A 115,343-nucleotide genomic window follows, 5' to 3' on the forward strand; every position below is an offset into this window, starting at 1 on the left:
GCTCGAATTTATAATTCAAGAGATAGGTCCACATTTGTATAATCACGCGATTAATGATGCGCGCAAAGCCGTCCTGGAGCGGATGCAAACGCTTGAGGACGAGCTTTATGCGCTGGAGAAGCCGATAGTAGTTAAACGATGATACTCCTTAGACAGAAGCGGACGCGTACGGCTTGAATAAGGAGCTCGAACGTATTGAAGCGCTGCAGCTTCGAGCGCATTGCTCGTCGCAAACGGAAATGAAAGTCAGATAACCTATGCTATAAAAAAACACCGCAGCAGTCGGTGTTTTTTTACTTTATGCGTATGAGGGGTTCCATATAATAGAAAGATATGATATTATTTATGCGAACACTAGTTCTGTTTTTTTGGCTGACAAGCTAACAAGGCGGAGCATAGGCGGAGGGAAGGGATCGCGATGGTGACGGATCGGTATTCGGAAATAGATGAGGTAATCGCTTATATTCATGCCAATATTTATGAGCCGCTGCCGCTTTCTCGATTGGCACAGCATGCCGGCTATAGCAGCTTTCATTTCACTCGTATTTTTAAAGAGAGAGTCGGTCTCTCTCCCTTGTATTATGCTTCCTCCCATCGCTTGCAAAAAGCGAAGGCTTTGCTGCTGCATACGAATTTGAGCATTCGCGATGTTGGACTCGAGATCGGGCAGCAAAGCCTTGGAACCTTTACCTCCAGATTTACCGAGCGAGTGGGCGTGACGCCGTCTGAATTTCGCAACTCAGCCCTTCAAGTGGACGATCAAATGCGTTCTCTGCAAGAGCTGAACGATTGGACAAAGCTTGAAATTTCTACGAACAAATACGACCGGATTGAAGGAACCGTTCATGCTGAGATTCCCTTTAACGGAGTCGTTCTGATCGGTTTGTTCGCCAAACCAATCCCTGAAGGTCTGCCTTTATACGGAACGCTGCTTTCCTCGCTTGGCCAGTTTTGCTTGACGGGCGTCAAACCCGGCACCTATTATCTGATGGCTACATCGGTTTCTTGGGGGATGCAAGCAAATGATGTTTTGCTGCCGCAAAACACGCTGCGAACAAGAACCAGAGAGCCAATTACCGTCACGGGCAGACTTGCTGTTCCACATCAGCAGGTTATGCTCTATACGCCTCGACCGGACGATCCGCCGATTCTCATTTCCCTGCCTTTGCTGATGAATAATTTTCTCAAGCAAGTAGCTCCATATAACAGCAGAAAGCCATGACCAATTGAAGCGGAACTCAAAAAAAAGCTTACCCATCTCGCTTTAAGCAGGAGGGACAAGCGCAAAAGTTTATGCACGTGATTTTTTGTGCGAAGCGGTTGACTTGAACGGTGTTACTTTATTTTTGCCTGTCGTTTTCGAATGGTACATTGCTTCGTCGGCTTGCTTAATCAACTCTTGAACAACCTTGCTTTCTTTGGTTGTACTAAAGCCGACGCTTATCGTAACCATCGTTTCCTTCTCCACTCTGGACCGGATCGATTCAGCAACAATCTCTGGCTTCACACGCTCTGTACTAATGCAGCTCAGCAGCTCTTCCCCGCCATAACGTCCCGCCGAGCCTATGCCGCTGGATTCCTCCTTAATGATTTCGGCGACCTGCTTAAGCACTCCGTCAGCCTTATGATGGCCATGCGTATCATTTAAGTTCTTGAAGTTATCAATGTCGCAAAATAGAATCGCCATCGGCTTGTTCCTTTGGAGCAGCAGCTCGGCCTTTGAATAAAAATGACGCCGGTTATATAAGCCGGTCAAGCCGTCTGTGATAGACGAGTGATAGGTATACATAAGACGCTCGATTACCCATTCAAAGAGCAAAATAAATAAAAGCGAGTAATAGATAACCGGCAGCAGCTGGGTGAACGAAATCAACCAGATGAGCGAGCCGTGGAATACATAGGCATTGGCGAGCCTAGCAAGCTCGCTTGCGAAAAATACGATAAGGCTGGCATAATATTTGGAGCTCATGTCCGCGCTTCTGGTGTCGATCATGACCATAAAAATGACAATTAATCCATAGAAGTCGAGAGCAGGAAAAGTAAAGGCTTGCGCCTCGAAAGCCGTTTCCGCAGTAAAGCGCGTAATCGCAAATTGTATACCTGCAATAACGAAAGTCAACATACTCATAATGATAAAGGGGATGACTTTCAACTGAGCAGAACGATGAGTATATAATTTCATGAAAACAAAGTTTATAATAATAAAAGAAATGATTTGCATGATCGTGAAAGCCAAATGAAGCCACGGGGATAATGACCAGCCCGGATAGGCAAGAATGACGAGCAAGCCATGCTTGACGATAATGAGCGGTATAGCTGTAATGAGCAAGCGGTACGTTCGTTTATTGCGGTAGCTGGCATATAGCTTCACCGACATAAAAAGCATAAGAACGAGAATGACGATAACAGCCGATGAAGAGAGCAGCTGGCCGTTTGGGCCTGAAAGCCATTGTGTAATTGACATGAGTTAACCACCGATATCTAGTATAGTACGAACAGCTTTACAGAAACATATGTTCTAATATATCATGTTTTACGGTGAACGAATAGTTAAGGGCAGACGTTTTATGTTGAAAGGATGGGACACATGAATATTTTACAAGCCTTATTTTTTCCACCGGAGCAGCCGGGCGGAGTTTCATCGATGATCCCGTACATTCAGGATAGATTTATAAAAATAGGCTGGCAGATGGAATTATTCTCGTTGCCTAAGCGAGTTAGAAGCAAGGGCCAAGAGGACGTCGTGTTCGAGACCTTTGATCATACGATCTATAGAGGAAACGCAATGGTAGACAAATATATTCAAACCTATAAGGATTACGTATGGTGGACCAAAATGCGCATTAAAAAGCCATACGATATTATACATGCCCATCATCCGATTGCAGCGCTCGTTATGAAGCAGCTATTCCCAGAAACGCCGCTGGCGGTGACGATCCACTCCAGCTTCGAGCGCGAGCTTATTTTGAACGGGAAAATTACAGAAGGCGGGCCGGAGCATCAATTCCTAATGAGTCTTTATGGCGAGCTGGAGGCGAAGGCGGATCATTTGCTGACCGTTTCCGAGTCGTTCCGTACGTATATATCTCCTCATATTAAGCATCCGGAGAAAATTAAAGTCATTCCGAACGGCTTTGATGAAAAACGATTTAGGCCGATCGCCCATGAAAATGCGATAACACAGCTCATTACGGTATGCAGGCTTGTCCCTGCGAAAGGACTTGACGTGCTGCTTCATGCATGCGCGGAGCTTAAGCAGAAGGGCCATCCGTTTGTCCTGCATATTATCGGAGACGGACCGATTCGCGAGGAGCTGGAGGCGTTAGCGGTAAAGCTGGATTTATACGACGATATTATTTTTTATGGCTACATGCTTCATCCTGAGGAGTTTATGCCCTTCTTCGATGTGTTCGTATTGCCCTCGCGGGCGGAGGCGTTTGGCTCTGTATTCGCAGAGGCCGCGTTATGCTGGCTCGCGCTGGTGGGTACGAATGTGGGCGGCATAGCCGAGCAAATCGATGACGGAGTCAACGGATTGCTAGTGCCGCCGGAGGATCCAGCAGCGCTTGCAGACGCGCTCGAGAAGGTCGTGACCGATCCTACCTATCGGTACAATCTGGCAAGGGCAGGATGGGATAAGGCGAAGAAGGTATATTCGCTGCAACGAGTCATTGCTCAGCTGAAAAAGGTTTATCTCAATATGAAGCCGAAGTAACTTTTTCATTTTAATAGAATAGGCGGTTATGGGATGTCGGTACCTTTTCGATTTATTCATGCAGCAGATTTGCATTTGGATAGCCCGTTCCGCGGACTTGCGAAGGCGCCGGGCCATGTAAGAGAAGCATTGGCTGACTCGACCTTCGCGGCGCTGCGGCAATTAACGGTGGCGGCGATTCGAGAGCAAGTGGATTTTATCGTTCTGGCAGGAGATTTATTCGATGAGGCGGATCGCTCTCTGCGGGCGCAGCTCATGCTCGTTCGAGAGTGGGAGAAGCTGGAGCAGCATGGCATTGGCGTGTTCATCATTCATGGGAATCATGATCCTCTGAGTGGGTCGAGAGCTGCTTTGATGCTGCCGTCCAATGTATTTGTTTTTGGAGCGGATCAGATGGAATATAAGCCGGCTTATCGCAGAAGCGGTGAGCTGGCTGCTTTTATTTACGGCAGATCGTATGGCAAGCGAGTTATGACTGAAAATATAGCTGCCAGCTACAGCATTCAGCCTGATGCGCCGTTTCATATCGCGCTGCTGCACGGCAACGTCGATGGCGACGGATCACATGACCCTTATGCGCCATGTACGCTAGGCGAGCTTATTGGCGGCAAAGGCTTTGACTATTGGGCGCTGGGGCATATTCATCACCGCAGAGTGCTGCATACCTATCCGCATGTCGTTTATTCGGGCAATACGCAGGGTAGAAATCCTCGCGAGATTGGAGCGAAAGGCTGCTACATTGTTGAAGTGTCGGCTTCGAGAGCCGTCGAGCTGAAGTTTTTGCCGATTGACCAGGTACGCTGGCTCGAAAGCAGCTATTCTATAGCTGAAATAAGCTCGGAGCAAGAGCTGCTGCAGCAGCTGGATGGTGTAATTGACCAAGTACTGGCCGAAGCAGAGGGGCGCTCGGTTATGCTTCGGCTTATTTTGACCGACCGCGGCCCGCTGCATCAGAAGCTGTCGGACCCAGCGATCGTGAGTACACTGCTTGAGCAGCTGCAGGAGGGCAGGCAGATTCTCTCTGGCGAAGCTTGGGTGCTCGTGCATGGGCTTGAGGTGAACACGGGAGCTTTGCTGAATTTGCAGGAGCTGGCGGTCGAGGACAGCTTCGCAGGTGAATTGTACCGATTAAGCGCGAGGCTCGCAGAGGACGAAACGCTGTGGCGTGATTTTGCAAAGGAAGCCGTTGGTCAGGTCGCAAGCCACGCGAAGCTGGGCAGGCTTATGCAGGGCAAATGGGACGAGCTTCCAAGGCGCTGGCTTGCGCAAGCGCAGGAGCTGACCGTTGGAGCAATCCGCGGAAATGATCGGGATGCATAAATCTAGGGCAATAGATGGATACGATACCTTTAGGAGTTGACGATGCATGAAGCTTATGAAGGCTGAAATTGACGGTTTCGGACAGCTGCATCGGCGGCAGGTGCCGCTCGATGCGCCGGTGGTCATCGTGTATGGTCCGAATGAAGCGGGCAAAAGCACCGTCTTCGGCTTCGTGCGCTCGATGCTCTACGGCTTCGCCAAACGCGGGCAGCCAAGCGAGCGGCAGGAGCCGGTAAATGGCGGCAGACATGGAGGACGTTTGTTTTTTGACGATGCAAGAGGCAGGCAATATGTGCTTGAACGCTATGCGGCTGATGGAACAGGCAAGCTGAAATTACGTGAAATCGGGCATTTGGCAGATGGAGCCCTGCAGTCGGAAGAAAGGGAGCGCCTTCTAGATGGTGCTGGGCCGATTGTTGCAGAAGGCGCTTGGCTCACGCAAACGGATTGGGAGCGGCAATTTCTTGGAGGTATAAGTGAAAGGCTGTACCGTCAATTATTCGCAGTCACCCTTACCGAGCTGCAAGAGGTGGGTACTCTGCCCAGCGATGAGCTAGGACGTTATTTGTATCAAGCGGGCTGGGATGACGGCAAGACGATTGCGGCAGCAGAGAAACGGCTGGCGCAGGAGATGGAAGCGCTTTTTAAGCCGCGCGGCACGAATCAGCAAATTAACCAACAGCTCAAATTGCTGGAGCAGCTTGAAGCTGAGCTGCGGAAAAGAAATGACGCTATCGCTTCGTACAATGATTTGGTGCAGCAGACGGCCAGGCTTGATGAATCACTCCGCTCGCTGGAGAAGGATCTGCCTGCGGCGGAATCTCGTCAAAAGCTGCTGAACAAGGCTTGTTCCGTTAGGCCGCTATGGATTCGCAAGGAGAAGCTGCTGCTGGAGCGCGAGCAAATTGCATATGCAGCGCGGCTTTCCGTTCATGCGGAGAAAGGCTGGGAGGAGCTGCTCCGGCAGCGGGCGGAGCATCGGGAGGAGATGGAGAAGCATCGGCAGAAAGCATTGCTGCTGGAGCTTCAGCTTGAGGCGATCAGCTATGATGATCAGCTTATCCGGCTCGGGGATGAAACGGAAGCTTTGCTGCAATCATCGGAGAGCATGCGGAAGCTTGCGCAGGATAGCGCCGAACGGGAGGCAGAGCTGCGGGAGCATGATGAGATGATCGCAAGACACGTCACCAGCATTGCGCCGGAGTGGACGGAGCGGCAGCTTAGAGAGCTTCAAGTAACGGTAGCCGATCGCGACAATGTGAGAGAGGCAAGGCAGCAGGAGCTTGAGCAGTCGCGGACGGAGGAGCGGTTCGCAGCGGAGCTTGAGACGCTGAAGCAGCAGGAGCGGGAAGCGAGCAGCGCCTTGGAGGAGGCGAGGTCAGCCGTTGCACAAGATGCAGCTAGGCAAGAACAGGCGGGCGGAGCCGGGTTTGAGGTGTTGCCGCGCACGCGTGATGCGCTGAAGGGGGCGTGGAACGCCCTCGATAGCGCGCTCCGCGAGTGGGAGCTCGAGCGGGCGCGCACTGCCGGCGCCGCCGGAGCCGCGAGCGATAGCGGGGCGGGAGGCCGCGGCGCGGCAGCTGCTGCGGGCCGAGGCGGAGCCGGCCCGCTTTGGGCTGCAGCGGCTGCCGCGGGCGGAGCTGCGCTGGCGCTGTGGTTTGCATCGGCGGCGGCGGGTGAGCCAGCCGGCGGAGCGGCATTAGCTGCGCTGGCGCTAGCGGTCGCGGCGCTTGTGCTTGCTGCGGCTGCGGTGCTGCGGAGCCGCAATGCGGGTCGTGTGGCCAGCAGCAATGATGGATCGCGCGGCCTAGGGCTTGGAAGGAGTGCTGACGCTTGCGACAGAGCGGATCAGCTAGCGTTAAGCGAACGGGAGAAGCGGATTTATCAGGCGCTGGAGACTATGGTGCGCGAGCCGCAGGAAGCTGCGGCAGCGCTGCTTGCGGCAAAGCATCACAGCTCGGCTGAGCACATGCTGGCAGCCGAACAGGCGCGCATTCAGCTGCGCGCCGCAGTGGAAGCCCGTCTCGAAGCGCTCCAAACGAGCGAGCGCCTCATCGACAACACCAGCGAGCTCGCCCGCCGCCTGGAGCGGCTGCGCGCGCACGCAGCAGGGCGCAGCGAAGCAGCCGCCGCCGCTGCGCAAACCAGGCAAGCCCTCGCCCGGCAATGGGCCGGCTGGCTTGCAGCACGCTCGCTGCCGGCCGGCATGTCTCCGGCAGCCGTGCTCGAAGCCTTCGACCTTGCCGAGCAAGCTTTGCAGCGGCTGCAGCAATACGACCGGCTGGCGGCAAAGCAAGCCGCCGCGGGCAAGCAGCTGGCCGCTTTCGCGAAGCAAGCGGCCGACTTGTGCGAGCAGCTCGAGGAAGCGAAGGCGCAGCTCGCTATAGATCCCGCGCTCGCACTGCGGCTGCTGCATGCCGAAATACGCCGGCATGCAGCAGCGAAGCTGGAGGCGCGCGGAATACTCGCGCGCCGCGATGAGCTGCATATGGCCATGCAAGCGGCCAATTCCCGTTTGCAGGAGCTGCAAGCTCTAATCGCAGCGCAAATAAATGAGGCAGAGCTTGCTAGCGAAGCGCAATATGAGCTGGCAACCCAGCATCGCCGCGACTTGCAGGAGCTTGAGCTTGAGCTTTCCAAGCTAACGCTTGAGATGACAGCCGGCCTGTCAGAGGAGCGAGTCGCCGAGCTGGAGCAGCTGTTCGGATTATACGATGAAGAGCGACTGCAAGCGCTGCAGGCAGAGTCAAGCTGCGAGCTTGAAGAGCTTGAGAAGCAGAAGCGGGAGCAGCTTGAGCAGCGTGGAAGCTTGCGGCAGTCTTTGGAGCATTTGCTTAAGGAAGAGGAGCACCAAAGGCTGCTATCTGACAAGGAAATGACGATAGCCAAGCTGGAGGCCGATGCGGAGCGTTACGCTGTACTTTCGATAAGCGCTGCATTAATTAGCCGAACGAAGCGGATTTACGAGGAGGAGCGACAGCCAGTCGTGCTGCGCAATGCGTCGCGTTTGATCGCGACGCTGACGGACGGCAAATATATTCGGGTGCTGACGACGCCTGGCGAGCCAGGAATAAGACTCGAAACCTCAGACAACCGCCTAATTGATAGTGCGCTGCTTAGCAGAGGGACCGCGGAGCAGGTGTACTTGGCGATGCGCTTCGCTTTAGCGGAGGAAGCTTCGCAAGGGACTAAGCTTCCTCTTATGCTGGACGATGTATTCGTTAATTTTGACCATGGGCGGCTGCATGCCGTTACGAGGCTGCTCGCGGAGCTGTCCGGCGATAGGCAGATGATTGTAATGACCTGTCATGAACATGTCAGGGATGCCATGCTTGAGCATTGTGAGGATGCAGTGCTCGTACAAATCTAGTTGTTTCTAACGCTTATACTTAAGTATGGGTTACTCGCTTGCGGATAATCAAGATAAGCCAGCCAAAGCTGATCAGTCCGAATAATGGATAAAGCGTCGACAGCAGCGGGCCAAATCCGATTTGGCTGGCTACATAACAGATGGCGAGAATGAGAAGGACAATTAAGCTGCGCGCCCATTTCAAACGCTCATGAAGCTGAAGGGTGAGCCCGTAAATGTCGGCGATAAGCGTCGTAAAGATTTCCGCGAAAATAATAAAAATATAAATGAATTGAACGCTTGGCCCAAGCTGTCTTGCGATGCCGCCCATTGGAATGGCAAATTGCTGAATGCCCGGCATATGAACGGATAGGGCGATATGACCGGCCAGCAGCATGAAGCCGATGCCGATTCCGCCGACCCAAGAGCCTGCAATGATTACTTTGCGATCGTTAATCTCCGCGCCAAGCGGTACGAGTACTGCCTGCGACATCGAGAGATTAAATGCGGTATACAGAAAAGGCGATGCCCATGCCGCCCATATCGAATGGTCGCTCGATAGCGTAATGAACTTGTCTGCACCCGGTGTTTGGAAGGTGTCGATCATAATGAGTACTGTGAATAGCAGCATAATGGGAACGACTATAGCATTAACCGTTAGGATGGCATTCATCCCTTTGCGCAGCAAAAAGTAGCAGGCGGCTATTGTAATCAGCAGTCCCGATTGATAGGAAATATTCCAATGCTCATAAAAGATCGTTCCGGCGCCAGCGAGCATGACGGCTGTTACGCCAAGGAGCACGACGAGCATGAAATGGCTGATGAGCCGCCCATATTTGTCGCCAAACAAAGCCTTATTTAAATCCTCGTACGATTTCGCTCTTATTTCGCTGGCTATGAGCATCATTTTGGTGCCCAGCCAGATGAACAATACGGTTGAGATTGCGATCGTTATCGTTCCCCAATACCCGAAACGGGTAAAAAATTGCAATATTTCTTGACCGGTGGCAAAGCCAGCTCCTACTATCGTACCCATATAGGTTGAAGCGATTTGCAGCACCTTTCCAGTACGTTTCCACATCGTCTACCGTCCTCCGTTCGATAACCCTCTATATAAGAAGGTATGTCCAATAGGGGACAGGCATGACTTTTTTCAAAATTTTAGGATACTAGATCGACATCAAGTGGAGTCAAATCATGTCCATGCTCATTACCATTGCTGTGTTCATTACGGCATTAGTATTCATATTGCTGAATCCGAAGGGGATTAACGAAGCGTTTGCTGCGACTGTATACCAAATATGGCTTGCTGTTCACCTTTCCGATCTTGTTGCTCGCATTGCTTGGCTTATGGGTGCAAGGATGGTCATAGCTATTAGTCGAGTGCAAGCAGCTTTATCGATACGATTTCATTATGTACAGGGTCTAGGTCAAGCTTTAGAAGCGCTCCTTTAGCTTTGTAGGACAACAAATACGTTGTCTGCTTATCCGGCTTCCCGAGCGCTTTCAGCGCAGTCTCGGGGTCGTCTCCTATGTGAAGTCCGCTCAGGCCGGCTGAAATGCTTTTATCATAAACCTCAATATATTGAACTTTCTTGTTAACGTTGATGCCGATGGCGAAGCCTTTGTATTCAAGCACCTTGATTGCCTCGTTCTCGTCATCGAGCTGGTAGCTGTCTACGGGCTTGCCAAAGAGCTTACTGACGGCTGCATCACTGTTGCCGATCGTAATGCCGTTTAGCTTTGGCGCATCTGCGCTCCATACAGCGTCTTGGCTTGCCGTTTTAACTGTAGCTTTCGTATCGTCTTTCTTCCCCGCCGTTGAGGTCTTGGCGCTCGTATCGCTCGTCGTTTCGACAAAGTTGGAATGCGGTTCATCCGTATGAAAATCATTGTCAGACTGCTCAATATATGTCTTCTGTGGGCTGTTTGGCTCGTCCTCCTCACTTTGAATCGGAGTTACGCTGCCCGTATAGGAATCGGGTGGAGTTGTCGCTGCGCTCTGACAGCCTGCGAGCAATAGGACAAGCGCAGAGGTAGCTGCAAGCATCGCTGCTTTTGTTTTTTCTTTTTTCTTAGGAAACATGAGCTGCACTTCCTTTCGTAATAATAGTGTAATCGGCATCCGTATTCTAATTGTTTGAATAAATCGAGTTGTGCATGAATAAAAGCGGCTCTCCTGATTTAGACGTAAAATGGTGGGAAAAGTTGCTCTTTTTTACCGTAGATTTGAAATTATTCCTTAGATATACTCGGATTGTTTTTTGGTTTCGGGCTAACGCCTTTAAGAGGGTTGCGCTTTTTGCCTGACCTATGGTACGTTAACGAAAAGGATTTTGGTGGAGGTAATGTAAGATGGAAAGCTTAAAACAACGTATTTTAGCTGAATCATCCGTGTTGTCGAGCAACGTGCTGCGGATGGATGCTTTGATAAACCACCAGGTCGACCCTGCATTGACGATGGAAATGGGACAAGAATTCGCAAGACGCTTCGCAGAAGAGCAAATTACGAAAGTCCTTACGGTTGAGTCTTCGGGCATACCCGCTGCATTCGCGACGGCGTACACGCTTGGCGTACCGCTCGTATTCGCTCGTCGGAAGAAGACGTTGATCGCAGATCCGGACGCATATTTGGAAAGAGTACCTTCCTTTACAAAGGGAATGGTTACCGATATTATGGTGTCAAAACAGTTTCTAACCGCAGAGGATCGGGTATTATTCATTGATGACATTATTGCGAATGGCGATGCTGCCCGTGGTCTCATCAAAATAATTCAGCGTTCGGGCGCAACCTTAATCGGCCTTGGCGTAGTCGTCGAGAAATCATTCCAAGCCGGTGGGAGAACCTTGCGGGAACAGGGCGTTCGAGTGGAGCCGCTCGTTCGTATTTCATCGCTAGATAACGGTGAAATCACATTTGAGTAACATGTTCCAGTACAAATGCTCTTTTCCCATCCAGCATTATCGCGTATACTAATACAGAAGTGATCGAGGGGAGGCACAAGTTATGGGGGAAATGTCTGCAGAGTTTATGTATGCGAAGCTTAACGATGCGAAAGTCCACTTTGAGCGTGCACTAGATTGCAAACATACGGAATTTGATGATTTATATCCTTATATGATCGAGCATCCGCAGTTTTTCTGGTACAAACGCTATGTGGCGTGGTCGGAGCTGCTAACGATTGTGAAGCTGTGCGACGAATTGTCTATTGAATGGCGGGATCAATTCACCGACCGTCAGAGCGAATATATCGGTAAGCGTGTAATGTCTTCACGCGTGCTGGATGAGTGGTATGAAACTAATGATGCCAAAGAGCATGCCGGTTAACCGAACTTCAATAGGTTGAGTGAACATTTTTTATAGGTTGAATGGAACCTCAATGTGATGCGCGAGCATGCATTGAGGTTTTTCAATACAGATACAGCTGCAAACAAGAATGCGGGAGGGAAGTTCAGTGATTAGCGAAGAGCAATTGGATCAATTCCGCGTTAGCGGGGAGACCGTTAGAGTCGTAAGAGATGCGATGGAAGTTAATGATGTACTCGGGATCGTAGTGGCATGGGACGAGTCCTCCGTTGTCATTCGCCGGCCTAATCGCCGTGTGGTAAAGCTAAGCCGCATTTACAGCTACTCGCCAGCATCTGAGGAACGTGCAAAGCCTTTTGAAGATGTTACATAAATAGAGATTTACGTATGATTAGGGAAGACCATTCAACTTTTGGATGGTTTTTTTTATGAGGAAGTGCCATCGACATCATGGAAAAAACACCTAATTACATATCATTTAAACTAGTATTTGATTCGATAGTAATGACAATTTTTCCTTTGGCATTTCCTTCACCAAGATACCGAAGAGCTTCCGCAGTCTCGTTTAACGGGTAACATTTATCAATAACAGGTACTACATTGCCGGATTCAAAAAGCTTTTTCATAACATTTAGATCCTCTTTGTTCGGCTTATGTATTAGAAGGCCCATTTGCTTATTCGTAATCATTGAAATCAATGGTCCTAGCAACATGACTTGGAAAAGTCGAGACATTAATCCGCCGACCATGATATAAATGCCATTTGGAAGTAATGCACGCTTGACATCGAATATCGAACGATCAGCCACAACATCAAGAATCAGATCGTAACGCCGTCCGTTTTTGGTGAAATCTTCTTCCGTGTAATCAATGACGTGGTCTGCACCAATCGAGCGCAGCATATCCAATTTCCTCTTGCTGTCCACGCCGGTCACTTCAGCCCCGAATGTTTTGGCAAGCTGCACCGCAAAAGTACCTACACCACCGCCCGCACCATTTATCAAAACCTTTTGCCCTTTTTTAATCTGTCCTTTATGGCGAAGTCCCTGCAGGGCAAGGATTACCGCTTGAGGTACGGCTGCTGCTTCCTCGAATGTCATGCTGGCAGATTTCAAAGCTAATGCACTTTCGGGAACACAAACATACTCGGCAAAACCACCCCAACCACATCCGGATATGTCCCCGAATACCTCATCGCCTGGCTGAAACTCTGTTGCGTTTGTGCCAACCGCTGCTACCCGCCCTGCTATGTCACAACCGAGTATTTTGTGTTTTGGTTTTGAAAGTCCTTCAAGTCGAACCAGGAACGGCGTGCCTGTCAGGAGATCCAAGTCCCATGAATTTACGGATGCAGCATAAACTTTTACCAGTACTTCTTTGTCCTTCGGAGTCGGTTTTTCTGCCTCTTTGAGTTGAAGAACCTCAGGTGGCCCGTAATTTGTGTATACAATTGCTTTCATGAGTTTCCTCCAAGTTCGAACTTTCTTTTGCCTATTGTCATGACCTTTAGATTTTTTTCCATCCAACTACATGGTTCGACATACCTGTTATGGATTTTTATGTTATTATCAATTGGAAAATTTGATTATGGGGACTGGTGTTGAACTTTGGAAACAAATCAACGTTTAGAACAATTAGACTCAATCAGAGGGCTTGCTGCAACTTCAGTAATTTTGGCTCACATTTCAATTATCATTCCAAGCACCAACATTGTTGAGAAGTTAAATAACACTCCTCTGCATTTATTTTGGCTTGGTCATGAATCCGTCATTTTGTTTTTTATTTTAAGCGGTTTTGTTCTATCTCTTCCCTATCACAATAATAAACAATCAAAGTACAGACATTATTTAATAAGACGAATATGCAGGATCCTGATACCGAGTGCTATATCTATATTGCTAATCATGCTCCTAATGAGCATATTATCACCTAGCAATATTACAGGAGTAAGCGATTGGGCTAATACGATATGGTCAACTCCTTTTACAACTGAGATGATTGTCAATCATTTCATTCTTTTAAAAGAGTTTGACACTATGAATCTAAATCCTGTCATATGGTCGCTAATTCATGAGATGAGAATTTCTTTAATATTCCCTCTGATTATGTGGCTAATAGTTCGCAATAATAAAGGTGTTAATGCGATTATTTTATTTTCTATACCTGTCATATACTTTTTGAGTTATTATATCCTTCTCAATTTGTTTTCCTACGATATAACATCATTCCGTGCTGGTTATTCTTCTTATCTACTCACACCACACTATGTTGCGTTCTTTATGTTAGGAGCTTTGCTTGCAAAATATAAGAGAGATTTCAGTGAACGATATAACAGATTATCATTTGCCTTCAAAATTGCATTATTAGTTATTGGATTGACTCTTTATATGTACGTTTGGCTAGTGCTGCCTAATCATTCTTTGTTGCATATGTTTATAATAAATGATTGGGCTATTGCTTTAGGATGTTGTATCTTCATATTATTTAGTTTAAACTCTAAAACATTAAAGTCGATTTTACTGTTTAAGCCAATACATTTTGTAGGTAAAATATCCTATAGTGTTTATTTGTATCATTTAATTGTAATGTTGACACTCCTATATTCATTATCTGGAAAGATGCCAGTCATATCAATTTTAGTTCTTTCATTTATTGTTTCATTTGTTATAGCAACGATAATGTATTATTTGGTTGAGGTTCCATCTGTAAAATTGGGGAGACTTTTAAGCACGAAACTCAATCCTGACCATTCGATCATTCCAAAAACAATTGAATTCGAAAATTAGTCAGTAGGGGAGTGATGGAATTATTATTTTAACTTGGAAACCAAGGGAAAAGGGATTAACACTCGTTTTTGATTGGGTTGGAAATAAATTAGTAAGAAGGAAAGTATAGATTTTATTCAATAAATGAGAAGCTATAAAAGCATCATCATCCGATGGTGCTTTTCTTAAGCCTATGAGTGTGTATGTGAACTCTATCCTGTTTCGACAAACCATGGTAAGATTTAACTATTAATTCATTGAGTAGTAGATCGAATGGTCTAAGTTTCATTACTCTATTCATTGATATATAAAGTTGAGATGGAGGTTTCTTTTGTGATTGGTTACATCGTATTAGCTTTAATCATCGGCTTTTGTGTGGCAGCTATTATTGGGTTTAAAGTAAGAAATAAACCGGATAATAAGAGTTTTAGTCAGCCTTTTGAAGAAAATTATAACTTAAAGGAAATTGATATTACAGATATTGACAAGATGGAAGACGGCTCTGAGTTTGAGATGTATCTGTATAGGCTTCTGATTGAGCTGGGATACTCAGGCGTTTATAAGACAACGAATAGTAGAGATTTTGGAGCAGATGTGGTTTTTACTGATCGTGAGGGTATAAGAAATGTAGTACAGGCCAAGCGATACTCTGATTCTGTTGGCATTAGCGCTGTGCAGGAAGTATTCTCATGTATGCGTTATTACAAAGCTAAGAAGGCAATTGTGATTGCGACAGCCACTTTCACAGAACCATGTGAAACCCTGGCAGGAGTAAATCATGTAAAGCTGCTTGATAGAGCTGATTTGATAAAAATTATGGATGCATTCAAGGAAGATGATATAGCAGCGGCTAAAGGAATAATTGAAGCAGAGCCAAGAATGATATTGGAGTCTTGGAGTGAAGCTAATAGTAATGTCCTGCATGAAATCAGGAAGGACTACAAGGCTGAGAAGTACGTAAAGTCAGTGATGGGAAAGTAATGGATGTGCTAACGACTAACTTCGCTGTTGGTCGTTTTTATATGTTTTTTAAGCAACAAAAAAACCACTGATTATTATAATAATCAGTGGTTTGTATTTACAAAATGGAGTCAATCATTGACCATTAGATTAAACTTCGTCTAAAATAGTCTGTAAACCTAATTAGGATGCGGTCGAGAGGACTCGAACCTCCACGGCTGTTACACCACTAGAACCTGAATCTAGCGCGTCTGCCAATTCCGCCACGACCGCGTATTTTGTTTCAACAGAAAATATCTTAACATTAATTACGTGTAAATGTCAACAAAATTTTATATAAATGGAGGAATATGCTGTGAAGCAATTAGAGCAAAAAATTTTAGAGGAAGGAATTGTCCTAAACGGGAATGTACTGAAAGTGGACTCCTTTCTCAATCATCAGGTTGATCCGCAGCTTATGCTCAGCATTGGCCAAACCTTCGCTGCTTTATTTGAAGAAGAAGGCATTACAAAGGTACTTACGCTTGAATCCTCAGGCATTGCGCCGGCTGTCATGGCTGCATTAACGATGAATGTTCCGCTGCTCTTTGCACGCAAGCGCAAGTCGTTAACGCTCAAGGACGATCTTTATACCGAGAAGATTTATTCCTTCACGAAACAGGAGGAGAGCGAGGTTACCGTATCGCGCAAATTTATGTCTGCGGAAGATCGCGTCCTTATTATTGATGATTTTCTAGCCAACGGCGATGCAGCGCTTGGCTTGGCGCGCATCGTTGAGCAGGCGGGTGGTACGGTGGCGGGTATCGGCATCGTCATAGAGAAGGGGTTCCAGCCAGGACGCAAGAAGCTTATCAAGCTAGGCTATCGCGTACATTCCTTGGCGAGGGTGGCTTCGTTGGCAGATGGGAAGGTAACCTTTGCTGCTGAGCCTGTTGCGCAAACCGCGTCAAAAGTTTGACAATTGATGCACCGTGTAACTATAATGCTTACATGGCAACCGGCTGGACAGTCAATTTTGTCGCGAGAAGCTATCATCATTATTTTTTGACAGGCGGTGAATGCGTTGACTAGCAATCGATTTGCGGTAGCGGTTCATATTTTGACGTTATTGGAAACAAATAAGGCGGCACGACTGACTTCAGATTATATTGCTGGCAGCGTAAATACGAACCCTGTCGTCATTCGCAGAATTATTGGATTGTTAAATAAAGCTGGCCTCGTCGCTACAAGCGCTGGCGTGGCGGGAGCCGTCATAACTAGACCGGCAAGCGAAATTACGCTCTTGGATATATACAATGCTGTCCATAACAATGGTCAAGACGAGCTGTTTGCTATTCATGAGAAGCCGAATCCGGCATGTCCGGTTGGCCGAAATATTCAATCATCGCTTGAAGCGGCTTTTAATGAAGCGCAGCAGGCGATGGAAAATAAACTTGCCAACATTACGCTTGAAGCAGTCACGCTGGATGTCGTGAGCAAGTTTTAATCGAATCGACTGCAGGAAGAAGAGGCCTAGCTCTAGAGTGGGCCTCTTTCTTTTGCTCTTTTTTCGTTTATTGCGACATAAACCAAAAGCAAAATTTCCTAAGACTTCTATATTTTAAGCATATTTTCCAGCCTCTTCACAAACAATGATAGTAAAAGATGAGGGGTGTATGCAGCAATGAGCAAACAGGATGGATGGTCTGATAATATGAACGTGGAAAAGAGAAGCAGAAACAGGCGTTTACTCATAATGTCGGCTATTGCTGTGATGTGTATGTGCAGTTTAGTTATCGCTGAAAGCAATGCTGGATATGATCGAATATACGCTCAGTCTGCGTTAAAGCATAGGGCAGCTGCTTCTGAGGAGAAGGAGGTTCGGACTGTCGCGATCGTAATTGATGATTTTGGCAACGGGATGAACGGCACGTCGGAAATGTTGAAGCTTCCGGTGAAAATAACGGCAGCGATTATGCCCTTTATGCCGACAACTAAGCGGGATGCGGAGGCAGCGCATAGGCTTGGACACGATGTGATCGTCCATATGCCGATGGAGCCGAATAAGGGACTGAAAAAGTGGCTTGGTCCAGGTGCGCTTACGACGGATTTGAGCGATGCAGACGTTCGCAAGCGTGTGGAGGATGCGATTAACGATGTGCCGCATGCAATCGGCATGAATAACCATATGGGTTCTAAGGTGACGGCTGACGAGAGAATAATGCGAATCGTGCTAGGCGTATGCAAGGAGCGGGGTTTGTTTTTTCTCGATAGCCGAACGACCTACAAAACGGTTGTACCCAAAATAGCGGCGGAGCTCGGTGTCCCGATTGTTTCCAATGATGTTTTTCTCGATGATGTCTACACGGTTCAGCATATATCAAAGCAAATTAACGAGCTGCGCAAGCATCTGGAATTGCACGCGAGCTGCATCACCATCGGACATGTTGGACCTGCGGGACTCAAGACAGCAGCCGTTCTACAGCAGTACATTCCAGCGATGCAGCAAAGTGTGCAATTTGTGAAGCTGACCGAGCTGATTAGAGGCGGTTCAATGAACGATCCATTTGTATTGCCCAATTCCTGAGGCGATAGCGGCTGCAACCTCTTGCTGACGCTGTGGATTGGTAAGCATGGTTCGGTCTTTAACACTGCTGATAAAGCCCATTTCGACAATAACGGCAGGCTGCTGAACGCGATTGAGCAAATAAAACGGCTTTCCCTCCCGCGGGAGGAAGGCTGTATTTTGCTGTCGATTAAGCGCATCCTGAATGCAGAAAGCGAGCAAGGAGCTTTCTCCGCTGCTCTGATGCAGAACGAGAGGGCCATGCTGCGAGCTTTTTTTCGACCAATTCACATGGAGGCTAACGAGCAGCTCGCTCTCAATCTCCTGCGTAAGCTGATGGCGCTGCGACAAGTCCTTGCGATGCCTGGAGCGTGTAATATGCCAGCGATTGTCATCACTTAACGCGTAATCGCCAGTTCGATTTAGAACAGCGGGAATATTTTGGCTGCGTAAAATAAAATAAAGCTTGCGGGCGACCGCTAAATTGATGTCCTTCTCGAGAATATCAGCAGAGGATGCTCCGCCGTCGATGCCGCCATGCCCAACGTCAATGATCACGACCGTAGACGGCAATGCCCAATCCGGATCGGTACCGACCGGCAGAAGAGGCCAAGCTTGAGCGCTTGATGAGCTGGTAAGAGCTGCAAGCCACAGCATGATAATGCCGAGCGCTATTTTACGAAGCATAATAAATTTTCCTCCAGATCACTTTGACTTACCGTATAGCGTGGCTTTTTGGAGGTAAACTCATGCATGTTTACATTCGATTGCTGCAGGGCAAACTTTATAACATCATCTTATTCGGATAGGGAGAGAGGAGCTGGGCAAATGGCGAAGGGCGATGAGTACGTAAAATATGTGACTGAGCGGTTTGTGAACTATATGGAAACACCGAGGGAAGAAAGAAAGCAACAAAGAACGTCAGCCAAAGCGCGTAGAGAACCATGGCTGACGAGGTGGTTCGGATATGGGCCTATGAGCATTATGCTATGGTGGCGAGGCAGATCTGAGCGTCATCGGTAAAAATGGCCAAGCTCGATCAGCAGCGTTAAGGGGATATAACGGCGATCTGAGCCATTCTCATCTGCTTCAAGCGCCACGTAAATAGATCCTGTATTCCATTTGTTATAGCCGACTACCGACCACACATATAGCATTTGGCCATCGAACAGCTCAGCGGTATAGCGGAGTTGTTCTTTGTTGTTGAGATTGGTGAACAAAGAGGAATAAGAGCTGGTGCTTAATGGAAGAGGCTTCTTGGTCAGCCATGGCAGCTTCGCAAACGTGTTGAATGAGGAAATCGTTACTTGCTTCAAGAGGGTCGCGTGATCAGCTACTGCCATTTGCTTCGCATTCGTCAATTTCATTGTTGACGCTGCTTGCCAATCGCTTGGCTGCACGGGCAGCACCTCGCCGCTAGCGGCATCTGTGTAATAGGTTTCCTTATCCGCTGTTATTTTCCAGGCAGCCAGAAGCGGATGAATATAAAGGGCTTCGGTGTTGGAGGCGGGCTGCAACAGCTCCAGCTGCTTTATCGATCTAGAAAGTGTACGCTCATCGAATAAAGGGTTATGGCTTGTCCCATATTCGCCGAGTTGGAATCCGCCAGCCTCAACGGCATGAACAATGAGGTATCCAACCGTTTCGCTGTTTTGCTTCACAAGGACAAGCCAGCTGTGTGTACCCGGTCCAATCGGTGAAATATCGAGTGAAGATTTTTTCCATGCTTCAAAAGATGGCGCTTCGGCAAGCTCGTCCACCCAGCGCTGCGCTTGCTGCTCAAGCGGCTCATAAGCCGTCGCACGATTTGCTATGGCTGCCGCAGGCTGCGGCTGCAAACCGCCGGCATATAATACAATAGCGGTTAACACACAAGCCGCTGTTAGCTTAATCAACTTTTTTTGCATCCTTTTATCACCTCTATGCTATTGTAAGGGACATGCTTTAAGAAGGCTGTTGCAACCTGTCGCGAGATGGCGGCCTTGCGACCGCCTTTTTTTGACGTATCCATGGGGAAATCGTCTAATTACCGTCAATCGATGCCCTCGAGATGAAAGATGCCGCAGTTAATGGCGGACGCAGTCACACGGGGCTCGTATTGCCACTTAATTTCGGATTGCCGTTGTTCGAATTGCTCGCGAATCGCCGGCTTATTTTCTTCAAGCGAATTCTTTATAAGCGGCTCGTAATAACCGCTGATCCGCTCGAGCTCCTCCTCGAGCCTGGCTGAGGCACTCTCAGCCCAGCTGTAATCATAGCTGCGAAGCTTTCGCTCGAGCGCCTGCTCGACGATGCCAAGCGCCTTGTTGAAGGAGATGCCGTTTTTGGTGATATGGATATTGGCTGGCAGGCGCGGTGTAAGCTTGTGAGTGAGCAGTCGATCATAAAATAACTCCACGCACTGGCCGGTCGCAAGTGAAACCCCGTAGCTGTGAATCTCCTCGCGCTTGCGGTCGCATGCGAACTCCACTCGCATGTTGACGCCCAGCCAGGCGGTATACGGCGTAGAGCTGAAAGGATTGCTGCTGCGCTTATCCGGCTCCTGAAAGAGATACACGAAGCTGCCCTTCGCTTTGGCTGCATCAAACAGCATATCCAGCTTGCGCGCGCCAAAGTACAAATCTTCGCGCGGGACGCGGGCAGGCGCGGCCAAGCTGCCATGCACGAAGCCAAGTGAGCGTCCAAGCGCGGCATTTGCCGCCGCATCTTGAGACGTGATAGCTGGATCTTGCGGAATGGCTGCAGCTTCATTTTTTTTCATTTCCTCAGCAGCGTCATATTTGTTCTTATCCGTCACAAAGAGGAAAGTCATCGTCTCAGGCTCCGCGCCGACTCGGTCCACGAAGCTCCAATAATAGGGCCGATTCGTAAGCTCGCGGTCAGCGAGAGGAGAGAGCTTGACCGTAAAATGGATGGGCGATTTCTCTAAAATAGAGCACTCTGTCGCTTCTAGGTAACGATTTACGAATTTGTGCACTTGCTTCTCGTTCAAGGCTGCACCTCCACGGTTTGTCCAAGCGAATCCAAATTGACGAGCAGATCGGGACTTGCTGGCTGCGGATTTTCGCCTGTCATCACCTCGTCGCGAATCCGGCTAAGCGAGGAGCCTAAATGATTGATTTTGTTTTTTAATTCCTTTTCATTGCCAGCTTCAAGCAGCATTCGTGCAAGGCGCTGCTCAAGCGAGCCGTCCCCCTTCTCAAAGCGCTCCAAGATATGATCCAGCTCTCCAATGACAAGCTCGAACAGATTGATTTTTTCATGCAAAAGATTGACGATATGCTCCTCGATCGTGCCGATGGTGCATAGATTGTAAATTTTGACGTCTTCCTTCTGGCCAAGGCGATGGACGCGCCCAATGCGCTGTTCCACACGCATCGGATTCCACGGCAGATCGAAATTGATCATATGGTGGCAAAATTGCAGATTTATGCCTTCGCCGCCAGCCTCAGTAGCGATCAAAATTTGAGCGCGTCCGCGGAACAAATCCATCATCCAGTCCTTCTTGCCGCGGTTCATGCCGCCTCGATAGGGAACGGCAACCATATTTTGCGCGCGGAAAAACTGAAGTAAATATTCCTGAGTTGCCCGGTACTCGGTGAAAATGATGACCTTGTCATTCATTTCCTTGACAAGCTCCATCGCTTTTTCCGCTTTCGTATTCGCTTTGATATTGCGTATTTTCTCTACGAGCTCCCAAATTTTTGGACGCATTGGAGAATCCTCTGATGTCTTCTTAAACAGGTTGACCAGCGTCAAAAATACGGCATCGCGGCTGCTGCATACTTCGCGCTGGAGCGTGACGAGGGAGAGCATGCTCGATAAATCGCCGCCGCTCTCTTCATAGCGCTCTTTCACGAAGCCTGTAACCGCATCGTAGAGCGCCTTTTCTTCCTCTGACAGCGTAAGCGGTATATTTTTGACAAAACGTTTTGTAAAATGGATGCCGCCGTCTCCGCGCCGATTGCGAATCATAACGCCTGACAACGCTTCCTGCAGCTGATCCTCGTTTTTCGGAAGCCGCTTGTCGACAACAAAGTTCGCGGCGAAATCACTTTGCCCGCCTAGCTGTCCAGGCTTAAGCAGCGTAATGAGATTGAACAGCTCATCCATATCGTTTTGAATCGGCGTAGCCGTAAGGAGCAAGCAATATTTTTTACGCAACAGATTGGCGAACTGGTAGTTTGTCGTCTTCTTGTTTTTCAGCTTATGCGCCTCGTCGATAATAATTAAGTCGTAATCTGTCCCTAGGACAAGCTCGCGATGAGGATCACGCTTAGCGGTATCGATAGAAGCAACGACAACATCATACCCCCATGTATGCTCCTTCTTCTGGGCAACGGCGGATATGCCGAATTTCTGATTGAGCTCGCGCACCCATTGAAGCACAAGGGAGGCAGGAACGAGAATTAAGATGCGCTTCGCTAGTCCTCGCACAATATATTCTTTGAGAACGAGACCTGCTTCTATCGTTTTGCCAAGGCCAACCTCATCGGCAAGAATGGCACGGCCGCCCATTTCATGGACAACCTTGCGAGCGGTGCTGATTTGATGCGGCATTGGCTCGAAGGATGGCAGCGAACGCAAACATAGCAATTCCTCGAAGCTTTCAATTCGCTTCGCTTGTTCAGCCTCAATAGCGAGCTGATATAACGTCCAATCATCCCATGGTCCGTTTTTGGAGAGACGATTTTGCAGCTCCTCAAACCAGGTGCGGTCACACTGCAAATCGACTAAAGGATGAAGCTTGCGCGTAACGATTGAAGTGCCGGCTTCGGCTGAGGCAGCCTGCGGCGTTGTCGGGATAGTCATCTTAAGCAGCTCCTTCGGCATTAAAAAGGATAAGTTGTAATCAGTATTGCCTTTTCATCCAATAATAATAAGAAGGCGATTAAAAAAGAGAATGGACAAGCATAAGTGTGAGAGAGGCCATGTAAGCGGGGCAGGCTGCTATATTTAGCCATTAACGAGCATGTGGATCAATATGTAGTGTTGTATAATGGCTTTAACACACAATATATTGTGCTAAATGCATATAATATCGTAAATATGCTTGCAGCGCGGAAGCTCGAAGGAGGAAGTAGCAGCGATGGAGATGTCTAATGGCAAGCGACTTGAGGGATTAAGCGAGAAAATATTTTTGGATCGGTACGCTTGGAAAAATGCAGATACGAGCAAAACGTTGGTCGGGGATATTGTACTCGTCCTGACGAAGGATGATCCGAAATTTCCGGCGAAGGAAGTCGGGGAAGTAATCGCTCGTGAAGGAAACAGCGTTACGGTTAAGCTTAGAAGCGGGGAGCTTATTGCGTCTAGCATTGAGAAGCTGACGCTTACGGTTGAGAAGACTCCAGAGGAAATGTGGGATCGCCTCGCGGGAGCGATGGCCTCCGTTGAGGCTGATCGTGAGAAGCAGATGGAATGGAAGCAGAAATTCAAATATATTTTGGAAGATTGGAAGCTGGTGCCCGGTGGACGGATCGCCGCAGGGGCAGGTGCGAGCGAGGAGCTGACGTTGTTCAATTGTTACGTTATCCCCTCGCCCAAGGATAGCAGAGGCGGCATCATAACGACGCTCAGCGAGATGACCGAGATTATGGCGCGCGGCGGCGGAGTGGGAATGAATCTGTCTTCATTGCGACCTCGCCGAGCGATAGTCGCGGGGGTAAACGGATCATCCAGCGGTGCCGTCTCATGGGGAGGACTGTTCAGCTACACGACTGGATTAATTGAGCAGGGAGGAAGCCGTCGCGGCGCCTTAATGCTTATGTTAAATGATTGGCATCCGGATGTGCTGGAGTTTATTACGGTTAAGCAAACGATGGGCCAAGTGACGAATGCGAATTTGTCGGTTTGCGTTAGCAATGCGTTCATGCAAGCTGTTAAAGAAGATTCGGACTGGGAGCTTATGTTCCCGGATACAAAGGAAGCAGGCTACGATGAGCTGTGGACGGGAGATATTGAAGAGTGGCGGCGGCTAGGCAAAAGAATCATCCCATACAAAACCGTGCGAGCTCGCGAGATTTGGCATGCGATCATCGAATCGGCATGGAAATCCGCAGAGCCCGGCGTCGTTTTTATGGAGTACTACAACCAAATGTCGAACAGCTGGTATTTTAATCCGATTATTAGTACTAATCCGTGTTTTCATCCGGATACCCGTATAGCTACGGAGTTCGGCTTGATACGAATTGAGGATTTGTTGAAACAGGTTGGCAATCAATCAATTTTAGTTGCTACGGACAATCGATTGGTAGAGCAAGCCCGCGTAGTCGGCGGCAGAAGCTATGAAACAGTTGGCACTTATATGCGATCAGCAACTGTTTTTCCAACAGGTTACAGACAAACGATGAAAATTACGCTAGGCAACGGGATGGAACTTAAAGTTACACCCGAGCATCGGGTATTTACAGTAGATGGCTGGAAGGAAGCACAGCAGTTAACCCAGAATGATACCGTGTATATTCAATCTGGAAAAGGTGAATTTGCTCAGCATGACGAGCTCGGAGAACAATGGGGCATGTTTTTGGGCTGGTTGACAGGGGATGGGTGGCTCTCCAAACGCGGCGATATCGGAATGGTATTTGGCAATGAGGATGAAGATGTCATTCCTCTTATGATCGAAGCCGGAAAGAACTTCAGCGGTGCCGAGGCCAAGTTGTTTAGAAGAGAAAACGGTACGAGTCAACTGTTTTGGTGGCGTAAAGCTTTTCGAGAGCAGCTCGTAAAATTAGGTGTAAAAGCTGTACCAGCAGGCGAAAAAGAGGTTCCTGAAACGATTTTCACTGCCTCAAAGAAGACAGTGGTTGCTTACCTGCAAGCTTTATTTAGTGCGGATGGAACGGTTTATGACAAAGATGACATGCATCGTACCGTTCGTCTAACGTCGTCTTCAAAAAAATTGCTGCAGGATGTCCAGCTCCTATTATTGAATTTCGGCATACATGGTCATATTTATAGCCGCAGTAAGACACAACAAAGACTATTTTCGTACACAAAGAAAAACGGGGAGCAGCGAACATATGAAGGCAAACCGTTTTATGAGCTGATTTTGAGCGGTAATAATATCGTTGCATTTAAAGAGGAAATCGGATTTAAATGGATTGCAAGGAAGCAAGCTGCTCTTGAAAGCATTGCTCGTGAATCACGTAAAAATGAGAAGTTTGTAGCGAAGGTGGTTTCCGTTACAGCTGCGGAATTGGTCCAAGTATATGATATTACGGAACCTGTTACGAACTCTTTAATTGCAAATGGGATGGTTGTCCATAATTGCGGAGAACAAGGATTGCCTGGCTGGGGCGTTTGCAACTTATCGGCTGTGAACTTATCTAAGTTCTATGATGAGGAAAAGCATGATGTCGCGTGGGATGAACTAGCCAAAGTGACGCGCTGGTCAGTAAGGTTTCTCGATAATGTAATCGATAAGACGCCGTATCATTTTGAGGAAAATGAGCGCAACCAGAAGCTTGAGCGCCGCATCGGTCTCGGCACAATGGGTCTTGCAGAGCTGATGATTAAGCTTGGCGTTCGATATGGCAGCTCGGAATCTTTAGTTTTTTTAGATAAGTTGTATGCGTTTATGGCTCGTGAATCCTATTTGGCATCAACCGAAATTGCTGCAGAGAAGGGCTCCTTTCAAGCGTTCGATGCAGAAAAATATGTGCAAAGCGGATTTATGAAGCATATGATCGCCGAGTTTCCGGAGATTGGGGAAGCAGTTGCTAAGAGGGGCATGCGTAATGTGACTGTCATTACTCAGGCGCCTACAGGAAGTACGGGGACAATGGTCGGAACCTCCACGGGGATAGAGCCTTATTTTGCATTTGAATACTTCCGTCAGAGCCGACTGGGATTTGACAAGCAAGATGTTCCCATTGCTGCAGATTGGAAGGAAAAGCATCCGGGTGAGGCGCTGCCCGATTACTTTGTGACGTCAATGAGCTTATCGGCGGAGGATCATATTCGCGTACAGGCTGCGATTCAGCGCTGGGTAGACAGCTCGATCTCGAAAACGGCCAATTGTCCAGCGGACTTCACGGTTGAAGAGACAGGCCGGCTTTATGAGCTTGCGTTCGAGCTCGGCTGCAAGGGCGTAACGATTTATCGGGATGGAAGCCGTGATGTACAGGTGCTTTCTACCAAGAAGGAAGATTTCAGTGAGACAAAAACGGAAATAGACGAAGAGCAGTCAATTTCCGCTGCTTCGCCAGATGAGGGCAGTGACGAATATTTTGATGCAGATTTGGTCGAGGCTGCTGTGCCAGCTATTCCAACGGAGCTGGTCGTCGATAAGCAATACAAACGCCGGCCGCAGGTGCTTAGAGGTGCAACCTATAAGGTAAACACGCCATTTGGCATGGCATATATTACGATTAACGACTTGAACGGAACGCCAGCCGAAATATTTTTGAACGTAGGTAAGGCGGGCTCGGATGTTTTTGCGATGGCTGAAGCATTGGGACGTGTCTGTTCGCTATTTCTGCGTTATGGCGATCATGGAAATAAGGTGAAGCTGCTTATTAAGCACCTGAAGGGGATCGGCGGCTCAGGAGCGATTGGATTTGGGGTGAATCGAGTGGAGTCGATCGCCGACGCTGTAGCCAAATCGCTCGAGCTGCATCTGGCGAGCGGAGAGGAGCAGGCTGTGTCGGTTGAAGCACAGGTTGAATCAAATATCCTTTCTTATGAAGAAGCAGCTATGGTTGATTTACCGGAAAACGCTCATCATCATGATGAAATCACCTCGCGAGATTTATGCCCATCCTGCGGCTCCGCTTCATTAATTAGTATTGAAGGCTGCAAGCAGTGCAGCATTTGCGGGTTTAGCAAATGTAATTGATTGGTGGATTGAGGGGCGTGTATCACCTGTCGTGTGATTTTGCATAAAAGGTGAGAAATTTTGCGCAGTAAGTGAGAATATTTCGTCAGAAATATTGAGAAAAATGGATTCATAAAACACGTTGTATATTTATGTATTGATGTTTGTAGATGTATAACATCCAAAGTGTAAAACCAGCCTGTAGCGGCAGCATTTAAGCAGCTACAGGCTGGTTTCATGACCATAGAAAAATACTATTTATACGATGAAACAAGGAGGCAAAACTAAGTCGGGATAGTCAATAGTATGGTATATTATAGTAACCAAAGTTTAAATAAAGGTAACACGAATGAAAGAAGAACAATTTTTGAAAACCATGATAGAAACAATAAAGTATGACAAAAAGTATAAAGATAAAAACGAATTACTTAGCATTTTAAGGTATTCTATGCTTACCTACGAAAGAACTGGTACTTATGGTCGTAAACATGACCATTTTCGAGAATATGTCTGTTTAAGAGTACCAATCCCAATGTTGGAAAATGCGAGATTTCTAGAAGATGAGTTCGAAAGAGTTGCATCTGAAGTATATATGAAGCCGACGGATGCAATGATCGACTACGAATATGCGGGAATCCAAATAAAGCCAAAACCTGTGGATCTTGAAGAAGAGTCTAGACAAGTATGTTGAGCCTAAAATTCCGGAGTAGATATATTCATACCTGTCCTAGAAAGGAGGTTGCCGAATGAGCTTTCTATTAAATTCCGTAAAAGAGGCGACGTATCTTTCTGTTACTAAAGCAGAAAGATACCGTCCCATCTGCTACGTTTTCTATCAGAAATACCGTCAGGAATACAACTCTTATATGTTCCTGGATGATGTGTATCGAGAGTTAATAACGTCAGAGCAGTTTGGCCCTCACTTTAAGGATTATTCCGAGAAAGAATTGGAAGAAGACCTCAAGGCGCTCGTGAAATGGAATAACCTGATCGTCCATCAAGACGAATCCCATGCACAGCGCATTGAGGATTTTTATAAACGTAAGAATTATTATGAGGTCACGCAATATACGATTTCACTCGAACGTACGCTGGAGGAGATGCAGCATAATCTGCAGGCGATTCGCGGTGGATCGTTCGAGCGCGTATTAACGGACCATATTTTAGAGGACCTGACCAAACTTCGCAAGTGGAGGCCTTCGAACAACGGGACGTTGGGCGATATCCGCAACATCTGGCGCGACCTCATGTCCCGGTTTGAAGCCCTTCGCAATGGCACCGCTGATTTTTTGTCGCATGTGAACAGCGAACCATATGAACGCCTAGTCCGCACGGAGTCTTTTATGCCATACAAAGAAAAATTTGTACGTTTGTTAAGCGACTTCGTGGTCGGCATTATGGAGAAGAAAGATTTGATCGAGGAGCGCCTCGGGTTTATAGATGAAAGTGAGATCGAGCACATTATTTCCGTGATTGTTTCTTACGAGGCGGAGCAGCAATTTGATGAAACGTTTGAGGCGGAGCTTGCCTCTGAGCGAAGAAGGGCAGAATGGCTCGGTTTTAGAGGGTGGTTTGTGGAAATCAACGGCCGAAAAGCTAGTTCACGTTTTCTCATCGAACAAACTCGCGGTACCATCCAAAAAATTGTGCGAATTGCAGATCAAATCAGCGATAAATTCAACTACTTTAAAAGCCGCAAAAATGACTATTTGGAATTGGCCCGCATTTTTGCGAACACTTCGGACTTACGGGACTGCCATGTTATTGCTGGCGCGATGTTTGGCGTTTCCACCACAAAGCACTTTTTAGTCCCTCGTAAATCTGAGGATGACACGACAAAGCATGTGTGGGAATGCGATCCTTTCGAACTGCCCCTTAACAAAAAGACGCCTGGGAACCGCAGCGGACGCACCAAAGTGCCTGTATATGAAGACCCCTTAGCGCAGATGCTTCTGGTTCAGGAGCATCTGGAGAAAACGCGGATGATGCAGGAGCAATTCAACAGCCTAATCAAGGAAGGTAAAATTACGCTGGATGAAATCGGTGTCGTGTATCCCGAAGTGCGGGACCTTCTACTTGAATTGTTGGGACAAGCTATGATTACAAAAAGCTTAAAAAGCCGAACGGAAGATGGGCGCCGATTTTATCTTAAGTTACGTTCCAGCAAGCGTATTCGCCTGCGTTCCACCGATGGTACGTTGACAATGAATGATTACGAATTCGTGTTTATGGAGGACCAGCATGGATAAAGATCGGTTGGTGCTTCAGGAATGCATTGAAGCCCTGTTTCATTACCACTGGATTCATCGGAACACGCAGGCAGACCTATATTTTCAGATTCTCGCTCGAAAAGCGGATATTGCCGACATCGTGCGCGAATACTTCGGATATCGTTTACTTCTGCGTAATGAGTTTATCAAACTAGAGAAAATTCCCGTCTCGTCAAAGGCGTTTATGGGCGTTGGCGACTTTACAACATCACTTCATTATATGTTTTTCTGCTGTTTCCTTGCTTTCTTGGAGGATAACGGGGAAGACCAGCAATTTACGCTGCGAAATGCTTGTGATGCCATCCGTATGTATTATCCAGAAGAAGCCGTTCCTTTCGCTTGGGAAGAGCGTTCGCACCGCAGGGCCTTTGCAGACGTTCTGCAACATTGTGTGAAACTAAGGCTCATCTATGTCGTGGACCGTGAAATAGACGGGTTCCGAGAAGATGAACGGCATGATGTTTTGTTTCAGACTACGCCTTATTTCCGTCATTTCGCACTGCTTTACTTCTTTGATCTCAGCAAAATTCAAAATCGTAGGCAGTTGGAAGAACACATTGGCAAAGAAATCGTCCATGCCACAACTCCGAGACAGCGGCTTCTACGCAGATTATTTTTAGAATCGGCCGTATATGATGATGAATTGACTACAGAGGAAGCCAAGCTTTTGGAAGATAGGGAAGAGCTAGAGAAACTGAACGCGATGATATCAGGACTGTTTGAATATTGGTACCTTGAACGATACCATCGTACGACGATGCTCACCCATGCAGAAAATCGTTACGGGGACTATTATCCAAAAGATGATCAGATCTCAAATGCAGCCGTGCAGTATGCAACCCTCATTTGGGATAAGGTAAACGGTCAAGTAGTAGCTCTCGATCATAATGGTCATGTCCTGTGTTCGAAATATGAGGCAATCGTATGGTTTCAAGAGATCAAAGATCTACACGGCCACGGGTGGACCAAATCATTTACAGAACGACCTCTTACCGTCATTTGGGGAGAGGTTATGGAGTATATGTCTGACTTTCACATGGCGGATGCGCTTTCGGACGGGCAGGTTGTATTCTATTCCGCTGCGGGCCGCGTTACAGGGGAATACGTATCTTAATCTATGTAAACGGAGGGAATAGGCGATGAGTTCGTTCCATTTGAATCGCTTTGGTCTCATTAATTTCTGGTATCACGGTGACACAGTTTTTGAGTTTAGCAATGGACGCCTTTTTGTCCGCGGTGCTAACGGTTCTGGTAAATCAGTATCCACTACTATGGCAGTGCCGTTTTTGCTCGATGGCGATAAGCGCCCGTCGCGTCTTGATCCATTCGGCTCGCAGGACCGACGGATGATTGATCTATTGCTCGGCAATAAATATGTATCCAAGCGAGAAGAAGGTACGGGATATCTCTACATGGAGTATCGCAAAGGAAAAAACTTTATGACCGTTGGCATCGGCTTGAATGGAAAACGGCGGGAGAGCGACAACACTATGCGCACGTGGTATTTCATTCTCCGCAACAAGCGCATTGGGCACGACATTCAGTTATTTGATGAAAAAATTATAAGCGGGGAACCCAAAAAGTTTCCTCTTACTATGGGGGATTTGGCAGACCGCATTGGAAAGGACGGAGAAGTCACCGACAGTCAGCAGCGTTATGTGGAACTCGTGAATCAAGAAATCTATGGGTTTAGAACTACGCAGGAATTTAAGGAATTGATTGGCGTGCTGCTCCAGCTCCGTAGCCCGAAGCTTTCCAATGCCGTGAAAGCGAGCGAAGTGTCCAACGTCCTCTCTGATGCCCTTCCAGAATTGTCGCAACATGAATTGGCCCCGCTTTCTTCGTCGCTGGAGAGCATGGATAGCCTGCAAGAAAAGAAGAATCGTCTTGGAAACGAACTGGGCTTCCTTACGAAGTTGGTAGAAGCGTACGACGCCTACAATCAACTCTCTCTATATGAGAAGGCGAAACATCTGTTGTTCAGCGAGAAACGATTTAATGAATCCATGAAGCGCATCAAGGATTGTAAAGCTGCCGAAGTCGAAGTCTCCGCGGCCAAAACAGAACTGGAGCGGAAGCAGGCAGAACAAATTAACATAAAGGAAACCATGCAGAAGAAAATAGCATCGCTGCAAGGGCACCCTATTTTCACACTTGAGCAAGAATTGGGTCAGGTAAGACAAGCCCTACGAGATTCAGGGGAGAAACTGCAGGGAAAGACTGAGGCCATAGAGAAGAATGAAAACCAGCAACGGCAAGTGGAGAAACGGATTAAGCAGATTGAGGGAAATAAATACAAAGCAGTCCAGAGCCGTGAGGATGCGCTTTCGGAACTAGATTCGCTGGCGGACGAGACCTACTTCTCACCCCACGGTACCTTACGTAACCACTTTAAATCTTGCCTCGAAAGTTTTTCAGACGCAGCTTTTAAAAATTGGCAAGAAACTCTCCAGGAGTACCGAAGCAAGGTACAAAAGATTGCCGATCAGCTCCTTTCGCTGAAATCTCGCCTCGAACATGAGGATCAAATGCAGCGAAATGTGGCGACCGAAGAAGAGCGTGCCAATCAGATAGAAGTTGAGATTGGCATCTTAGTGAAAGAGATTTCCGTATGCTCAGCATCTGTTGAACATACCGTTGCCGAATGGGCGGAAAGCGCTCAACAATTTCAAATTCAGCCCGCAGAACTTCTCGAAGTGAAGGAAATCTTGCAAGGGATTGGAGATCTTCTGGATGACGTCTCTCCAGCAGCGATTACTGACTGGCTGAGTTTCTTATACGACAAACGCTTTCGTGCACTTCAGGAGCAGCATGCAAATCTTGCGGCTTCCATCCGTCTTCTCCTAGAGCACATCGAGGAGGCCGAAAGAAAGACTGAAGCCTTATGCGCACAAAAGGAGATGGAGCCCGCTCTTACCGCTTCGGAATCGGCAGAAATGGAACGCTTGCGCACACAAAACGTACGTGTTGCTTATTTTTATGAGACGGTTGAATTTCTGGAACACATACAGCCAACTGTAAAAGACGCAATTGAAGACGCTATTACCCGGGCGGGACTTCTTACGGCTCTTGTGGTGCACGAGAGTGATTGCTCCATGGTTGCTGCCTCGATGGCCGTGGTGCAAGTAGGGTCGTACAAAAGAGAAAACTTACTGACTTATGTACGTCCGACGCCAATCAATGGTCTCACAGAGGAGGATATTAACGCTGTATTGCAAACCATTTCTATTGTTCCCCATGAGGAAGGGTATGTGTTGGAAAACGGGGAATTCCGCAGTGGTATGGTTGGGGGGCTGGCACCTCGGTATGAAGATAAATACATTGGTAAATCGGCGCGGGAACAAATCCGTCTGCGCAAGCTGAAAGAGCTGAAAAGTAGGCTTGATGAACTCGCGCACCAGAAAGACAATCTGGAATCTGAACAATTTTTTATAGAAAAGCAACAGCATCTCCTTGTCATGGAATGGGAAGGGTTCCCGTCCCTTCAAGGGCTTAAAGAGTCGCTTGGACGTCATGAAACTAAACGTCATGAACACGCCATTCAACTTTCTGTGGTAGAACGGCTCCAAGATGCTTTGCGTGTCTACCGTAACGAAACACAAGTTTTGCGTAATGCCCTCTATTATGAGACGCAGCAGTTGGAATTGCCGCTTAAGCTCGCCAGCTATCAACAGGCTCTTAGCGACCTTACACTTTACAAAGATACACTCTTTGCTCTCCACATGGCACACAACGTATGGCTTACCGCGAATCAGTCGCTGTCAGATCTTGTGTCGGAGAAAGAACGTTTAACAGGCGATTATGACTACCTTGCAGATGAGAAAACGGACCTCGAGCGGGATATCGCGAAGAACAAATCTTATGAAGCGATGTTTCTCGAGCGTATACAGGACCTTGGCGATACGGACGTAAAACAGGAGATCGAGGCAGCGAGAAATGCGGCGCAGTTGGCAGATGGGCTGTTAGACTTTTATCGCAAACAAATAAACGAAGCAGAGATTAAAATTCGCGGTCTCATTGAAAATCAAACGAAGGAGCAACCAGTGATGGAAGAGCGGCTGCGATTGCTCAATGGGTGGATGAAATTGTATCAAGAGGAGCTATCTCTCGGTTTTGTATGTCCTCCACAGAGCGCTTCTGAGACCGTAATGGCACTGGAAGAATCGTGCAAGGCACTCTCGTTCGATGTAGTGCTTTCAGCGTTAAAAGAAGCAGAAGGCTACGCCCAGCACGAACTTGTGGATTACAATCTTAAGCCGTCGCGGCGTACGATTTCGCTTGAGATTCAGACCGAAGACATGGAAAATCCGTCCTGGCAGATCCTCGTTCAGAACTGCTCGCGGCAATTCCTGGTCTTTTCACCCCAGCATGTGGAGAACACGCCACTTGAAGTACACCGTGATGTGAATGCTCAACTAAAGCACATTTCAGAGCATATTCGGGAAGAGGAGCAGAAGTTGTTTGAAAAGGTGCTCATTGATGTTGTCGGTACTACGATCCATGAGAAAGTGCGGGCCGCGAAGCGCTGGGAACAAGACGCGAACGTGATGCTGCGGCGTGTAACAGGCACTATTCAGATGCGGCTTGAATGGATCCCTCTCACGAGCAAAGAAGAGGCCCAGATTTCGACGACGGAGCTATTGTCGTACCTATCCAAGGAGTCCATTTATTTGACGCCATCTCAAAAGGAAAAAGTGCGCCTGCACTTCTTGTCCAAAATCAATGAAGCTCGAAAAAAGTGCAAGGACGACGCGAGTTTCTCCATGTTTGAAGAGATGAAAAAGGCGCTGGATTACCGCAAATGGTTTCGCTTTGACATGTTCATCACGCGCAAGGGAATCCCAGAGGAGCGCTTCACGAACAAAGTGTTCGGGGAGCTCAGCGGCGGGGAAAAGGCGATGAGTATCTACTCGCCGCTCTTTGCGGCGATAGCTGCCAAATATTCCTATGCCGCGCCTGATGCACCGCGTGTCATTTCTTTGGATGAGGCGTTTGCGGGCATGGATAACGAAAACATTGCGCAGATGTTTCAACTTGTGCATGACTTTGAGTTCGATTATATTATGAACTCCCAGGTGCTGTGGGGGTGCTACGAAACGGTAGATGAACTCTCCATTGCCCAAATTCTCCGACCTGTGGATTCCCCAGTACTCGCTGTTGCACGTTACTATTGGGACGGCAAAGATAAACATTTTCTATCGCTAGAGCAACGTATCGAGGAGAGTTCCAGCAATGCAGGATAACAGGCAGCTTGTCGAGATTTTTCGGCGGAGCGGCAGTTTTGGCCGCCTTTTCGACTTGTATCGAAAGAAGTTTGAAAGCTACGGGGCATTCGGCACGGTGCCAATACGGCCCACCGAAGAAGAGGAAAAAGCTTTGCGTGGCTTTCTTGGCATTCGCTACAAGGGTCCACGTTTCCCAGCCACCGATTTTGAAAAAGCGGCCGTAGAAGCAGGATACTCAGTTTCACTGCTTGAATTGTTGGAGTTATATTACGGCCATCAACTTTTTACCAAACGCCAACAAAAAGAGTCAAAACTATCGGCTTGGACTAATCTATTTATTCAAGTTAAACTGGATTTTATTACTCAATTTAATATCTCTAATGCTGATCTAGAAATATTTATTCAAAAGACATTTAACTGGCTTCAAAGATTAAAGGAAGGAGATGCCAAAGGCTATAGGGTTTTGAGAACTGTTTTTGACAGAGACATAAATGTCTATTCAGAATTGCTAACATGTCTGAGCGCTTTATGGCATTTGCTCATGAGAAAAGACGAAATGTTTAAAAAATGTGGGATCTCAACTGGAAAAATTAGATTACCTATGTTCGCTGCTTATGTTACTGAGGATTCACATGCCTTTGATAAAACAAATGCAATAGGAAGATTATTATGTTGCGCTCTCAATGATATAAAAAACCAAAGTCTAAAACAAATCGGAAATGTTGATAGCCATATGACAGTCATACCAGAGTATTTGTTCGAACGTCAAATTTATAGGAATTTCGATGTTCTGGATGATGATCTTAGTTCGATTTCACATGTTTTTGTACCACATCTCGTCAAAGGCACTTCTCCTCGTACGTTAAATTTACGTGAAATTGAAGAGATGAAGCAATTGCCAAAGTACTCGTCAATATATATTATCGAAAATCCGTCTGTAATTTCTTACTTAGTTGATGAAACCATTCATTTTCTTAATCTAAATGAATTCTCATTAGAACAACTTCCACCGGATTTTCCAGTTCTTCTTTGTACGATCGGACAGGCAAGAACCGCTTCTAAGGTGTTTATAGAAAAATGTCTTGAAGCAAACCCAAGCTGCATCATTTACTATTCAGGGGATTTAGATGTTCCAGGCATTCAGATGTTAAACTATATGAAGGAGCAATTCTCAGCAGAATTTTACGCTTGGCGTATGGATGCTTCTATATATCGCAATCATGTTGCGACCAAAAGCAAACCTTTATCTGATACAGACTTAAAAATCCTTCAAGAATTAGAGGGTGGTTTAGCAAAAGAGATGATACAAATTAAAGCAAAAGTTTATCAGGAGTTATTTGGTAAGGAACTGAGGAGTGATTGGATTAAGGAAGTGTCTTCTGAGATTTCTAAAAATCAAGTTGATAATGAACCAAATGAACGATGAAAATATTCATGGCTAGGCAGGGACTTTAATTCTGCCTAACAGGCAAGTGTTTAGTTACTAAAGGATTTTTCATAAATATTGCAAAAAAGGTCTGTTGGCAAATATGCAACAATCTTGCATATTATTCATTCCTTTTTGGAAATAATTTCTCGTGATATTACTGAATATTAATGCAGGCGGACTTTTCTAAAAGCCTGATAAATAAAGAGTTCTCACAGACCTCCGCTGCGCTGTGTAAACTTTTTAATCATTAAAAGATTTTCAATAATCTTTGCAATCACTTTATCTAAATTCTCTCGATGGGGTAATTTTCGAATAGAACCGTAGTTGCCCTCCTCAGGCAATATCATAGAAACGGCCTTGCTCTGCGAAGCAATGGGACAGCCCGGTTAGTTTCCAGGCTGTCTTTTATTATTTCTATTGACATAAACTAATGAATTAGTGTACTATTTCACTAATACAGTAATGCGCTTTTCAAATTCATACTTAGGGGAGTTTTACGATGCTGTTTCCATTCTTAAAAAAGAACAATGAATGCGTTGCTCTTGGATATGTTTGCTTCACATCCGACTGAAAGGGGCTGCCAGAATGAATGAGGTTTCGTTGTTTCGTCTTTATTTGCTGAGGGCGCTGTACCTTCTTATCGTCGTGGGACTCGGAATAGAGGTATGGCCAGGAGTCATCCATAGTGAGGAACCGTGGGAGCTGATGGAAGGAGTAGTAACATGCATGTTGGCCGCCTTTTCGGCGCTGTCAGTTCTAGGGCTACGGTATCCGCTGCAGATGCTGCCATTGCTTCTGTGGGAATTGGTGTGGAAGTCGATCTGGTTGATCATCGTTGCGCTCCCGCTGTGGTCCACCGGTCAAATGGACGAGTCAACCTTGGCGAATGCCTTTGCCTGTTTGCTAGTCGTCATTGTTCCTTTCATCATTCCTTGGCGGTTTGTATTTGCAAACTACGTGAAGAAGCGCGGAGATCGGTGGCGCTGAGTGGAGCTGGCAGTGCAGCCCGCAGCTCACTAAGCTAATCCAATATAGGTACAGTTTAATTTTAATAAAACTTGCTAGAACTTAGTTAGATTAACTTCGTATATAATGAATTTACATTAGAGATGGCTTTCCATTGTTCAAAAAACATAATTCCGGGAAGGGGATCGTCATGAAAATCGGATTACTAATTGTGGACATGCAAAACATATTCATGAATGAGTTCATAGACAAGCATCAATTGGAATCAGCTTGCGAGTACATAAATCATGTTTCAGGTTTGTTGAGGGCGGCAGAGCAAACCGTCATTCACATACAGGACATGGAAGGGGCAAGTGATGACATTGATCCGGTAGCTAGAAAAATAATTGCTCAAGTGTCCATTGGACCAAAAGATATTGTGCTTGAGAAAGTGTTTTCTAATGCATTTTGGAAAACGGATTTGGAACAGATCCTTCGAGACCAAGGCGTTGAGCTGGTTGTGGTTTCCGGCTTTGCAGCTGAATATTGCGTCACTTTTACGTTAAATGGCGCGATGGAAAGAGGGTTCCTTGCCGTGATTTTACAGAAGGGAATCCTAAGTACGAAGCAGGATGCAATTAGCTCCATTTACCGTGATCGGCAGGTCGTATCCTACTCAGTGATCGAATTTATGACGAATATTCTCAAATAAGCGCTCCAAAGGTGTTTGACCCAGCCTAACGCGTGGGAAGCTGTTGTTGACGGCTTTGAGCTGTCGTCATTATAATTGATCTATGTCTACGCCAATTCTATCCACTAAACTATATATTCCACCGCCTCGGCCAAATGCAGTTCTCCGCCCTCGACTTTTCGAGCGGTTGAACGAAGGACTGAGCCGCAGACTTACCCTTATATCTGCCTCCGCCGGCTATGGTAAAACTACGCTGGTCAGCGAATGGCTCGTCGGTTGTGAACGACCGTTTGCCTGGCTGTCGCTCGACGAAGGGGATAATGACCCAACACGCTTTCTGACTTACCTTATCGCTGCTTTGCAAAAGATTACGGCGAGTATAGGACAAAGCGTGTTTGGCATGCTCCAAACCCCTCACGGACCTCCAATTGAATCCATTCTGACTGCTCTGCTCAATGAACTCACAGCTATTCCTGATCATTTCGTCCTCGTCCTTGATGATTATCATGTCATTGATACCAAGCCGGTTGAGAAAGCATTTGCCTTTATTCTCGAGCATATGCCGCCACAGATGCACGTGGTTATCGCTACCCGTGAGGATCCACATCTTCCTATGGCTCGCTTGCGCGTCCGGGACCAACTGACCGAGCTGCGAGTCGCCGACTTGCGTTTTAATTATGCTGAAGCAGCCGGATTTCTTAACCAGGTGATGGGTCTAAAACTTCTATCTGAAGACATTGCTCTGCTTGAAACCCATACAGAAGGCTGGATTGCAGGCTTGCAATTAGCTGCGATTTCTATGAAGGGACATCAAGACGCCTCCGGTTTCATCAAGTCTTTCACAGGCAGCCATCATTTTGTGCTCGACTATTTGGTTGAAGAAGTGCTGCAAAAGCAGTCCGAAAGCGTTCAGACTTTTTTGCTGTCTACCTCTATTCTCGATCGCATGTGCGCCCCTCTTTGTGATGCCGTTCTTAGCAAGGTAGAGGGGGAACAGACGGACGCTGATGCATTTACCCAATCTTCCTTGCTTCACCGCAACTCTTCGACTGGGCAAGAAACTTTGCAGTCGCTCGAGCAAGCAAACCTATTCATCGTACCATTGGATAATGAACGGCGTTGGTACCGTTATCACCATCTTTTTGCGGATTTGCTACGGCAGCGGCTGCAGCAGAGTGCCGCATTGCCTACAGTTGATTCAAGGAATGGTGTAGCAGAATTACATGTACGAGCAAGCGAATGGTATGAAGAGAATGGACTGGAAATTGAAGCTTTTCAGCATGCGGCTGCCGCAAATGATATTGATCGTGCTACTCGCCTGATCGAAGGAAAAGGGATGCCACTGCACTTCCGTGGCGCGATGGCCTCTGTACGGAACTGGCTGGAGTCGCTGCCATCAACGATACTGGATGAGAGACCCTCGTTGTGGGTGATCCATGCTTCGGTTCTATTGTTTGGCAGCCAACTGGATGGCGTCGAACAGAAACTGCAAGCTGCAGAAGCAGCTCTGCAAGGGGCCGAGCCAACCGAGAAAACCTGTGATCTTATAGGACATATTGCGGCCATTCGGGCAACGCTGGCCGTTACTCAGCACGAGGTAGAAATGATTCTAGTACAGTCGCACCGAGCCTTGGAATATCTGCACCCAGTCAACCTGCCTGTCCGCACAGCGACTATTTGGACGCTAGGGTATGCCTACCATCTACAGGGAGACCGCGTAGCGGCAACAAAGGCCTATACCGAAGCGATAACAATCAGCGAGTCGATCGGCCATTTTATTATTACCATAATGGCTACTATCGGCCTCGGCAACATGCAGGAAGCAGACAATCAGCTCGATCTAGCAGCTAAGAGCTACCGCCGCGTTCTGCAACTGGCAGGTGAAACGACGCTGCTCGTTGTTTGCGAAGCACATCTAGGCCTTGCCCGAATTAGTTATGAATGGAACGACATGGACGCTGCAAAGCAGCACGGGCAAAAGAGTGTCCAACTGGCGATTCAATTAGAAAGTACGGACAGATTGGTTGCTTGCGAGCTGTTTCTCGCCCGCTTGAAGCTTGCCGAGGGTGATCCGACAGGCGCAGCCGCTATTTTAGCCAAAACCGCTCAGTTCGTTCGCCAGCATAATTTTGTACATCGCATGTCTGAGGTTGCTGCCGTACAAGCGCTTGTGCTGCTTCATCAGGGCAATTTGGCAGCAGCGGCTCATCTGGTTCAGAAGCACGAACTCCCCCTCGTCCAGGCACGGCTGCATTTAGCTGAAGGAGACACATCCACGGTACTGATTGTTCTGGAACCTTTGCTCTTGCAGATGGAGGAGAAAGGGTGGGCGGATGAGCGGCTCAAGATTATGGTGCTGCAGACTATCGCGCTATATAAGCATGGGGAAAAGGATAAGGCAATGCAATTGCTGAGTGATGCCATGGCGCTTGCTGAGCCCGGCGGGTTCATTCGTATTTTTATCGATGAAGGTATTCCGATGGCTGGATTATTGTCTGAAACAGCTCATCACGGGATAATAACGGACTATATTGGCAAGTTGAGGGCTGTATTTGAAACTGATGGGCAAAGTAGCGAAGATAAATTTTATTTTCCAACTGCCCAGCCAGCGCAGTCCCTTATCGAGCCGCTGAGCCAACGCGAGTTAAAAGTGCTTCAGCTTATTGCCCAAGGACTCTCGAATCATGAGATTAGCGAAAAGCTCTTCATTGCTTTAGATACGGTCAAAGGGCATAACCGCAGAATTTATGGCAAACTGCAAGTTCAAAGACGGACGGAAGCTGTAGCCCGTGCACGCGAACTGGGATTGTTGTGATTTGAGGGGCATGGAAATATATAGAAGTTTATTCATAATTTGAACTCGATGCATACGTATTCGGGTTCTTTTTTATAGGGTCCTCAAATATACGTAAAGTTGATATTGCTTTTATTTTAATGAGGGCAGACAGGTAGTAATAAATCTATTGCGCCCTTCGACAATATCAGTTAAAAAAAGCCATGTTTCGTCAAAGGATAATTTGTTAAGCTTGGCGAACTGATTAACGAGGAAGCCATTTAATGGAAAGACTGAGTGTGATAGGTTCAAATCATGCGGTAAACAGGTAAGGTTCAATTCATGCCTAAAAGTTAAAGCGCTTATATTTTTATAAAAATAGAGAAAAATGATACGTTATCTAACTTTAAATGCCTTTCTAACAAACAAAGTAAAACGTATAGTTGAAGTAGGAATTGATAAGAAAATGAAAAAATGTAAAAAAAAACAATAGAAAGGAGTGGAGATTGAGCTTTTATAAAGATTCGAAAGAAGCAATGCCAGCATCTCATTTATGCTTGCATTTTTTTCGAATTTTTCTTATTAATTCTGATTGAATAAGTACGCGTTTACAGCTAAATAAGCAAAAAAAATGGAAAAGAGGTGTTTAGAATGATGCAACGTAAAAGATTGTTAGCATTAGCGTTGAGCCTTTGTTTAACCCTCACCTTATTGCCATCGTTTGGATTAGCGGCTGCCGGACCTGTGCCAAGTCCGTGGAAAGCACAAAATATAGGGTCTCCGTCATTGGCGGGCAGCGCGACCTTCGATCCCGCAAATGGCAAATTTGCAGTGAGTGGCGCAGGAACAGATATTTGGGGCACCAGCGATCAGTTCAACTTTGTATATCAGCCTTGGACGGGTAATGGAGCCATAGTAGCCCTAGTGTCTTCGCAAACGAATACGAATGAATATGCAAAGGCTGGCATTACGTTCCGAGAGTCGCTAAATGCCAATGCCAAGCATGTCGATTTGGTTCTGACTCCGAATCATGGCTTGCGTTTTCAGTACAGAACGGCTACTGGAGGCACGACAAAGGATGTGTCTGCTGCTTCGACCAATCCTTATTGGATTAAGCTGGAACGTACCGGCACTACGATCAAAGGATACGTGTCCAATAATGGACTCAACTGGGGCGACTTAGGAAGTATAACGGTTTCTTTGAGCAACTCCTTGTATGTTGGTTTGGCGGTTTCGAGCCATAAGACAACGGCTTTAAGCCATGCGGTCTTCGAAAATGTTAAGGTCAACAGCAGTGGAGATGTGTATCCGCCAACTGCGCCGACAGGTTTGAAAGTGGACACCAAATCAAACACAAGCGTAAGCATATCCTGGACGGCATCCCTAGACGATGTGGGAGTTACGGGTTATGACTTATATAAAGACGGAGTATTGGCCCAGGCCAATGTGTCCGGAACCTCTTATACATTCAATGGATTAACCGCGGACACAACCTACAGCTTTACCATCAAAGCCAAAGATGCAGCAGGGCAGGTTTCTGAAGCAAGCAGCCCGCTTTCAGTAACAACCTCGACTCAGAATGATACTCAAAGCCCAACTGTACCGACTGGACTTGCTAGTCCGAGTAAAACATCATCGAGCGTCAATTTAACTTGGACTGCATCTACAGACAATGTAGGCGTATACCAATATGACGTATTCAACAATGGGGCATTAGCTGCGACTGTATCCGGCACATCCGCTGCAATCAGTGGATTGAATGCCAACACGACGTACAGCTTTACTGTGAAAGCAAGAGATGTAGCAGGAAACATCTCAGCGGCAAGCAGCGCACTGTCTGTGAAAACCAATACAACTTCATCTGATCCTTATACGACGCAAGTCATCAGCAGCAACCTTCAGGTTCCGTGGGCATTGGATTTCGCATCGGATGGAAGGATCTTCTTTACCGAACGGAACAGCGGCAGAGTTCGTGTAATTATTAACGGCGTAGTACAGTCGACACCGGTCATTACACTCGGTTCTCCTTTCTATTACATGCCTAATAGTGAAGGCGGACTGCTGGGTATTGCACTAGATCCGAACTTTGCTACTAATCACTATATTTATATTTATCATACGTATAAAACCAGTGATAACAAGGTGTTAAACCGTGTCGTTCGACTAAAAGAAAGCAACAATAAAGCAACCGTCGATAAAGTGCTGCTCGACAAACTTCCTGGCGCTGTCTATCATAACGGCGGTCGGATCAAAGTAGGACCAGACGGCAAGCTGTATTTTGGAAACGGAAATTACGGTCATGCAGAAGAGACGCTTAGCTATCTTGGAGGGAAAATTTTCCGTATTAATCTTGACGGTACAATCCCAAGCGACAACCCGTTTGGTCCGAATTCACCGATTTACAGCCGTGGACACCGCAATCCGCAAGGATTAGCGTGGCAGCCGGGAACTAACCGCTTATTCCAATCAGAGCATGGCGAATCGTCCACAGATGAAATCAACTTAGTTACGCCGGGAGCCAATTATGGCTGGCCGAAATATAGCGGATCGAACCATAATGCCTCGGGAATCACAGCTCCGCTTATTTATGCGCAAGGTACGACATGGGCACCATCGGGCATTACTTTTGTAACGCAAGGTCCATGGAAAGGTGATTTGCTGGTTGCCAACTTGAAGGGCCAACAAATCATTAAAATGCGTGTCGTTGAGAAAAATGGCAAGCCAACGATCAGCAGCAGCGATTTGACTTATTTGTACAAAAACCAATATGGCCGCATCCGTGATGTCGTGGAAGCGCCAGATGGCTCCATCTACTTTGTTACCAGCAACAACGGCGATAAAAATGGAAACGGCACACCGGACAAAATCGTTCGTCTGGTGCCTAACTTTTAATTGATCGTGAGGGGAGGTGAAGTTATGTGGGTTAAGCCAAGCTACAAAGTAATTGATGTTTGTGCTGAAGTTACTTCTTACGCTTCTCAAAAGTAGAAACTGCGTGCCGGAGAAATCCGGCACTATTCTTTATTGGAGGTAATGAAGATGCTTCTGAAAGTGTTAGGTTCGGCAGCCGGGGGAGGCTTTCCGCAATGGAATTGCGCTTGTACATACTGTCATCGTGCCAGGGAAAGAGATTCGCATGTGAAAGCGAGGACGCATAATTCGCTTGCCCTTAGTTTGGATGGGGAAGGGTGGTATTTAATAAATGCAACTCCAGATGTTCGGGAGCAAATAGAAGCACACTGCACGCTTTGGCCTGGACCGGGCTTGCGGGGAACACCTATTTTGGGTGTTTTGCTGACGGATGCGGAGCTTGATCATACTCTTGGCCTATTAAGCTTAAGGGAGAGCTCGGAATTGGACGTGTATGCATCAGCGCCAGTAATGCATGCGCTTACTTATGCGTTTCCTGTTCGGCCAATGCTTGAACCATACGCCAAGCTGAGCTGGCATGAAGTAAAAATGGGCGAGCCCATTTTCCTTTTTGGAGGAAATGTTGTTATTCGTCCATTCCGACTAGGCTGCAAGTCTCCGCGATATGTTGGCACAAGCGGCAGCATGGAAGCTGAATGGAAGGATCACGATTGGGTAATCGGCTATCGAATTGAGGATGTATTGTCAGGCGGCGTTGCGGTTTATGCGCCTGGCGTGGAGTCGTGGACAGCTGGCTTAGATCGGCAATTGGAAGGTGCGCACAGCATTTTGATAGACGGGACCTTCTGGCATGGTGACGAGCTTCGCAGCATGGGCATCTCTGAGCTTGAAGCCGCGGACATGGGACATATCCCCATAATGGGTCCGAACGGCAGTTTTCAAAAGCTAATTCCGCTCCCCGCTTCTCGCAAAATTTATGTCCATATCAACAATACTAACCCGATCCTCGACCGTGCTTCGAGCGAATATCGCAGTCTTCAAGAGCATGACATCGAAGTAGGATACGACGGCTTGGAAATGGAGGTTTAAGATGAAAGAAGCATGGTCAAAGGAAACATTTATTTCGGAACTGAGAAAAGTTGGAGCGGAGCGCTATCACGATAAGCATCCTTTCCATTTACGAATGCATGAAGGAAAGCTTAGTCCCGCTGAGCTGCGGGCATGGGTAGCGAACCGATTTTATTATCAGAAAAACATTCCAGTTAAGGATGCGATCGTCCTCTCGAAGCTTCCGAGTAAGGAAGATCGACGGATATGGCTCCAGCGAATTATCGATCATGACGGCCGTGAGGGAGAAGAAGGCGGAATTGAAGCTTGGATACGGTTAGGCGAAGCCGTTGATATCTCGAGAGAGGATTTGTTGAATGAGCGATTGGTTCTCCCATCCGTTCGATTCGCTGTAGATGCCTATGTCAATTTTTGCCGCAACCAGCCTTGGGCTATTGCCGTTGCGTCTTCATTAACAGAGCTATTCGCTCCCATTCTCGTATCGCAGCGTATTGGCGTGTTTGAAGAGTTGTATCCTTGGGTGCGCCCTGAAGGTCTGGAATACTTCAGAGGAAGACTGCATCAGGCACCTCGGGATGCGGATCATGGTTTGGAGATTGTCCTGCGCGAATGTGTTAGTCGTAAAGGACAGGATTCGGCGATAGCCGCGCTTTCCTTTAAGTGCGATGTGCTTTGGTCCATTTTGGATGCGTTAAGCTGGTCCGTTCAACGGGAGGAGGATCGCAATGAACTCTTGGGGGTTGTCTGAACGGCCAAGGCTGCGTCCCCCGGCGCGCATCAAATATGATCAAACGCGCCAAACGGATTTATTGCTTCTTCCTGAGCGGATTATACATCTAAATGGTCCTGCAGGCGATATTCTTCAGCTTGTGGACGGTCAGCGGACCGTCGCTCAAATTGTTGAAGAGCTGCAAATCAAGTATGGCCAAACAAGCCTTCTAGAGGATGTGTCGGAGTTTTTGGCGCATGCGTCAGAGGAGGGGTGGATCGAGCTATGAAGGTAAGCGCGCCATATGCCTTGACTGCAGAAATCACGCATCGCTGTCCGCTGCAATGCGGATACTGCTCGAATCCAATCGAGCTTCAAAAACGCGAGAACGAGCTGCCCACTGAGGATTGGCTACGTGTATTGGAGGAGGCTAGCGAGCTTGGCGTCGTTCAGGTTCACTTTACCGGAGGAGAACCGCTTTTGCGGCCTGACCTGGAGCTGCTTATCCGTCGGGCTCGCGACTTGGGCTTATTTGTAAATCTCATTACAAGCGGCGTAGGACTCACGGAAAAAAGAATGCAAAAGCTCTCAGAGGCGGGAACTGACAGTATTCAGCTAAGCATCCAAGCTTCCACGGCAGAGCTTGCTGATAGGATTGGCGGTTTTAAGGCGCATGAGATCAAGCGGAAAGCGGCTGAAATGATTCGCTCTGCCGGCATGACCTTAAATATGAATGTCGTGCTTCATCGGCATAATTTGCATGTCATTGAAGAGATGATCGAGCTTTGCGCGTCTTGGGGAGCAGAACGGCTTGAGCTAGCCAACACGCAATATTACGGATGGGCTTTAGCCAATCGCAACGAGCTTATGCCTACCAAGCAACAGGTTTATACGGCTGAAGCCGCCTTTTACCGAGCGAGGGAACGTTTTGGCAAGCAGATGGAGCTGATCTGGGTGCTGCCTGATTATCATGAAAACCTGCCGAAGCCTTGTATGGGCGGATGGGGCAAGCTTTCACTCACAGTTTCCCCAAATGGCTTAGCATTGCCTTGCACGGCTGCCTCCAGCATTAACACCTTGAAATTCGAGTCAGTCCAAGGTCGAAGCCTCTCTTGGATCTGGGAGGAGTCCGAATCTTTCCAGGCTTACCGTGGATTCGACTGGATGCCCGAGCCTTGCAGAAGCTGCGATCTGCGGTTTCAGGATTTTGGCGGCTGCCGCTGCCAAGCGTTTCTTCTGACAGGTGATGCCGAGCAAACAGATCCTGTATGTGAGAGGTCCCCCAATCATCATCTGATAACAGATATAGTTGCTGCACATGCCTCGGAGTCTGCATTTGTACGGACTGCCGATACCCAGAAATTCCTTATTTCCTACCGTGGATAGACGAGGAGGAGCGCCTTTATGAGGATATTCGATGCTCATTGCGATGTATTAAGCAAGCTGCTGGAGAACGCGGAGCTTGATTTTGTAAATGAGGAGAGCAAGCTGGATGTCACACTGCAAAGAATACGTGAATCCGGCATTGGCGTTCAAAGCTTTGCCATCTACTTATCGGAAAAATGGCCGTCTGAATTTCGGTATGTGCTTGAATGTATCGACTTATTTCATCGACATATTGTCTCAGAGGGACGCATGTCATTTATCCGTTCCAAAGAGGATTTGCAAGAGGTCGCAGCAAGCAATCAAAACGGCGCCTTGCTATCGCTCGAGGGAGTAGATGCGCTCCAAGGCAACCTGACCTACCTGCGTATCTTGTTTGAACTAGGGGTGCGAAGCGTAGGCATAACATGGAACCATTCGAATTGGGCTGCTGACGGGGTGCTGGAACAGAGAGGAAGCGGGTTTACAGCAAAAGGCCGGAGCCTCATCAAAGAATGCAATCGATTGAATATGATTTTGGATGTATCCCATCTATCCGAATCAGGCTTCTGGGAACTTGTCGAGCTTTCCGATAAACCATTTATCGCATCGCATTCAAATGCCAGCAAAGTAAGTCCGAGGCTGCGAAACCTGCGAGATGAGCAAATTACTTCTCTTATTGAGAAAGGGGGTGTAATGGGCATTACGTTTGTGCCTCCTTTTGTTCAAACCGAAGAGCCCGTTTCGATGGATAAACTATTGCTGCATCTGGACCATGTCTGCTCGCTTGGCGGCAGCCGGCATGTAGGTTTTGGTTCGGATTTTGACGGGATGGACAGATGGCTTATCGGATTGGAGCACGCCGGCAAGTATGACAAGCTGATCGATCTGCTGCTTAAGCATTATCGTGAGGAGGATGTTGAACACTTCATTTACAAAAACTGGTACAACTTCTATATCAAGCATTTGCCGAGGGCAAAAAAAGATTTAGAGGATGGACAAAAAGAAAGGTGGGAAGTTTTTGTATAACATTCTTTTTGTAGACGACCCATCGGAAATAAGCAGCTCATTGTATAATGATTTCCCTTGGGAAGAAATTGGATTTCAAATCGCGGGTCAGGTCAGCAATGAGAAGGAAGCACTTCAGTGGATAGAGGAGAAAGGCGACATTGATGTTATTTTCACAGATATCCGTATGCCTGTTCTAAATGGTGTGGATTTGGCCAGGGTGCTGTATGAACGGAAATCGGGAATAAAAGTCATTTTTTATAGCAATTACCGCGATATCGATTATGCTTATTATGCTATGTTATACGGAGTCCGTGAATATTTGATTAAACCTGTCGCTTACGATGCGCTTATAAACGTCATTACGAAAATTCACACTGAACTGGAGGAGGATGGTACAAGGCTTGCCGCAAAAAGATCGCTGAAGGAGGTTGAAGTGAAGTACGCTAAAAAGGGAAATGGAAAGTTAGTTCAAGAGGTTATGACTTATGTGGAGCAGCATTACCAAAATGTTAGCTTGGAGTGTGTGGCCGGCCATCTCTACATGAACGCCAACTATTTAAGCCAATTGTTCAAGCAAAGGACAGGGAAAACATTTTCAGATTTTGTCATCAGCGTAAAAATGGAAAAAGCCGCGTGGCTGCTTCAGGATTTTAGGATCAAAACGTATGAAGTCAGCGAAAAGCTAGGTTATAGCAATGCCAAAAATTTTTCCCGCACATTTAAACAGTTTTATGGCATTACGCCAAGCGAATATCGGAATCGCTAAATAAAGAATGAAAAGCCGATTGCTCTTGAATTCATATTGAAGTCCTTGATTTTCAAGGGCTTTTTTTTTTATTCGCTCTACAAAAAAATATTTGTTTATTTATCAAACCTATCTTTCCTATGCAGCGTTATCTCTACATGTAAAGACCATAAAGGAGGAATTATTAATGCTTACACGATTTAAGAAACTGTTTTTGATTACTGCAATGTGTACGACAATCATTGCCGCCCCGCTTGGCTCGGCGTCTGCAGAATCGTCGTCCAGGATCAAGACCGATGCCGATACGGCATTTGAGCTTGGGCTACTTATTGGAGACGGCAAAGGCGTGGATGCAGCCTATTTGAGTAAAGCGTCAACGCGCCTGCAAGCCGCTATAATCTCGCTCCGACTTAATGGAAAACTGAAGGAAGCTCAAGCTTTTACAGGCAAAACGAATTTCTCTGACGCTTCGAAGGTTGGCAAAGCCAATCAATCCGTTCTGGCTTATCTGAAGAGCAAGCCGGAGCTAGGCTGGCAAGGCGCGGGCAACAATCGTTTTGAACCAACAGCAGCGATCAGCTCCCAGCAATTTTACAAGGTGATATTGGAGAACCTCGGTTATAAATCAGGATCAGACTTTACATACCAACAATCGGAAACATTTGCAGCTTCGCATGGCTTGAAAGAGATTGCCGGCAAGTCGTCACTGATGAATACTCATCTAGCAACATCACTCGTCGAGGCGCTGTCTGCCAATACGAAAAAAGGCAAGCCGTTCTTCGATACGCTGCAAGCGAGCGGAGTCATTGCTTCCGGTGCAGTATTGCCGCAAGGTGAGCGAATTGGTCTTGCGCTAAACGACAAACTCGGCAAGTATTTCACGGATAAAAACGGGCGTGCGCTCTATTTCTTCACGAAGGATGCGGAGAACGTTAATTCCTGTCAAGGAGATTGCTTGAAGAACTGGCCAGTCTATTACGATGCCAATCTTCAAATACCGGCTTGGCTGAATAAAGCAGACTTCGCTGTTATTACTCGCACAGACGGCGCGAAGCAGTTAACTTACAAAAATTGGCCGCTCTATTATTTTGCAAAAGACAGCAAGCCTGGCGATGTAACCGGTGAGGGCGCAGGCGGCGTATGGTTTGCGGCGAAGTCGGATTACGCGATTATGCTTGGCACATCGAAGTCAGCGGGAAACTATTTGACTGACGATTACGGCAGAGCACTCTATTATTTTGACAAGGATACATCCGGAAAAAGCGTTTGCGAAGGCAATTGCCTAGTCAATTGGCCTGCATATTCAGCCTCAAGCGTTAGTGTCCCATCTACGATCAAAGGTAGCGATATCGGAACGATTACCCGTTCGGATGGAAGCAAGCAAGCATCATTTAAAGGGTTCCCGCTCTATTATTTTATTAAAGATAAGGCACATGGTGAATTGAATGGGCAAGGTGTCAATGATGTCTGGTATATCGTAGATCCAGCCAAATTTAATGGAACGACTGCATCGACAACACCAGCTGCACCGGCACCGACTGCTAAGACGTACAACATTGACATTAAGGAGTACTCCTTTGGCAAGGAAGCTCTTACTGTGGAAGCAGGCTCCAAGGTTATCTTCACGAACTACGACGAGATGAAGCATAATGCGGTTGCCTTGGATGGATCCTTCTCGACTCCTTTACTCGCTAAAGGCGAAACCCATACGGTAACTTTTGATAAACCAGGTACTTATAATTACTTCTGCGAGCCGCACAAATCATTCATGACTGGTCAAATCATCGTAAAGTGAGCGTGAAGACATGCGAAAAATAACTTATGGGTGTTTTATGCTAATACTGCTGCTCCTCTTCTTATCAGGCTGCGGCAGCTCTCAGGAATCAAACGAGATTTCTGCCCACAATAACACAATGGATATGACGTCTGCTCCAATTGAAGCTGCTGATGAGTATGCAGATGATGGTTACGGGGCGGTAAATGAAGCTCCATCCACTAGCCCAGAGGATACAGCCTCCCCGGCTCAGGAGCCGGTTGAAATGGAAAAGCCGGTAGAAACGGAAAAGCCCGTAGAAACGGAAATGATTGAAGCAACGGAGAAGCCGAAGGAAACGGAAAAGATTGAAGCAACGGAGAAGCCTAAGGAAACGGAAAAGATTGAAGCAACGGAGAAGCCGGCTGCAACGGAGAAAGCGACAGAAACGAAGCCGAAGGCTACAGCGGCTCAGCCTAAGTCTACGCCTAAGACACCGGTCAAAACGGAGGCGCCGATAAAAGAAAAAGACGCGGTAACCATTCATACAGTGGAGATTACGAACTTCGCCTTTTCTCCGGAAAAGCTCGAAATTTCACAGGGCGATATCGTTACCTTTATCAATAAGGATGAGGTAAAACATTCTGCAACTGCTGATAGTGGACAATTCGATACGGAATTGCTTGCACAGAATGAAAGCAAGAAGGTTACCTTCTCAGATGCAGGCGAGTTCGGCTACTATTGTATTCCTCATCCAGGCATGAGAGGGTCAATCGTAGTGAAGGAAAAATAATTTATCTTTTATTAAAGATTAGGGGCAGCTGTTTAAGGCTGCTCCTGTTTCTGATAACATAAAGAAAAAAGCCTGTCGTGGAGGCGCTATCAATGCTTAATCTTACCGATCAAGAACTCATGCAGCTTATTAGAAAAGGTAAAAATAAAGCGCTGTCCGTCCTTTATGACCGGTATGGCTCTTTGGTGTATTCCTTTGCCATCAAAGCGGTTCGGGATGAGCCGACCGCAAGAGACATTTCACAAGCGGTTTTTATGCGTTTATGGACGACAGAGTCGGAATACGATCCAGACAAGGGGCGTTTTACAAGCTGGCTTCTTACTATTACCCGCAATATAACGATGGATCATATTCGTAAGCAAAGAAGAGAGGCTTCCGTCCTTGTACAAATAACGGATGAGCGCTTTAATGAATTGCCTGATCAACTGGCATTGTCGCCCGAGGAGCATATTGAAAGGCATTCCTTAAGGGAACAAATTCAGCAGGCGTGCAAGCATTTATCCATTTCTCAGAAAACGCTCCTTGAGCATTTTTATTGGCAAGGCTATAGCCTGAGAGAGCTGGCACAGCTGTATGATCAGCCTCTCGGAACGGTCAAGAACAGACTTCATCAGACTTTGAAAATATTGCGAAGGCATCTTGTGGCAAAGGGGGAACTTTAAATGAATGACGAAGTTTACAGCAGCGATTGCGATTTCATACTCGATTATTTATCTGGAACTGGCTCTAAAGAGGAAAGGGACGCATTCGAACGTCATTTAACTTATTGTGATTCTTGCAAGCAAGAGCTGGCTGAATTGCAAATTGTATGGGAGGGGCTTCCCATGGATATGGAACGAATTGAACCTCCAGAAGATCTGAAGGAGCAAATTATGGCTGCTGCCAAAGCAGCACCAAGGCGCCATAAATCACGGAATGAAAGAAAGCTTTGGAAGCCATTAGTTGCTGTGGCTGCGGCAGCGATTATTTTTGTGGCCGGATCGTTATGGGATAATCCTTTCATTAAAAATCAGGATTCGGGATTCGAGTCCATCGAAAAAGCTTTATTTGCTCCAGCCTCCGAGATTGTAAAGATCACGATGCTAAAGGCGGAATCCGCTGAGAAGGAGCATGCGTATGGCATTGCATGTATTGTGGACAATGGAAAGAGCAAGCAGTTTGTCGTCTATGTGTTCGGAGCCCAAGAAACGAAAAATGAGGAAGCATATCAGGTCTGGCTTCTCCGGGATGGCATTCGATCGAGTGCAGGCACGTTCCGCGTTGATGAGAAAGGTGTGGGACTGCTTGCGATGGGAGTAGAGTCAGAACAATTAACCTACGATAGCATCGGCATAACGCTGGAGCCTGATGAGAAGAGCGTTCAGCCGCGCGGGATGAAAGCTTTCGGAACGGATACCGGTCCCTATTCGGCAAATACATTATAGCTTTCGAATGAAGGAGCTGTCTCAGAGGTTATCGACCTTGAAGGACAGCTTCTTTTTTTACGCGCTTCCCATGTTAACTGTGTAAGAGGTGCTCCGCAAGCAAAATAGAGTCTAGAAAGTAGACCTATTTTAGTCGATGCCACTTTAAGCTAGCCACAATGTAATGCGGCAGGGGATATGAATCTATTATTCTATAAAACAATCAAATGACTAGTTGCGAATGATAGAATTGCTACATATGTTGTAAGTAGCTTCTAATAGGAGGTATTACGCATATGCCAAAAGAAAAGAAAAATGCAGAAAACAGCGGCAACCGCACTGGTGGTAACCGCACTGGTGGTAACCGCACAGGAGGCAACCGCACTGGAGGCAACCGCACAGGAGGCAACCGCACTGGAGGCAACCGCACAGGAGGCAACCGTACAGGTGGCAACCGCACTGGTGGGAACCGCACAGGAGGCAACCGCACTGGTGGGAACCGCACAGGAGGCAACCGCACTGGTGGGAACCGCACAGGAGGCAACCGCACTGGTGGGAACCGCACAGGAGGCAACCGCACTGGCGGAAACCGTAGTGGCAACAAATCGGGAGGAAGAGGTCCCGGTCCTCGCCAATTAAATCATGCAGATGATGCAAAAAAAGCAGAATAGCCACACGAAAAAAAAGCAACTCATTCCTCTTCGGAGGCAAGAGCTGCTTTTTCTTTGCATTACACGCCGAGCTAGCCTGCTTATCCCTTGCCCTTGCGGGTCAAATCAGCCAAATCATCCCATTGCTTGCTCGTCAACTCGGATAAGCTGTTGAATTGGCCTGCACCTTGCAGCCATTCGCCGCCGTCAATTGTTACGACTTCACCGTTCATATAAGCTGCATAATCAGAAATGAGATAAGCTGCCAGATTAGCAAGCTCCTCTTTATTACCTACCCTCTTAAAGGGAACGCGGCCGATCATTTTCTCCTCAAGCTCGGGAGTCGGAGCAAGGCGCGACCATGCGCCTTCTGTCGGGAATGGCCCTGGCGCAATAGCAATCTGGCGGATTCCGTAAGGCGCCCATTCCACGGCGAGCGATCTCGTAAGCGCCAGTACGCCAGCTTTTGCCGCCGCAGAGGGTACGACATAGCCTGAGCCTGTACTGGCATAGGTGGTAACGATGTTCAGCATAGTGCCGCCGATTCCTTGCTCAATCCAACGCTTCCCAACCTCAAGTGTCGTATAGAAGGTGCCATGCAGTACGATATTCAAGACAGTGTCTACCGCTCTTGGCGAGAGCCGTTCAGTAGGACTGATGAAATTGCCTGCAGCATTGTTAACGAGTACATCGATGTGTCCAAAATGGTTCTCAACGGCCGTAATCAGCTCACTCACTTGAGCGGGGTCACGGACATCACAGCTCTTGTAATAAACAGGGCTTGACGCAAGGCTCATTTCTTCTGCCGCCTTTGCGAGCACGGCTTCGCGGCGACTGGCTATTGCCAGATTGGCGCCAAGCGCAACAAACCTTTCGCCCATAGCACGACCAAGACCTGTCGCTCCGCCAGTAATCAGCACGACCTTTCCTTTCAATAAATCAGTGGAAAAAGGCTCCATATGCACACCTCCCCTTAAATCAGCATCGCTTCGTTCGTTTAATCATATCAGCGATAGCTTAAGGTTATGTCCATATGTGCGAGGCGCGTTTTCAATTTCTTATTATTATTTTGACAGTCGCTTGATAATTAACGAGTAACATTTAAAGTGGATTGAAAATAGAGTTCTCATGGAGGGTATATCTAAATGAAGAAGTCAATGAAGGGTTTACTGGCTACAGGACTATCGCTTGCTGTTATTTCCACCAGCTCGCTCCTTATGGCAGCTGATACGGCAAAAACACAAGTGAAGAAATCGGAATCCAAAAACGTTATCGTTTTGATCGGCGATGGCATGGGTCCTGCACAGGTTTCTGCAGCTAGACTATATTCGAAATCTGTTCTGGGTAAACCGCATCTTACATTGGATTCCTACTATGTTGGACAAGCAACTACATATGCGGATAAAGGCGAGGATGGAGATAAAATCGTATCCGGTGCCATTACGGACTCCGCTTCGGCTGGTACAGCATTCGCAACGGGCAATAAAACGTATAATGCTGCAATCAGCGTATCGAATGCTGATGTTTCCAAGCCATATGCTTCTGTAATCGAAGCGGCTGAAATGAACGGCAAAGCAACGGGTCTTGTCACGACAGCCCGTATTACCCATGCTACGCCTGCGGTTTATGCATCGCATGTTCGCAGCAGAGATAACGAGAGCGCGATTGCATCGCAATATTTGGATAGCGGCGTAGACGTACTCTTCGGCGGCGGCGAGCAGTTTTTCCTTAGCAAGGACGAAAAGGGAAAACGCTCTGACAAGAGCATTATTAAAGACTTCACGGCTAAAGGCTATAAAGTAGTAAAAGACAACAAATCACTTAATGCTTTGACTGTAAAAAATCAAAAAGCAATCGGACTATTTGGTTCTTCACACGTCGCTTATGTACCGGATCGTAAAGACAGCACGCCAAACCTAGCGAATATGACGAAAAAAGCGCTGGAAATTTTGTCGGCGGATAAAGACGGCTTTGCCATTATGATCGAAGGCGGCCGTATCGATCATGCCAGCCATGCAAACGACTTTCCAACGACGGTCCAGGAAGTGCTGGATTTCGATGCAGCTGTGAAGGTTGCTGTAGAATTTGCTAAGAAGAACGGCAACACTTCGGTTGTCGTTACGGCTGACCATGAGACGGGCGGACTTTCCCTCTCCCGTGATAACATCTACGAGTTGAACATTGAATTGTGGAACAAGCAAAAGCACTCATCCGAGTTCTTGATCAATAGTTTGAAAGAAGCAAAAACGATTGAAGACATCAAAAAAATCGTTACGGCTAACACTTGGATCTCGGATCTGTCCGATGAGGAAGCACAGCTGATTTTGGATGGCGATGGCTCTTCTTATGCAAGAGAGGGCGGCTACAACGCGGTCATCTCGAAGCGCGTTCTAGTTGGCTGGTCCGGTCATGGTCACTCCGGCGTTGATGTTGGCGTATGGGCTTACGGCCCGATCGCAAGCCAAGTAAAAGGCCAAATCGACAATACGCAAATCGCTCTAGCTTCAGCAAAAGTAATCGGCGTAGATTTAAACAAAGCAACTGCAGCACTGCAATCGAAGCATCTGTATCCGAAGTTCAAAGTTAACCGCGATGGCGTAGTTTTGTATCCTGCAGAAGCGTTGGCGAAGGCGCTTGGCGGAGCTTATAAATCCGGTGCAGCAGCAAGCACGTTGACTAAAGGCAAAAATTCAGTTGAAATCAATAAAACCGGCTTGACTGTAAAAGTAAATGGCAAAGCAGCTTCTTACAAAGCTGATCTGGATAACGGCAAGTTTTATCTTCCTCTTGAAGCTTTCAATAGCTTGACAGGTACTAAACTGACTTGGGATAGCTTGTCCGAGCGCATCGTTCTGAAGTAGTAAACAATCAGTGATATTAACGAGAACAGGGGAACCCGCTTCCCCTGTTTTTACGTTGGGAGTGAGATGAATGATTACCATTCAGCAGCTGGCTAAAGGATTTTCGATAAATGGTGAAACGATTGCTATTCTCGATATTCCACTCTGGCAGGTCGAACAGGGCAGCAAAATTGCGATTATCGGGCCAAGCGGGTCCGGCAAAAGCACGCTGCTTCATATGATTGGCGGCCTATTGAAGGCTGAAACGGGTCAAATTCTTGTGAACGGAATGAAGCTTCATGAGCTTACGGAATCACAGCGTGATCAATTTCGAGCGCAGCATATCGGTTATATTCTTCAAGACTTTCATCTTATTCCTTCCCTTACTGCCAGGCAAAACATTGAAATAGTCATGAATCCGTCGATGAGCCGCAAAGAAAGAGCAGCCGAATTGGATTATTGGTTTGAACAGGTCGGATTAAAGGACAGAATGCTGCACCGGCCATCACAATTATCTAGAGGACAGCAGCAAAGGGTTGCGATCATTCGCGCGCTCATTAATCGACCTTCCATCTTGCTTGCAGATGAGCCAACCGGCAGTCTGGACTGGGAAACAGCAGGTGAAATCACTGATATTTTGCTAAGCGACGCGATTTCCAAGCATACAACTTTGTTAACCGTTACTCATGATCTGAATTTGGCAGAACGATTCCCGATTCGGCTTCATATTCAGGATATCAATAAAGCGTTCAAGAGCCATCCAAATGAAAAGCATCCGATTCAAGAGGAGAGAGCCGTATGACGCAGTGGACTCTTATTTTTAGAAACCTAGCTCACCGGAAATTTCTATCCCTATTGACGGTTATATCCGTTACTGTAACGGTTGCATTGCTAGTGTTCCTTATCCTGTGCCAGGTTAGCGTGAATGAAGGCGCGAAAAGAGGATACGGACCTTTTGAGCTCGTCATCGGAGCCGATGGGAGCGATTCGCAATTAGTCCTCAACACGTTTTATCACGTTGGTGCGCCAACAGGCAATATACCGCTTGAAGTACTGAATCAAGTGAAAGAGAATGAGCAAGTTATGAACGCTTATGGCATGACAACAGGCGATAATTACAATGGGTTCCCTATTGTTGGCATAGAAGCCGAATATTTTTTAACGCGCTACGGCGATCAAAAGCTTGCTTCAGGCCGCATGTACCAAAAGCTCGGAGATGTAGTCGTTGGCTCGCATGTTGCCAAGTCGCTTAATCTTCATGTCGGAGATACCTTTAAGGGTGGCCATGGTGTTATCGAAGAAGCGGGTCATTCCTTTGAAGAGGAAGAAGAAGAGCATCATGATGCACATGAGACGTTTATGTACCGGATTTCGGGCATATTGCCATTCTTAAACACACCTGACGATGGTGCGGTATTTACTACGATGGATTATGCATGGGCTGTCCATGAGGAAGAGCATGGAGGCACTGAGGTGACCGCCATTCTGATCAAGCCAAAATCCATTGGCGGCGTACCGTTAATTAAACAACAATTTGAAGCAATCAATAATGTTCAAGCTGCATATACAAGCAAGGCAGTAGCGGATGTGCTGGATGTGGTAGACAAGGGTACGGAAATGTTAGGTCTCGTTACCGTGCTTTGCGTTATTTTAGCTTCGATTTCGATCTTGCTCTCTTTAACCGCTGCAGCTAATGAACGGCAGAAAGATGTTGGTTTGCTTCGGATTATCGGCAAGTCCAAACGGTTTATTTTTATGAGCTTCATTGGTGAGGGATTTGTTTTGGTCAGTCTAGGCTTGCTTCTTGGATTATTGGCGGGTCATTTATCCGGCTTAATATTTAAAGACATCCTGTTCGAATATACAGGAATTCAAATCAATGCGTTAGTGTTAAGCGGGAAGCATGTGCTGCTTGTTGTTGGAACTCTATTATTTGGGCTATTGGCTATGCTCATACCATCCTTCAAAATGTACCGGATAGATCCTATGCAATTATTCAGAGCTTAGAGGTGATTATATGAATAAGCGTCTCGCTGTTACATTATTAACGCTCGCGCTGCTATCTGGCTGCGGCAATGCTCCTAAGCAGCAAGAAGAAGCAGGATCATTCGCTGTGAACAGCGCTGCAGCCTCGCAGCTTGAATCGGGTGAACCAGGCAATTTCTCTGATGCAGCAAGTACAAATGAAAGTGAGAACGAACAATCGGTTGTGTCTATTGAAGCAACAAATCCTCAATCGGATACGGTAGTCTCAGAAAAATCACAAGCAGCTACATTGCCTCTTGAAGAAACGAAAAAGGCAGCTGTCAACGCTGAGAAAAAACAGCCGACTGAAACGAAGGAGCCAATCCAACAACAAAAAAAGCAGGGATTGACTGACAAGACGCCCGTAAAAGCTCCAATTGAAGATTCCAAGGACGCGTCTAAGGAAGCATCTAAGGAAACGACCAAAGAAGCAACCAAAGAAGCAGCCAAGGAAGCAACCAAAGAAGCAACCAAAGAAGCAGCCAAGGAAGCGACTGATGCAGCAGCTAATGAATCATCAAAAGATGATAAAAAGGCTTCTCATGATGTGAAGAATGCAGATACAAGCGAGATTTCGTGGTCCAAGTTTTTCGACAATGAGGACCAGACAACCCCGTCTGATCAATTCTGGGATCTTAGCGGCAGCAATGTGGAGATCAACGGATATATGGGCGAGGTATTATCGTTTGAAAAAAACTGGTTTCTATTGATCCCAAAGCCAGGCGCAGAATGCCCATTTGATAATGGCGATGAAACGTATTGGAATAAAATTATGATCGTTTTTGTACCTGAGGGCACGAAGCTAAGGCATCATACTGGTCCTCTGAAAATTTCCGGCAGACTGGATGTCGGCATTAAAATTGATGAGTCCGGTTATAAAACGATGTTCCGGCTTTACGATGCTTCCTTTGAAGAAATCAAAGAGTAATACATCCTATCTATTGATAATAGCTGCTGCAAAAAAAAGGAGAAGGCGAGTAGGAGCCTTCTCCTTTTTAGTTGCGAATAGCTTTTCCGAAATAATGTTAACTCTTGATTATTATCGTATCGTTATCTGTGTTCCACTTGACGCTGGCGCCTAGCGCTTCCGTTACGAAGCGGAGAGGGACGATTGTCCTGCTCTGGTAATATCGAGGCGCTTCAGCGATCTGCTTCGGTATTCCGTTAATGGTTGTCTGATATTTATACACCTCTAGCTGTATGCTCGTTTTTCCTTTACTGATCGTTATTTTGCCTGAGTTGTAACTCACCTTAGCGCTCATAGCCTCGAATACGTCGCGCAGCGGAACGAAGGTTGTCCCGTTCATAATAATCGGAGCAGCGCTTAGCGGAATGTAGGCATCATTTAGTTGAATGGAGAAGCTCTTGAACACAGCAGCCGGCTTGACTGCAGATAATGTTTTTGGAGATGCTGTTCCTTGATTAAGGGACCCATATTTAGCCTCGCCCCAAGACCATACCATTCCTTTGCCATCCAAGGCTAGCCCGCTGTTCGCTGCTCTTGCTTCAATATCTATTATATTGCTCAAGCCCTTTATTTGAATCAATGAGCCGTTTTCCTCGCTATTCCAGATCGATCCATCCTTATGCAAGGCCAAGTTGTAATTTGCACTGTACGGGGCAGCAGATATTTTTGTGAAGCCGCCTTTAGGCTTGACAGCCGGAGGCTCATAGTAGCCTACCGTTCCGTCATTCCGAAGCAATAGAAGGTTTCCCATGTAGTCATTGAACATTTCCGAGACGGCGATTATATTCTTCGTTGCCCAAGGCAATGTATCCTCGCCCATACGCACATTGTTCCAATAACCCCAGCGATTGACGCTCCCGTCTTCTTTGACGATAGATATATTGTTTTGAGAAGCCGCGATAGCTTTAATGTCCTCACGCTTAATCAAGCCGGGGACATAGGCTTTCTCTTCTTGGGGCCGCTCTTCATAGGCGCTGCAATAGTTTTCGTTAAAAGTAAAATCCGATCGAGTCATCGATGCGATGCATGAATTTCCCCAGATCCATGCCTTGTGATCTTTCGTAAGAGCAACATGAAAGGAACGGCCGCTCGCGATGGCAACTACATTTTTTAACCCTTTGACCTGTGCAGGCTCATGGTTTTCGTTAGCTTTTGGCTTATCGATCATGCCATTTCCGAGCTGTCCCCATTCATTTGAGCCCCAGGTCCATACGGTTCCGTCCGCCTTCAGTGCAATGTTGCCAACTTCGGCTGCAATCGCTCCCGCTATTTTAGGACCTCGCTTTGCTTGCTCATTTCCTTCCCATGTCCAGATTGTACCGTCCTTTTGAAGCGCCAAATGCGACTCTAACGACGAATCGATGTCGATAATGCCGGTTAGCACAGAGCCTTTGCTCACAATATCCTGTTCGGCAAATGCCGGATGGATCTGTGTGAAGCACATACAGAGAAGCAGAAACGTTAGTCCTGTCCATTTCTTTCGTAGTCTCATCCTGATGGCTCTCCTTCTCATCTGATAATAAGGTATAACTAGTTAGACGCAATGAGAAGCTGAAAAGTTATTTATACCGTTAAAAATAAACAACAGCAGCGGTTTAAATGTTTCTTTGCCAAAAAATAGTTTATACTAGGCATGTTCACGCATTTATTCGGGTCGTATAAGGGGTCATATGGGCATGGAAATCGTAGAAGCAACCATTTCGTCCATTCAAGCAGCTTTGGAAGCAGGAAAGCTTACGTCTCGTGAGCTGGTCCTGTTTTATTTTGATCGAATCGCATCCCATGATAAAGAAGGCCTAACGATTAATTCGGTGCTTGAGCTTAATCCCGACGCTTTATTTATTGCCACAGCCTTAGATGGTGAACGAGCAGCGCAAGGTCCAAGGGGGCCGCTTCATGGCATTCCGATCCTGCTCAAGGACAATATTAATACAGGTGATTTGATGCATACGAGCGCAGGCTCGCTTGCGCTTGCAAACAGCTACGCGGGGGAGGATGCTTTTATTGTGAAGCAGCTTCGCGAGGCAGGGGCTATTATACTCGGAAAAGCGAATATGACGGAGTTTGCCAACTTTATGACGGACGGAATGCCATCCGGATATAGCTCGCGCGGCGGACAAGTACTAAATCCGTACAATATTTCAACGCCGACCGGCGGGTCGAGTGCGGGCTCTGGCGTCGCGGTTGCTTGCAATTTTTGCATGGCTTCAATCGGCACGGAAACCTCTGGCTCCATATTGAATCCGGGCAATTTAAGCTCGACAATAGGCATTAAGCCGACGGTAGGGCTGGTGAGCCGTTCAGGCATTTTGCCGCTTTCGAACAGTCAGGATACGGCTGGTCCAATGGCAAGAACCGTAACCGATGCTGTACATGTTCTAAACGCTATTGTGGCGCATGATGCGAGCGACGCTGCAATGGGGGCGGGCTATTGGCGCAAGCAAAACGATTATAGCGTATTTCTTGATCCGCTTGGTCTCGAGGGCGCTCGGATCGGTATTCCGAGAGACTATTTCTTTGAAGAATTGACGGACGAGCAGCTCGCTATCTTTAACGGAGCAGTGGAGCTGATGAGAAAATGCGGCGCGATTATTGTAGACCCTGCAGATATACGAACCGCTCGTCAAATCAAGTATTCTTCAGTTGTGCTCAACGAGTTCAAAACTTCGCTGAATGCTTACTTGTCCAAGCTGCCCTCCGGCTCCCAAATTCGCACGCTGAAGGACATTATCGCCTTTAATAATGAGCATCCAATCGAGACGCTCAAGTACGGACAGTCGACGTTGCTTTCTGCCGAAACAACGACATCGGGCACGCAGACCGATGTCCCATACCTTCGCGACCGTGCTGCCGATCTCAAATTGTGCAAGGACGAAGGGCTGGATGCTGCGATGAAAGAGCATCAGTTGGATGCACTGCTGTTTCCAGCTGATTTTGGAGCTAGAATTACGTCGCGAGCCGGCTATCCCGCCATCGTTGTTCCAGCGGGCTATACCGCCAAGGGAGTGCCGTTTGGCGTCACTTTTGCCGCGAGAGCGTACGAGGAGCCGATGCTCATCAAGCTTGCTTATGCCTATGAACAGCATAGCAGAGTTCGCAGGCCGCCTTCGTTAAAGAGTTTTATCTAGAAGCTTTATATAATAAAAATCCTCCCGACATTGGCATGCGGGGAGGATTTTTTTCGTTAAACGGTTATTTTTTCGCTTTGAAATGAACGACCGCGCTATAAAGCATTTTTTCGATTTTAGGATTAAATACGGCATGATGGCTGACGTGGAACACCTCTAGCAGCAACCCTTTATTATTTTCAATTTGCTGATCGATCTTTAGCTCCAGCGTTCTCAAATCATAGGCTTCAAAAAATTCAATCTTGTTTTCAATTAAATCCAACCGAAAGTCCATTCGAGTATCTCCTAAACATAGATATATTTCCTATACCTATTATACAGCTATACTACTTCGCCCACAAAGATTCAATTTCCTCAAGCGATTTTCCTTTGGTCTCCGGCACAGGTGAACAAGAAGGCGAGCAGCGCCATGCTGCCATAGATCAAACGGCCCATCCAACCTGAAGCTTGGATAAGTCGAACCGATCCTCCATAAATCCAACTGCACTGATACGACAGCCGTATCAAAGCCAAATAATAATCCGCCAAGAGCGGATACGATAGAAACAAGAGTTACAAATTTCATGCTCACTTGTTCTTTATTGTTAGTCTTCGCCATTCCCACAATCGATTTCTCCTCTCTGACAAACTCATCCTGCATTAAAAACGAATTTCATTATATCATGCAAAATGCGAGTCTCCGCGTGCAAACACCTTCACAAATCAGTGTTGTTGCTGTATTAATTTTGGACTATTGATGTAAGGTGCCCCTATTTAGGGAAACTAGCATTTTATTGTCCTGCCAAACACAAAAAAGTCCATGTCGAAGCGACATGGAGCTTGCAGGCGTGCTTATTTTGTTTGACCGCGATAATCGGAGGGTGTCACGCCGGTCACTTTTTTGAAAACACGGCTGAAGTAATTGGGATCATTGTAGCCAACCTCGAAGCAAACCTCCTTTAGGCTCAGCTCTCCCGATGCCATTAGCGCTTTCGCTTTATCGATGCGAAGGGCTGTGACATAGTCGATAAACGTTGTGCCAACCTGTTGTTTGAAAATTTTGCTGAAATAGTGGGGATTCAGATGTACAAAGTCCGCCGCTTCTTCAAGCGACAGGTCTTCTGAGAATCTCCCTTGAATGTAGGCTTTGGCACGGTCTAGCACCGTTTGGGTTTGCTGCTCGCGCTGTTCGCGAATACGCTGCATTGCTGAGAGAACGTATGCGTCCGGAAGGGTTTCCGCACTAGCTGGCAGGCTCGCGTGATCGGATGAGGATTGCCCGAATCCATGCTTTAATTCGTCGAAGTGGCATACGTTGCCGAATTGCTCAAAGTAATTGGAGGCAAATACCGCTTCAAAATAAGATTTGCGCAGCCCTTCCGCGCCAGCATGAGCTTGTCCGATACCGATCGAGATATCAACCTCAAGCTGCCTTGCTGCTATCGCGCATAACTCTTCTCCGAATGCCGTAGTCGTCTCCTTCCATTCCGCGGCCGTCAGCGAGCTGGCTTTGTTTATGAAGATCGCCATATGGCGTTCGATTAAAGAGCTGACCATGCTGGTCGCCGCATTGGTTTTGGCAAATCCCCTGATCGTATCGTAAATTTTATGCTTATTGTCTATTATTATTTTCTCGGGAAAGGCGATTACGACAGCACAGCCTTGCGTTAGGGGGAAGCTAAGCCATTCGGACAATTGCTCAATATCGGTGTATGTAATTTGATCGAGCATAAACATCATCGCCAGCTCATTTTCTGCTAAGGGTAGCAATTGAGACAGCTTTTGCCTGAGCTCCAGCTCGTCTGAACGCTTCTTTTTTTCTAGTTCCAGCTCCTGAATGATCTGCTGAAGCGTTTGGACGACCTGCTCCCGCTTGGCTGGCTTGATCAGGTACTCCTTCACACCAAGAGAAAGCGCCTCTTTGGCATAAGCAAAATAATCATAAGCCGTCACCATGACAAATTTCGCATCCGGCAATTTATTTTTGATTTCGCGTATAGCCTCTAGCCCTTGAATGCCTGGCATATTGATATCCATCAATACGATATGCGGCCGATGCTCCTCTGCCCGCTCTATCGCGATACGTCCGTTTTCGGCATGGAGGATCTGAAACGTATTTGGCAGCATTCGCTCAATAATCCATTCCAAGCCTTCACGCTCAAGCGCCTCATCATCGGCGATCAACAGTCGGTACATAAATGTTTTTCACCTCCATTTTCCATTACGGTTGGTATCCGAATCGTAACCGTGGTTCCGTTGCCCAGCTCGCTTTGTATCTCGATTAGCTCATTGACGCCGTAAAACAATTGCAGCCGCTTAAACACATTTTTTGTGCCGAGTCCTGTTGAATGCTTGTGATTAGATTCAGATTCAAGCCGCAGCAACGATTGGCGAACCTCCTCGGTCATCCCGCTGCCATTATCTGATATGGATATGCGCATGTCATCCGATTCCCGCACTATTTCAACCCGAATGATCGCGCCGTTCTCCATATGCTCAATGCCGTGCATAAAAGCATTTTCTACGATAGGCTGGAGCGTTAACGCAGGAATGGACTGCTGCAGCGCAGACGGCTCGATTTCCATCTCAAGCTGAATGCGGTCGCGAAAGCGGGCCTGCTGTATGATGAAATAGCTATTGCGCTTTCAGCCGACACTGCCGCGAAGGCAGCTTGCTGCTGCTCCAAAAAAGTATCCAGCAAATTCATATAGCTCGTTATAGAAGTTGAGTGGATGGAGGTTGTTGACTCCGCTTGAAGCTGAGCGCGAAGCTCACTAGTTTATTTGAATGTTTCGTGTACAGTTCATGATTATGCTCGTTTGGATTTAGTAAATAGCTGTGAAGCGCTCCTAAGCCGTTCTCGGCGATCTGTGAAGTCTCGTTGTACAAGAGGAGGCGATCCATCATTTGATTATAGCCTTGCTCCACTATTTTTCCGCTTTGAAACAAAAAGAAGGTGATAAGATTGACGAGCAGAACGAGCAATGGGATGAAAATCAGCAGCTTCGTACGAATGGTCATGGGCTCGTTTCTCCAATTATATCATTTGAGGCTTGCCCTTCCTGAACCGTAATCTTCGTAAAATGCTGCTCGGGAAGCGGCTCGCCATGCACATAATCATTTAGAAGCGAAATGGCATCATAGCCCATGTTATAGGGCTGCTGAACGATGGATGCTTTGATTTTTCCGCTGGCGATCCGCTCCAAAGTTTCTTCCAAGGCGTCAAACGCAAAAATTTGCAAGCCGCTATGCCCGACTGCAACATCAAGCTGTGGATATTGGAGCAGCAGCTCTTCGGCTTCTCCGGCAGCCTGAAGACGAGAAATATTGGATGAACGAACATCAACAAGTGACAGCTCTGGTGACTGGGCGATAACCGAGCGGAAGCCTTCAAGTCTCAGCTGCTGATTAGGCGCTTGCTCATTACCGATCAGAACGGCAACCTGCCCCTTATGTCCGGCAGCTTTGGCTACGAGATTGCCCATTATTTTTCCGGCTTCGAGGTTGTTGGTGTCTACATAGGAAAGCCTTTGGCTGCCCGGTTCATCCGTATCTATTGTAATGACGGGAATATGCTTGCTTACAGCCTGATTAATGAGGTCCACGAATTGCGGATCGTTTATCCCTTGCACGAGCAATGCATCCGCTTTGGCTGCGATCGCTTTCTCCAGCAGTTTGATTTGCTCATTCGGATTAATGCGGAGCGGTCCTGTATACGTAAGCTTCATGCCGTATTTAGACGAAGCTTCCCTTGCTCCTTGTTCGATCGATCGCCAATAAGGATTGTTGAGCTCTTGCGATAGGAGTACAACATGGTAAGGCACTTTGTCGCTGGCTTCGCCAGAGAGAATAGGCTGCAGCAGCTCCCGTATTCGCAGCGTCGAGAACAAAAAGCTAAGCAGAAGGCTGGAAAATACTATAAATAATAGGGCGATTCCCATATTCCATTTTCGGTTGGACATAATACAGCTCCTTATAGCGTCCATTTCTATTGGATTATTATACAAGAACCATCCTACAATCAAAAGTCGGAGCGGAGGAGGAGAATGTTTTAGGTATACAGCAACCAAGTGAATTATTATAATTTAGTTAAAATTAGTTAAAAGGCAAAAAAATCATAGGAGAGAGGCGACATGATGGAGTTGTGGTCTTACCCGCTAGGCAAATTTATTAGGGAGGAGCATCCAACCTCAGAGCAGCGGAATCGTTGGATTTCTGACATTGCCCACTTTCCAACAATGCTTCGATTGACTGTACAGCATTTAAATAAAGAGCAATTACTTACTCCCTACCGGCCTGGCGGATGGAACGTCCAGCAGGTCGTGCATCATCTGGCCGATAACGATATGAACGCTTATATACGTTTCAAAAGAGCTTTAACAGAGGAAGGTCCGCACGCAGGTACATATCAAGAAAAATTATGGGCTGAACTAAACGACTATGAAGTAACACCGATCGATACGTCATTGATGCTGATTGAAGCACTTCACCAACGATTTGTTATCCTACTTCGATCGCTGTCATCGGATCAAATTCAACGCACTTTTGTAAGTCCGACACATGGCAAAATGACGCTAGATGTCGCAATACAGATTTTCGCATGGCATGGACATCACCATGTAGCCCAAATCGCTTCATTAATTGAACGAATGGGATGGGTTAACGGGTATCAAGTTTTTAAAAGCGAATAATGCAGTCATCGAAAATACTTAACATCCGCGTCCCGATTGGCAGCGTGCAGAATGGTTGAGTTTAAACGGAACTTGGTCTTTCTGGTTTGATCACGAAAATGCTGGACTTCAAGCGGAATGGCAAAAGTCGAACGGGCAGTCTTTTCAGTCACAAATTACAGTACCTTTCTCATGGTCAAGTCCATTGTCGGGCATTGGAAGCAATGATAAAGGGATTGCCTGGTATTATAGGGAGATTGAATGGGCGCCTCCAACTATAAATTCAAAAATATTTCTTAACAAAGCTAAATGCAAGTCGCTGCTTTAAGCTTCAACTCTCTGCAGAGCATGGCGGATTGGCGCTATACGGACGCAATGCAGGGCGGTATCCGATCGACATTATCGTTCATCTTAAAGGTTAATTCAAATTCATCATCAACAGAAAGAGGCAGCTTCGACCAGTTGCTTCTTTCTGTTATGCTTAGGCATTTCTTTTCACACCAATATGATACAATATATGTAAGTTTTTATCTTTAAGCAGAAGGAAGGTTAATGGCGTGAATACTCGTTCTATTCAGGAATCCGATTATTATGAAGTGATTCCAGTAATAAATGATTGGTGGGGCGGTCGTCAGATGACACAGCTACTGCCGCGCTTATTTTTTGAGCATTTTCAGAATACTAGCTTTGTAATTGAAGATGGCGGGAATATTGTTGCTTTCTTAATAGGTTTTATATCTCAAACACATAGCAATGAATCATACATCCATTTCATAGGTGTTCATCCAAGCTACAGAAACAGAGGCATTGCACGAGAACTATATGAACAATTCTTTAATAAAGTCCGTGGTTGCGGCTGTGATACTGTCCGCTGTATCACATCTCCAATAAACGAAGGCTCGATTAACTTCCATACACAGTTGGGATTTTCCGCCTCGGTTGCAGTCGACCATGATGGTCCAAGGCAAAATCGAATATTATTTGTAAAAAAGATTTCCCTTTAGTTGCATCCATGGCGCCAAGTAGGAATTGACCCACAAAAGTCGCTAATTTGTTAACGGTTTGCATGAAAATAACTTTGAATTATGATATAAATGAAGGGGAGAAATTGAAGGGGGGTACATATAGATGGGAGTTCCTGTTGGCGTTTGGATTTTTTCAGGCATTATCGTCGTGTTGCTCACTTGGCTGACGTTGTGGATCACAAAAAAGGCCTATTCCAAAAAATGGGATGAATCAGATACATAGTATCCTCAGTTAATGAGCAATCGTTTGAATAAACTGTACATGAGGCTCCTTGACCAAAGACAAGGAGTTTTTTGTATGTGGTTTTTTTTAATTTAATAATATTGGAAAAACGTGTATAATGTGGACAATGTTAATGTTGAAGGAGATGCTGTTCATTGATGCCCTATGAGCTTGCTCAGTCGCTCGTACATAAGAAAGAGAATCGCTATTATGTATTCGCGCTTATTTTTAGTATTATGGTATATCTGGCACTATTTCTTTCCATTATTTTTATTGCCATCATTCCTATTCTTATTCTTCTGCCGCTCTTCGCTCAGGCGATCATGCTGGCATCCATTCGCACGAATGGCGTACGAATTACGCCGAGGCAATTTCCAGAGGTATTCGAAATCGCGCAGGAGCAATGTGCTAGAATGGGCTTTGCAACCGTTCCGGACATATACATTATGGAATCAAGCGGCGTATTAAATGCATTCGCCTCGCGCTTCTTTGGCCGGAATATGGTTGTCCTTTATTCTGACTTATGCGAGATCCTTCAGACTGGGGTCGAGAAGGAGCTTGCGTTTATCATTTCACATGAGCTGGCTCACATCAAACGCAATCATTTAACGAAGCAGCTGCTGATCATCCCTGCATTATGGTTTCCGTTTATTGGCGAAGCGTATTCCCGTGCTTGTGAATATACATGCGATCGCATGGCAGCCTATTTTACCAATGATGCAGAAGCCGCGATGAATGGGCTCACGATTCTTGCAATTGGCAAAACGCTTTACAAGAAAGTCGATCGTGAACAATATTTGATGCAAAGCAGTCATGAAAAAGGTTTTTTTGTTTGGCTGGCTGAGAAGCTTTCAACGCATCCGCCCTTACCAAAGCGAATACACGCGATTCAACAGTTTGCCGGCATTTCGACTGAAATTGTTTTTAAGTCTACACGTTTAGGTGCAATAATCGCTCTAATCGCAGTACTTGTTTTGGCAGGATCGATTGCAGTCGGGGTCACTTTCTCAAAATCCATTGATACCTTTATAAGCTCGCTTGATGATACACCTTCGGAAGAAGAGCTGCTTGGAGCAGCCTCAGAGTCAGATCTGAAGCGTGTTCAATCTTTGCTTGATGCTGGTGTTAATCCAAATGCAGCAGACGAAGAGGGCTGGACAGCGCTCATGTGGGCCTCTCAATTTAATGAAACGGCGATAGGCGCAGCATTAATAGATGCGGGGGCAGATCTGGATTTGGTGGAGACGAGCTATGAAGAAACAGCGCTGACCGTTGCCTTGTACAATAGCAGCCTTGAGATGGTTGCGCTGCTGCTTGAAGAAGGTGCAAACCCTGATTTGCAGGATAGTGAAGGCTATACACCATTAATGACAGCTGCATCTAACGGTGATATAGAGGCTGCGAAGCTATTGCTGGAAGCCGGGGCAAATCCGTTGAAGGTTGATGAAATGGGATATACGGCAGAGGATTATGCGCTAGAAAATGGTTTTGAGGAAGTAGCTTTGCTGCTTCAACAAGGCAATGAAATATAAAAAAAGAAGCTTGATTGCTCAAGCTTCTTCATTCTATGTATATCGTTTCATTATGGATATGCTTGATGGTCGGGACGACACGATTTGAACATGCGACCCCCTGGTCCCAAACCAGGTGCTCTACCAAGCTGAGCTACGTCCCGCTAAAATAAGATGGTGCCGTCGAGAGGACTTGAACCCCCAACCTACTGATTACAAGTCAGTTGCTCTACCAGTTGAGCTACAACGGCACGTCGATTTCGTTAAACACAAGATGTATTATTGCATATAACTCGTACTAATTGCAACTGTTTTTTTAATTTTTTTTGAAGAGGATGATTGCGATGAAGGTTGTACTTGCTCCCGACTCCTTCAAAGGCTCAAGAAGCGCGGTTCAAATCGCAAATCGGATGGAAGAAGGCATCCGAAAAGTGTATCCAGAAGCAGTTATCGTAAAGCTTCCGATGGCAGACGGCGGCGAAGGCACTATGGAAATTATCGTGCAGGCTACCGGAGGCAATTTCGTAACCATACCTGTCCATAACCCTTTAGGCCGGATCATTCAAGCCAGATATGGCATTACTGGAGATAGACATACAGCAGTCATTGAGCTTGCGGAAGCGTCGGGTCTCGCATTGCTGCAAGGCGATGAGAAGAACCCGCTTATTGCTTCGACCTATGGCACTGGCGAGCTGATTCGGCATGCTCTTCGAGCAGGCTATCGCCAATTTATCGTTTGCCTTGGAGGCAGTGCGACCAATGACGGCGGCGCCGGTATGCTGCAAGCGCTTGGCATGAGACTTGTTGATGAGAGCGGCGCCGAGCTGCAGCAAGGCGGAGTCCATTTATCGAAGCTTGCGTATATGGATGATTCCAAATTGGAGAGCGGTACTCGGGAAAGCAAGTTTATAATTGCAAGCGATGTACGTAACCCCCTATGCGGCGAAAATGGCGCTTCAGCCGTTTACGGACCGCAGAAGGGTGCTGACCCAGAGGCGGTAAACCAGCTCGACCAAGCACTATTCCATTATGCTGATATGATTTGCAAACAAACGGGAGCTGACGTATCAAGCGTGCCTGGCAGCGGTGCGGCCGGTGGAACAGGTGCGGCCTTGTTGGCTTTTTTTGATGCTTCAATGCAAGCTGGCGCGCGTCTTGTCATGGATACCATCAAATTTGACGAACAGATACGTGATGCCGATTGGATTATTACGGGCGAGGGCAGATTAGATGGGCAGACCGGATCAGGCAAAGTGATTGAGGCTGTATGTGAGGCGGCAGCTGAACAGCAGATCCCAGTCATTGCGGTGTGCGGGGCGGTGGAAGCAAATGCGGCATACACGGCTAAGCTTGGTCTGCGCGCGTGCTTCTCACTTGTGCCTGGACCATGCACCGTCGAACAGGCCGTAGCCCGAACGGATGAGTGGATGAGCGAGAGGATGATCCATATTTTCAGCTTATTAGGAACAAATACACGGAATGGATAAAGATTTGATCTATTGCTGCCTAGTTGATTAAATGATGAGCAAGCGAAAGAGACGCTGCAACATGTTATGCTCTCCGAAAATCATCGTTGTAGACTAATCAGCCGTGAGAAAAAGCCTCCAACCACACCTTGAAGGCGAGTTGGAGGCTTAGCTTTCTTATGACCTGCACGACAACGGGGAACAAAAGAATCCAAGATAAGGCTTGGGACAGCCTCTTTATTATGTCGATTGTTGGATTAAGCCGTCTCGCCTTCGACTGCCGCTTCGTTTTGGTGAATTAGCATTTCGACCTTGCGAATACGGTTTTTGCTTGTTTCGCGAATGATGAATTTATAATTTTCGAAGAAATGCTCCTTGCCCGGCTTCGGATCGGCAACCTGGCTGTACAACCAGCCGCCAACCGTATCAACATCCTCTTCCTCGAAGTTCATGCCGGTTAGATCGCTAAGCTCGCTAAGAGATACTTTACCGTCCAGCAGGTAGCAATTATCTGCAAGCTGCTCGATTTCCTTACGCTCGTCGGCATCGAATTCATCTCGAATTTCACCTACGATTTCTTCCAAAATATCTTCGATCGTAATCAGGCCCGAAGTACCGCCGTATTCATCAACAAGTATGGCGATATGAACGCGCTCCAGCTGCATCCGTTTCAGCAGCATTTTAACTGGCGTAACCTCGGACACGCTAAGGACGGGGTGTACGAGCTTCTTGAAATCTAAATCGCGGTCGGTTTCATATTCAAGGAAAAGCTGCTTCGTATTGATCATACCCACGATGTTGTCCTTGCTCTCAAGCGCAACCGGGAAACGCGTATATTGCTCCTTGCGAATAATTTCCATGTTATCTGCTAACGATTTGTTTGTGTACAAGCAAATCATATCGGTGCGCGGCACCATAATTTCTTTGGCCAGCAATTCATCAAAGGCAAAGATGCGGCTTACATATCCATACTCTGTATTATTAATCTTTCCGCTTTGGTAGCTTTCGTTAAGAATGATTTGAATTTCTTCTTCCGAATGAGCTTCTTCATGCTCCGTGGCAGGCTTCAAACCGAACAGGCGAACCAGTCCGTTAGCCGAGCCGTTAAGCAGCCAAATGAAAGGATATAAGATTTTGTGGAATAAAATAATCGGTTTAGCTGTTAAAAAGCTAATAAACTCGGCTTTTTGAATGGCCCATGTTTTTGGCGCAAGCTCGCCGACTACGACGTGCAGGAACGTTACCGAAATAAATGCAATTAAAAAGGATAGAATATGACTGAGGTCATCATTTAAAGCAAAACGTTCAAATAAGGGTAAAAGCATTTTTTCAACTGTTGGTTCTCCCAGCCAGCCAAGCCCAAGTGCTGTGATGGTAATACCTAATTGGCAGGCTGACAAGTAGGCATCCAGATTACTCGTAACCCGTTGAACGGCAAGCGCGTTCTTCCGGCCCTCAAGCACTAACTGATCGATCCGACTGGAGCGAAGTCTAATGATGGCGAACTCCGTTGCGACGAAAAAAGCAGTTAATAAAATAAGAAGAGCAATCATGAATAAATTGAATCCTATACCCATTTTCGTTTCTCACTACCCTTTTATTTTTATATTTTTTTTATTCTTATGATCTACTATAACGAATGATTACAGGTTATGACAAACGCCATATGCAACGGTAACAGCCTTATAAACGCTTTAAGAGCGATTTAACGACGTGGAAAAGCTTATTCTCATTGATTTTCGAGTCTTTACAAGTGTCATTCTCCGGCATATGATGAGTTCATATGAACTTGAAATTCAGAACGTATGACGAAAGCGCGAGGAGGAAGGGATATGGAATCCTTTACGCTTACTCGAAAAGAGATGGCTTGCCTGCTGCTTGCTTTAGATGGAAAGTATAATTTAAAGCCTCTTCAGGTGCTGCAAGCCGCATGGACGAAGACGCATCAATATGATTTGGAAAAGGGAACAGGGCTGCCTGCATTTCTATCCACGCTGCTGCCGCCGATTATAGAGAAGCTAATCAAAGGCAATGAGCTCAAAGGCTTTTCGCTTCACGAAATTGCTGCTCTCGGCCAGCTGATCGAATATTCAAATCTGTCGATTACCTCCATGCAAAACTGGGTAAAGCGAGATTTTAAACCTTATTTTGATTGTCCGAAGGCGGGCAAAAAATATTCTCTAAACCAAGCTGCGTTATTGTTTATCATCGATGATTTAAAGTCAAATCTCGATTTTGAATCGATTCGCAAGCTGTTTGAGATCGTATTTAAGAAGCCGGAGGATGAGTCCGATGATTTAGTTGGACCTATTGAATTATATGCATCCTATACGAGTATGTTTGAGGAACTGGACGCAAATAACGATCATTTGCTCGATATTTCCGGCCATTTGAAGGAACATCCCCATCAGGATTCATTGACGGAGCATGTTATTCGTTCATCAGCGAATCAATTTGCAAGCAGATTGCCTAATTTAACGGACAACCAGCGGGAAGCGATTCGGAATATTTTGCTTGTCGCCGTCATTTCGATACAAACGTCCTATTTCCATTCCTTATCTAGGCGGTATTGCAATGCTACTCTATTTCTTAATCCGGAGTAAACTAGTTCAAAAGCTGTCCGCCTCCTGTGGCTGGATAGCTTTTTTTGTTTTTTTCTTAGAGAAGCAGCTCATCGAAATGGACAAGAAATATCTGCCGAAAGCGAAGGAGAAAGCATGTGTGTTTATTGTGTAATTAAGGAATTATTGTTCCATCTAACCGTTCAGCCTTGTGCTGGGCGTTTTTAATATCATTTCTAGCACTTGGATAAATCGCCAATTTGTGATGTAAAAGAGGGATAACCTAGTGAAATGCCGAATTGAATGGTGGAATTAAACAAATAAAATAAAACCTCTATGGGGGATACGATGAGCAATTTGAATTTTCAAGTTAATTTACAAGGCATGATTGAACTTCTTTCCAAACATTTATATTCGAATCCCGGCGTATTCGTAAGGGAATTGATGCAAAATGGCGTTGACGCCATAACGGCGCGCAATCGGCTCGGCCATCGTTTTGATGCCCGCGTTACGATAGAGCTATATGCTTCTCGCACGATTGCGGTCCATGATAATGGAATTGGTTTAACTGAATCGGAAATCCATCGTTTTTTAGCACAAATCGGAAGCACCTCGAAGCGTGAGGAACTGGATGCAGCGGATGATTATATCGGGCAGTTTGGCGTAGGATTGCTTTCCTGCTTCGTTGTCAGCGGAGAGATTGTTGTCATAACCCGCTCTGCGCTTGAAGGGGATACTCTGGAGTGGAGAGGGCGGCCAGACGGGACCTACTCCATTCGCAAGCTTGAGAAGGATGCGCCGATCGGAACTACTGTGTTTTTAACGAGTAAGGAAGGTTATGAGGATTACTACGAATGGGATCGATTATCGGAGTTGATGACACATTATGGTGAGTTTCTGCCTGTTCCGATAGAATTATCCGAGCAGAACGCCAACATAACGATTAATAAAGATACCCCTCCTTGGTTGATGAATAAACAAGAAGCGCTTGAATTTGGCGAGTATGAAATGAATCAGAACTTTGTGGATGCTATCCCGATAAAATCGGTCATTGGCGAGCTTGAGGGCGTTGCCTATATTCTGCCTTATGCCGTTAGCCTGCAAGCGGAGAAGAAGAATAAAGTATATGCGAAGCGAATGCTGCTCTCGGACCAAATCAATAGTTTGCTGCCGGATTGGGCTTTTTTTGTTACCTGCATAATCAATACCAATGGGTTAAGGCCAACGGCGTCCCGTGAAGCTTTTATGGAAAATGAGCTATTTTATTCGGTAAAGGATGAGCTAGGTGAATGCATTAAGCGATATTTGATCGAGCTATCTGAGACTAATTCGGACGTGTTCGAAAAAATGGTTCGGATCCACTATAACTCACTTAAAGCGATGGCTGTCGAGGACGAGGAGCTTTACCGACTGTTTATTGGATCCTTATCCTTCGAGACCTCGTTTGGCATGATGAAGATGAGAGATATTTTGGCGCAAACCCGACAGATCATCGTCTCCTCAACACTTGATGAGTTCAGGCAAGTCGCGCGGGTAGCTAAAGCGCAAGAGGTGATGGTTATTAATGGCGGCTATGTGCATGATTTTGAACTGGTGCGCAAGCTTTCCGAGCTTGATGAGAACATCGAGGCAACTGTGCTCGACCCGATCAATTTCTCTAATTATTTTCAAGATGTTTCTGCCGGTGAGCTGGAAGTCGTTCGCTCGTTTTTGGAGCTGTCGGACCGATTGTTGGCCCCGTATCAATGCAGAAGCGTAGTAAAACGCTTCGAGCCTGCTGACTTAGCGGCACTGTACAACACGAATGATGAAGTGAATTTTTTGCGCATGGCTGAGCAGACGAAGGAAGCGGCGAATGACTTGTTTGCAGATATCATTGATGTCGTCATTCATGAAATGTATGAGCTTCCAATGGCCAGACTTTGTTATAACTTCAACAACCCGCTTATTTATAAGGCGATGATAAGTCAAAATGAAGATATGCAGAAGTTATGCATTGAGATCGTGTATACGCAAGCCTTGCTCCTTGGCAATTATCCACTAGGTCCGGAGGGGCTGAAGCTTATGAACCAGTCGTTCATACAGGTGCTTGAGATTGGACTGAGTCAGGCAGGTGAGAGCAAGACATGAAGCAGCGATATGATCAATTGCGAAGTGACGCTTGGAGTTTGCCTGAAGGGAAGCAGAAGCTTGCGGTGCTGGAGGAAGCCATTCGAATTGCTGATCTGTATATGTCCAAAGAGGATGCGTATCATTCCCGCATGTCCTATTCATCGGCTGCGCTTGATTCCGGCTTTCAAGAAAGATTTCTCGTGTCGTTTGCATGGTGCCTGACGCAATTTGAGAAGGAGCCTTCCACGTATTACAGCTTCTCAATCATTTGGCATTATAAATGGTTTGTTAATCAGATATGGCGTTTTCCGCAATTTGGTGCAGCCCAAATCCAAGCCATTATTGATGATTTCAAGGCAAAATGCCTACAATACGGTCACAGCTTGCGTCCCTATTTTCAAACCCTTCATCGATATGCGCTATCCCGTGGCGATATGGAAGCAGCTCAACTGAATTATGACCTATGGCGTAAAACGGCAAGGGATGGCATGTCAGATTGCAGCGCTTGTGAACAGAACAGCTCTGGTTATTATCACTTCACAGCTGGCAGATATCGACGCGGGTTGCAAGCGATGAGACCCATAATGGATGGCCGAATGACTTGCAAATCAATTCCGCAAAATACGTACAGCCATCTTCTGCTCCCATTGCTTGAGACCGGGCAAGCAGAAGAGGCTGTGAAGATAGCGAAAAAAGGTGCGCGATTGCTGAAGGGACCAGGCTATTTAGAAGAATATGGCAACTTTCTCGCTTACTATACGGCAACGGATATCCATAAAGCGGCAAAGTGGTTCGAGCAAACAATCGCTTATGCAGTGGAAACTAAAGTAGGATGGGATCGTTTCTTATATATGAGCTCAACGCAAGCTTTTCTAATGAAATGGCATGAACAAAAACGTCGCAGAAAGCTGAACGTGGGCAGCAAGATTACTTATGAAATGATCGAGCAAGATGCCAAATCATTAGCGCAAGCTTTTGACCGGAGAAACGAAAATAATTATTGCACGGAGCTGTTAAAACAGAGAATGAAACAAGTCCAAAAGTTGAGCAACAGTTGACCCATCGGTTGACGGAAAGCAAATGGAAGTGGTTCAATTGAACTAACGATTTTAAGTCATCAGAGAGGCAGTGGCTCATTTGTTCTCCAATATGATTAACGATCTGTGGGATTATGATAATGGCACCGATTCTGCTGCTCAATCAACGGAACGGTTGCGCTTGGCATTATGACAGAGAAGGATTTGACGCCAGCGGGCAGTGTGTCCGTGCATGGCCAGACGGTTATTGCAGAATGGTCGCCAATAACGATTGAAATTAAAGAGTAAGCTGTTGTGAAGGAGCTGCGCTATGTTGTTCGTTCTTGTTGCACTGTGGGCTATTGCAGCCATTATATGGCTCTCAGACCGGCAAGCATCCATTAATCATTGGTTAGGCGCAGTAGCGTTCAGCGGAGGGGCGGGAGCGCTTGCCGCCGTCCTGGATCTGCAATGGCTTCCTGCTGCAGCGGATGCGGGAATGAATGAGGTAGCGCAGCAGCTCCTCTATCGCTTGCAAGCGATCTCTTCGTTGGCTTCTTATTATGGCTTGCCTTATTCCTTCGCGCTGTTCGCCGTCGCTTACCGACCTGTTCGTCTATCGAAGCGGCTGCAGCAGCTCCTGCCTTTTTTGCTGCTTATACCCATCGTATTGTGCATTATATTTACGCCCTTCTACACGGAAATGTACCCCATTACATTCAAAATAGTAGCCTGGTGGTCAGTGCCTTACATTATTTATGGCGCGGTCCAAATTCTGCTTAAGCGACAGCTGCATGCCTCCTTCTCTCGTACGCATTGGATCATCTGCTCGGCAGTGCTGCCTCCAGTCATGTTCTGTATGGTTATGAATTACGTACTGCCAAGCTTCGGCATGCTGCGCATGTGGGTTTATAATACATGGATAGTCGGTTTAGGCGTAACGGTATTTGTCATTGGTTTATTCACATACGGCTTTATGGGTGTACGGGTCAATATCGATCGGCGGAGATACGATTCTACGCTCAGAGCGGTCACGTCGGGTACGGCCATCCTCAATCATGCGATTAAGAACGACGCGGGCAAAATGCGACTATTTTCAGAGAAAATGAAGGCTTATGCGATCGAAACAGATCAGCAAGAGCTGCTAGCCGATATTGAGACGGTGCTTCATGCTTCTAGGCATATGCAAGAGATGCTCCAGCGCGTTCATCGCCGAACAGAGGATTTGGTGCTGCGCGTTGAAGCAACGGATTTGGCAGCGTTAATCGAGCAAACGATGAATGGATACCGACCCGTTCTTGGCAATATCACGCTCCATGCTTCGCTAATCGAAGGATGGAGCTGCCGTATTGATCCGGCACAGGTAGGGGAGGCATTAGGCAATATCATTGCGAATGCTTTGGAGGCGATGAAGAACAACGGCGAGCTGTATATCCATTTAAGTGAGACGAAGCGGGAGCTCGTTATCGAGGTGCGAGATACAGGCCCTGGCATGATCAAGAGCGAACTAACGAAGGTGCTTGAACCTTTCTATACGACAAAAAGCGGAAGCGACACCAATTTTGGACTTGGACTGCCCTATGCGTATCACGTCATGCGCAAGCATAAGGGTATGCTGGAGCTGCGAAGCAAGCCGGGTGTCGGCACATCCATCTACATGACGTTTCCTAAACGAAGCGTGCAAGCAGAACGAGCGGCGGAGAAAGAAGCCGAGAGGAGAGAAGCTCATGGATAATATTAGGTTATGGATCGTTGAGGACGATCCCGATTGGCTTCGCGGACTTGTGGCGTATTTAAACAAGGAGCCGGATATCAGCGTCGTCTGGACGGCGAGCAGAGCGGAGGAGGTAAGGGAAGCACTCCTTGCGGGCAAACAGCAATCGATCCAGGCGGATGTTGTATTGATGGACATTATGCTGGATGGCAGACCGGAGGGCGTACTGCTTGCCGAGGAGGCTGCCGTATCTACTGGAGCGAAAGTCATCATGCTGACATCCATGGAGGAGAAGGAGCTCATCTTCCGTTCCTTTCAAGCGGGAGCTATCGATTATCAAATCAAATCGGATTTTGAAAGCCTCCCTAATGCCGTAAGGTCAGCCTTCCGAAGCCAATCTCCGATCAACGCAGCCGTTGCAGATCGGATGCGCGAGGAATTCCGGCGGCTGAAGCAGCTTGAGCGCGAGTTCGAAGTGAAGAAGCTAAGCGATCTGATCACACCTTCGGAGCTTCAGCTGCTCGACCTGATTGATCAAGGCTATACGCAGCCGCAAATTGCCGACAAGCTGGTCGTATCGATCCGTACCGTCAAAAACCATGTCAATCATATTCTAAAGAAGCTGAATTTGACCGGATCACGCGAAGCTGCCAATAAAGTGAAAGAAATGGGCTTATTCCATAAGAAGAATGACGAGGATAGTACCAGATAATGTTGGTACTATTTTTTTGTGCCATTTTTTTCATAATAGAAAGAGAAGGGAGGGTTTTATGATGGTGTTTGAGATGTTTTCAGCCGCTCATTTTGCCGGATTGTCAGCGGCCATTATTGTATTTATCGGCATTATCGTATTTCGCAAGCCTATGAGGGAGCCGGCGGTGAACCGAAAAGTACGTTATGGGCTGGCAATACTGTTAATCGTCTGCGAAGCCTCCCTTCAGCTATCCTACTTCCTGGATCATAGGTGGGGAGCTTACTCATTGCCCTTTCAGCTTTGCAGCCTGATGGTGCTAGTTAGTGGGTTAATGTTATTTTCGAATAAAAAAAATCTTTACGACGTCGTTTTCTTTCTCGGAAGCATGGGGGCTCTGCAAGCGCTTTTGACCCCCAATTTAGACGAAACGTTTCCTCATTTCCGTTATTTTCATTTCTTTATCGCGCATATCGGAATCGTTGGCGCTGCTTTGTTTATTATGGCCGTGGAGCGATACCGTCCAACCTTTCGTTCTGTCCTGAAAGCAATGGTTTGGCTTCATGTGCTCGCTGTGCCGGCGGCCATTACGAACGTCGCCACGGGGACAACTAACTTTATGTTTTTGGCGCAGAAGCCCGGTACAGCATCCTTGCTTGATCTGCTGGCGCCATGGCCTTGGTATTTGCTGCAGCTTGAAGTCATCGTGTTTGCCATATGCACACTGCTATACGCGATCGTCTGGCTAATGCACATCGTTGTACAGACATCCAGCGAGACATAATTCTTTTGCCGATGGGGATAATGAAATCGTCTGGTTTGACAACTGGAACAATATATAATAAAGCAACTAACGTAAAGTAACTAACATAAAGTAATTAAAAATCTCGATTTGACCAGCTAACTTTTTAGCAGAAGGTTATAGCATCGCAAATCGGCTGAAACAAGACATTTGAGAGGCAGGAGAATTAATGACATCAGAAGCATTTTTGGACGCAGTTAAAGCAAGACGCACATATTACGGCATTAGCAAAGAAGCTGTAATCTCCGATGAGAAAATTGTGGAATTGGTTCATGAGACAGTCAAGCACACGCCATCAGCCTTCAACTCACAAAGTGCGCGAGTAGTCGTATTGCTTGGCGAAAATCATGATAAGCTATGGGATATTACAACAAATACGCTTCGAGCTATCGTTCCTGCAGATTCATTCGAATCTACTGAGCAAAAAATGGGCTCCTTCAAAAGCGGATACGGCACGGTCTTATTTTTCGAAGATAAAAAGGTAGTAGACGGCCTAATGAAAAGCTTCCCGGCATATGCGCAAAATTTCCCGATCTGGTCGCAGCAATCCTCAGGCATGCATCAATTGGTGGTGTGGACTGCGCTTGAGAAGGAAGGTTTTGGCGCTTCGCTTCAGCATTACAATCCACTAATCGACGATGAGGTTAAATCAACATGGTCATTGCCTGATTCTTGGCAGCTGATTGCGCAAATGCCTTTCGGCAAACCGACAGCGGAGCCTGGGGAGAAAACGTTTCAACCGATCGATGAGCGCGTGAAGGTATTTAAGTAAAATTGTGAAAATACGGAAAAAGAGCCGAACAGGAGTTTCCAAGACCTGCTCGGCTTTTTTATGCTTAATTTGGGCAACACTCCAATAAAACTGGTTAAATGGGGAGAACAATATAGGGAGACTGGCTGTTTGCTCTAAAAACATGTACAATAAAAACCGATATACATAAAGTGAACATGACCGCATATACGAATGGATACAGCTGGGAGGAAATCATGAGTATCGACCCTCGGATTATTAAAACATTATTGCAGCTGCAGCTTTCTCCAAGCTTGAATTTGCAAGCAGCAGCCAATCCATTGCAAGCGACGGCGGGCGATGGCTCTGCTTCCTTATTTGATACGCTATTATCTCAATATATGTCCGACAGCTCGGTTGGAAATGGCAGTGCTGCTCCTATACTGCCGGCAGATGCGTTAGCTCAGCTTTCCACGCTAAGCAGTCTTCCGAATGTTTCCTACAGCAGTCTTGGCGAAGCAAGCAGCTCACCAAGCGAATATGACGAGCTCATCGAGCAAGCATCCGCCAAGTATGGCGTAGATCCTGCCTTGATCCAAGCGGTCATCAAGACCGAATCCGGCTTCCGTTCGGATGCGCAATCCGGTGCAGGCGCTAAGGGTTTAATGCAGCTGATGGATGGAACGGCAAGAGGGCTTGGCGTCACCGATCCTTTTGATCCCGCGCAGAACATTGAAGGTGGAACCAAATATTTATCGCTGCTGCTGAAGAAGTATAACGGGAATGAACAGGTTGCCTTGGCAGCCTATAATGCTGGTCCTGGCCGCGTTGATCGAACAGGCATACAGACCAACGAGCAGCTTATCGAAAATCTTGAGGCGCTGCCGGAAGAGACGCAGCGATATGTTGCAAAAGTGCTTCAAGCCAAGTAAATCGGCAGCAATAAGATCACGATTTGGTTTTCTGCCACACAGGCGGAAACAATCGATGATCTTTTTCTTTTTTGGAAAGGAGACATGAGTACGATGCTATACTTTGATCACTGTGCTTCAACGCCGCCTTATGAAGAAGTCGTGCACACGATGATGGAGGTTATGAAGTCGCAATTTGCAAACCCTTCATCCCTTCACCGCGCTGGCACTGATGCTGATAAATTAATTGAACGCTCGCGCGCACTCCTTGCAGAGCAGCTGCAAACGACTAGAGGGAATTGGGTATTTACATCAGGCGGAACCGAATCCAACAATTTAGCGATAAAAGGTGCAGCGCGCCAATATGCTGGCAGAGGCAAGCATTTGATTACGACACAGATTGAGCATGCCTCCGTCTATGAGTCGTTTGCGCAGCTGGAGCAAGAGGGGTACCGCGTCACTTATTTGCCGGTCAGTGAATCAGGACATGTTCGTCTAGAGCAATTGGAAGAGGCACTGACCGGCGACACGATTCTGGTTAGCGTTATGCATATCAACAATGAAATCGGATCGATTCAGCCAATAGAGGAATTCGGACGGCTGCTCAAGCGATATCCGAAGACGTTGTTCCATGTTGATGCCGTGCAAAGCATCGGCAAGCTGCCGGTTCGCATCGAGGACTTTGGGATTGACTTGCTGAGCGGTTCGGCTCATAAGCTGCGAGGTCCAAAAGGGGTTGGCTTTCTCTATGTCCGAGAAGGTGTTGCGCTGCAGCCTATGCTTACGGGAGGCACGCAGGAATTCGGTTATCGCGCCGGCACACAAAATGTGCCAGGCATCGTTGCATCCGCCAAGGCGCTACGGATGTCGCTTGAATCCATGGAGCAGCGAGAACGGCGTATGAAGCTGCTGAAGCAAAAGCTCATTCATCATATTGAGGGAATGCCGGAGCTTAAGCTGAACGGGGCTGAGCCTTCTGCTTCGCATATTCTTCATTTCTCATATCCGGGCATGAAGCCTGAGGTCATCATTCATATGCTTGAGCAGCATGGTATAATGGCTTCAACCAAATCTGCCTGCTCCTCCAAGGACGACAAACCGAGCCGTGTGCTGCTCGCTATTGGAGCGAGCCGCGAGCAGGCTGCGGGCGGGGTGCGAATCAGCTTTGGGGATGAACACGAGGAGCGGGATATAGATGCTTTAGGCGTGGCGCTTCGTCATGTCGTTAAGCAATTGAAGCCGCTCGAGAGGAGATTGACTTAAACTTGCATTATGATCAAATTGTGCTCCGTTACGGAGATTTAATGGTAAAGGGAAGAAATCGAAATAAATTTGAGAAGCGAATGCTTGACCAAGTGAAGCAAGCATTGCTCCCTTATGACAATATTACTTATTTCAAATCCTTTGGGCGCCTGTTTGTTAAGCTGAATGGGCATGCGCATGAGCCTGTTGCGAATCGACTGAAGGATTTATTTGGCATCGTTTCGTTAAGTCCGGTTATCAGCACAGAACTGGACCTTGAGAAAATTCGGGCTGCCGCACTGGCACTAATGCAGGCGCTGCCAGAGAAACCGGCAACCTTTAAAGTAAGCGCCAAGCGTGCGTGGAAGCCATTTCCTCATAATTCGCAAGAGATGAATCATTTGGTTGGCGGATTTGTACTGCAGGCTATGCCTGGACTGAAAGTGAATGTGAGCAAGCCTGATATTGAATTGCGAGTCGATATTCAAGAGGAAGCGACGTATATATTTTGCGACGTTATACCCGGTGCAGGCGGATTTCCATTCGCCTCGAACGGCAAAGCGATGCTGCTGCTCTCTGGCGGCATAGACAGTCCTGTAGCAGGCTGGCTGGCGCTGCGAAAGGGGCTGGAGGTGGAAGCAGTCCATTTCCACAGCTACCCGTTTACAAGCGATCAGGCGAAGGATAAAGTGATTGAGCTTGCAAAGCGCTTGTCTTATTTCAGCGGCGAGCCAATCAAGCTGCATCTTGTTCCTTTTACTGAAATCCAAACGACTTTGGTTCAAGCCAAAAGCGATAATCTTATTATCACTTTGATGAGAAGAGCTATGCTTCGCATAACAGAGCAGTTAGCTGAACGCAGCGGTGCGAATGGCATCGTGACGGGTGAGAGCTTGGGGCAGGTAGCAAGCCAGACACTTCCGAGCATGAACGTAATCGGCCGCGCAACGGAGCTGCCGCAGCTTAAGCCGCTTATCATGATGGACAAGCATGAGATCATACGTTTAGCGGAGAGAATCGGAACGTTTGAGACGTCGATTTTGCCCTATGAGGATTGCTGTACCTTATTTTTGCCAAAATCGCCTACCACGAATCCGAATCTTAGAATCGTAGAGAAGCTTGAGGCGCTCATTCCTAATTATTCGCAATTGCTTGCGGATGCAGTAGAAGGAACAGAGCTGCTGCATCTTACTCCTGAGCTTCAGACATCCGTACAAACGGCAGGCGAGGATAGCTGGTTCTAGCATTTAAATGATAAAGCGATAAAAAAAGCAGCAATCCCGTCAAAGGGATTCGCTGCTTTCTTGTTGTGCTTGTTTTTTCTTGCGCATATTAGTCAATAAACCAGCAATAATCGTAATAGCAACGATAATGACAACGAATGTCCAGAAGACCAGCTGATTTTCGAAAAATGATTTGAATGATTTTTCATGCGTTATCATCTTGGCAGCCGTATAAGCAAGCACCGCAGAACCGACATAAACGATCCATTCGAAACGATTGATTAGTTTGATGAAGATCGTGCTGCCCCATACAACGACGGGTACACTAATAATTAATCCAAGGATGACCAGAAGCGTATCGCCATGTGCTGCACCTGCAACCGCGATAACGTTGTCGATTCCCATCGCCGCATCGGCAATAATAATCGTCCGTATCGATTGCCAAAGCGTGTTGCCTGATTTAATGCCGTCATGGGCATCTTCCTGTACGAGCAGCTTGTATGCGATCCATATCAGCAGGAGGCCTCCTACAAGATTTAGCCAAGGAACGTTCAGGAGCTGAACGACGAGCAAGGTGGCAATAATTCGAATACCGACTGCACCGGCTGTTCCCCAAATGACGGCTTTCTTTTGCTGATCCTTCGGCAGGTTCCGTGCTGCGAGCCCTATAACAATGGCGTTGTCTCCGGCCAAAATAAGGTCGATGAAAACGATGGTCAGCAGGGCGGAGAAAAACTCGACTGAAAATAGCTCCATAAGAAATCTCTCCCCTTCCATAAACAGGAATTCCTAAGTCTCCAATAAATACGCTTGCTGGTGAAGATGGATTCATTATTTTTTGGACATAATCTTCATAGCTTGTTCATACCTCTGATAAGAGGGGGGATGCAGCTTGGACAGCGTTATTGTATTTATCGAAATCGTCTTAATTAATGTATTGCTGAGCGGAGATAATGCTATTGTTATCGCCATGGCGAGCGGTCAGCTCCCGCCAGAGCAGCGAAAGCGCGCCGTTTGGTGGGGGGCACTCGCTGCAGTAGGGCTGCGATGCATTTTAACTTTGGTAGCCATAAAGCTGCTGCAGGTGCCTTATTTGCAAGCAATCGGAGCTCTGCTGCTGTTCTATATCGCAGTGAAGCTGCTCGCAGAGGCTGGCGGGCAACAGGATTCACATTCTGTAAAAAAAGCGAAGACGATCGGTCAAGCGATCTGGACGATCGTAGTAGCTGATTTCATTATGAGCCTTGATAATGTTCTGGCAATTGCCGCTGTCGCTGATGGCGATCCAATTCTAATTTTGCTCGGAATTGCCCTGAGCATTCCTATGATCATTTGGGGAAGCCAGATGCTCGGGACACTACTGCAAAAATTCCCTGCCTTATCTTATATTGGAGCTGCTTTGCTTGCCTATGCGGCTGGAGAAATGCTTATGCATGATCCCGGCCTCGACAAACTGCTCTTTCACGGCTCCAAAACGCTTGCCGAAGCGATTCCGCTTCTTTGTGTACCGCTTGTAATTGCGTTAGCAGTTGTCAAAAAAAAGCCTATTTTATAATGTTTATGACATGCCCCGTTTACTCAAAATATTGAGGGACGGTTTTTTTTTGCTTATACCCTCGCTACGTACTGGTATTTTTGCCTCAGTTCCATTAAACTAATATAGATAAAAACTGTCGTCTTTCGTCAAGATATGCGATTGGCGTTGTAAGGAGCGGAAGCGCAAATGCCTAATAACAAATATTCCGCTGGAATTATTTTGCTGTTAGCCGGGGTCGTAATATTGTTCGGCAAGTTAGGTGTATTCAGCTTTTTGGGCGCTATCTTCTGGCCGCTGCTCGTGTTGATTCCTGGAGTGCTTCTGCATGTTCTTTACTTCGGGCGATTAGTTCCTGCGGTCGTGCTTGTACCAGGCGGAATGCTCGTCGTATATGCCCTGCTGTTTGTCGTATGCAACCTTTTTGGATGGGATAGCTTGAAATATTTGTGGCCGCTGTTTATTTTTGGCGTAGCAGCAGGCCTTTACGAATATTATTTGTTCGGTTCATCCAGACCGCGTGTTGTGCTCACGGCATCGATTGCGCTTGCTGCCGCATCGGCCGTGTTCGTTATTTTAGTACTTTTGTGGAGCTGGGGGATTTATGCGATTGCTGTTGCACTAATTGCGGCAGGTGTTTGGATGATGCTAAGCAAGCGCAGACGTTGGTAACAAGATTTAAATAAAAAACAATTGGAGTGGATTACAAGTTATGCAAGCAAGAGAGAACTTACGAAATATCGCTATTATTGCCCACGTTGACCACGGTAAAACAACGTTGGTTGACAAGCTGCTTCAACAATCAGGTACGTTTCGCGATCATGAAGCAGTACAGGAACGCGCAATGGATTCTAACGATCTAGAGCGTGAACGCGGTATTACGATTTTGGCAAAGAACACAGCAATCAACTACAAAGATTATTTGATCAACATTGTAGATACGCCTGGACATGCTGATTTCGGCGGCGAGGTTGAGCGTATTATGAAAATGGTTGACGGCGTGCTTTTGGTCGTTGATGCGTTTGAAGGCTGTATGCCGCAAACGAAATTCGTTTTGCGCAAAGCGCTTGAATCGAACCAGACGCCAATCGTTGTCGTGAATAAGATTGACCGTCCGAACGCTAGACCACAAGAGGTTGTAGATGAGGTTCTTGATCTATTTATCGAGCTAGGCGCGAATGACGAGCAGCTTGAGTTCCCGGTTGTATATGCATCTGCGCTAATGGGTACTTCCAGTCTTGATCCTGAGAAACAAGATGAGAACATGGAAGCTCTATACGAAACAATCGTCAGCAACATCCCATCGCCAACTGAGGACACTGAACAACCATTGCAATTCCTAGTAACATTGCTTGATTACAACGAGTACCTTGGCCGTATTGCAGTAGGTCGCGTTAACCGCGGCATCATCAAGCAAGGCCAAACCGTTGCAGTAATGACACGTGAAGGCGGCAATAAACAAGCAAGAATTGAGAAGCTGTTCGGTTTCGTAGGTTTGAAGCGCGTTGAGATCGAGGAAGCAGGCGCTGGCGATATCATCGCAATCGCAGGTATCCGTGAAATCAACATCGGTGAGACGATTGCTGATCCTCAGAAGCCAGAAGCTTTGCCAGTTCTAAAAATCGACGAGCCTACGCTTCAAATGACTTTCCTTGTCAACAACAGTCCTTTTGCGGGCCGTGAAGGCAAATGGGTTACATCCCGTAAGCTTCGTGAGCGTCTATACAAAGAGCTTGAGACAGATGTAGCGCTTCGCGTTGACGAAACAGACAGCCCGGATGCATTTGTCGTTTCCGGCCGTGGTGAGCTTCACCTTGGGATTCTGATCGAGAACATGCGCCGTGAAGGCTTCGAGCTTCAAGTATCCAAACCTGAAGTTATCATCAAGGAAATTGATGGTTCGAAGAAAGAGCCTTACGAGCGTCTACTAATTGACACGCCTGAAGAAAGCATGGGCGCTGTTATGGAGAGCCTTGGAACACGCAAAGCAGAAATGCTTAACATGATCAACCATGGCAATGGCCAAGTTCGTTTGGAATTCAGAATTCCTGCACGCGGCTTGATTGGATACCGTACACAATTCTTGACTTTGACACGCGGCTACGGCATCATGAACAATGCTTTCGACAGCTATGGTCCACTAGCCGGCGCTGGCGTAGGCGGCCGTCACCAAGGCGTTCTGGTAGCAAGTGAGAACGGAACATCGACATTCTACGGCATGATGGGCGTAGAGGATCGCGGAATTCAGTTCTTGGAGCCGGGTACTGAAATTTATGAAGGCATGATCGTTGGCGAGCATACTCGTGAGAATGACATCATCGTCAACATCTGTAAAGTAAAACAATTGAACAACATTCGTTCTGCTGGTAAAGACGATACCGTTACATTGAAAAGTCCTCGCCTGTTCTCGCTTGAGCAAGCGCTCGAGTACTTGAATGATGACGAGTATTGTGAAATCACGCCGAAGACGATTCGTCTGCGCAAGAAAATTTTGAACAAAAGCGAGCGCGAACGTGCGGACAAAAACCGCAAAAACGCACAAGCCAGCGTTTAAGAGCCAGTCACTTAACAAACGTAAGGTTTTGCTCGCGCAAAGCCTTGCGTTTTCTTTAAAATATAAGTGGGATTATAAGTTAATAACTTATAATCCCACTTACATTTCACAGTGAAACGATTGCTGTGCAACTAAAATGCGGCGAAGGCCGTTAACAATGGAGAAGGAGGTATGCTGCATGCAGGCTTGGTTAAGCGATCATAAGCTGATTTCTTATTTGATCATTCTTGGCTTTACGATATACATATTCAATAAAGTGTTTCGTGCTCAGCAGAAGCTGCCGTTGTTGAAAGAGATTTTGGTCTACGCTTTGATTGCGTTTGGCTCCTTTGTTTTGATGATTTTGCAGGTAGATAAACTTCCGATCATTCAATGTATGGGAGTAGCGGTTCTAATGATGCTCATGCTTCGCGGGCGACAATTGTATGACAAGTGGAAGGGCAACAAGGCCGGAGACAATGCCCCTCAGAATGCGGAATCAGGCAAATGAAGCTAGAGGACGCTCTTTTTAACTGGCTGCAAATTAAGCTGGTTGCGGATGCCAGGGAAGATGATCAAGCAGCCCTCGACACGCTCGTTTTTTTTGAGCAAATTTTGACAGAGGATCATGGCTTGTCGAGCTTTGTCATAACGAAGATTGACGATACGATGATACATTTGAAATACGAGAAGGATGGCCGCGCCAAGCTGCAGTTCTATCCTCGCGAGGCCTGCGAGCAGCTATTGACGGACATTGAATCAAATCCAAAATTCAACTGAACTTGAAGGTGGCACATATGAGCAAGGGTTCAACGGAATTACCTCCAAGGGCGGGAGCGCGTCAATCAGCAAAAGCTAAAAAACAAAAGCCGCGCAAAAAACGCTCGGTTTGGAAAACGATCTTTGTGATGCTGTTTGCGGTGCTTATCCTAATAGTTTTGGCTTTAGCTTATTTGGTGTTTAAGGCGGATGAAGCCGTAGATAAAATCGCAGCACCTAGCGGTAATGAGGTAGTAATACCCGCAGGAGAATCGGTTAAGGAGAAAGCAGTTGCTCTACTGTTGATGGGCCTTGACTCGCGTTCTCATGGAGGCGGCTTGAACACGGATGTCATGATGGTAGCCGTATTTAACCCGAATTCCAAATCGGCAACGATCGTTACGATTCCGCGTGATTCGAGCATCGATGTTGAAGGCTATAGAGAACGCAAAGCCAATAGCTTTTACGCTGATTTTTATATGAACGCGCTTAATAAGAAGGATCTGAATAAAGAAGCGGCTTATGCTGATGCCAAGCAAGAGGTCCGCAATGTCATGAGCAAGCTCTTCAATATTGACATCAAATACTCCGCGGTAATTAATTTCCAGGGCTTCGCAGATGTTGTAGATGCACTGGGCGGCGTGGAAGTTGATGTTGATATGCGAATGAAGTATAAGGATTCAGCAGACGGCACCAATATCGATTTGGAGGAAGGCGTTCAACTGCTGAGCGGCGAGAAGGCGCTTGATTTCGTCCGTTATCGCAAATCCAACAACGGTAAAAATATGTCCAGCGATTTTGACCGCAATGCAAGACAAAGCCAAGTTATTGGCGCTCTTACAGACAAAATGAAATCTTTGGATGGTGTAACGAAGATTGGTTCGGTATTCGAGGCTGTCGGCAAAAACTTAACAATGGATATGCCTTCCAAAGAAATCAAGAACATGATTGCTGAATATATGAGCATGGGCCGCAATGATATTACGTTTATTCCGCTTGAAGGAACATGGAGAAGTCCCTATGTTTATCTCGATGAAGCGAAGCTTGATGAAGCTCGGTCTGCCTTGCAGGCAAAAATGGCTGAATAACCGTAGACTGCAACTAATATTATGGATATAATAATGCTACAGAGGCCAATTTGAATCTGTTCAGAAGGAGGTCATGCGAATGACCAATGCCGAATACCCAAGATCTGAGCAAGCGATCGAGAATTTGCTAAAGCAGCCTATCGTTCAACTGCGCGAACTACATGCGGTATCTGACAGCTTGACCTCGAGCATTATGGAATACAGGGACGCGATGGATAACGCCGAGTGCTTGTCCACTACCCTTGCGTGCGACAAATCGAATAAGAACTTTGTTGCGGATGCTTTAGCTGTACAAGTTTCCGCAGCCTTGAAGAAAGCCTAGTGATTGCTCACTAGGCTTTTTGTGCCTTCAGGGGGCCTTTACAATTTCTTATTCATCTTAGGAGCTTGTTGTTTCTCGGGCTCAATCGGCTTAACGTCACGCGGTATCTGCGGAATGAGTCTTCCTATGATATCGGCCATTTCCTCTGCGAAGCCGGCGATCGGTCTGCCGCGCTTGATGTCAGTGCCTATTTCATTTATTCGTTGGGAGAGATCCATATCCGCAGTAACTAATGCGTCTACGCCGTATGGATCCTTGTGAAACGCTTCGGCGACGGAATATTTAATCGTACCGACTCTTGAGCGATCCAGCTTGGCATCTACATCGATTCCGACGATTGCTGTATTTCCGAACACGACACAGTGCGCGTTCGTTACGCCGTCAATTTCTTTGGCCAACTGCTCCAGATGTGCCGCAACCTTTTTTGAATCTTTAATTTCCTTTTTTCGCGGTTCAGTTTGCTGAGCTTTCACCTGGTCATTATTTTGTGGAGAGGGTGATGTCTCATTACGTGCGACGGTGCCGCAGCCTGTCGCTACAATCGCAACAATGATCGCTGAAGTTAGCCATTTGAACATGTTTGCCACCTCTTTTTTCTCGTTGAAAAATCTAAAAGTCACCAGTGAATCATAGTTTACCCGCAGCATCGATTTGCTATGTATGGCTCTAATGAATATCCAACGCCGGGAGGGTTCTCATGAAAAAAATATTCGTGCTCGATACAAATGTGCTGCTTCATGATCCGCAAGCGATTTTTGCTTTCGATGATAATGAAGTCATAATTCCCGCGGTTGTGTTGGAGGAAATCGATTCGAAGAAGAGGTTGGCTGATGAATTAGGTCGAAATGCCCGATCCATTTCACGTCTTCTTGATAAGATGCGTGAAAAGGGCCATTTGCATGAAGGTATTGAGCTTCCGAGCGGCGGCATCCTCAAGGTGGAATTAAATCACCGCAGCTTTATGCGCGTTCAGGAAATGTTTGGTGAAATGTCAAACGATAATCGGATTTTGGCGGTTGCGCTGAATTACCACATAGAGCAAGAGAATGAGCCTGTGAAGCAAAGCATCGTACTGGTAAGCAAGGATGTACTTGTTCGTATTAAGGCTGATGTGCTTGGCTTGCAGGCACAGGATTATTTATCGGATCGAGTCGTTGTATCGTCTGACTTCTACGCGGGCTATATGACGCTTTATGTGCATCCGGCAGTCATCGATGAGTTTTACACCTACCGCTTTCTTACCGTGAACAACATGCACTTGAACATTCGCTTAAATCCGAACGAATTTGTTATTTTACGCGATGAAATGGGCACTTCAAAGTCTGCACTGCTAAAGGTTAGCCAAGATGGAGCGAGGCTTGAGCCGTTATATCTTAGCAATGATCCGATTTGGGGCATCACTGCCCGAAATGCACAACAGCGCATGGCGCTTGAGCTGCTCCTAAACGACGATATCCCGCTCGTAACGCTTACGGGCAAGGCAGGGACGGGGAAGACGCTTCTAGCGCTTGCAGCAGGCCTTCTGAAGACGGAGGATGAGCATAAGTACAAGAAGCTGCTAATCGCGAGACCTGTCGTTCCAATGGGCAAGGATATCGGGTATTTGCCAGGAGAGAAGGAAGAGAAGCTGCGTCCATGGATGCAGCCGATTTATGATAATTTGGAGTATTTGTTCGATACGAAGAAGGCAGGCGACATCGACAAAATATTGATGGGTATGGGGAGCATTCAGGTCGAGGCGCTCACCTATATTCGTGGTCGGTCCATTCCAGGCCAATTCATCATCATTGATGAGGCGCAAAATTTAACGAAGCATGAAGTAAAAACGATCGTATCGCGGGTTGGCGAAGGCAGTAAAATTGTCCTAATGGGCGACCCGGAGCAAATTGACCATCCGTACCTTGATTCAATCAGCAACGGATTGACGCATCTCGTGGAGCGCTTCAAAAACGAAGGGACGAGCGGACACATGACGCTGGAGAAAGGCGAACGCTCTAAGCTTGCACAGCTTGCCGCTGATTTACTGTAATCAGAACGTCCCGCTATTATGGGGCACTGTAAAAGCCTTATTTTTAAGAAATGCAAGTTTTTGTGGAGATAAATCAATATGCCGACGAGCCTTAGAAGCAGTTCTAAGAGCTCGTTTTTCTTTTTCTGGTACTATCTCTGTTCATAGGACTCCCGATATGCAGTCAGTGTATTAAAAGCATCCTATAGGCTCATTTACATTTGCTGCTAATGACCATTAGATTTACAGGTTCGTTTGGACAAACCTTGAATTTATTGTTATCCTATTTTAGTAGATTCAAGGATGAAAGGAAGAACGCTGTGACTCCCAGAAAATATGTGCCGTTTATGATCGGTACGTTACTGTTAGCAGCACTATTGCTTATCCCTTACTCGCGCAATATAGATCAAGCCAGCATTGGAAAACCGGACAAGAAATCTAATGAACAGCCCGTACCGGGCGAGGTTGTTATCGATCAGCTCACCGACATTTTTGTAAACGTTTCCTTGCCTAATTCGCAGTTTCTTCAGCTGCAGGAGCTAAATCGGAATTTTATGATGAAATATCCTCATATACAAGTTAAGCTAACCAATGAGCCAGCCAAAGATGACGCTTATAGCCTGTGGGTGCTTCAAAGCCAACAGGGGGAGTCTGCTGACATTATGCTGCTCGATAATGGGTGGGTCAGACCGTTTGCGGTTCGCGGATTTCTAAAGCCTGCTGACAGTGTGATGACAGGGGATACGCTCTCTGATCAGATGACAGGGCTTCTCGACCCGCTCAAATGGAACGGATATTTGTGGGGGGTACCGCGGGATGTGAATCCGTATGTTGTCGTATGGAGCGGTGTATTGCTTGCGGAGGCAGGCTTGAAGGGGCCGCCATCCGACTGGGCATCATACCAAGCTGCAGCTGCCAAGATTATCGAGCTTCATCCACAGGCAAGCATCGTGAATTGGAGCGCAGGCAATTTGCTGCAGCAGCTTGTTTGGCAGGCTACATTCGACACGGACCAATCTAACTTGCTGAATATGCAGCCCTTAAACGAGATGCAAACGGCACAGCTTGAATGGTTTCAAAATATGGAACAGCATATAAGCCGGATCGAAAATAATGCGATTGATCAATTTAATGCATCATTTCAAAGCGATAGCCTGCTCGCTGCTATTATTCCTTGGAATGACTATGAGAGCTTTAATGAAGGTTTGCGAAATAAGCTGATCGTCGATCGGGATCATATTTATTCCCCGTGGTTAAATGGGCATAGCTATGCCATCTCCTCAAGCAGCGATGTGGAAGAAGAAGCGATGCTGTGGATCAGAGAAATAACGGACGTGGACAACCAGCAGATGACTTACGATCGATCGGGGCAGCTGCCGGCTAGAGCTTCCTTGTATTCATTCAACAGCTCACTGCAAAATGATCCAGTCCAAATACCGCCTGCCTGGTGGAAGAAGGTGTTGATTGCCAAGCGGGAGGAGAATGAATTGCCGCAGCCTGATCCGATGTGGCCAGAGAAATGGCAGTACCGGGAGCGGATGTGGAAATTATTTTCCGAAGGGACGTTCCAAATTACGCCGTATGTTGATTCACTCGCCGTTCAAGGCGAATAGACCCAAAAAAGGAAAGCCTGCCCCGCAGCGTGCGGGGACAGGCTTTTTTGGCTTACTGCAAGGATTCACTAAGTGTTCGCTCAAAGCTTAAGATTCAGCTTTATGGTCAGCTCGCCATCGGACATAACAACGGAATCCGCCTTGAGGAAGGATACGATTAAATCAGGATAAAAGCCAAGGTCAAATTCCTTCTCCAAAGCTCGGCGGGTTGTATCGGGCAGTGCAAAGCCGTTGAACAGCAGCTCATCTACATGGAATAGAATAGCGTTCTTCGGCTCGTTCTCAACCGTATAATGACCGGCAATTTTAATTTCCATGCTGCCTTGTTTGCCTTGGGCAATAACTTTGTCATCAACGAATTTGAAGGAGAAATTGTTGAAAATGTCATTTTGCTCACGCAAAAACGAGTTCAAATCATCCTCAGGCACTCGAATCGTATATTGAAAGCCATTAATTTCAAGCAGCTGCTTGTTGTCTTGGATCCAGTTCGGAAGCTGCTTCATCGCTTTCGATAGCGCGCGGAAATATTGTTTGACTATGTCAACTCCCGCCGTATCCCAGTAAGAGGTAAGCTCCATCATTAAAATACGAATGCGATCGGCATCCGAACGGCCCGATAGCTGCTCATCCAGCTGCTTCTCAAGCGCCAATACGCGTTCTCTTTGCGTTCGCAGCTGCTCTTCCATGATGGATAGCTCATCTTGTCTTGACTCAAGCTGCTGGTAGCCTTCCTTCACCTTCTTGTATTGCTCCACATATGTATTCAAGGTATGCTTGTCTTGGGTAAAAATAATTTCTGCATAATCCAGCATTTGAAACAGCTCTGATAATGAATCAAAAGATAGTAGAGCGCTGAACAAAAAATCCCGTTCTCCCATATAATAAGCCCGCAAAACGCTTCCAGCCTCGTCTTGCTTGTCCGATATTTGCTGCTCCTGCAGGTGCAGCTGCTTCTCGGTGTCCGTCATCGTCAGTGTAAGCTGCTGCTTTTGCTCATGGATACGGATGATTTCTTTATCAATTTCTGCGACGGATAAGCTTTTTTCAAGCAGCGAGTGCATTTCCTCCTCATCAACCGGCAGAGGCTCTGCCATAACGGGAAGCCGAATCAGGAGCATTGCAATTAGGAGCATCACCGTGGCTGCTATGGAAACACGATTACGCTTGGTTGTCAATGTCAACGGCATCGTCCCTCCTCAGCATTCATTTTATGCGGCAATCCATTCTATTATATCTTACATTTGGAAAAGGATGAACCTAATGATCAAGGATAACCCGCTTGCCGCCTCTATTGCGGCAAAAATTGCTGAGTCAGCATACTCTGGTTGGCATATCGATAATGAAGGGAGAAGGCATGCAGCGAGGTGTATCTCCTTCTATCACTATATGAACGCTTGTCTTTATGATAGAAACCATGGTTATTATCGCTCGGGGCCAGTGCGCGTGGGCAAGGATGGAGACTTTTATACGAGCTCGGGAATTGGCCGCGTTCTGGCAGAAGTACTTGCTGGCTGTGCATTAGCCTATAGCGATGCGGTTGGTGGGCGGCTGAAGCTAATCGAGTGGGGAGCGGGAACAGGCAGGCTTTCTGCTCAAATCGCGGCCGCAGGCTGCAAACGAAGCAGCGATTGGCCGGAACGATTCCAATCGGTCCTTATCGAGGATCATCCCGCGCATGGCCGCGCGGCAAGAGAGGCTTTCGTTGATAGCAAAGGACAATGGGTTGTTGAGCCGCTGATTGCCTCGTCAGATGATGCGTGGCATTCAAGCTGGCTGAAGCAACCGGCATTCGTGATCGCAAACGAGCTGCTGGACGCATTTCCCGTTCACAGAATTGAGCGTATTGAGGGAGAACTGTATGAGCTTGGCGTTGCAGGCGATGAGTTGCAGGGCTTTCACGAGGTGTATATGCCGATCACTGATTCACGAATAAGCCGCTGGCTTGCGCGAGATGGCATTCAGCTTAAGGAGGGACAGCGGACGGAGGTTCATGCGGATGCAGCAGCGTTTCTGAAGAAGCTGGGAGATGTCATGACGACCGGACGACTCGTGCTAATTGACTACGGTCATGATGCTGCTGAATATACAGCGGAGCATCGCATGCATGGAACGCTTATGTGCTATTGGCGCCATCTTGCAAGCGACAGTCCGTACATTCGAATCGGCGAGCAGGATATAACTTCGCATGTTCCGTTTACGTTTATTCAACATGAAGCCGAGAAATGCGGCTGGCAGGTTGCAAGCTATACGACCCAAAAGCAATTTTTGATCGATCATGGCGTTCTGGAATTGCTTCAAAACCATACCAGCACCGATCCATTCAGCGAGACGGCTCGATTGAACCGATCGATTAGGCAGCTCCTGCTCAGCGATCAGATGAGCGAATCGTTTAAAGTGATGATTTTGGACAAAGGTTCACTTACATAAAGAACGGTGACAACTCAAATGGAGCTGTCACCGTTCTTTTCTTCGATTATGCATGAGTGGTTCTATGCGAAACGAGCATTGCCGTCATGGACAGCAATGCTCGTTTTCACTTAGCTTAAGTATATGACCTGCCTAGGCGAGTGTCTGTTGCGCCCTTGTTAAAACGGCAAGTCCATCTTGAAGACCGACCAATACGTGAAACCCACGAATGAAATGATCATATATCCCCAGAACATTACGATGTAAGTTCTCTCGGAGAAATTCAAGTAGCCTAGAAATACGAAAGCGACGGCTTGTGCAAAAAATAAAAGCGCAAATTCCGTCATATGACCTGCAAAAGCCATAAGTCCGATTACCAGGGTCCAAAAGCCAAGTACCCGATACATGCGTGCCATGATGACATCCCCCTTTCGCTACGACCCGATTTTCTAATGATCATTATAACGTTTGGCGAAATAAGTGTAAACCAAAAACGTGACGAAATCGCAAACTTTTTGTTTATAGCCATTCCTATATACGGAGTCTAGACATAGTTTGCTCAATAATAAGTGCTAACATGTATGAGCAATTGAAAATTTGGTTATACAATTTAGTATCCAATAGATTCTATGAACTCTACCAAGGGCATAGAGATAAAGTAAGCGCCTTTACGTTAGGAGGTTTTTGTTGCATGACAGCAGTCAGACAAGATGCGTGGAGTCCGGATGACGATCTAATACTCGCCGAGGTCACACTACGCCATATTCGAGAAGGAAGTACCCAGCTTGCAGCTTTTGAGGAAGTAGGCGAACGAATCGGACGGACGTCCGCAGCATGCGGTTTTCGTTGGAATAGCTGCGTTCGCAAAAGGTATGAGGATGCTATCCAAATTGCAAAGCAGCAGCGCCAGAAACGTAATTATTTGAAAAAACAAACGATTGTCGCAACGCCGCATGTTTCATCGATTGCCGTTTTTGAAACGGATGAGCGTGGTTTCAAGCAAGAAAACAGCTCGATCGAGGAAGGTTTGTCCGTTGATGCTGTTATTCGTTTTCTCCGTGGATGGAAGACGACCTATCAGGATTTGACGCGTCAAATCAAATGGTTTGAGAAGGAACTGAAAGACAAAGAGGATGAGCTATATCGTTTGCGCGACCAGAATGAGAGATTGTCCAAAGAGGTTAACAATGTCCAAACGGATTACCGCGCAGTAAACGATGATTACAAGACGCTTATTCAAATTATGGATCGTGCAAGAAGACTTACCGTATTAACGAATGATGACGAGGCCAAGCCTAGATTTAAAATGGATGCAAACGGCAATTTGGAACGTATTGAATAAGTTATAAACCGAAAATGAGAGAGGTTGGCCATTTATTGGCCAGCCTCTCTTTTTTTATAAGAAATAATAAGTTTCAGCTGCCTATATCAGTTGCATTATTTTCAGCAGATTTGATACGATGTTTGCAATATAGCGATGAGCTGCTGGTGTTCGGGAGGCGTAGAAATTGCAAATGGATGTAGTAGGCGGAGGATCGCTTGGTCTGCTCTATGGGGCGAAGCTAGCAGACGCGGGCGCTGATGTGACAATATGGACGCGCAGCAAGGAGCAGGCTGTGTTGCTTGCGGACGAAGGAATTAGGTTAATTGAGCTTGGAGGAACAAGCGAGCGAGTGATTCGTGTGAGAAGCGAATGGATTGAGCAGGTCTCCTCACGAAAATGGAATAAAGAACAAATTAGTAAAAAAATGTATTATCATTGGCTGCTGCTAACGGTCAAACAAACGGATTTGAAAGATGAGCTGTTATCGAAACTCGCCCTGCTAGCAAACCGTTCGGAGAATGATGGAACAGCCATCATGAGCTTGCAAAATGGGATCGGCCACTTGGAGCGTATTCAAGGCATTCTTCCGAATTTGCCGCTGTATGCCGCGGTGACGACGGAAGGCGCTAAACGATTAGATTCGCGATCGGTAGAGTATACGGGCAAAGGGCAGCTTTGGCTGGGTGAGTGGGGAGGAAACGCGCGTAAAGAGGATGAAGCTCTAGCTATCTCGCAAAAAATGTTGGTTGACATGCTGCAATCGGCAGGATTTGCCTCTTCACTGTCGAATGATTTGGAGAATCGAATTTTCCATAAACTTCTTATTAACGCAGTAATTAATCCGCTGACGGCGATCTTTGATGTGGAAAATGGACAGCTTCCAGATCATCCCGCTCGCGAGAAGCTTATGCGTGAGCTATATAAGGAAACCGAGCATATTCTTGTTAACGCGGGCATGAGCATGCCTGGAGATGGCTGGCAGCTCATCATCGATGTTTGCAGGCAAACCAGTCGTAACATTTCCTCCATGCTAAGCGATATTCGGGCAGGCAGGGTTACAGAAATAGATGCGATTAATGGCGGAGTTGCAAGGCTGGCTGCGAAGCATGGCCTGCAGGCACCGTTAAACCTGGCAATGAAGGAACTCGTGCAAGCACTGCATCCGAAAGCTGAATAGGAGGGACTGAAAGACGTTGGAGATGATAATGGATAGCATCAAACATGCATACGCTTATTTGGCGGTCATTCCAGTCATACCTTTCGCAATCATCTTATTTGGTTATGGGGCTTATATTCAGGATCGGAAGAAGGCTTTCCTATTGGCCATGGACGTCACGACGGCGTTGTTGATCGGCTGCGTTGCCGTATTATTCGACATTTTATTTGGCAGCAAATTCGGTCTTTATGGCATATTATTATTTATGCTGCTTGGAGGCGGATTGCTTGGCAATGCTCAGTTCCGCAAACGCGGCACGATTGATGGCAAAAAAATTTTTCGAACGATTTGGCGGCTAAGCTTTTTTTCGATGAGCGTGCTGTATGTTGTGTTCATGTGCATTGTCATCGGCAGATTGGTGCTTACCGCATAATTTATATGTATATAAGCTAAACGCCTCATTAAAGCTGAGGCGTTTTTGTTTTGACGGACGGCTTCACCTTTGTGTACAATTAAAATGTTCAGTTTAATCCATTATAAGTCGCTTTGGCGACTATCCAGCAGGAGGTTACAGGCTGCGCTATGAGAAAAGAAACTTATTCATTGCCAAGCGCTCAGCCTTTAACAGAGGCATATATAAATCGCACAGATGACCGTATCGATGTTTTGTACGGCTATCATGCGGGAGCGCAGCAGGATTGGGATAGACGGTTTAAACGTTTGGAGCAAAGCAGCCATGTGAGAGCCGAGGCTGCAGAGGTTGCGCATGCACTGCGTGTTTACAATGAGAAGGCGGGCGCAAGTGCTGAAGTATTTGCATCCATCTCAGCAATAGCAGAAGGTGCTCCGGTTGTCGTTGGAGGCCAGCAAGCCGGGTTGTGGTCCGGTCCATTGCTCGTAATACATAAGGCAGTATCCATTATTGGTGCTGCTAAATCTGCGAGCGAGCAGCTTGGGCGTACGGTCGTGCCGGTTTTTTGGGTTGCAGGCGAGGATCATGATTGGGATGAAGCGAATCACGCCTATGTGCTAACAGCTGAGCAGGAGCTGCGCAAGCTATCGTCGGCACGCCCTGAAGGCTCGCGCACATCGGTGAGCCGCACGTCTATTTCGGAAGAAATGTGGACGCAGCTGCTGGCGGAGCTGGAACAAGCGCTGCCGCATTCTGAATTCAAGCCATTGCTGCTGGAGGAATTGCGCCAGATGTCGCATAAGGCGCAATCGCTATCGGATTTGTTCGCTATGATTTTAAGCTATCTCTTCGGCAAACAAGGGCTCGTGCTGCTTGATGCAGATCATTCGGTTATCCGCCGATTGGAAGCTCCGATGTTTAGAAAGATTATCGAGCGCAATGACGATTTGGAGAAGGCCTATATGGCATCTGCTGCGCAAGTCAAGGAGTTTGGCTACAGCTTGCAAGCGGATGTTACACCCGGCAGTGCGAACCTGTTTCTGTTCAACTCGGCAAATGGCGATGAAAGAACACTTCTTCATAAGAAGGATGGTCTTTATCAAGACCGTAAAGGCCAGTTGTCGTTAACGAAGGAGGAGCTCCTGCAGATTGCGGATGAGCAGCCGGAGCAGCTTAGCAATAACGTACTGACTAGACCGCTTATGCAGGATTATTTGTTCCCTGTACTCGCTACGGTGCTTGGTCCCGGTGAAATAGCCTATTGGGCTTTGACTGGAGAAGCCTTCCGCACGCTTGAAATGGAAATGCCGATCATCGTGCCTCGCATGTCCTATACGTTAATAGAAGGAACGGTAGCCAAGCATATGGACAAATACGAGCTTTCCTTCGAGGATGTCATGGAGCGCTTCGAGGAGCGCAAGAGCACATGGCTGAAGGATCAAGACGGACTATCCATCGAACAGCAATTCGATAATGCGAGGCAGCAATTCGAGCAGCTCTACAAACCGCTGCTCGATCTGGCTGCCTCCGTTCAGCCTTCGCTTGCTAAGCTCGGAGATACGAACATGCAAAAAATCGTCGAGCAGATCAACTATATGGGCACGAAGACCGTTGATGCCTACAACAAGCAATTTGAAGCGTCTACTAGGCAGCTTGATCGTATACACCATTCCATTAAACCGCTTGGAAAGCCGCAGGAGCGGGTGCTAAATATGACCGCCTATTGGAATCGCTACAGCTTAAACTTTCTGGATAAGCTTCTTGAGGCGCCGTATAACCGAGCGGGCGGACATGAAATCGTTTATTTGTAAAATTACAGGAGGTATATACAGGATGAGTACAGTAGAAAAAAGCATTGTAGCCGACATGTCATTGGCACAAGATGGCCATTTGAAGATTGATTGGGTAGCTGCGCATATGCCGGTTCTGAATACGATTCGCGAGCAGTTCGAGAAGGAACAGCCTTTTAAAGGGCTAAAGGTTACGATCGCGCTGCATTTGGAAGCGAAAACGGCTTACCTCGCTAAGGTTGTCAAAGCGGGCGGTGCTGAGGTTACAATTACCGGCAGCAATCCGCTGTCAACGCAAGACGATGTATGTGCCGCGCTCGTAGAGGATGGCATCACCGTATTTGCCAAATACAATCCAAGCCCGGAAGAATTTAAGGCGCTTAACATTAAAGCACTTGAGTGGAAGCCTGATCTCATTATCGATGATGGCGGAGATCTTGCTACGATTTTAAATTCGGAGCATCCTGAATTTGGCGAGAACCTCCGCGGCGGAGCGGAAGAAACGACGACGGGAATTATTAGGCTGAAAGCGATGGAAAAGGACGGTTCCTTGAAATTCCCGATGGTCGCAGTAAATGATGCGTATTGCAAGCATTTATTCGATAACCGATACGGTACGGGCCAATCGGTATGGGATGGCATTAACCGGACAACCAACCTGATGGTCGCTGGCAAAACGGTTGTAGTCGTTGGCTATGGCTGGTGCGGCAAAGGCGTTGCGATGCGTGCGAAGGGGCTTGGCGCGAATGTCGTTGTAACCGAGATCGACGCCATTAAAGCGGTTGAGGCTTACATGGATGGATTTGCCGTTATGCCGATGATTGAAGCGGCAAAGGTAGGAGAGTTCTTCGTGACGGTTACAGGCAACCGTGATGTTATCCGCGGCGAGCACTATGAGGTTATGAAAGACGGCGCGATCATTTCGAACGCAGGCCATTTTGACGTTGAAGCGAATAAGCCTGAGCTTGCAGCATTGTCGTCAAGCGTGCGTACGGTTCGTCGCAACATTGAAGAATATAAGCTCCAGGACGGTCGCAGCATTTACTTGCTGGCTGAAGGACGCCTTGTTAATTTGGCTGCCGGCGATGGACATCCAGCCGAAATAATGGATATGACGTTCGCGCTTCAAGCCATTGCGCTGAAATATGTGAACGAGCAGTACAAAACGATTGGCAGCAAGGTGGTTAACGTGCCTTACGAGCTTGATGAGCAGGTAGCGCGTCTCAAGCTGCAATCGCTTGGCTTTGGCATCGATAAGCTTACTGATGAACAAATCGCCTATTTGGACAGCTGGAAAGAAGCTGAATAAATCATTTGGAAAGCCGCGAGCAATCGCGGCTTTTTTGTTTGTAACCTTTTATTCCCAACCTGCGTCTAGAGTGCAAACCAGTAAGGGGGAATGACAATGTATAAACAGAAAAAAGGATTAGTAACATGGGCAGTCATTATTTTATGGATCGGGTTGTTGGCAGGGTGCTCCTCGGGAAACTTTGATACAGCGAGCAATAAGGCTTCCGAACAGTCAGCCCCAATGGAAGAAGCGAAATCGGATGGCAAAAGTCTGTCCAATGCTGAAAATGCTGCGGCTAATACAGCCGTAACAGCTGATGGTGACAGCGGTTCGACTGCAGGCGGCGGCTTTGCCTCTGAAACCGCTTCGGGTACAGCGGGCTTTAATCAAAAAATTATTTACACCGCCAATTTAAGCATGCAAGTGGATGAGTTGGCAGCAGCCGCGACATCGCTTCGCAATGCGATTCATCAAAGCGGCGGTTATATTTTACAATTCCAAGATACGAGGCATGATGGGGAAATCGGCGCAACCTATACGATCAAGGTTCCGGCTGCGGGCTTTATGTCGTTCATCGATCGGATCGAGCTTATCAAGCATAATGACTTCGAAAGAAATATCGGGGGCAAGGACGTATCCGAGGAGTATGTTGATCTTGAATCAAGGCTGAAGGCGAGACAGCTGGTGGAAACCAGGCTGCTGGCGATGATGGAAAGGGCTGTTAAAGCGGATGATTTGCTCAAATTTTCACAGCAGCTCTCGGAGGTGCAGGAGGAGATTGAGCGCATCAAGGGGCGAATTCGTTATTTGGATAACAACGTTTCGTTCTCGACGGTAGAGCTGCGCATGTACCAAACGGACCAAACGCTGAAAAAGGAAAGCTTGAAGAAGCCGAATTTGGGCGGAAGGATGTCTGATGCAATAACAGGAAGCACAAAGGTTGTGTGGGATGCGCTTAACTTCTTGCTCGTTGTATTAGCGGGGGCAGTACCGGTAGCTGCTGTTGCGGCGGTTATTGCTGTACCTGTCATTTGGCTGTATCGGAGGAAGAAAAAAGAGACGGATGCCAGTAAAAAGCCGAATTCGGATGAGGATGAGCAGCCGCCGGCTGTTTAAAGATTAATAATCATTAATACTATGAAATATTTTAGAAAAATCCTGCTCATGGAGCAGGATTTTTATTTTAGGTGGCGAACTACTGTATCTTAGTGGGGAAAAGTGGGGCAAAGTGGTGGAAATAGGGGAAGGGGTGGGGTGAAGTCATGTTTATGGGTGAATATCAACATAGCATTGATGAGAAAGGCCGCATCATCATACCTTCGAAATTCCGTGAATCACTTGGAGCCTCGTTCATTGCTACCCGAGGTTTAGACAATTGCTTATTCGTATATCCCATGAGCGAGTGGAGCGTATTGGAGCAAAAATTAAAAACATTGCCGCTTATGAAATCAGATGCGCGTGCTTTTACCCGGTTTTTCTTTTCCGGTGCTACCGAATGTGAGCTTGATAAACAGGGAAGGGTAAACATACCCAGCCATCTTCGCGAATATGCGAAGCTGGACAAAGACTGCATGGTGCTCGGCGTCTCCGGCCGCGTTGAAATTTGGAGCAAGCAGACTTGGGACGGCTATTACGAGCAATCGGAGCAAACCTTTAACGAAATCGCTGAGAAGCTCGTCGATTTTGATTTCAACTTCTAGATTGAACAACAGGAATGGGAGGGCTGAGGCGTGTTTCAGCATATTACAGTACTTTTGGAAGAAGCGGTTGACGGTCTAGCTATTAAGCCAGACGGCATCTACGTCGATTGTACGCTTGGAGGGGCAGGGCATAGTGAGCTCATTGCGTCCCGATTAGGCGAAGGAGGGCGTTTAATCGCATTCGATCAGGATGACTGGGCGCTGGAAAATGCTCGCGTTAGGCTTGCTCCATATTTGGATAAAGTAACGCTGGTTAGAAGCAATTTCCGTGATTTGGAGCAAGAGCTTAGAGGATGCGACGTTCCAATAAAAGACGGCGTCCCTCAGGTCGATGGCATTTTGTTCGATTTAGGCGTATCAAGTCCGCAGCTTGACGAAGCAGAGCGCGGCTTCAGCTACAACCACGATGCTCCGCTTGATATGCGGATGGATCGCGAGGGTGAGCTCACAGCTCATGAAATCGTCAATACGTGGGATGAGCGTGATATTTCCCGCATACTCGATCGCTACGGCGAAGAGAAGTTTGCCCGTTCAATCGCAAGAAACATCGTTAAAGCGAGAGAAAAGGCGCCAATTGAGAAAACAGGAGAGCTGGCTGAATTGATTAAAATATCGATTCCAGCCGCAACAAGGCGTACAGGCGGGCATCCTGCCAAGCGCTCCTTTCAAGCGCTGCGCATTGCCGTAAACGATGAGCTTGGCGCAGAGGAAGAAGCGTTAGAGCAAACGATTCGCTGCTTGGCTCCTGGCGGCCGAGCTTCCGTCATTACGTTTCATTCGCTTGAGGATCGCATATGCAAGCAAATGTTTGCGAAGTTTGTGGAGAAATGTACTTGTCCGCCCGACTTTCCGTTATGCGTTTGCGGAAACAGCGGGACGGTGAAATTAGTTAACCGCAAGCCGATAGTACCTTCCGAGAGAGAGCTGGAGCTTAACCCTCGTGCTAGGTCGGCAAAGCTTAGAGTAGCAGAAAAATTGTAAGAGGGGGATTTGAATTGGCGTACGTGAATGGCAATTTAGCGCTGCAACCTAAGCGAAAGCAGGATCAGCAAACCGTTATTAAAGAAACGAAACGATTGGTTAAGACTCGCAAATCCTTACCGGTTCAAGAAAAGCTGTTGTACATGTTCACAATATTAATGTGCGTTGTAGTTGCTGGTGTCATTATTTTTCGCTACGCACAAATCTATGATATGAACCTCGACATCAAAAATCTCAAAAGCGAATACCAAACGATGAACATAGAAATGGAAGATTTGAAGAAGCAGGTTGAGATGCTGAGCGATCCTGAGCGCATACGCAAGATTGCCGAATCACAGGGGATGGTAAGCACAATTGAAGGCGGCATAACGGTAAACACCGGTGACGATGAGTTGAAAACGGCAATGAGTGATCAGGGTGAGTAAGATGAAAAAGAGAATTAGATTGCGGACACTGTTGTTTGGAGGGGTAATGACCCTCCTTTTTCTCATTTTAATAAGCAGAATCTATTTCGTGCAGGTAGTAGAAGGCGCCAAATATTTGGAATTGGCAAAGAAGAGGTGGTCAGCGGCTGAAGAGATTGTCGCTAAGCGCGGCACAATTGCCGATCGAAATGGCAATGTGCTTGCGATGGACACCATCACCTATAATGTTTCCGTTAATCCAGAAGTCATCAATAAAGAGGAGCTTACGGAAGACATTATTGACGGGCTGCATGAAATACTTGGCATTTCGAAGGATGAGCTTCGGAAAAATATAACCGCCAAAAAAGACGATGGTACATATGTTGTTAACCGGGAGATTCGAAAAGGCGGCTGGCAAATCGACAAAACGGTAGCCGATAAAATTAGAGCGTTCCGTAAAGAGTTGTCCAAAGAAAAGAAGTTGACTGGTGTCGGTATTGATTTGGCGGAAAGCTTGAAGCGCTATTATCCTAGAAAAACTTTAGCTTCGCAGCTCGTTGGCTATTTGGATCGTGAAGGTGCAGCGATGACAGGCGTTGAAGCTTTTTTCAACGAACAGCTAACCGGTACAAACGGTTTTATCAAGTATGAGAAGGACGGGAAGCGCGTTCAGCTCGTCGAGGGAAATGTGGAATCTCAGCCCGCTAAGAACGGCCAAAATATTAATTTGACTATCGATAACGAGATTCAGCATTACGTAGAGGAGGCGCTGCAAGAAATTGTGAAGGTGTATGCGCCGAAAAGCGCGACAGCAATTGCTGCTGATCCCGACACGATGGAAATTTTGGCAATGGCAAATACGCCTCAGTACGACCCGAATGAATTTTGGAAAAACAATTCGAATTCCTATAACCATGCGATTAAATCATTGTACGAGCCAGGCTCAACATTCAAGATCGTAACGCTTGCGGCGGCCGTGGAGGAAGGCGTGTTTAATCCGGACGAAAGGTACAAATCTGGCCAGATCAAAATAAAAGGCGCAAAGCTAATTCGTGATATTAAGCGAGAGGGCTGGGGGACAATTTCCTTTCTGGATGGCTTGAAGTATTCCAGTAACGTGGCATTTGTCAAGCTGGGATACGAAAGATTAGGTGAGCAGAAGCTAAGAGATTATTATACGAATTTCGGGTTTGGACAAAAGACGGGCATTCAGCTTGGCAATGAACTAACGGGTTCGATACGTTTTCAATATCCGAGTGAGATAGCCAGTGCTACCTTTGGACAAGGGGTGGTTACGGTTACGCCTATTCAGCAGGTAGCGGCAGTCGCAGCGGTAGCGAATGGCGGCAAGCTCCTTCAACCGCAAATCGTAAAGAGCATAACGGACCCGACAACTAAAACGACTAAAACCATTGAGCCGAAGGTCGTTCGTCAAGTGATATCAGAGGAAACCTCACGCAAGGTCGGCGAATATTTAGAGCAGGTTGTCTCTGATCAGGAGAAGGGGACCGGTAAATATGCGTATATTGACGGATACCGTGTAGCGGGGAAAACGGGTACAGCACAAAAGGTTATCAACGGAAAATATTCCGATTCGAAGTTCGTCGTTTCGTTTATGGGCTATGCCCCTGTTGATAATCCGAAAATCGTCGTCTATGTCGTTGTGGATGAACCGAATGACCCTCTCGTTGGGGGGGGGAGGGTAGCTGCTCCGGCGTTTAAGCAAATCGTACTGAAGAGCTTGCGCAAAATGGGCGTAGCGCCTAATTACCCTGCCGAGACGAATGACGCGAAGAAGGAAGTGTCAATGACGGTTCCTAAAGTAACCAAGTTTCCTATTGCTCAGGCAAAAGCTGAATTAAAAGCAAAAGCGATGACTTTTGAACAGGTTGGGAATGGCAAGACCGTCTTGCAGCAAATTCCAGCGGAAGGCTCTTCCGTTCATCCTACTCAGAAAATCTATTTAATTACGGAGCAGCGAGAGAAGCTGGCCATTCCGGATTTGAAGGGCGTATCGCTGCGCGATGCGCTTGAAATCACCTCGCTGATCGGCATTCGTCTTATTCCAGAAGGGGAGGGCTTTGTCGTATCCCAGAAGGAGGAGACGTTGAATAACGTAAGAGTGCTGAAGGTTACACTCGCTCCGCCGCTTGGCGCAGACGGGAAAAAGGATGCGGCAGTGAATGGTTCAGATTCCAATCCCAATGCGAACGCAGCTGGCGAGTAAGCTATAATTAAACACGGGCGAAGGCGGCTGCCTTCGTCTAAAGCTTGTTCTATCCTCCGCTTGTCCCGAATAATCTGGGAATGAGCGTCATTGAGCGCTCCTTCGAAACAGTCAAGCGGAGGGGGAACAAGTTATGAAGGTATCCAATGTAACGGTCAGACGACGTTTATTTATCGTACTTATATTGGCAGGGATCTCATTCCTCGCCTTATGTATCAGACTTAGCTATGTACAGCTTTGGCAGGGCGAGGAGCTCGCAAATAAAGCGGAAAATTCATGGAGACGCGATATCCCGTACGTTGCCAAGCGAGGGGAAATTGTGGACCGCAACGGGATACAGCTGGCTTACAACGTCAGCTCGCCTACTGTCTATGCGATTCCCGTGCAAATCAAAGACAAGCAGGCTGCGGCCGCTGCCCTTGCGCCGCTTCTCGACATGTCGCAGGAGAAGTTATTCACGAAGATTAAAACAAAAAGCATGATCGTTAAGCTTGGGCCTGGAGGGCGGAAAATCACGCTTGATAAAGCCGAGCAAATTCGTGCGCTAGGTCTTCCGGGCATCGTCGTCGCCGAGGATAATAAACGTTTTTATCCGTATGGCAGCCTTGCGGCACATGTGCTTGGCTTTACGGGAATCGACAATCAAGGGTTGACGGGCATTGAAGCAAAATATAATACGGAGCTTAGCGGCATTGGCGGAAGCGTATCCTTTCTATCGGATGCGGCAGGCAGGCAGATGCCTAACTCCTCGGATACGTATGTTGAGCCGAAGGACGGGCTTACGATGCAGCTCACGATCGATAAGCAAATACAGACGGTCATGGAGCGCGAGCTTGATCAAGCGATGACGAAGCTGCAGCCAAATGGCATTATCGCCATTGCAATGGACCCGAATAATGGTGAAATTCTCGGAATGGCAAGCCGTCCTACCTATGAGCCGGATAAATACCGCGAGGTGCCGACGGAGGTTTACAACCGCAACCTGCCGATATGGATGACATACGAGCCTGGCTCCACCTTTAAAATTATTACGCTGGCTGCTGCTTTGGAGGAGAAAAAGGTTGATTTAAAAAATGAGCGTTTCTTCGATCCGGGCGCCATCGAGGTTGGCGGGGCAAGGCTTCGCTGCTGGAAGAAAGGCGGCCATGGCAGCCAGACTTTTCTGGAAGTTGTTGAAAATTCGTGCAATCCCGGCTTTGTAACGCTCGGTCAGCGACTTGGCAAGGAGAAGCTATTCGATTATATTAAAAACTTCGGCTTTGGCTCGAAGACAGGAATCGATATTGGCGGCGAGGAGAACGGCATCTTGTTCAAGCTCAGTCAAGTCGGTCCTGTAGAGCTGGCTACGACGGCCTTCGGTCAAGGGGTATCGGTTACGCCAATTCAACAGATTACGGCGGTGTCTGCTGCCATTAACGGCGGTACGCTATACAAGCCGCATGTAGCGAAAGCTTGGGTTAACCCGGAAAGCGGCGCGACCGTAGAGACCGTTAAATCGGAGGCTGTGCGGAAGGTCATTTCCGAGGAGACGTCCATGCAAGTGCGCGAAGCGCTTGAGAGCGTTGTGGCCAAAGGAACGGGCCGGAATGCTTTCATCGACGGCTACCGCGTAGGCGGCAAGACAGGTACGGCCCAGAAGGTCATCAACGGCCGATATTCACCGAATGAGCATATCGTTTCCTTTGTCGGCTTTGCTCCTGCGGATGATCCGCAAATCGTCATCTACGTAGCGGTAGACAATCCGCAGGGGATTCAGTTCGGGGGCGTTGTAGCTGCTCCAATTGTCCGAAATATAATGGAGGACGCACTGAATATTTTGGAAGTACCAGCACGTGAGAAGCAGATCGATCGGATCTATAAGTATGGCGAAACACCAATCGTGACCGTACCTAATCTGGTTGGCAAAACGGTGTCCGATTTATATGAGGATCTGAACATGAATTTTAATCTTACATCCGCAGGCTCGGGAAAAACGGTTATCCGACAAGCACCTGCTGCAGGAACCCGTGTCGATCGCGGCTCCACGATTCGGATCTATTTAGGCGAAGAAGATAATATATCCCACTCACATTGACTATAATGGTAGTTAACGAGGGTGCTGAGGGCGGCGGCTTATCGTTACTCCGTCAGCGCTTTAGGGAGGAGTGGGGCAGATGCGTTTAAAGGATGTTGCAGAGCTGCTTGCAACCGCGCGGCTCATAGGCGATGGGGAAACGGAATGGAACGGCATCGAAACCGATTCAAGAAGCATCACCGAGGGTCAGTTGTTTATCTGCCTGCGAGGACATACCGTTGACGGCCATTTGTTTGCGCCTCAGGCGGCAGCTGCCGGCGCAGCCGCGCTTATTGCAGAGCGGCAGCTGGATTTGCCAGTTCCACAGATCATTGTTAGCGACTGCCGGCTTGCAATGGCTGTTATTGCTAACTATTATTATGCCTATCCTAGCCATGCATTGAAATTAATCGGCGTAACGGGTACGAACGGCAAGACAACAACAACGTATTTGATTGAGCAAATATTAAATGATCAGAATAGGCCCACCGGCGTGATCGGCACGATCGAGCGTCGTTACGCGGGCCTGTCGTTCCCGATGACGAGCACGACCCCGCAGACGCTTCAACTGCAGCGTTATCTCGGCGAAATGCGCGATGCGGGCACGCAATATTGCGCGATCGAAGTATCCTCTCACGCACTTGAGCAAGGGCGAGTGAAGGGCTGTCGCTTTCGGACGGCAGTATTTACAAATCTTACGCAGGATCATTTGGATTATCATGAAACGATGAGTCGTTATGCGGCTGCAAAAGGATTGTTTTTTTCTAGGCTGGGCAACGAATATGCTGCTCAGGAGAAAGAGCGCTCCTACGCCGTCCTTAACGCGGATGACGCTGCTGCAGTAGAGTACGCGGAGCTGACGGCATCGGAGGTTGTAACCTACGGCATCGATAAGGAAGCGGATGTTCGCGCCTCAAATATTCGGATTACTGCGCAAGGTACGACCTTCCATGTCCATACTTTCCGGGGAGAGTCGGACGTTACGCTGCAAATGGCAGGCAAATTCAATGTATACAATGCCCTTGCAGCTATCAGCGCTGTCCTTCTTGAAGGGGTTGAGCTGGAGGCAATTGCCCATAGCCTAAGCGCGATTCCCGGCGTGCCTGGACGGGTGGAGGCTGTTAATGCCGGTCAATCGTTCGCGGTGATCGTCGATTATGCGCATACCCCCGATGGTTTGGAAAATGTGCTGCGTGCGATCCAGCAGTTTGCAGAGAAGCGAATTATTTGCGTATTCGGCTGCGGTGGCGACCGGGATCGGTCAAAGCGGCCGCTAATGGGAAATATTGCTGTCAAATATGCAGACTACGCCATTATTACTTCCGATAATCCGCGAACGGAGCCGCCGGAGCTTATACTTAAGGATATTGAGGATGGACTTATAAAGGGTAAAATCGATCCTTCCACATATGAATTACTTGCCGACCGCAAGGCGGCAATTCAAAAAGCGGTTGAAATGGCAAGCCAAGGCGATGTAGTATTGATTGCGGGGAAAGGTCATGAAACCTACCAGGATATAAATGGAGTCAAATATCCATTTGACGATCGAAAAGTAGCGAAAGAAGCGATAAGGGGAATCATACATTGATTAAACGTACGATCAAGCAAATTGCCGAGATGAGCGGCGCAAAATGGAATGGAAACAATAAGGAACTCATGATATCGGGTGTAACGACTGACTCGCGGCAGGCTGCTGCGGGCCGGTTGTTCATACCGCTTGTTGGCGAGCATTTCGACGGGCATGCTTATTTGGAGCAGGCTATTCAAAACGGAGCCGTCGCTGCTCTCTGGCAGAAGGGACGCGAGGTGCCGGAATCGCTTTCCGATGTGCCGCTTCTCATCGTAGGGGATACGCTTGTCGCGCTGCAGCGGCTCGCTGCTGCCTACCGAAGCGAGCTCGTCGTGCGCGTTGTTGGCATAACAGGAAGCAACGGCAAAACAACGACTAAAGATATGACGGCTGCTATACTTGGAACCTCGTACAAGGTTCACAAGACGGAAGGCAATCTGAACAATCATATCGGCTTGCCGCTGACGGTTCTTCAGCTTGAGGAGGATACGGAGGCAGCCGTGCTTGAGATGGGAATGAGCGGCTTTGGCGAAATCGAGCTGCTTACGAAGATTGCCCAGCCGGATGCCGCGATCATTACGAACGTTGGCGATGCTCACCTTCTTCATCTGGGCTCAAGGGCAGGAATTGCCAAGGCGAAGCTGGAAATCGCTCTCTGCTTAAGCGAGGATGGCTTGCTGCTTTATAATGGCGACGAGCCGCTGCTTGAAACCGAGCTTGGACGCTCCGTGCTTCCGGCGGGTATCGTACGAAGAACCTTTGGATTAGCTGCCCATAACGAATGGTCGGCAGCCGATATCGTTATAGAATCAGAAGCCGCGTCGTTTACAGCAGTATATAACGGTACGCCCAGCGGAATGGGAACGATTCGAATCCCTGTACCCGGCCAGCATAACGTAAGCAACGCGCTTGCCGCTATTGCCATTGGCCGCTTCTTCGGCGTCCCGGCTGCAAAAATCATCGAAGGCTTGCGTGATTTGAAGCTGACGGGGATGCGCATTCAGCCCGTTCGCGCTTTCAATGGCGCGATGATTTTGAACGATGCCTATAACGCCAATCCTACAGCCGTTCGCGCGGCTATTGATCTTGTTGAACAATTGGATGGCTATACTCGCAAATGGATCGTGCTCGGCGACATGCTGGAGCTTGGGCCGGAGGAGCAGACGCTGCACTTTGAAGTCGGGGCTTATATAACGCCGGGCAAGGCGGATGCTGTTCTTACTTTTGGACCACTAGGACAGCATATCGCGCAGGGTGTGAAGTCGCGTTTCCCGAATGCTTCCGCAAGCGATGTCGTTCGCCATTTCGAAGAGAAAGAAGAGCTAGTGCAGTGGCTTCGCAATAAGCTGCAGCCTACGGACATCGTCCTTATAAAAGGTTCTCGAGGCATGCGGATGGAACAGATTGTCCAAGCTTTGGAAGCGGGGTGAGGAAATGGACATGATGGTCATTTTATTTTCAATAGGCGCCTCCTTTTTGCTAGCGGTTTTGCTCGGACCATTGTTCATTCCGCTGCTACGCCGCTTGAAGTTCGGTCAGCAAATCCGTACGGAAGGCCCACAAAGCCATCTGAAAAAAAGCGGCACGCCAACGATGGGCGGCATCATCATTATGTGTGCGCTCATGATCGCCTTTTTGAAGTTTTCCGATAAAACGGCGGAGTTTTGGGTGCTGCTGACAGCATCGCTTGGCTTTGGCCTTGTTGGCTTTTTGGATGATTATATTAAAATTGTTTTCAAAAGATCGCTTGGCCTCACCGCTAGACAGAAGCTGTTCGGTCAGCTGCTGTTTTCTATAATCGTGTGCGCGATGCTCTACAATATGAATCACAGCACGGAAATTACGGTTCCGGGTACAGGCTGGGGCTTTGATTTAGGCTGGTTTTACTACCCGCTTGTCGTAATTATTATGTTTGCTGCGAGCAATTCGGTTAATTTCACCGACGGGCTTGACGGTCTGCTGGCGGGAACAAGCGCAATCGCCTTTGGCGCATTCACTGTCGTCGCGCTGCAAACGTCGGCTCATGAATCGGCCGTTTTCTCTGCTGCAATGGTCGGCGCTGTGCTCGGTTTTCTCGTATTCAACAAGCATCCAGCGAAGGTGTTCATGGGTGACATGGGCTCGCTCGGCATTGGAGGCGGGATTGCGGCAGTGGCGATTTTAACGAAGACAGAGCTTCTGCTTATTGTTATTGGCGGTGTGTTCGTAATCGAAATGCTGTCGGTTATTTTGCAGGTAGGCTCCTTCAAGCTAAGAGGCAAGCGTATTTTCAAAATGAGCCCGATCCATCACCATTTTGAGCTGGTTGGCTGGTCCGAATGGAAGGTCGTTACCGTGTTTTGGCTCGTTGGATTACTGCTTGCAGCAATAGGGCTGCTATTTGTAATATAATTATAAGAAATGTAGCGAACAAGCGGCTGCCAATTTATTGGGGCCGCTTCATGTATCCATAGAAGGGACTGTCAGTTATGAATCATCCGGCATCTTATCAAGGCCGCCGAGTCGTCGTATTAGGCTTGGCTAGAAGCGGGGTTAGCGTAGCAAAAGTATTTCACCAATTAGGCGCAGATGTCGTTGTGAACGACATGAAGGCTCGCGAATTATGCCCCGAAGCGGATGAATTGACTGCTTTGGGCATTTCTGTGCTGTGCGGCAATCATCCAGACGATCTGATAACGGAAGAAACGGCGCTATTGATTAAAAATCCCGGCATACCTTACTCGTCTCCGCCTGTACAGCGTGCGGAGGAGCTGGAGGTTGAAGTGATTACAGAGGTAGAAGCTGCATATTGGCTTTCACCTGCCCCTATCATCGGGATTACAGGCTCAAACGGCAAAACGACGACGACGACCTGGATCGGCGAGATTTTAAGCGCAGCCGGCTTAAAGCCTATCGTTGCGGGTAATATCGGCCGTCCACTTTGCGAAGCGGCCTTGGAGGCAACGCCAGACCAGTGGATCGTTGCCGAGCTCAGCAGCTTCCAGCTAAAAGGCACAAGCGATTTCCGCCCGCATATTGCGCTGCTGCTTAATATCGCGGAGACGCATCTGGATTATCATGGCGATATGGACGACTATGTCAACTCCAAGGCAAAGCTGTTCGACAACCAGACCGAAGACGATGTAGCGGTCATCAATTGGGATGACCCGGAGTGCAGAGCGCTGTCCGAGTTTCTAATTGCTCAGCAGCTGCCTTTTTCTCTTTACGAGCGACTTGAAACAGGCATTTGCATTGAACCGCCATACGAGCTGGACATCATAGATTCGCTGGAGCAAGAAGCGGCTAAAAATAGACAAATCGTATTCCGCCAGGGTGAAGATATGGAAACAACGATTTTGCCAGTCTCTGCGCTTGGTATTCCAGGACGCCACAACGCGGCTAACGCGCTTGCTGCGATAGCGGCTTGTATAGCTGCGGGAATTGCTCCGGATCAGCTTACAGAGCCCTTGCAGCTATTTAGAGGGGTGGAGCATCGGCTGGAGTTCGTTCGCGAGGTGAACGGGGTCAAATATTATAATGATTCCAAAGCGACAAATCCGGTTGCGACAACGATGTCGGTTCGCTCTTTGTCTGCGCCGATCGTGCTTGTAGCAGGAGGGCTCGACCGGGGCTCCGACTATATGGAGCTGGTGCCTTTATTCCGCGACCGATTGAAGGGGCTGGTTGCTCTAGGCGAGACAAGGGAGAAGCTTTCCCGAGTAGCTGAGCTTGCAGGTTTAGGCAAGGTGGAAATCGTCGAACCTAGTGAGGACGCCGAGTCCGTCCTGCAACAAGCGGTGAAGCAAGCAGCAGCAATGGCTGAGCCTGGCGATATCGTGCTATTATCGCCTGCATGCGCAAGCTGGGATATGTTTGCCTCGTATGAGCAAAGAGGGCGCATTTTTAAAGATTCGGCGCATACCTTGTAAGTAGGGGGCATGTCCCTACTTTCCCATGCTAAGAGGTGTGTTCGCTATGGCCAAAGCGCGTTCTGCCCCGGATATTTGGATGCTGTCTGCAATTGGGCTCATTCTCGCAATCGGGTTGATTATGGTATACAGCGCTAGTGCAGTGCTAGCTTTTCATGAATTCGGCGATCGTTTCTACTTTGTGAAACGTCAGGTTATATTTGCCGCATTAGGCATAGGTGCGTTACTATTTACAATGAACACGCACTATACCGTATGGAAAAAGTGGGCGCCGATGGCGTTGATCGTTTGCTTTGGACTGCTGATGCTCGTTCTAATACCCGGAATCGGCGTCGTTCGCGGCGGTGCCCGCAGCTGGCTTGGCATTAGCTCATTCGGTATTCAGCCGTCGGAATTTATGAAACTGGCTATGATCTTGTTTCTGTCGAAATGGCTGTCTGAGAAGCAGCAGACGATTACGTTATTCAAGAAGGGACTAATGCCGCCGCTTGGTTTGGTTGGACTAGCCTTTGGCTTAATTATGCTCCAGCCTGATCTTGGTACCGGCGCGGTAATGGTAGGCGCATCCTTATTGCTTATTTTTACAGCTGGCGCGAGAATGGCTCATTTGGGCGGCTTGGCGCTTATCGGTGTTGCTGGTTTTATCGGACTGGTTATAGCAGCACCGTATCGTTTAAAGAGAATTACGTATTTCCTTGATCCATGGGCTGATCCGCTAGGCGGAGGCTATCAAATTATTCAATCGCTATATGCGATCGGACCCGGCGGATTAGTAGGGCTTGGTCTTGGAATGAGCCGTCAGAAGTTCAGCTATTTGCCTGAGCCGCAAACGGATTTTATCTTTTCTATATTGGCCGAAGAGCTCGGTTTTATTGGCGGGGCTACGCTTATCTTGTTATTTTTAGTTGTCGTTTGGAGAGGCGTACGTGCGGCAATCGCCGCCCCGGATAC

102 protein-coding genes, 3 tRNA genes and 1 pseudogene (2 of these 106 cut by a window edge) are annotated in these 115,343 nt (G+C 47.2%); 82 read left to right on the top strand and 24 right to left on the bottom strand.

What is annotated here, in order from left to right:
* Nucleotides 1–142, top strand: the 3' portion of a protein-coding gene (locus tag AC2TDN_RS08375) for a DUF2164 domain-containing protein (protein ID WP_482066684.1). It extends 113 nt beyond the left edge of the window; only the last 142 of its 255 coding nucleotides appear in the window; the start codon falls outside the window, past its left edge; the stop codon is at nt 140–142.
* A gap of 276 nt (nt 143–418) precedes the next feature.
* Nucleotides 419–1,222 (top strand): helix-turn-helix domain-containing protein, encoded by an 804-nt coding sequence (locus AC2TDN_RS08380; protein ID WP_484687624.1) that lies wholly within the window; start codon nt 419–421, stop codon nt 1,220–1,222.
* Between the two features lie 69 nt (nt 1,223–1,291).
* Here AC2TDN_RS08380 and AC2TDN_RS08385 read toward each other — a convergent pair whose 3' ends face one another.
* Nucleotides 1,292–2,464, bottom strand: coding sequence for a GGDEF domain-containing protein (locus tag AC2TDN_RS08385; protein ID WP_484687625.1), 1,173 nt, complete (start codon nt 2,462–2,464; stop codon nt 1,292–1,294).
* A 123-nt stretch (nt 2,465–2,587) separates the two neighbouring features.
* Between AC2TDN_RS08385 and AC2TDN_RS08390 the strand changes: the two genes are divergently transcribed.
* Genes AC2TDN_RS08390 through AC2TDN_RS08400 form a run of 3 tightly spaced genes read left to right on the top strand, consistent with a single transcriptional unit; the run spans nt 2,588 to nt 8,405 of the window.
* Nucleotides 2,588–3,715: a glycosyltransferase family 4 protein gene (locus tag AC2TDN_RS08390; protein ID WP_484687626.1), complete on the top strand. Its 1,128-nt coding sequence runs from the start codon at nt 2,588–2,590 to the stop codon at nt 3,713–3,715.
* A gap of 33 nt (nt 3,716–3,748) precedes the next feature.
* A complete protein-coding gene (locus AC2TDN_RS08395; protein WP_484687627.1) occupies nt 3,749–5,035 on the top strand; it encodes a metallophosphoesterase family protein in 1,287 nt (428 codons plus the stop codon).
* Between the two features lie 46 nt (nt 5,036–5,081).
* Nucleotides 5,082–8,405 (top strand): AAA family ATPase, encoded by a 3,324-nt coding sequence (locus AC2TDN_RS08400; RefSeq protein ID WP_484687628.1) that lies wholly within the window; start codon nt 5,082–5,084, stop codon nt 8,403–8,405.
* 19 nt (nt 8,406–8,424) lie between these two features.
* Here AC2TDN_RS08400 and AC2TDN_RS08405 read toward each other — a convergent pair whose 3' ends face one another.
* Nucleotides 8,425–9,465, bottom strand: a complete 1,041-nt coding sequence (locus AC2TDN_RS08405) for a YkvI family membrane protein (protein WP_482066690.1) — start codon at nt 9,463–9,465, stop codon at nt 8,425–8,427.
* 294 nt (nt 9,466–9,759) lie between these two features.
* The gene (locus AC2TDN_RS08410) at nt 9,760–10,470 is read right to left on the bottom strand and encodes a hypothetical protein (protein ID WP_484687629.1); all 711 of its coding nucleotides are present in this window, start codon (nt 10,468–10,470) and stop codon (nt 9,760–9,762) included.
* 269 nt (nt 10,471–10,739) lie between these two features.
* Here AC2TDN_RS08410 and AC2TDN_RS08415 point away from each other — a divergent pair, with 269 nt between their 5' ends.
* The 3 genes from AC2TDN_RS08415 to AC2TDN_RS08425 all read left to right on the top strand — a co-directional run bounded on the left by AC2TDN_RS08415 (nt 10,740) and on the right by AC2TDN_RS08425 (nt 12,064).
* Nucleotides 10,740–11,309 carry a xanthine phosphoribosyltransferase gene (locus AC2TDN_RS08415; protein WP_482066692.1) on the top strand — a complete coding sequence of 190 codons (570 nt, stop codon included), beginning with the start codon at nt 10,740–10,742 and terminating at the stop codon, nt 11,307–11,309.
* Nucleotides 11,310–11,391: 82 nt separating this feature from the next.
* Nucleotides 11,392–11,712: a hypothetical protein gene (locus AC2TDN_RS08420; RefSeq protein WP_484687630.1), complete on the top strand. Its 321-nt coding sequence runs from the start codon at nt 11,392–11,394 to the stop codon at nt 11,710–11,712.
* Between the two features lie 127 nt (nt 11,713–11,839).
* Nucleotides 11,840–12,064, top strand: a complete 225-nt coding sequence (locus AC2TDN_RS08425) for a hypothetical protein (protein WP_484687631.1) — start codon at nt 11,840–11,842, stop codon at nt 12,062–12,064.
* A 94-nt stretch (nt 12,065–12,158) separates the two neighbouring features.
* Here AC2TDN_RS08425 and AC2TDN_RS08430 read toward each other — a convergent pair whose 3' ends face one another.
* Nucleotides 12,159–13,151: an NAD(P)-dependent alcohol dehydrogenase gene (locus AC2TDN_RS08430; RefSeq protein ID WP_484687632.1), complete on the bottom strand. Its 993-nt coding sequence runs from the start codon at nt 13,149–13,151 to the stop codon at nt 12,159–12,161.
* A 147-nt stretch (nt 13,152–13,298) separates the two neighbouring features.
* Here AC2TDN_RS08430 and AC2TDN_RS08435 point away from each other — a divergent pair, with 147 nt between their 5' ends.
* Both AC2TDN_RS08435 and AC2TDN_RS08440 read left to right on the top strand, forming a co-directional pair.
* Nucleotides 13,299–14,477 carry an acyltransferase family protein gene (locus AC2TDN_RS08435; protein ID WP_484687633.1) on the top strand — a complete coding sequence of 393 codons (1,179 nt, stop codon included), beginning with the start codon at nt 13,299–13,301 and terminating at the stop codon, nt 14,475–14,477.
* Nucleotides 14,478–14,789: 312 nt separating this feature from the next.
* Entirely contained in the window at nt 14,790–15,437 is a 648-nt protein-coding gene (locus tag AC2TDN_RS08440) for a restriction endonuclease (protein WP_482066700.1), read from the top strand.
* 168 nt (nt 15,438–15,605) lie between these two features.
* On the opposite strand, the gene AC2TDN_RS08445 is transcribed toward AC2TDN_RS08440, so the two are convergent.
* Nucleotides 15,606–15,689 (bottom strand) — tRNA-Leu (locus AC2TDN_RS08445).
* Between the two features lie 82 nt (nt 15,690–15,771).
* On the opposite strand from AC2TDN_RS08445, the gene AC2TDN_RS08450 reads away from it, so the two are divergent.
* The 3 genes from AC2TDN_RS08450 (at nt 15,772) to AC2TDN_RS08460 (ending at nt 17,982) form a co-directional block, all read left to right on the top strand.
* A complete protein-coding gene (locus tag AC2TDN_RS08450; protein ID WP_484687634.1) occupies nt 15,772–16,374 on the top strand; it encodes a xanthine phosphoribosyltransferase in 603 nt (200 codons plus the stop codon).
* A gap of 105 nt (nt 16,375–16,479) precedes the next feature.
* The gene (locus AC2TDN_RS08455) at nt 16,480–16,902 is read left to right on the top strand and encodes an Rrf2 family transcriptional regulator (RefSeq protein ID WP_482066702.1); all 423 of its coding nucleotides are present in this window, start codon (nt 16,480–16,482) and stop codon (nt 16,900–16,902) included.
* A gap of 249 nt (nt 16,903–17,151) precedes the next feature.
* Nucleotides 17,152–17,982, top strand: a complete 831-nt coding sequence (locus AC2TDN_RS08460; RefSeq protein WP_484687635.1) for a divergent polysaccharide deacetylase family protein — start codon at nt 17,152–17,154, stop codon at nt 17,980–17,982.
* On the opposite strand, the gene AC2TDN_RS08465 is transcribed toward AC2TDN_RS08460, so the two are convergent.
* Nucleotides 17,947–18,648 carry an N-acetylmuramoyl-L-alanine amidase family protein gene (locus tag AC2TDN_RS08465; protein ID WP_484687636.1) on the bottom strand — a complete coding sequence of 234 codons (702 nt, stop codon included), beginning with the start codon at nt 18,646–18,648 and terminating at the stop codon, nt 17,947–17,949. The genes AC2TDN_RS08460 and AC2TDN_RS08465 overlap by 36 nt on opposite strands.
* A 141-nt stretch (nt 18,649–18,789) precedes the next feature.
* Between AC2TDN_RS08465 and AC2TDN_RS08470 the strand changes: the two genes are divergently transcribed.
* Complete coding sequence (locus AC2TDN_RS08470) at nt 18,790–18,984, top strand: YqzE family protein (protein WP_482066705.1); 195 nt, start codon at nt 18,790–18,792, stop codon at nt 18,982–18,984.
* On the opposite strand, the gene AC2TDN_RS08475 is transcribed toward AC2TDN_RS08470, so the two are convergent.
* The 3 genes from AC2TDN_RS08475 to AC2TDN_RS08485 form a co-directional block, all read right to left on the bottom strand.
* A complete protein-coding gene (locus tag AC2TDN_RS08475; protein WP_484687637.1) occupies nt 18,975–19,868 on the bottom strand; it encodes a hypothetical protein in 894 nt (297 codons plus the stop codon). The two genes, AC2TDN_RS08470 and AC2TDN_RS08475, sit on opposite strands and share 10 nt — an antisense overlap.
* Before the next feature lie 125 nt (nt 19,869–19,993).
* Nucleotides 19,994–20,953 (bottom strand): YqhG family protein, encoded by a 960-nt coding sequence (locus tag AC2TDN_RS08480; protein ID WP_482066707.1) that lies wholly within the window; start codon nt 20,951–20,953, stop codon nt 19,994–19,996.
* On the bottom strand, nt 20,950–22,773 hold the full coding sequence (locus tag AC2TDN_RS08485; protein WP_484687638.1) for a DEAD/DEAH box helicase: 1,824 nt from the start codon (nt 22,771–22,773) through the stop codon (nt 20,950–20,952). The genes AC2TDN_RS08480 and AC2TDN_RS08485 overlap by 4 nt, the downstream gene beginning before the upstream one ends.
* Before the next feature lie 277 nt (nt 22,774–23,050).
* On the opposite strand from AC2TDN_RS08485, the gene AC2TDN_RS08490 reads away from it, so the two are divergent.
* From AC2TDN_RS08490 to AC2TDN_RS08595, 22 genes are all read left to right on the top strand, one after another.
* Entirely contained in the window at nt 23,051–26,800 is a 3,750-nt protein-coding gene (locus AC2TDN_RS08490) for an LAGLIDADG family homing endonuclease (RefSeq protein WP_484687639.1), read from the top strand.
* A gap of 328 nt (nt 26,801–27,128) precedes the next feature.
* Nucleotides 27,129–27,470 (top strand): hypothetical protein, encoded by a 342-nt coding sequence (locus AC2TDN_RS08495; protein WP_484687640.1) that lies wholly within the window; start codon nt 27,129–27,131, stop codon nt 27,468–27,470.
* Nucleotides 27,471–27,525: 55 nt separating this feature from the next.
* Nucleotides 27,526–29,028 carry a TIGR02677 family protein gene (locus AC2TDN_RS08500; RefSeq protein WP_484687641.1) on the top strand — a complete coding sequence of 501 codons (1,503 nt, stop codon included), beginning with the start codon at nt 27,526–27,528 and terminating at the stop codon, nt 29,026–29,028.
* Nucleotides 29,021–30,163: a TIGR02678 family protein gene (locus tag AC2TDN_RS08505; RefSeq protein ID WP_484687642.1), complete on the top strand. Its 1,143-nt coding sequence runs from the start codon at nt 29,021–29,023 to the stop codon at nt 30,161–30,163. The genes AC2TDN_RS08500 and AC2TDN_RS08505 overlap by 8 nt, the downstream gene beginning before the upstream one ends.
* Nucleotides 30,164–30,188: 25 nt before the next feature.
* On the top strand, nt 30,189–34,292 hold the full coding sequence (locus AC2TDN_RS08510; protein ID WP_484687643.1) for a TIGR02680 family protein: 4,104 nt from the start codon (nt 30,189–30,191) through the stop codon (nt 34,290–34,292).
* A complete protein-coding gene (locus tag AC2TDN_RS08515; protein WP_484687644.1) occupies nt 34,282–35,700 on the top strand; it encodes a TIGR02679 domain-containing protein in 1,419 nt (472 codons plus the stop codon). Before AC2TDN_RS08510 ends, AC2TDN_RS08515 begins: the two co-directional genes overlap by 11 nt.
* 588 nt (nt 35,701–36,288) lie before the next feature.
* A complete protein-coding gene (locus AC2TDN_RS08520) occupies nt 36,289–36,690 on the top strand; it encodes a hypothetical protein (protein WP_484687645.1) in 402 nt (133 codons plus the stop codon).
* Nucleotides 36,691–36,859: 169 nt separating this feature from the next.
* Nucleotides 36,860–37,360 (top strand): cysteine hydrolase family protein, encoded by a 501-nt coding sequence (locus tag AC2TDN_RS08525; RefSeq protein ID WP_484687646.1) that lies wholly within the window; start codon nt 36,860–36,862, stop codon nt 37,358–37,360.
* 166 nt (nt 37,361–37,526) lie between these two features.
* Nucleotides 37,527–40,154 (top strand): winged helix-turn-helix domain-containing protein, encoded by a 2,628-nt coding sequence (locus AC2TDN_RS08530; RefSeq protein ID WP_484687647.1) that lies wholly within the window; start codon nt 37,527–37,529, stop codon nt 40,152–40,154.
* A 609-nt stretch (nt 40,155–40,763) separates the two neighbouring features.
* Nucleotides 40,764–43,004 carry a PQQ-dependent sugar dehydrogenase gene (locus AC2TDN_RS08535; RefSeq protein ID WP_482066717.1) on the top strand — a complete coding sequence of 747 codons (2,241 nt, stop codon included), beginning with the start codon at nt 40,764–40,766 and terminating at the stop codon, nt 43,002–43,004.
* A 24-nt stretch (nt 43,005–43,028) separates the two neighbouring features.
* Complete coding sequence (pqqA, locus tag AC2TDN_RS08540) at nt 43,029–43,100, top strand: pyrroloquinoline quinone precursor peptide PqqA (RefSeq protein WP_369688908.1); 72 nt, start codon at nt 43,029–43,031, stop codon at nt 43,098–43,100.
* Nucleotides 43,101–43,151: 51 nt separating this feature from the next.
* Nucleotides 43,152–44,072 carry a pyrroloquinoline quinone biosynthesis protein PqqB gene (pqqB, locus tag AC2TDN_RS08545; protein ID WP_484687648.1) on the top strand — a complete coding sequence of 307 codons (921 nt, stop codon included), beginning with the start codon at nt 43,152–43,154 and terminating at the stop codon, nt 44,070–44,072.
* 1 nt (nt 44,073) lies between these two features.
* Entirely contained in the window at nt 44,074–44,799 is a 726-nt protein-coding gene (pqqC, locus tag AC2TDN_RS08550; RefSeq protein WP_482066719.1) for a pyrroloquinoline-quinone synthase PqqC, read from the top strand.
* Nucleotides 44,777–45,049, top strand: coding sequence for a pyrroloquinoline quinone biosynthesis peptide chaperone PqqD (pqqD, locus tag AC2TDN_RS08555; protein ID WP_484687649.1), 273 nt, complete (start codon nt 44,777–44,779; stop codon nt 45,047–45,049). Before pqqC ends, pqqD begins: the two co-directional genes overlap by 23 nt.
* Nucleotides 45,034–46,146, top strand: a complete 1,113-nt coding sequence (gene pqqE / locus AC2TDN_RS08560) for a pyrroloquinoline quinone biosynthesis protein PqqE (protein WP_484687650.1) — start codon at nt 45,034–45,036, stop codon at nt 46,144–46,146. Before pqqD ends, pqqE begins: the two co-directional genes overlap by 16 nt.
* An 18-nt stretch (nt 46,147–46,164) precedes the next feature.
* Nucleotides 46,165–47,151 carry a dipeptidase gene (locus AC2TDN_RS08565; protein WP_482066722.1) on the top strand — a complete coding sequence of 329 codons (987 nt, stop codon included), beginning with the start codon at nt 46,165–46,167 and terminating at the stop codon, nt 47,149–47,151.
* On the top strand, nt 47,144–47,899 hold the full coding sequence (locus AC2TDN_RS08570; RefSeq protein ID WP_482066723.1) for a response regulator transcription factor: 756 nt from the start codon (nt 47,144–47,146) through the stop codon (nt 47,897–47,899). Before AC2TDN_RS08565 ends, AC2TDN_RS08570 begins: the two co-directional genes overlap by 8 nt.
* A gap of 166 nt (nt 47,900–48,065) precedes the next feature.
* Entirely contained in the window at nt 48,066–49,673 is a 1,608-nt protein-coding gene (locus tag AC2TDN_RS08575) for a plastocyanin/azurin family copper-binding protein (protein WP_484687651.1), read from the top strand.
* Nucleotides 49,674–49,710: 37 nt separating this feature from the next.
* Nucleotides 49,711–50,424 carry a cupredoxin domain-containing protein gene (locus AC2TDN_RS08580; RefSeq protein WP_484687652.1) on the top strand — a complete coding sequence of 238 codons (714 nt, stop codon included), beginning with the start codon at nt 49,711–49,713 and terminating at the stop codon, nt 50,422–50,424.
* A gap of 92 nt (nt 50,425–50,516) precedes the next feature.
* A complete protein-coding gene (locus tag AC2TDN_RS08585; RefSeq protein WP_484687653.1) occupies nt 50,517–51,086 on the top strand; it encodes an RNA polymerase sigma factor in 570 nt (189 codons plus the stop codon).
* On the top strand, nt 51,087–51,848 hold the full coding sequence (locus AC2TDN_RS08590; protein WP_484687654.1) for an anti-sigma factor: 762 nt from the start codon (nt 51,087–51,089) through the stop codon (nt 51,846–51,848).
* 294 nt (nt 51,849–52,142) lie between these two features.
* On the top strand, nt 52,143–52,466 hold the full coding sequence (locus tag AC2TDN_RS08595) for a hypothetical protein (protein WP_484687655.1): 324 nt from the start codon (nt 52,143–52,145) through the stop codon (nt 52,464–52,466).
* A gap of 112 nt (nt 52,467–52,578) precedes the next feature.
* Here the strand turns inward: AC2TDN_RS08595 and AC2TDN_RS08600 are convergent, their stop codons facing one another.
* Nucleotides 52,579–53,436, bottom strand: a complete 858-nt coding sequence (locus tag AC2TDN_RS08600; RefSeq protein WP_484687656.1) for an SDR family oxidoreductase — start codon at nt 53,434–53,436, stop codon at nt 52,579–52,581.
* Between the two features lie 186 nt (nt 53,437–53,622).
* Between AC2TDN_RS08600 and AC2TDN_RS08605 the strand changes: the two genes are divergently transcribed.
* From AC2TDN_RS08605 to AC2TDN_RS08620, 4 genes are all read left to right on the top strand, one after another.
* Nucleotides 53,623–55,338: an alkaline phosphatase gene (locus AC2TDN_RS08605; protein ID WP_484687657.1), complete on the top strand. Its 1,716-nt coding sequence runs from the start codon at nt 53,623–53,625 to the stop codon at nt 55,336–55,338.
* Nucleotides 55,339–55,408: 70 nt separating this feature from the next.
* Nucleotides 55,409–56,119, top strand: coding sequence for an ABC transporter ATP-binding protein (locus AC2TDN_RS08610; protein WP_484687658.1), 711 nt, complete (start codon nt 55,409–55,411; stop codon nt 56,117–56,119).
* Nucleotides 56,116–57,324 (top strand): ABC transporter permease, encoded by a 1,209-nt coding sequence (locus AC2TDN_RS08615; RefSeq protein WP_484687659.1) that lies wholly within the window; start codon nt 56,116–56,118, stop codon nt 57,322–57,324. The genes AC2TDN_RS08610 and AC2TDN_RS08615 overlap by 4 nt, the downstream gene beginning before the upstream one ends.
* A gap of 10 nt (nt 57,325–57,334) precedes the next feature.
* Nucleotides 57,335–58,270: a hypothetical protein gene (locus AC2TDN_RS08620; protein WP_484687660.1), complete on the top strand. Its 936-nt coding sequence runs from the start codon at nt 57,335–57,337 to the stop codon at nt 58,268–58,270.
* Between the two features lie 97 nt (nt 58,271–58,367).
* On the opposite strand, the gene AC2TDN_RS08625 is transcribed toward AC2TDN_RS08620, so the two are convergent.
* On the bottom strand, nt 58,368–59,801 hold the full coding sequence (locus AC2TDN_RS08625) for a stalk domain-containing protein (RefSeq protein ID WP_484687661.1): 1,434 nt from the start codon (nt 59,799–59,801) through the stop codon (nt 58,368–58,370).
* Between the two features lie 178 nt (nt 59,802–59,979).
* On the opposite strand from AC2TDN_RS08625, the gene AC2TDN_RS08630 reads away from it, so the two are divergent.
* A complete protein-coding gene (locus AC2TDN_RS08630; protein ID WP_484687662.1) occupies nt 59,980–61,437 on the top strand; it encodes an amidase family protein in 1,458 nt (485 codons plus the stop codon).
* Nucleotides 61,438–61,501: 64 nt separating this feature from the next.
* Here the strand turns inward: AC2TDN_RS08630 and AC2TDN_RS08635 are convergent, their stop codons facing one another.
* The 6 genes and pseudogenes from AC2TDN_RS08635 to AC2TDN_RS08660 form a co-directional block, all read right to left on the bottom strand.
* Entirely contained in the window at nt 61,502–61,711 is a 210-nt protein-coding gene (locus AC2TDN_RS08635; protein WP_053375447.1) for a YrzA family protein, read from the bottom strand.
* A 151-nt stretch (nt 61,712–61,862) separates the two neighbouring features.
* A pseudogene (locus AC2TDN_RS08640) lies at nt 61,863–62,035 on the bottom strand (arabinose-proton symporter); the annotation flags it as partial.
* A 233-nt stretch (nt 62,036–62,268) separates the two neighbouring features.
* A complete protein-coding gene (locus AC2TDN_RS08645; protein ID WP_484687663.1) occupies nt 62,269–63,612 on the bottom strand; it encodes a response regulator transcription factor in 1,344 nt (447 codons plus the stop codon).
* Nucleotides 63,597–64,001 (bottom strand): sensor histidine kinase, encoded by a 405-nt coding sequence (locus tag AC2TDN_RS08650; protein ID WP_484687664.1) that lies wholly within the window; start codon nt 63,999–64,001, stop codon nt 63,597–63,599. Before AC2TDN_RS08650 ends, AC2TDN_RS08645 begins: the two co-directional genes overlap by 16 nt.
* 130 nt (nt 64,002–64,131) lie before the next feature.
* Nucleotides 64,132–64,437 (bottom strand): hypothetical protein, encoded by a 306-nt coding sequence (locus tag AC2TDN_RS08655; protein WP_484687665.1) that lies wholly within the window; start codon nt 64,435–64,437, stop codon nt 64,132–64,134.
* On the bottom strand, nt 64,434–65,378 hold the full coding sequence (locus AC2TDN_RS08660) for a substrate-binding domain-containing protein (RefSeq protein WP_484687666.1): 945 nt from the start codon (nt 65,376–65,378) through the stop codon (nt 64,434–64,436). The genes AC2TDN_RS08655 and AC2TDN_RS08660 overlap by 4 nt, the downstream gene beginning before the upstream one ends.
* A gap of 174 nt (nt 65,379–65,552) precedes the next feature.
* Here AC2TDN_RS08660 and AC2TDN_RS08665 point away from each other — a divergent pair, with 174 nt between their 5' ends.
* The 3 genes from AC2TDN_RS08665 (at nt 65,553) to AC2TDN_RS08675 (ending at nt 68,866) form a co-directional block, all read left to right on the top strand.
* A complete protein-coding gene (locus tag AC2TDN_RS08665) occupies nt 65,553–66,107 on the top strand; it encodes a YfiT family bacillithiol transferase (protein ID WP_484687741.1) in 555 nt (184 codons plus the stop codon).
* 536 nt (nt 66,108–66,643) lie between these two features.
* Nucleotides 66,644–67,090, top strand: coding sequence for a GNAT family N-acetyltransferase (locus tag AC2TDN_RS08670; protein ID WP_484687667.1), 447 nt, complete (start codon nt 66,644–66,646; stop codon nt 67,088–67,090).
* Nucleotides 67,091–67,492: 402 nt separating this feature from the next.
* Nucleotides 67,493–68,866: a M48 family metallopeptidase gene (locus AC2TDN_RS08675; RefSeq protein ID WP_484687742.1), complete on the top strand. Its 1,374-nt coding sequence runs from the start codon at nt 67,493–67,495 to the stop codon at nt 68,864–68,866.
* A 66-nt stretch (nt 68,867–68,932) separates the two neighbouring features.
* Here AC2TDN_RS08675 and AC2TDN_RS08680 read toward each other — a convergent pair.
* Nucleotides 68,933–69,009: transfer RNA gene (locus tag AC2TDN_RS08680), tRNA-Pro, on the bottom strand.
* Between the two features lie 11 nt (nt 69,010–69,020).
* Nucleotides 69,021–69,096 (bottom strand) — tRNA-Thr (locus AC2TDN_RS08685).
* 93 nt (nt 69,097–69,189) lie between these two features.
* On the opposite strand from AC2TDN_RS08685, the gene AC2TDN_RS08690 reads away from it, so the two are divergent.
* On the top strand, nt 69,190–70,332 hold the full coding sequence (locus AC2TDN_RS08690; RefSeq protein WP_484687668.1) for a glycerate kinase: 1,143 nt from the start codon (nt 69,190–69,192) through the stop codon (nt 70,330–70,332).
* Between the two features lie 236 nt (nt 70,333–70,568).
* Here AC2TDN_RS08690 and AC2TDN_RS08695 read toward each other — a convergent pair whose 3' ends face one another.
* Nucleotides 70,569–71,888 carry a hemolysin family protein gene (locus AC2TDN_RS08695; RefSeq protein ID WP_484687669.1) on the bottom strand — a complete coding sequence of 440 codons (1,320 nt, stop codon included), beginning with the start codon at nt 71,886–71,888 and terminating at the stop codon, nt 70,569–70,571.
* A gap of 255 nt (nt 71,889–72,143) precedes the next feature.
* Here AC2TDN_RS08695 and AC2TDN_RS08700 point away from each other — a divergent pair, with 255 nt between their 5' ends.
* From AC2TDN_RS08700 to thiI, 11 genes are all read left to right on the top strand, one after another.
* Complete coding sequence (locus AC2TDN_RS08700; RefSeq protein WP_484687670.1) at nt 72,144–72,914, top strand: DUF1836 domain-containing protein; 771 nt, start codon at nt 72,144–72,146, stop codon at nt 72,912–72,914.
* Nucleotides 72,915–73,220: 306 nt separating this feature from the next.
* Nucleotides 73,221–75,002 (top strand): HSP90 family protein, encoded by a 1,782-nt coding sequence (locus AC2TDN_RS08705; RefSeq protein ID WP_484687671.1) that lies wholly within the window; start codon nt 73,221–73,223, stop codon nt 75,000–75,002.
* Entirely contained in the window at nt 74,999–76,042 is a 1,044-nt protein-coding gene (locus AC2TDN_RS08710; RefSeq protein WP_484687672.1) for a hypothetical protein, read from the top strand. The genes AC2TDN_RS08705 and AC2TDN_RS08710 overlap by 4 nt, the downstream gene beginning before the upstream one ends.
* Before the next feature lie 168 nt (nt 76,043–76,210).
* On the top strand, nt 76,211–76,309 hold the full coding sequence (locus AC2TDN_RS08715; RefSeq protein WP_484687673.1) for a DUF6081 family protein: 99 nt from the start codon (nt 76,211–76,213) through the stop codon (nt 76,307–76,309).
* A gap of 22 nt (nt 76,310–76,331) precedes the next feature.
* A complete protein-coding gene (locus AC2TDN_RS08720) occupies nt 76,332–77,735 on the top strand; it encodes a sensor histidine kinase (protein ID WP_484687674.1) in 1,404 nt (467 codons plus the stop codon).
* Entirely contained in the window at nt 77,728–78,426 is a 699-nt protein-coding gene (locus AC2TDN_RS08725; RefSeq protein WP_484687675.1) for a response regulator transcription factor, read from the top strand. The genes AC2TDN_RS08720 and AC2TDN_RS08725 overlap by 8 nt, the downstream gene beginning before the upstream one ends.
* Before the next feature lie 58 nt (nt 78,427–78,484).
* Nucleotides 78,485–79,189 (top strand): YwaF family protein, encoded by a 705-nt coding sequence (locus AC2TDN_RS08730; RefSeq protein WP_484687676.1) that lies wholly within the window; start codon nt 78,485–78,487, stop codon nt 79,187–79,189.
* Between the two features lie 187 nt (nt 79,190–79,376).
* Nucleotides 79,377–79,979 carry a nitroreductase family protein gene (locus AC2TDN_RS08735; protein ID WP_484687677.1) on the top strand — a complete coding sequence of 201 codons (603 nt, stop codon included), beginning with the start codon at nt 79,377–79,379 and terminating at the stop codon, nt 79,977–79,979.
* Between the two features lie 215 nt (nt 79,980–80,194).
* Nucleotides 80,195–80,869 (top strand): lytic transglycosylase domain-containing protein, encoded by a 675-nt coding sequence (locus AC2TDN_RS08740; RefSeq protein WP_482066751.1) that lies wholly within the window; start codon nt 80,195–80,197, stop codon nt 80,867–80,869.
* A gap of 84 nt (nt 80,870–80,953) precedes the next feature.
* The gene (locus AC2TDN_RS08745) at nt 80,954–82,111 is read left to right on the top strand and encodes a cysteine desulfurase family protein (protein ID WP_484687678.1); all 1,158 of its coding nucleotides are present in this window, start codon (nt 80,954–80,956) and stop codon (nt 82,109–82,111) included.
* A gap of 2 nt (nt 82,112–82,113) precedes the next feature.
* Complete coding sequence (thiI, locus tag AC2TDN_RS08750; RefSeq protein WP_484687679.1) at nt 82,114–83,334, top strand: tRNA uracil 4-sulfurtransferase ThiI; 1,221 nt, start codon at nt 82,114–82,116, stop codon at nt 83,332–83,334.
* A 39-nt stretch (nt 83,335–83,373) separates the two neighbouring features.
* Here thiI and AC2TDN_RS08755 read toward each other — a convergent pair whose 3' ends face one another.
* Nucleotides 83,374–84,069 carry a TerC family protein gene (locus AC2TDN_RS08755; RefSeq protein WP_484687680.1) on the bottom strand — a complete coding sequence of 232 codons (696 nt, stop codon included), beginning with the start codon at nt 84,067–84,069 and terminating at the stop codon, nt 83,374–83,376.
* Between the two features lie 136 nt (nt 84,070–84,205).
* Between AC2TDN_RS08755 and AC2TDN_RS08760 the strand changes: the two genes are divergently transcribed.
* The 7 genes from AC2TDN_RS08760 to AC2TDN_RS08790 all read left to right on the top strand — a co-directional run bounded on the left by AC2TDN_RS08760 (nt 84,206) and on the right by AC2TDN_RS08790 (nt 89,549).
* A complete protein-coding gene (locus tag AC2TDN_RS08760; protein WP_482066755.1) occupies nt 84,206–84,868 on the top strand; it encodes a TerC family protein in 663 nt (220 codons plus the stop codon).
* Between the two features lie 168 nt (nt 84,869–85,036).
* Complete coding sequence (locus AC2TDN_RS08765; protein ID WP_482066756.1) at nt 85,037–85,519, top strand: hypothetical protein; 483 nt, start codon at nt 85,037–85,039, stop codon at nt 85,517–85,519.
* Nucleotides 85,520–85,559: 40 nt separating this feature from the next.
* The gene (typA, locus tag AC2TDN_RS08770) at nt 85,560–87,401 is read left to right on the top strand and encodes a translational GTPase TypA (protein ID WP_482066757.1); all 1,842 of its coding nucleotides are present in this window, start codon (nt 85,560–85,562) and stop codon (nt 87,399–87,401) included.
* A gap of 178 nt (nt 87,402–87,579) precedes the next feature.
* Nucleotides 87,580–87,891, top strand: a complete 312-nt coding sequence (locus tag AC2TDN_RS08775) for a YlaH-like family protein (RefSeq protein ID WP_482066758.1) — start codon at nt 87,580–87,582, stop codon at nt 87,889–87,891.
* Complete coding sequence (locus tag AC2TDN_RS08780; RefSeq protein WP_484687681.1) at nt 87,888–88,160, top strand: hypothetical protein; 273 nt, start codon at nt 87,888–87,890, stop codon at nt 88,158–88,160. Before AC2TDN_RS08775 ends, AC2TDN_RS08780 begins: the two co-directional genes overlap by 4 nt.
* 17 nt (nt 88,161–88,177) lie before the next feature.
* Nucleotides 88,178–89,227 carry an LCP family protein gene (locus tag AC2TDN_RS08785; protein ID WP_484687682.1) on the top strand — a complete coding sequence of 350 codons (1,050 nt, stop codon included), beginning with the start codon at nt 88,178–88,180 and terminating at the stop codon, nt 89,225–89,227.
* A gap of 79 nt (nt 89,228–89,306) precedes the next feature.
* Nucleotides 89,307–89,549: a hypothetical protein gene (locus AC2TDN_RS08790; protein WP_484687683.1), complete on the top strand. Its 243-nt coding sequence runs from the start codon at nt 89,307–89,309 to the stop codon at nt 89,547–89,549.
* Between the two features lie 38 nt (nt 89,550–89,587).
* Here AC2TDN_RS08790 and AC2TDN_RS08795 read toward each other — a convergent pair whose 3' ends face one another.
* The gene (locus AC2TDN_RS08795; protein WP_484687684.1) at nt 89,588–90,127 is read right to left on the bottom strand and encodes a YhcN/YlaJ family sporulation lipoprotein; all 540 of its coding nucleotides are present in this window, start codon (nt 90,125–90,127) and stop codon (nt 89,588–89,590) included.
* A gap of 119 nt (nt 90,128–90,246) precedes the next feature.
* Between AC2TDN_RS08795 and AC2TDN_RS08800 the strand changes: the two genes are divergently transcribed.
* Entirely contained in the window at nt 90,247–91,578 is a 1,332-nt protein-coding gene (locus tag AC2TDN_RS08800) for a PhoH family protein (protein ID WP_482066763.1), read from the top strand.
* Nucleotides 91,579–91,877: 299 nt separating this feature from the next.
* Nucleotides 91,878–93,170, top strand: coding sequence for an ABC transporter substrate-binding protein (locus AC2TDN_RS08805; protein WP_484687685.1), 1,293 nt, complete (start codon nt 91,878–91,880; stop codon nt 93,168–93,170).
* An 80-nt stretch (nt 93,171–93,250) separates the two neighbouring features.
* On the opposite strand, the gene AC2TDN_RS08810 is transcribed toward AC2TDN_RS08805, so the two are convergent.
* On the bottom strand, nt 93,251–94,351 hold the full coding sequence (locus AC2TDN_RS08810; RefSeq protein ID WP_484687686.1) for a coiled-coil domain-containing protein: 1,101 nt from the start codon (nt 94,349–94,351) through the stop codon (nt 93,251–93,253).
* 79 nt (nt 94,352–94,430) lie between these two features.
* Here AC2TDN_RS08810 and AC2TDN_RS08815 point away from each other — a divergent pair, with 79 nt between their 5' ends.
* Complete coding sequence (locus AC2TDN_RS08815; RefSeq protein WP_484687687.1) at nt 94,431–95,597, top strand: class I SAM-dependent methyltransferase; 1,167 nt, start codon at nt 94,431–94,433, stop codon at nt 95,595–95,597.
* Nucleotides 95,598–95,755: 158 nt separating this feature from the next.
* On the opposite strand, the gene AC2TDN_RS08820 is transcribed toward AC2TDN_RS08815, so the two are convergent.
* On the bottom strand, nt 95,756–95,992 hold the full coding sequence (locus AC2TDN_RS08820; RefSeq protein WP_053375484.1) for a DUF2626 domain-containing protein: 237 nt from the start codon (nt 95,990–95,992) through the stop codon (nt 95,756–95,758).
* Nucleotides 95,993–96,267: 275 nt separating this feature from the next.
* Between AC2TDN_RS08820 and AC2TDN_RS08825 the strand changes: the two genes are divergently transcribed.
* The 16 genes from AC2TDN_RS08825 to spoVE all read left to right on the top strand — a co-directional run.
* On the top strand, nt 96,268–96,918 hold the full coding sequence (locus AC2TDN_RS08825; RefSeq protein WP_482066767.1) for an RsfA family transcriptional regulator: 651 nt from the start codon (nt 96,268–96,270) through the stop codon (nt 96,916–96,918).
* A gap of 172 nt (nt 96,919–97,090) precedes the next feature.
* Nucleotides 97,091–98,077: a ketopantoate reductase family protein gene (locus tag AC2TDN_RS08830; protein WP_484687743.1), complete on the top strand. Its 987-nt coding sequence runs from the start codon at nt 97,091–97,093 to the stop codon at nt 98,075–98,077.
* 28 nt (nt 98,078–98,105) lie between these two features.
* Nucleotides 98,106–98,489: a DUF3397 domain-containing protein gene (locus tag AC2TDN_RS08835; RefSeq protein ID WP_484687688.1), complete on the top strand. Its 384-nt coding sequence runs from the start codon at nt 98,106–98,108 to the stop codon at nt 98,487–98,489.
* A gap of 149 nt (nt 98,490–98,638) precedes the next feature.
* Nucleotides 98,639–100,279: a bacillithiol biosynthesis cysteine-adding enzyme BshC gene (bshC, locus tag AC2TDN_RS08840; RefSeq protein WP_484687689.1), complete on the top strand. Its 1,641-nt coding sequence runs from the start codon at nt 98,639–98,641 to the stop codon at nt 100,277–100,279.
* A gap of 22 nt (nt 100,280–100,301) precedes the next feature.
* Entirely contained in the window at nt 100,302–101,567 is a 1,266-nt protein-coding gene (locus tag AC2TDN_RS08845; protein ID WP_484687690.1) for an adenosylhomocysteinase, read from the top strand.
* Between the two features lie 96 nt (nt 101,568–101,663).
* Nucleotides 101,664–102,665, top strand: coding sequence for a DUF4349 domain-containing protein (locus AC2TDN_RS08850; RefSeq protein WP_484687691.1), 1,002 nt, complete (start codon nt 101,664–101,666; stop codon nt 102,663–102,665).
* Between the two features lie 146 nt (nt 102,666–102,811).
* Nucleotides 102,812–103,249 (top strand): division/cell wall cluster transcriptional repressor MraZ, encoded by a 438-nt coding sequence (gene mraZ / locus AC2TDN_RS08855; protein ID WP_482066772.1) that lies wholly within the window; start codon nt 102,812–102,814, stop codon nt 103,247–103,249.
* Between the two features lie 30 nt (nt 103,250–103,279).
* Nucleotides 103,280–104,230 carry a 16S rRNA (cytosine(1402)-N(4))-methyltransferase RsmH gene (gene rsmH, locus AC2TDN_RS08860; RefSeq protein WP_484687692.1) on the top strand — a complete coding sequence of 317 codons (951 nt, stop codon included), beginning with the start codon at nt 103,280–103,282 and terminating at the stop codon, nt 104,228–104,230.
* Nucleotides 104,231–104,253: 23 nt separating this feature from the next.
* Nucleotides 104,254–104,655 (top strand): cell division protein FtsL, encoded by a 402-nt coding sequence (ftsL, locus tag AC2TDN_RS08865; protein WP_482066895.1) that lies wholly within the window; start codon nt 104,254–104,256, stop codon nt 104,653–104,655.
* An 88-nt stretch (nt 104,656–104,743) separates the two neighbouring features.
* Nucleotides 104,744–106,861, top strand: coding sequence for a penicillin-binding transpeptidase domain-containing protein (locus AC2TDN_RS08870; protein ID WP_484687693.1), 2,118 nt, complete (start codon nt 104,744–104,746; stop codon nt 106,859–106,861).
* 133 nt (nt 106,862–106,994) lie between these two features.
* A complete protein-coding gene (locus AC2TDN_RS08875) occupies nt 106,995–108,935 on the top strand; it encodes a stage V sporulation protein D (protein WP_484687694.1) in 1,941 nt (646 codons plus the stop codon).
* Nucleotides 108,936–109,014: 79 nt separating this feature from the next.
* Nucleotides 109,015–110,502 carry a UDP-N-acetylmuramoyl-L-alanyl-D-glutamate--2,6-diaminopimelate ligase gene (locus tag AC2TDN_RS08880; RefSeq protein WP_484687695.1) on the top strand — a complete coding sequence of 496 codons (1,488 nt, stop codon included), beginning with the start codon at nt 109,015–109,017 and terminating at the stop codon, nt 110,500–110,502.
* Nucleotides 110,499–111,914, top strand: a complete 1,416-nt coding sequence (locus AC2TDN_RS08885; RefSeq protein WP_484687696.1) for a UDP-N-acetylmuramoyl-tripeptide--D-alanyl-D-alanine ligase — start codon at nt 110,499–110,501, stop codon at nt 111,912–111,914. Before AC2TDN_RS08880 ends, AC2TDN_RS08885 begins: the two co-directional genes overlap by 4 nt.
* Before the next feature lie 4 nt (nt 111,915–111,918).
* Nucleotides 111,919–112,875 carry a phospho-N-acetylmuramoyl-pentapeptide-transferase gene (gene mraY, locus AC2TDN_RS08890; RefSeq protein ID WP_484687744.1) on the top strand — a complete coding sequence of 319 codons (957 nt, stop codon included), beginning with the start codon at nt 111,919–111,921 and terminating at the stop codon, nt 112,873–112,875.
* 77 nt (nt 112,876–112,952) lie between these two features.
* On the top strand, nt 112,953–114,392 hold the full coding sequence (gene murD / locus AC2TDN_RS08895; protein WP_484687697.1) for a UDP-N-acetylmuramoyl-L-alanine--D-glutamate ligase: 1,440 nt from the start codon (nt 112,953–112,955) through the stop codon (nt 114,390–114,392).
* A gap of 46 nt (nt 114,393–114,438) precedes the next feature.
* Nucleotides 114,439–115,343: the 5' portion of a stage V sporulation protein E gene (gene spoVE, locus AC2TDN_RS08900; protein WP_482066779.1), read on the top strand. Its footprint extends 193 nt past the window's final position; 905 of the gene's 1,098 nt are visible here — the first part of the coding sequence; it begins with the start codon at nt 114,439–114,441; the stop codon falls past the right edge of the window.

This window comes from Paenibacillus sp. Y660, assembly GCF_057221575.1.

Bases quoted from the DNA above. Each gene is read 5' to 3' on its own strand.
- bshC (WP_484687689.1), top strand. From the start codon at position 98,639: ATGAGAAAAGAAACTTATTCATTGCCAAGCGCTCAGCCTTTAACAGAG.
- AC2TDN_RS08470 (WP_482066705.1), top strand. From the start codon at position 18,790: ATGGCGAAGGGCGATGAGTACGTAAAATATGTGACTGAGCGGTTTGTG.
- AC2TDN_RS08650 (WP_484687664.1), bottom strand. From the start codon at position 64,001: ATGGAAATCGAGCCGTCTGCGCTGCAGCAGTCCATTCCTGCGTTAACG.
- AC2TDN_RS08590 (WP_484687654.1), top strand. From the start codon at position 51,087: ATGAATGACGAAGTTTACAGCAGCGATTGCGATTTCATACTCGATTAT.
- AC2TDN_RS08800 (WP_482066763.1), top strand. From the start codon at position 90,247: ATGAAAAAAATATTCGTGCTCGATACAAATGTGCTGCTTCATGATCCG.
- AC2TDN_RS08675 (WP_484687742.1), top strand. From the start codon at position 67,493: ATGCCCTATGAGCTTGCTCAGTCGCTCGTACATAAGAAAGAGAATCGC.
- AC2TDN_RS08775 (WP_482066758.1), top strand. From the start codon at position 87,580: ATGCAGGCTTGGTTAAGCGATCATAAGCTGATTTCTTATTTGATCATT.
- AC2TDN_RS08380 (WP_484687624.1), top strand. From the start codon at position 419: ATGGTGACGGATCGGTATTCGGAAATAGATGAGGTAATCGCTTATATT.
- AC2TDN_RS08705 (WP_484687671.1), top strand. From the start codon at position 73,221: ATGAGCAATTTGAATTTTCAAGTTAATTTACAAGGCATGATTGAACTT.
- AC2TDN_RS08645 (WP_484687663.1), bottom strand. From the start codon at position 63,612: ATGTACCGACTGTTGATCGCCGATGATGAGGCGCTTGAGCGTGAAGGC.
- AC2TDN_RS08765 (WP_482066756.1), top strand. From the start codon at position 85,037: ATGCCTAATAACAAATATTCCGCTGGAATTATTTTGCTGTTAGCCGGG.
- AC2TDN_RS08720 (WP_484687674.1), top strand. From the start codon at position 76,332: ATGTTGTTCGTTCTTGTTGCACTGTGGGCTATTGCAGCCATTATATGG.
- AC2TDN_RS08465 (WP_484687636.1), bottom strand. From the start codon at position 18,648: ATGCTTCGTAAAATAGCGCTCGGCATTATCATGCTGTGGCTTGCAGCT.
- AC2TDN_RS08475 (WP_484687637.1), bottom strand. From the start codon at position 19,868: ATGCAAAAAAAGTTGATTAAGCTAACAGCGGCTTGTGTGTTAACCGCT.
- AC2TDN_RS08490 (WP_484687639.1), top strand. From the start codon at position 23,051: ATGGAGATGTCTAATGGCAAGCGACTTGAGGGATTAAGCGAGAAAATA.
- AC2TDN_RS08535 (WP_482066717.1), top strand. From the start codon at position 40,764: ATGATGCAACGTAAAAGATTGTTAGCATTAGCGTTGAGCCTTTGTTTA.
- AC2TDN_RS08660 (WP_484687666.1), bottom strand. From the start codon at position 65,378: ATGTCCAACCGAAAATGGAATATGGGAATCGCCCTATTATTTATAGTA.
- AC2TDN_RS08595 (WP_484687655.1), top strand. From the start codon at position 52,143: ATGCAGAAAACAGCGGCAACCGCACTGGTGGTAACCGCACTGGTGGTA.
- AC2TDN_RS08725 (WP_484687675.1), top strand. From the start codon at position 77,728: ATGGATAATATTAGGTTATGGATCGTTGAGGACGATCCCGATTGGCTT.
- AC2TDN_RS08500 (WP_484687641.1), top strand. From the start codon at position 27,526: ATGAGCTTTCTATTAAATTCCGTAAAAGAGGCGACGTATCTTTCTGTT.
- AC2TDN_RS08505 (WP_484687642.1), top strand. From the start codon at position 29,021: ATGGATAAAGATCGGTTGGTGCTTCAGGAATGCATTGAAGCCCTGTTT.
- AC2TDN_RS08755 (WP_484687680.1), bottom strand. From the start codon at position 84,069: ATGGAGCTATTTTCAGTCGAGTTTTTCTCCGCCCTGCTGACCATCGTT.
- AC2TDN_RS08600 (WP_484687656.1), bottom strand. From the start codon at position 53,436: ATGGAGCCTTTTTCCACTGATTTATTGAAAGGAAAGGTCGTGCTGATT.
- AC2TDN_RS08575 (WP_484687651.1), top strand. From the start codon at position 48,066: ATGCTTACACGATTTAAGAAACTGTTTTTGATTACTGCAATGTGTACG.
- pqqB (WP_484687648.1), top strand. From the start codon at position 43,152: ATGCTTCTGAAAGTGTTAGGTTCGGCAGCCGGGGGAGGCTTTCCGCAA.
- AC2TDN_RS08415 (WP_482066692.1), top strand. From the start codon at position 10,740: ATGGAAAGCTTAAAACAACGTATTTTAGCTGAATCATCCGTGTTGTCG.
- AC2TDN_RS08835 (WP_484687688.1), top strand. From the start codon at position 98,106: ATGGATAGCATCAAACATGCATACGCTTATTTGGCGGTCATTCCAGTC.
- AC2TDN_RS08745 (WP_484687678.1), top strand. From the start codon at position 80,954: ATGAGTACGATGCTATACTTTGATCACTGTGCTTCAACGCCGCCTTAT.
- AC2TDN_RS08820 (WP_053375484.1), bottom strand. From the start codon at position 95,992: ATGGCACGCATGTATCGGGTACTTGGCTTTTGGACCCTGGTAATCGGA.
- AC2TDN_RS08740 (WP_482066751.1), top strand. From the start codon at position 80,195: ATGAGTATCGACCCTCGGATTATTAAAACATTATTGCAGCTGCAGCTT.
- AC2TDN_RS08780 (WP_484687681.1), top strand. From the start codon at position 87,888: ATGAAGCTAGAGGACGCTCTTTTTAACTGGCTGCAAATTAAGCTGGTT.
- mraY (WP_484687744.1), top strand. From the start codon at position 111,919: ATGGACATGATGGTCATTTTATTTTCAATAGGCGCCTCCTTTTTGCTA.
- AC2TDN_RS08730 (WP_484687676.1), top strand. From the start codon at position 78,485: ATGATGGTGTTTGAGATGTTTTCAGCCGCTCATTTTGCCGGATTGTCA.
- AC2TDN_RS08795 (WP_484687684.1), bottom strand. From the start codon at position 90,127: ATGTTCAAATGGCTAACTTCAGCGATCATTGTTGCGATTGTAGCGACA.
- AC2TDN_RS08715 (WP_484687673.1), top strand. From the start codon at position 76,211: ATGACAGAGAAGGATTTGACGCCAGCGGGCAGTGTGTCCGTGCATGGC.
- AC2TDN_RS08515 (WP_484687644.1), top strand. From the start codon at position 34,282: ATGCAGGATAACAGGCAGCTTGTCGAGATTTTTCGGCGGAGCGGCAGT.
- AC2TDN_RS08695 (WP_484687669.1), bottom strand. From the start codon at position 71,888: ATGGGTATAGGATTCAATTTATTCATGATTGCTCTTCTTATTTTATTA.
- murD (WP_484687697.1), top strand. From the start codon at position 112,953: ATGAATCATCCGGCATCTTATCAAGGCCGCCGAGTCGTCGTATTAGGC.
- AC2TDN_RS08880 (WP_484687695.1), top strand. From the start codon at position 109,015: ATGCGTTTAAAGGATGTTGCAGAGCTGCTTGCAACCGCGCGGCTCATA.
- AC2TDN_RS08410 (WP_484687629.1), bottom strand. From the start codon at position 10,470: ATGTTTCCTAAGAAAAAAGAAAAAACAAAAGCAGCGATGCTTGCAGCT.
- AC2TDN_RS08610 (WP_484687658.1), top strand. From the start codon at position 55,409: ATGATTACCATTCAGCAGCTGGCTAAAGGATTTTCGATAAATGGTGAA.
- AC2TDN_RS08655 (WP_484687665.1), bottom strand. From the start codon at position 64,437: ATGACCATTCGTACGAAGCTGCTGATTTTCATCCCATTGCTCGTTCTG.
- AC2TDN_RS08700 (WP_484687670.1), top strand. From the start codon at position 72,144: ATGGAATCCTTTACGCTTACTCGAAAAGAGATGGCTTGCCTGCTGCTT.
- AC2TDN_RS08565 (WP_482066722.1), top strand. From the start codon at position 46,165: ATGAGGATATTCGATGCTCATTGCGATGTATTAAGCAAGCTGCTGGAG.
- AC2TDN_RS08625 (WP_484687661.1), bottom strand. From the start codon at position 59,801: ATGAGACTACGAAAGAAATGGACAGGACTAACGTTTCTGCTTCTCTGT.
- AC2TDN_RS08395 (WP_484687627.1), top strand. From the start codon at position 3,749: ATGTCGGTACCTTTTCGATTTATTCATGCAGCAGATTTGCATTTGGAT.
- pqqD (WP_484687649.1), top strand. From the start codon at position 44,777: ATGAACTCTTGGGGGTTGTCTGAACGGCCAAGGCTGCGTCCCCCGGCG.
- AC2TDN_RS08385 (WP_484687625.1), bottom strand. From the start codon at position 2,464: ATGTCAATTACACAATGGCTTTCAGGCCCAAACGGCCAGCTGCTCTCT.
- AC2TDN_RS08605 (WP_484687657.1), top strand. From the start codon at position 53,623: ATGAAGAAGTCAATGAAGGGTTTACTGGCTACAGGACTATCGCTTGCT.
- mraZ (WP_482066772.1), top strand. From the start codon at position 102,812: ATGTTTATGGGTGAATATCAACATAGCATTGATGAGAAAGGCCGCATC.
- AC2TDN_RS08635 (WP_053375447.1), bottom strand. From the start codon at position 61,711: ATGGACTTTCGGTTGGATTTAATTGAAAACAAGATTGAATTTTTTGAA.
- AC2TDN_RS08620 (WP_484687660.1), top strand. From the start codon at position 57,335: ATGAATAAGCGTCTCGCTGTTACATTATTAACGCTCGCGCTGCTATCT.
- AC2TDN_RS08420 (WP_484687630.1), top strand. From the start codon at position 11,392: ATGGGGGAAATGTCTGCAGAGTTTATGTATGCGAAGCTTAACGATGCG.
- AC2TDN_RS08400 (WP_484687628.1), top strand. From the start codon at position 5,082: ATGAAGCTTATGAAGGCTGAAATTGACGGTTTCGGACAGCTGCATCGG.
- AC2TDN_RS08495 (WP_484687640.1), top strand. From the start codon at position 27,129: ATGAAAGAAGAACAATTTTTGAAAACCATGATAGAAACAATAAAGTAT.
- AC2TDN_RS08830 (WP_484687743.1), top strand. From the start codon at position 97,091: ATGGATGTAGTAGGCGGAGGATCGCTTGGTCTGCTCTATGGGGCGAAG.
- AC2TDN_RS08690 (WP_484687668.1), top strand. From the start codon at position 69,190: ATGAAGGTTGTACTTGCTCCCGACTCCTTCAAAGGCTCAAGAAGCGCG.
- AC2TDN_RS08580 (WP_484687652.1), top strand. From the start codon at position 49,711: ATGCTAATACTGCTGCTCCTCTTCTTATCAGGCTGCGGCAGCTCTCAG.
- pqqC (WP_482066719.1), top strand. From the start codon at position 44,074: ATGAAAGAAGCATGGTCAAAGGAAACATTTATTTCGGAACTGAGAAAA.
- AC2TDN_RS08875 (WP_484687694.1), top strand. From the start codon at position 106,995: ATGAAGGTATCCAATGTAACGGTCAGACGACGTTTATTTATCGTACTT.
- AC2TDN_RS08825 (WP_482066767.1), top strand. From the start codon at position 96,268: ATGACAGCAGTCAGACAAGATGCGTGGAGTCCGGATGACGATCTAATA.
- AC2TDN_RS08710 (WP_484687672.1), top strand. From the start codon at position 74,999: ATGAAGCAGCGATATGATCAATTGCGAAGTGACGCTTGGAGTTTGCCT.
- AC2TDN_RS08845 (WP_484687690.1), top strand. From the start codon at position 100,302: ATGAGTACAGTAGAAAAAAGCATTGTAGCCGACATGTCATTGGCACAA.
- AC2TDN_RS08525 (WP_484687646.1), top strand. From the start codon at position 36,860: ATGAAAATCGGATTACTAATTGTGGACATGCAAAACATATTCATGAAT.
- AC2TDN_RS08430 (WP_484687632.1), bottom strand. From the start codon at position 13,151: ATGAAAGCAATTGTATACACAAATTACGGGCCACCTGAGGTTCTTCAA.
- AC2TDN_RS08815 (WP_484687687.1), top strand. From the start codon at position 94,431: ATGATCAAGGATAACCCGCTTGCCGCCTCTATTGCGGCAAAAATTGCT.
- AC2TDN_RS08630 (WP_484687662.1), top strand. From the start codon at position 59,980: ATGGGCATGGAAATCGTAGAAGCAACCATTTCGTCCATTCAAGCAGCT.
- AC2TDN_RS08460 (WP_484687635.1), top strand. From the start codon at position 17,152: ATGTCGGCTATTGCTGTGATGTGTATGTGCAGTTTAGTTATCGCTGAA.
- AC2TDN_RS08585 (WP_484687653.1), top strand. From the start codon at position 50,517: ATGCTTAATCTTACCGATCAAGAACTCATGCAGCTTATTAGAAAAGGT.
- AC2TDN_RS08390 (WP_484687626.1), top strand. From the start codon at position 2,588: ATGAATATTTTACAAGCCTTATTTTTTCCACCGGAGCAGCCGGGCGGA.
- AC2TDN_RS08510 (WP_484687643.1), top strand. From the start codon at position 30,189: ATGAGTTCGTTCCATTTGAATCGCTTTGGTCTCATTAATTTCTGGTAT.
- AC2TDN_RS08485 (WP_484687638.1), bottom strand. From the start codon at position 22,773: ATGACTATCCCGACAACGCCGCAGGCTGCCTCAGCCGAAGCCGGCACT.
- AC2TDN_RS08735 (WP_484687677.1), top strand. From the start codon at position 79,377: ATGACATCAGAAGCATTTTTGGACGCAGTTAAAGCAAGACGCACATAT.
- AC2TDN_RS08785 (WP_484687682.1), top strand. From the start codon at position 88,178: ATGAGCAAGGGTTCAACGGAATTACCTCCAAGGGCGGGAGCGCGTCAA.
- typA (WP_482066757.1), top strand. From the start codon at position 85,560: ATGCAAGCAAGAGAGAACTTACGAAATATCGCTATTATTGCCCACGTT.
- AC2TDN_RS08615 (WP_484687659.1), top strand. From the start codon at position 56,116: ATGACGCAGTGGACTCTTATTTTTAGAAACCTAGCTCACCGGAAATTT.
- AC2TDN_RS08520 (WP_484687645.1), top strand. From the start codon at position 36,289: ATGAATGAGGTTTCGTTGTTTCGTCTTTATTTGCTGAGGGCGCTGTAC.
- AC2TDN_RS08790 (WP_484687683.1), top strand. From the start codon at position 89,307: ATGACCAATGCCGAATACCCAAGATCTGAGCAAGCGATCGAGAATTTG.
- AC2TDN_RS08850 (WP_484687691.1), top strand. From the start codon at position 101,664: ATGTATAAACAGAAAAAAGGATTAGTAACATGGGCAGTCATTATTTTA.
- AC2TDN_RS08665 (WP_484687741.1), top strand. From the start codon at position 65,553: ATGGAGTTGTGGTCTTACCCGCTAGGCAAATTTATTAGGGAGGAGCAT.
- AC2TDN_RS08405 (WP_482066690.1), bottom strand. From the start codon at position 9,465: ATGTGGAAACGTACTGGAAAGGTGCTGCAAATCGCTTCAACCTATATG.